This window comes from Streptomyces sp. HUAS CB01 (assembly GCF_030406905.1).
Taxonomy (GTDB): Bacteria; Actinomycetota; Actinomycetes; order Streptomycetales; family Streptomycetaceae; genus Streptomyces; species Streptomyces chengbuensis.
The window spans coordinates 5,797,501-5,912,843 of the sequence record NZ_CP129137.1; the positions used below are offsets into that span (position 1 = coordinate 5,797,501).

Genomic DNA, 115,343 nt, shown 5'->3' on the forward strand with positions numbered 1-115,343 from the left:
TGGCGGGACCACCCGCTAAGCCTAAATATTCCCTGGTGACCGATAGCGGATAGTACCGTGAGGGAATGGTGAAAAGTACCGCGGGAGCGGAGTGAAATAGTACCTGAAACCGTGTGCCTACAAGCCGTGGGAGCGTCGGACGTGCTTTGCGCGTCTCGTGACTGCGTGCCTTTTGAAGAATGAGCCTGCGAGTTAGCGGTGTGTAGCGAGGTTAACCCGTGTGGGGAAGCCGTAGCGAAAGCGAGTCCGAACAGGGCGTTTGAGTTGCACGCTCTAGACCCGAAGCGGAGTGATCTAGCCATGGGCAGGTTGAAGCGGAGGTAAGACTTCGTGGAGGACCGAACCCACCAGGGTTGAAAACCTGGGGGATGACCTGTGGTTAGGGGTGAAAGGCCAATCAAACTCCGTGATAGCTGGTTCTCCCCGAAATGCATTTAGGTGCAGCGTCGTGTGTTTCTTGCCGGAGGTAGAGCACTGGATAGGCGATGGGCCCTACCGGGTTACTGACCTTAGCCAAACTCCGAATGCCGGTAAGTGAGAGCGCGGCAGTGAGACTGTGGGGGATAAGCTCCATGGTCGAGAGGGAAACAGCCCAGAGCATCGACTAAGGCCCCTAAGCGTACGCTAAGTGGGAAAGGATGTGGAGTCGCAGAGACAACCAGGAGGTTGGCTTAGAAGCAGCCACCCTTGAAAGAGTGCGTAATAGCTCACTGGTCAAGTGATTCCGCGCCGACAATGTAGCGGGGCTCAAGCGTACCGCCGAAGTCGTGTCATTGCGATATGTACCCCCAACGGGGATCGTGATGGGTAGGGGAGCGTCGTGTGCCGGGTGAAGCAGCCGCGGAAGCGAGTTGTGGACGGTTCACGAGTGAGAATGCAGGCATGAGTAGCGATACACACGTGAGAAACGTGTGCGCCGATTGACTAAGGGTTCCTGGGTCAAGCTGATCTGCCCAGGGTAAGTCGGGACCTAAGGCGAGGCCGACAGGCGTAGTCGATGGACAACCGGTTGATATTCCGGTACCCGCTTTGAAACGCCCAATATCGAGCCCATTAATGCTAAGGCCGTGAAGCCGCCGGCTGAGTCTTCGGACGAGGTCGGAGTGGTGGAGCCGCTGACCCAAGGTGGTAGTAGGTAAGCGATGGGGTGACGCAGGAAGGTAGTCCAGCCCGGGCGGTGGTTGTCCCGGGGTAAGGGTGTAGCCCGAGAGATAGGCAAATCCGTCTCTCATGGAGGGTGAGACCTGATGCCGAGCCGATTGTGGTGAAGTGGATGATCCTATGCTGTCGAGAAAAGCCTCTAGCGAGTTTCATGGCGGCCCGTACCCTAAACCGACTCAGGTGGTCAGGTAGAGAATACCGAGGCGTTCGGGTGAACTATGGTTAAGGAACTCGGCAAAATGCCCCCGTAACTTCGGGAGAAGGGGGGCCACGTCTGGTGATGAGTCTTGCACTCTGAGCTGGGGGTGGCCGCAGAGACCAGCGAGAAGCGACTGTTTACTAAAAACACAGGTCCGTGCGAAGCCGTAAGGCGATGTATACGGACTGACGCCTGCCCGGTGCTGGAACGTTAAGGGGACCGGTTAGCTTGGATTCGTCCGGGCGAAGCTGAGAACTTAAGCGCCAGTAAACGGCGGTGGTAACTATAACCATCCTAAGGTAGCGAAATTCCTTGTCGGGTAAGTTCCGACCTGCACGAATGGCGTAACGACTTCTCGACTGTCTCAACCATAGGCCCGGTGAAATTGCACTACGAGTAAAGATGCTCGTTTCGCGCAGCAGGACGGAAAGACCCCGGGACCTTTACTACAGTTTGATATTGGTGTTCGGTTCGGCTTGTGTAGGATAGGTGGGAGACTGTGAAGCTTGGACGCCAGTTCAGGTGGAGTCGTCGTTGAAATACCACTCTGGTCGTGCTGGATGTCTAACCTGGGTCCGTGATCCGGATCAGGGACAGTGTCTGATGGGTAGTTTAACTGGGGCGGTTGCCTCCTAAAGGGTAACGGAGGCGCCCAAAGGTTCCCTCAGCCTGGTTGGCAATCAGGTGTTGAGTGTAAGTGCACAAGGGAGCTTGACTGTGAGACCGACGGGTCGAGCAGGGACGAAAGTCGGGACTAGTGATCCGGCGGTGGCTTGTGGAAGCGCCGTCGCTCAACGGATAAAAGGTACCCCGGGGATAACAGGCTGATCTTCCCCAAGAGTCCATATCGACGGGATGGTTTGGCACCTCGATGTCGGCTCGTCGCATCCTGGGGCTGGAGTCGGTCCCAAGGGTTGGGCTGTTCGCCCATTAAAGCGGTACGCGAGCTGGGTTTAGAACGTCGTGAGACAGTTCGGTCCCTATCCGCTGTGCGCGTAGGAGTCTTGAGAAGGGCTGTCCCTAGTACGAGAGGACCGGGACGGACGAACCTCTGGTGTGCCAGTTGTCCTGCCAAGGGCATGGCTGGTTGGCTACGTTCGGGAGGGATAACCGCTGAAAGCATCTAAGCGGGAAGCCTGCTTCGAGATGAGGACTCCCACCCACTTGATGGGGTAAGGCTCCCAGTAGACGACTGGGTTGATAGGCCGGATATGGAAGCCAGGTGACTGGTGGAGTTGACCGGTACTAATAGGCCGAGGGCTTGTCCTCAGTTGCTCGCGTCCACTGTGTTAGTTCTGAAGTAACGAACATGCCGAGACCACGTGGTGGTCGGCCGGTTCGACATCTTCATAGTGTTTCGGTGGTCATAGCGTTAGGGAAACGCCCGGTTACATTCCGAACCCGGAAGCTAAGCCTTTCAGCGCCGATGGTACTGCAGGGGGGACCCTGTGGGAGAGTAGGACACCGCCGAACAATTTTTAGCCTCAACCCCCGGGTTTCACCCGGGGGTTGAGGCTTTTTTGCGTTACCGGGACCGCTGCCCCGAACCGGCCCCGGCGCCTCACCCGGAGCCGGCCAGGGAGCGGGAATTCTCACCGCTGACGCAGACTCAGGAAGTCGTCCGAGGCCGCCGTCTGACGGATTAGGAGCACACGTCAGTTCGGGGTATGCTTCATTCCGTTGCCGGGCGGGAGACCGCACAGAGGCAACAGGCCTCTATAGCTCAGTCGGTAGAGCGTCTCCATGGTAAGGAGAAGGTCAACGGTTCGATTCCGTTTGGGGGCTCCGTACGGAAGAAGGCCCTCGCCTCACGGCGGGGGCCTTCTTCGTGTCCGCGTTTCCGTCAGTTGGCGTGCGGTTCCGGGACGCGCATCGCGAGGATCGCCATGTCGTCCGAGGCGGGCTCGGCCGCGAAACGCTCGACCGCGCGCAGAACACGTGCCGCGACCGCGCCGGCCGTCAGGCCCGTACACGTCGTCAGGACGTCGGTCAGACCGTCGTCCCCGAGCATGCGCGTGCCCTCACGGCGCTCCGTGACACCGTCGGTGACACAGAGCAGGACGTCACCCGGGTCGAGGGTGACCGTCTGCTCGTACAGCTCCAGGTCCTCCATCACGCCCAGCAGCGGCTGGGGTTCGGCCGCGGGCTCCACCGAGCCGTCCTGGCGCAGTCGCAGCGGCAGCGGGTGTCCGGCACAGACGACCTTCAGCAACGCCGAGCCGTCCTCCTGGGGCCACAGCTCGCCGTACAGCAGGGTGAGGAAGCGGCTGCGGGCACCCTCGTCGAGGATCGCCGCGTTGAGCCGCTCCAGCACCGCCGGGCCGCCGAAGCCCTCCCGCGCGAGCAGACGCAGGGCGTGCCGGGCCAGGCCGGTGACCGCGGCGGCCTCCGGGCCCGTTCCGCAGACGTCGCCGATGGCGAAGCCGTACGCCCCGTCGCGGATGGGGAAGAGGTCGTAGAAATCTCCGCCGACCTCGTTGCCCTCACCGGCCGCGCGGTAGATGACCTCCACCTCGACGCCCGGCACCTGGGGCAGGCCCGGCGGCAGCAGACTGCGCTGCAGCGACTGGCTGATGGCCGTGCGCTCGGAGTAGAGCCTGGCGTTGTCCAGGGCGAGGGCGGCCCGGCGGGACAGGTCCTCGGCGAGCTCCAGGATCTCCTGGCGGAAGTGGTCGTCGGACGGCTTGCCGAGGGTCAGCATGCCGATGACGCGGTTCCGGGCGACGAGAGGGAGGACCACGGTCTCGCCGCCGACCGCGGAAGCAGTGGCCAGGGTCGTGCCGATGCCGGACGAGACATGGGCGGCGCCGAGGCCGAGTTCACGCATCGACGTGCGCAGGGCGGCCTGGTGAGCGGCCTCGGCCGGGGCGGTCCACACACGCGCGCCGGGCGTCGGGACCGGGTCCGGCGGCTCGATCTTGGCGAGCAGGGCCTTGAGCCCGTCGATGCGCTCCTCGTCCTCGTGGAGGACGTACGAGAGGTACGGCTCGGAGGACTGGTCGGAGATCGTGTACACGGCGCACCAGGTGGCGAGCGTCGGCACCGTCATCTGGGCCATGAGCGCCAGCGTCTGGTCGCGGTCGAGCGTGCCCGCCAGCAGGTCCGAGGCCTCGACGAGGAAGCTGAGGGAACCCCGGCGCAGCCGCTCCAACTCGCCCAGGCGCGCGGACTCGACCGCGAGCGCGATGCGGTCGGCGGCGAACTGCAGGCGCAGCGCCTCCTCGTTGGAGTAGCGGCCCGAGGACTCGGCGGCGACGCCCAGGGAGCCGGTGAGCCGGCCCTCGACCTTGAGCGGGACGGTGACCACGGACCGCATCCCGGTGCCGCTGAGGAGGGGGACGGCTCCGGGGACCGCGGTGAGGTCCTCGTGGACGGCCGGCATCCGGGCCGAGCCGTAGCGTCCCGTGCCCGCCTCGACCGGGACCCGGGCGAAGCGCTGGCGGGCCGAGGGGAGTCCGGTGGTGGCCCGAACCTCGAGTTCGGTCTCGTCGTCGGTGGCCAGCAGCAGGAACGCCGCGTCGCCGTCGAGCATGTCGCGGGCGCGTTCGACCGTGCGCTGGAGCAGGCCGTCGAGGTCGTCGGGGGCCGGGGAGCCGATGAAGACCTCGAAGGGATCGGCGTTGCGGTTGTCGTGGCCGGCGCCGTCCGCCGCGGCAGCGCGCGTCGGCGTCTGGAGCACGGCGCGCTCGTAGTCGCGCACCAGCAGGCAGACGGTCGAGGCCTCGCCCCGGGTGCCGCGCACGCGGAGGTGCGAGGCGTAGACGGGGACGACGCGGCCGTCCGTGCCGCGGACGCCGTAGCTCCCCTCCCAGCGGGAGAGTTGGAGCGCCTCGGCGAGACCGGTGCCGATGCCGGGCGTGTGCGGCCAGGCGGCGAGGTCGCCGAGGGGCTTGCCGAGCACCTGGTCGGCCGCGTACCCGAAGAGGAGTTCGGCGTCGTCGTTCCAGGAGCCGATGGCGCCGTTGCGGTCGATCTGGACGACGGCGACGCGGACGCGCTCGTCGGCGACGGGGAGGAGGTCGACGGGGAGGACGGGGCCGGCGGAGCGGGTGCCCACGGCGCGCTGCGGCAGGTCGAGTTGGAACCAGACGTGCTTGTGCGTCGGCGTGTACTCGACGCCCCAGCGCGAGGCGAGCGCGGCGCAGAGCAGTAGTCCGCGTCCGTTCTCCCGGTCGGGGTGGACGGCTCTGCTGCCGCCCTGCATGGGGATCTCGCGCTCCGGATAGCGGTCGGCGACCTCGACCCGTACGCCTTCGCCCGTGCGCAGACAGAGCACCTCGGCGGCGGTGCCGGCGTGGATCACCGCATTGGTCACGAGCTCACTGGTGAGGACGACGGCGTCGTCGACGACGTCGGAGTGCCCCCAGCCCTGGAGGGTGTCGCGGACGAACGCGCGCGCCGTGGCCACCGACCGCCCGACCGGTTCGAAGCTGGCAGCCGCCCGTGCGGTGATCTCGGAATTCCTCGTACGCGTCTCGACGCCCGGCTCGGCCATGGTCGATGTCCGCCCCTCCCGGTGCCCGGTCTGGTAGTCCTTGCGCCATGCCGCCCCCCGCCGGGCGACCGGGGCGGTTGGACAGCCGGATGCCAGGTTACTTACCTTCGCTGTCCGAGCGGATGCCGGTCACCGCCGTTTCCGCCTTCTAGGGGTGGGGACGCTATGCGAAGCTGCCGAACTGTTATGGCCTGGTTCGGCCGTGGTGAAACACTGGGAAAGCTTCCTCAGACAGCCTGAGCAATATGGTCAACCCCCGCGGGAGGGACACTGTGGAGTCTGGTGCAACGGCGCGTGGCGCCGGCACGCGCGCACAAGGCGGACAGTCCCGGAGGAATCAGTCACGCGGGGGAGCGACCCCGGTGGACACCGCGGCTCTGAACCGGCTTCTCGCGGCCCTGTCGGCCATGCGGGACGGGAACTTCCGCAAGCGGCTGACGGTCTCGGGCGACGGTGTCATGGCCGAGATCGCGGCCGTCTTCAACGAGGTCGCGGACCGCAATCTGCACCTGACCGGAGAGCTCGCGCGCGTCCGGCGTGTCGTCGGCCGTGAGGGAAAACTCACGGAGCGGCTGGACCCCGGTGCCTGCGAGGGCTCCTGGGCCGCGGCGATCGAGGCGTCCAACGAGCTGGTGGACGACCTGGCGCGCCCGGTGTCCGAGGTGGGCCGCGTGCTGTCGGCGGTCGCGGAGGGCGATCTGGAGCAGCGCATGGAGCTGCGGTCGCACGCCGAGAACGGCTCGGACGGTGCGGTGCGGCCACTGCGCGGTGAGTTCCTGAAGGTCGCGCGCACGGTGAACAACCTCGTGGACCAGCTGTCCGCGTTCACCGACGAAGTGACGCGGGTCGCACTGGAGGTCGGTACCGAGGGCAAGCTCGGCGGACAGGCCCAAGTGCGTGGTATGTCCGGTTCGTGGAAAGACCTCACGGATTCCGTGAACACGATGGCGTACCGGCTGACGGCTCAGGTGCGTGACATCGCCCTCGTCACGACGGCGGTCGCCAAGGGCGATCTGTCGCGCAAGGTCACCGTGCATGTCGCCGGTGAGATGCTCCAGCTGAAGAACACCGTCAACACGATGGTGGACCAGCTGTCCTCGTTCTCCTCCGAGGTGACCCGGGTCGCCCGTGAGGTGGGTACGGAGGGCGAGCTCGGCGGCCAGGCGATGGTGCCGGGTGTCGCGGGTGTGTGGAAGGACCTCACCGACTCCGTCAACACGATGGCGGGCAATCTCACCTCGCAGGTGCGGGGTATCGCCGAGGTCACCACCGCCGTCGCCAACGGCGACCTGTCGCAGAAGGTCACGGTGAGTGCGCGGGGCGAGGTCGCCCAGCTGGCCGAGACCATCAATCAGATGACCGAGACCCTTCGGACGTTCGCGGACGAAGTGACCCGTGTGGCGAGCGAGGTCGGTGCCGAGGGCCTGCTCGGGGGTCAGGCGCAGGTGCCGGGTGCGGCGGGTACCTGGAAGGACCTGACCGACTCGGTCAACACCGTCTTCCGCAACCTCACGACCCAGGTGCGGGACATCGCGCAGGTGACGACGGCGGTCGCCAACGGTGATCTGTCGCAGAAGGTCACGGTCGACGTCGCGGGCGAGATGCTCGAGCTGAAGAACACCGTCAACACGATGGTCGACCAGCTCCAGTCGTTCGGTTCCGAGGTGACCCGTGTGGCGCGGGAGGTCGGTGTCGAGGGCCGGCTGGGCGGTCAGGCCGAGGTGCCGGGTGCGGCGGGCACCTGGAAGGACCTGACCGACTCGGTGAACACGGCGTTCCGCAACCTGACCGGCCAGGTGCGGGACATCGCGCAGGTGACGACGGCGGTCGCCAACGGTGATCTGTCGCAGAAGGTCACGGTCGACGTCGCGGGCGAGATGCTGGAGCTGAAGAACACCGTCAACACGATGGTGGCGCAGCTGTCCTCGTTCGCCGACCAGGTGACGCGCATGGCCCGGGACGTGGGTACGGAGGGCCGGCTCGGTGGCCAGGCACGGGTCGACGGAGTGTCCGGCACCTGGAAGGAACTCACCGACTCCGTCAACTTCATGGCCGGCAATCTGACCTCGCAGGTGCGTCAGATCGCCCAGGTGACGACCGCCGTGGCGCGCGGTGATCTGTCGCAGAAGATCGACGTGGACGCGCGCGGCGAGATCCTGGAGCTGAAGAACACCATCAACACGATGGTCGACCAGCTGTCGGCGTTCGCCGAGCAGGTGACCCGGGTCGCCCGCGAGGTGGGCACGGACGGGCGGCTCGGCGGCCAGGCGCAGGTACCCGGTGTGGCCGGTGTGTGGCGTGATCTGACGGATTCCGTGAACGGCATGGCCGGGAACCTCACGGCCCAGGTCCGAAACATCGCCCAGGTCGCCACGGCCGTGGCGCGCGGTGATCTGTCGCAGAAGATCGACGTGGACGCGCGCGGCGAGATCCTGGAGCTGAAGAACACCCTCAACACGATGGTGGACCAGCTCTCCAACTTCGCGGAGCAGGTGACCCGGGTGGCCCGCGAGGTGGGCACCGAGGGCATCCTGGGCGGCCAGGCCGAGGTGCAGGGAGTCTCCGGCACCTGGAAGGACCTCACCCAGTCCGTCAACTTCATGGCGAACAACCTGACCAGCCAGGTGCGCAACATCGCCGAGGTGACGACGGCGGTCGCCAAGGGCGATCTGTCGAAGAAGATCACCGTCGACGCCAAGGGCGAGATCCTCGAGCTGGTCACGACCGTCAACACGATGGTGGACCAGCTCTCCAACTTCGCCGACGAGGTCACGCGGGTCGCCCGTGAGGTGGGTACGGAGGGCATCCTGGGCGGCCAGGCCCGGGTGCGCGGTGTCACCGGCATCTGGAAGGACCTCAGCGACAACGTCAACCTGATGGCGAACAACCTGACCAGCCAGGTGCGGAACATCTCCCGGGTGTCCTCCGCGGTCGCCAACGGCGATCTGACGAAGAAGGTGACGGTCGAGGCGCGGGGCGAGGTCGCGGAGCTCGCCGACACCGTGAACACGATGGTGACGACCCTCTCGTCGTTCGCGGCGGAGGTCACGCGGGTGGCCCGTGAGGTGGGTACGGAGGGCATCCTCGGCGGCCAGGCCCGGGTGCCGGGCGTCGCGGGCACCTGGAAGGACCTCACCGAGTCCGTGAACTCGATGGCGTCCAACCTGACCGGTCAGGTGCGCCAGATCGCGACGGTCACCACGGCCATCGCCAAGGGCGATCTCACCAAGAAGATCGACATCGACGCCCGCGGCGAGATCCAGGACCTCAAGGACACCATCAACACGATGGTCGACCAGCTGTCGTCGTTCGCCGAGGAGGTCACGCGGGTGGCCCGTGAGGTGGGTACGGACGGCATGCTCGGCGGCCAGGCGCGTGTCCGGGACGTGGACGGCACCTGGCGGGACCTGACGGAGTCCGTGAACGAGATGGCCGGGAACCTGACCCGGCAGGTGCGCGCGATCGCCGCCGTCGCCACCGCGGTGACCCGCGGCGACCTCAACCTGAAGATCGACGTGGACGCGGCCGGCGAGATCCAGGTCCTGCAGGACAACATCAACACGATGATCGCCAACCTGCGCGACACCACCCTCGCCAACGAGGAGCAGGACTGGCTGAAGGGCAACCTGGCCCGTATCTCCGGTCTGATGCAGGGCCGGCGGGACCTGAACGACGTCGCCTCGCTGATCATGAGCGAGCTGACTCCGGTGGTCTCGGCGCAGCACGGCGCGTTCTTCCTGGCCATGCCCACGGGCGGCGGGGACGAGCTGGGCCCGGGCGGCGAGAGCTCGTACGAGCTGGTGATGCGCGCCAGCTACGGCTACTCGGCCGGGCTGATGCCCACGTCGTTCCGGCCGGGGGAGACCCTGATCGGCACGGCGGCCGAGGAGAAGCGGACGATCCAGGTCAACGTCCCGCCGGGGTACCTGAAGATCTCGTCGGGGCTCGGTGAGGCGTCGCCGGCGCATGTGATCGTGCTGCCGGTGCTGTTCGAGGGGAAGGTGCTCGGTGTGATCGAGCTGGCGTCGTTCCAGCCGTTCACCCAGATCCAGCGCGACTTCCTGAACCAGATCGCCGAGATGATCGCGACCAGTGTCAACACCATCAGCGTCAACACCAAGACCGAGGTGCTGCTCAAGCAGTCGCAGGAGCTGACCGAGCAGCTGCGGGAACGCTCGGAGGAGCTGGAGAACCGGCAGAAGGCGCTGCAGTCCTCCAACGCCGAGCTGGAGGAGAAGGCCGAGCTGCTGGCCCAGCAGAACCGCGACATCGAGGTGAAGAACACCGAGATCGAGGAGGCGCGGCAGGTGCTGGAGGAGCGTGCCGAGCAGCTGGCGGTCTCCATGCGCTACAAGTCCGAGTTCCTGGCGAACATGTCGCACGAGCTGCGGACACCGCTCAACTCCCTGCTGATCCTGGCCAAGTTGCTGGCGGACAACGCGGACACCAACCTCACCCCGAAGCAGGTCGAGTTCGCGGAGACGATCCACGGGGCGGGTTCGGATCTGCTGCAGCTCATCAACGACATCCTCGATCTGTCGAAGGTCGAGGCGGGCAAGATGGACGTCAGTCCGACCCGTATCGCCCTGGTGCAGCTGGTGGACTACGTGGAGGCGACGTTCAGGCCGCTCACGGCGGAGAAGGGGCTCGACTTCTCGGTCCGCGTCTCACCGGAGCTGCCCGCGACGCTCCACACGGACGAGCAGCGGCTGCTGCAGGTGCTGCGCAATCTGCTGTCGAACGCGGTGAAGTTCACCGACACGGGCGCGGTGGAACTGGTGATCCGGCCGGCGAACGCCGATGTGCCGCAGTCGATCCGCGAGCAGCTGCTGGAGGCGGGTTCGCTGCGCGACGCGGACGGTGATCTGATCGCCTTCTCGGTCACCGACACCGGAATCGGGATCGCCGCGAGCAAGATGCGGGTGATCTTCGAGGCGTTCAAGCAGGCCGACGGCACGACCAGCCGCAAGTACGGCGGCACGGGCCTGGGGCTGTCGATCAGCCGGGAGATCGCGCGCCTGCTCGGCGGGGAGATCCACGCGGCGAGCGAGCCGGGCCGCGGCTCGACGTTCACGCTGTACCTGCCGCTGCACCCCAGCGAGCTGCCGCCGCAGGGCTACCCGCAGCTCGTGCCCGGCTCCGAGACGCCGGCGCCCGCGATGGACGACGTGTCGGCGGACGAGCTGCCGCAGGAGTCGTCGGCGGGGGAGGCGAACAACGCGCCCGGGACGCTCTTCCGGCGCCGCCGCAAGGCGCTGGGGGCCACGGACCTGCGGCACGCGCTGCCGGGGCAGCCCACGGCCGCGTCGGGCTCCCCGCAGGAGTCCTGGACGGGGCAGTCCCCGCAGGAGCCGGGTCCGGAGCCGCGCCGCACCTACGAGTTCCACAGCGAGAAGGTGCTGATCGTCGACGACGACATCCGCAACGTGTTCGCGCTCACGAGTGTGCTGGAGCAGCACGGACTGTCCGTGCTGTACGCGGAGAACGGGCGGGAGGGGATCGAAGTCCTGGAGCAGCACGACGATGTGACGGTCGTACTGATGGACATCATGATGCCCGAGATGGACGGCTACGCCACGACGACGGCGATCCGGAGGATGCCGCAGTTCGCCGGACTGCCGATCATCGCGCTCACGGCGAAGGCGATGAAGGGCGACCGGGAGAAGGCGATCGAATCGGGCGCCTCCGACTACGTCACCAAGCCGGTCGACCCCGATCACCTTCTGTCGGTCATGGAGCAGTGGATGCGCGGAAAGTGACGATGGTTGCCCGCCCGCACATCACAGTCTGATTGCGGACCGTACGGATTTTCATGAATTGCTGACTGGCTGTGCCCGAAGGCGTGTGAGGAGGCGGGATCCGGGGAACCTTCCCGTCTCCCGGCGCGTTTCTGCTATGTGCACAGTGACATCGCGGTGACAGGGTGTGGCGACGGGCGGGGTGCGGCTACCATGACCGGCACAAGGACGGGCGGCGCAAGGGAGTCGTCCCTCGGGGCGGCGCCCGGTGTTTCCCCCGGCTCATCGAGCTGGGGAGACCCCAAGCCGGGGCGAGGAGGGCGAGGCATGGTGCAGAAGGCCAAGATCCTCCTGGTCGATGACCGGCCGGAGAATCTGCTGGCGCTGGAGGCCATCCTCTCTGCGCTCGATCAGACGCTGGTACGGGCATCGTCAGGGGAGGAAGCGCTCAAAGCGCTGCTGACGGACGATTTCGCGGTCATTCTGCTGGACGTCCAGATGCCGGGAATGGACGGATTCGAGACCGCTGCGCACATCAAGCGCCGCGAACGCACCAGAGACATCCCGATCATCTTCCTGACCGCGATCAACCACGGCCCGCACCACACCTTCCGCGGGTACGCCGCAGGCGCGGTGGACTACATCTCCAAGCCGTTCGACCCCTGGGTGCTCCGGGCGAAGGTCTCCGTCTTCGTCGAGCTCTACATGAAGAACTGCCAGCTGCGCGAGCAGGCGGCCCTGCTCCGGCTGCAGCTGGAGGGCGGCGGTCACGGTGCGGGCGAGTCCAAGGAGCCGGCCGGCCTCCTCGCCGAACTGTCCGCGCGGCTCGCGGCAGTTGAGGAGCAGGCCGAGGCGCTCTCCAAGCAGCTCGACGACGAGTCCGCGGACGCCGCGGCCGTCGCCACCGCGGCCCACCTCGAGCGCAAACTCACCGGACTGCGCAGGGCGCTGGACGCTCTGGAGCCCGGCGCGAGTGCCGGTTCGCCCACGCTTCCCTCCCAGAGCTGACGTCCGCGCGGGCGACGTGCTCGCTGAGCGGGCGTCAGTTTCCGGGTGTGGCAAGGGCGACACGAACGGGTGAACCGGTGGGCACGCGTGTGCCCCGCCTGTCGCACCGGTAACCTCACCACCATGGCCTCACGTACGTCCGGCAAGGGTTCCCAGGGCACGGCGGGCACCGCGAAGCCGCGCGCCGGCCGTACGACCGGCGCCGCGAAGAAGGCGGCGCCCGCCAAGAGGACCGCGGCGAAGCCCGCGGCCGGGAAGCGCGTACCCGCGAAGAAGGCTCCCGCCCGCAAGGCGGCCGCGAAGAAGGCCGCGCCCAGGCCCGCGCCGAATCCCACCGGCGGCGTGCTGTGGCTCCTCCGTGCCGTGTGGCTCGGCATCGCCCACGCCCTCGGCGCGATGCTCCGCGGCATAGGACGCGGTGCCAAGGGGCTCGATCCTGTGCACCGCAAGGACGGACTCGCGCTCCTGCTGCTCGCCCTCTCGCTGATCGTCGCCGCGGGCACCTGGTCGAACCTGCGCGGTCCGGTCGGCGACCTCGTCGAGATGCTCGTCACCGGCGCGTTCGGCAGGCTCGACCTGCTCGTGCCGATACTGCTCGTCGCCGTCGCCGTACGGCTGATCCTCTATCCCGAGCGGCCCGAGGCCAACGGCCGGATCGTCATCGGGCTCACGGCACTCGTCATCGGCGTGCTCGGCCAGGTCCACATCGCCTGCGGCTCCCCGGGGCGCGAGGACGGCGCCGAGGCGATGCAGGACGCGGGCGGTCTGATCGGCTGGGCCGCCTCCAAACCGCTGATCTTCATGATGACCGAGGTCCTCGCCGTACCGCTCCTGGTGCTGCTCACGGTCTTCGGGCTCCTTGTCGTCACCGCCACGCCCGTCAACGCCATCCCGCAGCGGCTGCGCAGGCTCGGGGTCCGCCTCGGGATCGTGGAAGCGCCGTACGAGCCCGGGCAGGGCGACGCGGGAGAGCCGGGGGAGTACGACGACGAGTGGCGCGAGGCGCGGCCCGCGCGCCGCCGCGCCCCCGCGCGCCGCGACGCCGAGGTGTACGACGCCGACAAGGCGGAGGAGGAGGCGCTGTCCCGGCGCCGGCGCCGCGGGGCCTCCGCACAGCCCGACCCCGGCCGGCCCATGGACGCGGTCGACGTGGCCGCCGCCGCCGCGGCGGCCCTGGACGGTGCCGTCCTCAACGGCATGCCGCCGTCACCCGTCGTCGCCGGTCTGACCCGCGACCTCACCGCCGAGCGGGAGCGCGCCGCCGGTCCGCTGCCCGGCGCGCGGACCGAGCGGCCCGCGGCCACCGCGCCCGCCGCCGAGGAGAAGCCGGCGCCGTCGGGCTCCGTACCGGACCTCACCAAGCCCGCCCCCGACGCGTCGCAGCCCCTGCCTCCGCGGGCCGAGCAACTGCAGCTCTCCGGGGACATCACCTACGGACTGCCGTCCCTGGACCTGCTGGTACGCGGCGGACCGGGCAAGAGCCGCAGCGCCGCCAACGACGCGATCGTCGCCTCCCTCACGAACGTCTTCACCGAGTTCAAGGTCGACGCCGCCGTCACCGGCTTCACCCGCGGTCCTACCGTCACCCGGTACGAGGTCGAGCTCGGCCCCGCCGTGAAGGTCGAGCGGATCACCGCGCTGACCAAGAACATCGCCTACGCCGTGGCCAGCCCCGATGTGCGGATCATCTCGCCGATCCCCGGCAAGTCCGCCGTCGGCATCGAGATCCCGAACACCGACCGGGAGATGGTCAACCTCGGCGACGTGCTGCGACTGGCGGACGCGGCCGAGGACGACCACCCCATGCTGGTCGCGCTCGGCAAGGACGTCGAGGGCGGCTACGTCATGGCCAACCTGGCGAAGATGCCGCACATCCTGGTCGCCGGCGCCACCGGCTCCGGCAAGTCCTCCTGCATCAACTGCCTGATCACCTCCGTGATGGTGCGGGCCACCCCGGAGGACGTCCGGATGGTCCTCGTCGACCCCAAGCGGGTCGAGCTCACGGCCTACGAGGGCATCCCTCACCTGATCACGCCGATCATCACCAACCCCAAGCGGGCCGCCGAGGCCCTGCAGTGGGTAGTGCGCGAGATGGACCTGCGCTACGACGACCTCGCCGCGTTCGGCTTCCGGCACATCGACGACTTCAACCGGGCCGTGCGCGAGGGCCGCGTCAAGGCGCCCGAGGGCAGTGAGCGCGAGCTGCAGCCCTACCCGTACCTGCTGGTGATCGTCGACGAGCTCGCGGACCTGATGATGGTCGCCCCGCGCGACGTCGAGGACGCCATCGTCCGGATCACCCAGCTGGCCCGCGCCGCCGGCATCCATCTGGTCCTGGCCACCCAGCGGCCCTCGGTCGACGTGGTCACCGGTCTGATCAAGGCGAACGTGCCCTCGCGGCTCGCCTTCGCCACCTCCTCCCTCGCCGACAGCCGGGTCATCCTGGACCAGCCGGGCGCGGAGAAGCTCATCGGCAAGGGCGACGGCCTGTTCCTGCCCATGGGGGCCGGCAAGCCCACCCGTATGCAGGGCGCCTTCGTGACCGAGGAGGAGGTCGCGGCCGTCGTCCGGCACTGCAAGGAGCAGATGGCCCCCGTCTTCCGGGACGACGTGGTCGTCGGGACGAAGCAGAAGAAGGAGATCGACGAGGACATCGGTGACGACCTCGACCTGCTCTGCCAGGCCGCGGAGCTGGTGGTCTCCACCCAGTTCGGGTCGACGTCCATGCTCCAGCGCAAGCTCCGGGTCGGCTTCGCCAAGGCCGGCCGCCTCATGGACCTCATGGAGTCCAGGAACATCGTGGGCCCCAGCGAGGGCTCCAAGGCGCGTGACGTTCTCGTGAAACCCGATGAGCTGGATGGAGTGCTCGCGGTGATCCGTGGGGAGTCTGATTCGTAAGGGAGGGCGGGGCAACCGTTTCCCTTGGTCGTACGTCAAGTTGGATGGAGGGCAGGACGTGCTCCGTCCTCCCGCCGTCCGACCATTCTGATGGCGTACAAACTGCATCCGCCCGGTTGCCCCACCCTTTCGTACCACCCATAGACTGAACCTCCAGCAGGTGGCTACACGCTCGAAAGGCGCCCCCGTGTCCATCGGCAACTCCCCCGAAGACGACCGTCCTTCTCTCGAAGACGACGGGCCTTCGATCGGTCACGCGCTCCAGCAGGCGCGCACCGACGCAGGTCTCACCGTCGACGAGGTCAGCACTTCCACCCGTGTGCGCGTTCCCATCGTGCAGGCGATCGAGCAGGACGACTTCTCGCGCTGCGGTGGCGATGTCTACGCGCGCGGGCACATCAGGACACTCGCGCGTGTCGTGGGGCTGGATCCGGAACCTCTCGTCGCGCGGTACGACGCCGAGCACGGCGGACGTCCCTCGCCGACCCCGGCGGCCCCGCTCTTCGAGGCGGAACGCATCCGCCCCGAGCGCAGGCGCCCCAACTGGACCGCCGCGATGGTCGCGGCGATCGTCGCCGTCATCGGTTTCGTCGGCTTCACCCTCTTCAACGGTTCCGACGGCGCCAACGGCACCAAGCAGGTCGCCGAGGGCTCGACGCCCGAGAAGACCAGCCCCAAGCCGCCCCCGGCCAAGCCGGTGGCGCCCAAGCCCGACGCCTCCGAGAGCGCCATCGCCGCCGTCCCGCAGGACAAGGTGACGGTGAAGCTGACGGCGGTCGACGACAAGAGCTGGATCTCCGCCAAGTCCGCCAACGGCAAGCTGCTCTTCGACGGACTGCTCCTCGCGGGCGAGTCCAAGACCTTCCAGGACGACGAACGGCTGGACCTCATCCTCGGCAACGCCGGCGCGATCGAGCTGTTCGTGAACGGCAAGAAGATCGAGGACAAGTTCGAGAACGGTCAGGTGGAACGGCTGTCCTACGCCAAGGGCGACCCCGAGGCCGGCTGACCCCGCCGGGCCGGCGACCGGCCGGAAATCGATCATCCTCGCCCGTTCCGCGGGCGGGAACCCTCGCGGACCGGGCGTGGGCCAGGACAAAGTAGTCTTGAGCCCATGCCCGAACGCCGTACCGTCGCCCTTGTCACTCTTGGCTGCGCCCGTAACGAGGTGGACTCGGAGGAGCTCGCAGGCCGCCTGGCAGCGGACGGCTGGGAGCTCGTCGAGGAAGCCGCCGACGCGGATGTCGCGGTCGTCAACACCTGCGGATTCGTCGAGGCCGCCAAAAAGGACTCCGTCGACGCCCTGCTCGAGGCCAACGACCTCAAGGACCACGGGAGGACCCAGGCCGTCGTCGCGGTCGGCTGCATGGCCGAGCGGTACGGCAAGGACCTCGCCGAGGCCCTGCCCGAGGCCGACGGCGTGCTGGGCTTCGACGACTACGCCGACATCTCCGACCGCCTCCAGACCATCCTGAGCGGCGGCATCCACGCCTCCCACACCCCCCGCGACCGCCGGAAGCTGCTGCCGATCAGCCCGGCGGACCGGCAGGGCGCCGACGTGGCCCTCCCCGGGCACGCCCAGGCGCCCGCCCCCGAGGACGTGCCGGCCGACCTCCCCGAGGGTCTGGCGCCCGCCTCCGGGCCGCGTGCCCCCCTCCGCCGACGGCTCGACACCAGCCCGGTCGCCTCGGTGAAGCTCGCCTCCGGCTGCGACCGGCGCTGCTCGTTCTGCGCCATCCCGTCCTTCCGCGGCTCCTTCGTCTCCCGGCGGCCGAGCGACGTGCTGGGAGAGACCCGCTGGCTCGCCGAGCAGGGCGTGAAGGAGATCATGCTGGTCTCCGAGAACAACACCTCGTACGGCAAGGACCTGGGCGACATCCGGCTGCTGGAGACGCTGCTGCCCGAGCTCGCGGCCGTCGACGGCATCGAGCGGGTCAGGGTGAGCTATCTGCAGCCCGCCGAGATGCGCCCCGGACTGATCGACGTCCTGACGTCCACCGAGAAGGTCGCGCCCTACTTCGACCTCTCGTTCCAGCACAGCGCCCCCGGTGTGCTGCGCGCCATGCGGCGCTTCGGCGACACCGAGCGGTTCCTGGACCTGCTGGAGACCATCCGCGGCAAGGCCCCGGAAGCCGGTGTGCGGTCCAATTTCATCGTCGGCTTCCCGGGTGAGGAGGAGACGGACTTCGCCGAGCTGGAGCGCTTCCTCACGGAGGCGCGCCTGGACGCCGTCGGCGTCTTCGGCTACTCAGACGAGGAGGGCACCGAGGCCGCCGGGTACGAGCGCAAGCTCGACCAGGACGTCGTCGACGCCCGCCTCGCGCATCTGTCCCGGCTCGCCGAGGAGCTGACCGCCCAGCGGGCCGAGGAGCGCATCGGGGAGACCCTGCACGTCCTCGTGGAGTCCGTGGACGACGAGGACGGTGCCGTGGGCCGTGCCGCGCACCAGGCGCCCGAGACCGACGGACAGGTGGTCTTCACGAGTGCCGTCGGCCTGGCACCCGGACGTATGGTCGAAGCGAAGGTCGTCGGTACGGAGGGCGTCGATCTCATGGCCGACGTGGTTTCGGAGCGTCGTGAGGAGGCGGGCAGATGACCGGAGCGCCGGCATCCGCAGCGGGTGGGACCGGAAGGCCGGCGCCCGGCGGGAAGCTGGGCGCTGCGGCCGTCAACCAGGCCAGCCTGTGGAACATCGCCAACATCCTCACCATGGTGCGGCTCCTGCTCGTGCCCGGGTTCGTGGTGCTGATGCTCATGGACGGCGGACACGATCCGGTCTGGCGCGCCTGGGCCTGGGCGGCCTTCGCCGTCGCCATGATCACGGACGTCTTCGACGGGCATCTGGCGCGTACGTACAACCTGGTCACGGACTTCGGGAAGATCGCGGACCCGATCGCCGACAAGGCGATCATGGCCGCCGGTCTGATCTGTCTGTCGGGGCTCGGGGACCTGCCCTGGTGGGTGACCGGAGTGATCCTCTTCCGCGAGCTGGGGATCACGCTGATGCGCTTCTGGGTGATCCGGCACGGAGTGATCCCCGCGAGCCGCGGCGGCAAGCTGAAGACCCTCGCGCAGGGCACCGCCGTCGGCATGTACGTGCTCGTGCTCACCGGTCCGCTGGCCACCCTGCGCTGGTGGGTGATGGCCGTGGCGGTCGCCCTGACCGTGGTCACCGGGCTGGACTACGTGCGCCAGGCGGTGATGCTGCGGCGCAAGGGTCTCGCGGCCGAACGGTCCGCGGCACGGGACCGCGCGGAGTCCTCACGATGAGCAGTGCCGCCGCGGTGCTCCGCCTCCTCGCGGAGCGCGGCGAGAGCCTGGCCGTGGCGGAGTCCCTCACGGGCGGTCTCGTGGCCGCGGAGCTGACCTCCGTTCCGGGAGCCTCGAAGAGCTTCCTCGGATCCGTGACGGCTTACGCGACCGCCCTCAAGCGGGATCTCCTGGGGGTCGACGGGACCCTGCTGGCCGAGCACGGAGCGGTGCACGCGGGGGTCGCGGCACAGATGGCCGCCGGAGTACGGGCCCGCATGGGGGCCGGCTGGGGCATCGCGACCACCGGTGTCGCGGGGCCGGACCCCCAGGACGGACAGCCCGTGGGCACGGTCTTCGTCGCGGTCGCGGGCCCCGGCGGCAGCCGGAAAGTGGCCCGGCTGAGATTGAACGGCGACCGCTCGGAAATCCGTAGAGAGAGTGTCCGGAGCGTGCTGGAACTGCTCGCCGGCGAACTCTCGGGTAAGGGGCGGGCACAGGATACGGAACAGAACGGGGGGAATGGATGTTTGCAGCCCTGAGTGAACACGACATCGCTCCCCGCACGGCCGCAGCGCGAGGCGGTACGGTGGGGCGTGAAGGATGCGGCTACGCGGTCCGAGGAGGGAGCCACCGATGATTCTGCTCCGTCGCCTGCTGGGTGACGTGCTGCGTCGGCAGCGCCAGCGCCAGGGCCGTACTCTGCGCGAAGTCTCCTCGTCCGCCCGAGTCTCTCTCGGCTATCTCTCCGAGGTGGAGCGGGGGCAGAAGGAGGCTTCCTCCGAGCTGCTCTCCGCGATCTGCGACGCGCTTGACGTACGGATGTCCGAGCTCATGCGGGAAGTGAGCGACGAGCTTTCGCTTGCCGAGCTGGCCGAGTCGGCAGCGGCGAGCGAGCCGGTGTCGGCGCCGGTGCGACCGCTCAATTCCGTGTCCGTGACCTCGGTCGCGGGCGTGCCGACGGAACGGGTGACGATCAAGGCACCGGCGGAAGCGGTGGACGTCGTCGCCGCTTGATCTCCACGTGTGAGCCCCGGTCGGGTGGGTACCCGACCGGGGCTTGTCTATTTCCCCGAATAACCGTTTTGTTCCATTTGTGCCATGGTGGAGAACGGTGTCACTGAACGGAGGTCACTATGTCTGCGGTGAAGAGCTCGCTGCCCGAGGACGCGCGCAAGATCACCGGTGAGGCCCTCCAGGGCGCGCTGGTGGACCTGATCGATCTGGGGCTCGTGGCCAAGCAGGTCCACTGGAACGTGGTCGGGCCCCGCTTCCGCTCCGTGCACCTCCAGCTGGACGACGTCGTGGCCACGGCGCGGCAGCACTCCGACGTCGTGGCGGAGCGCGCTTCCGCCATCGGTGTCGCACCCGACGGCCGCGCCTCGACCGTCGCCTCCGCGAGCGCCATCGGGAAGGTGCCGGACGGCTGGATCCAGGACACCGACGTGGTCAGCACCATGGTGAAGTCGCTGATCGCGGTGATCGAACGCATGCGTGAGCGCATCCAGGCCACGGACGAGCCCGACCCGGTGAGCCAGGACATCCTCATCGCGCTCACGGCCGACCTCGAGAAGCACGCGTGGATGTTCCAGGCGGAGAGCGTCTAGCCGTGGGCATATCCGGAGCCTCCTCCGGGGCGGCCGCGTACGCGGCCGGACGGGACGTCCCGACGGGACGGGTGCGCGGGCGCACAGCCCGGGGCACGAACCCCTGGGGCGCCTGGCACATACGCTGCGGGCGCGCCGGGTGTGCAACCGGTGCGCCCTCCCGCCGCGTGATCGGTCCGGTCTAGCGTCGACCGGAGGAGGCGGCCATGGTGAGGCGATGGGTCCTGCTGCCGGCGCTCGCACTGGGCGCTCTGTGGTGGTGGGCCGTGTTGCGGCTGGCGCTGGTGCCGGAGCATGCGGGGCTCGTCGAGGGGGCAGTGGCGGCAGGCGGGTGGGGGCTCAGCCTGTTGCCGGTGCACGTTGCGTCGCGGGCCGGGGACGCCGGTAGGGCCGGGGGAACGACCACGGCTACCACGGCATCGCGACGCCCCCGTTCGGCCGGAGGATCTGGCCCGTCGTGAACGACGACGCGTCGGAGGCCAGGTGCAGTACCGCGTGGGCGATGTCCGCGGGCTCACCGACCCGGCCGAGCGGTGAGATCCTGGCCATGGCCGCCTCCACTCGCCGCTGCGACTCCGCGTCGTGGCGGTCCGTCATGGGTGTCCGCACCCAGCCCGGCGCCACTGCGTTGACCCGGATCGCATGCCTTCCGAGTTCCACGGCAAGGGTCTTGGTGAGCTGGACGACGGCCGCCTTGGCGGCGCTGTAGCAGAGCAGACCAGGATTCGCGGCGTCGACCGCCCCGGACGCCATGGTGACGATCGACCCCGGCACCCCGGCGTCGATCATCGAGCGGGCGGCGGCCCGGCAGGCGTACAGAACGCCCTTGAAGTTGACCGCGAGGACCCGGTCGAGGTCCTCGTCCGTGGTCTCCAGGGCCGGGCTGGAGTGCATGATGCCGGCGACGGCGGCCAGAACGTGCGGTGGGCCGGAGGTGGACACGGCCGCCGCCATCGCCGCGTCGAGTGCCATGCGCTCGCTCACGTCGACGAGATGGGTGTACGCCGTGCCGCCCGCGTTCTCGACTATCGCGCGGGTCTCGGCGAGTTCCTTCTCGGCCACGTCGGCGCAGTGCACGGTGGCGCCCGCCTCGGCGAGCAGGACGGCGGTGGCGCGGCCTATGCCGCTCGCCGCACCGGTGACGAACGCGGTGCGGCCGGTGAGGTCGTACGCGGAGACGGCCATGACCGGACCGTACGACCGTTTCTGACGGATCGTCAACTACGATGGGCCGTCGACCGTGGGGCTGTGCGCGTACGGAGGCCGGGCGGGTCGGAGTGGGCCCGGACGGGGTGGCGGGGCGTCACGTCGTGGGCCCGGACTGGCAACCCGGGCACCAGTAGGAGACCCGGTCGTCCTGGCCCGCCCGGCGGATCGCGGTGCCGCAGCGCAGACAAGGGTGGCCCCGGCGCCCGTACACGAAGAGGCGCTGCTCGCCCGGACGCAGCGGACTCCGGCGCTCGTCGCCGCCACGGCTCCCGGCGCTCCCGCTGGGGGTGGTGCGCCGTTCGAAGGTCTCCTTGTTGAGCTCCAGCAACCGCTGGGCCGTGGCGACGAGGCGCTCGGGAACACCCGGGGGCAACTCACCGATCGGGAGCCAGGGAGTGACCCGGGCGAGGAAGGCCAGCTCCGACTTGTAGACATTGCCGATGCCCGCGAGATTGCGCTGGTCGAGCAGGGCCTCGCCGACGGGGCGGCTGGGGTCGGCGAGCAGGTTGCGCACGGCGGCGTCCGGGTCCCAGTCCGGCCCCAGCAGATCCGGGCCGAGATGCCCCACGGCCTTGTCCTCGTCGCGTGTCCGCAGCAGCTCCAGAACGGGAAGGCGGTAGCCCACGGCAGTGCGTTCGGCGTTGCCGAGGACGGCCCGGATCTGGTGGTTCGGCCCACCGCGCCAGCGCTCGCCGGTGGCGAAGACCCGCCAGGAGCCGTCCATTCGGAGGTGGGAGTGGAGCGTGAGCCCGCCCTCGATGCGCGTGAGCAGATGCTTGCCGCGCGCGGTGACGTCCAGCACCTCCCGGCCGGTGAGATCGGCGGTGGCGAACCGGGGCACCCTGAGGTCGGAGTGCGTCAGTGTCCGTCCTGCCAGGGCGGTGTGCAGCTTCCGGGCGGTCAGCCAGACGGTGTCTCCTTCGGGCATGCCTCCATGATGCGCGACCGCCGTCCCGGCGGGTGGACAAGCGAGTGCGGAAGGGCCGTGAGCGCGGGCCGGTCCTCGGTCCCGCGGCTGTGCCCGGACGCGACGGGCCGCGCGCGGGCCGCGGCGGTGCAGGGTCGGCGCCCTCGTCGAGGGTCCGGCCGGTGAGTGGAGGCGAGGGGCCCGGTCGTGCGCCCGTGCGCCCGCGTTCTGCCCTCCGGGGCGGGCAGGTGCCTGTGGTGGGAGGCCCCGCTCCGGTGCCTGCGGTGGGACAGGGGCCGCTCCGGTGGTGTGACCGGGGTCAGGCCCGTATGCGCAGGCCTCGGGGAGTGGCGTGGAAGCCGGTCTCCTCCAGCGGGCGGGCGAGCGGTGACGTCAGTGCCGCCGAACCGTTGATCCGCTCGACCGTGATCGTGCCGAGCATTCCCGCGCTGCCCGCCCCGGCGAGCGCCTCCGCCGCCGCACGGAGCGCCGGGTCGTCCGGCTCCGCGGGCCAGGACAGCAGGCTCTTCCCGCCGCGCTCCATGTAGAGCGTGAGCTCCCCGTCGACCAGCACGACCAGCGAGCCCGCCTTCCGGCCCGGCTTGTGGCTCGCGCCGTCGGGCGGTTCGGGCCAGGACAGCGCCGCCCCGTACGCGTTCGCCGGGTCGGCGGCCGCCAGGACCACCGCACGCGGGGCGCTGTACCCCTCGGCACGCTCGCGGGCGCCGGCCGCGGCCCTGAGCCGGTCCACCGCACCGTCCATCGCGAACTGGGCGGCTCCGAGGCCCTCGACGACGTAGCCGCGCCGGGCCTGCCCGCTGTCCTCGAAGGCGGACAGGATCCGGTACGTCGCCGAGAAGCCGCCCTCGACGCCCTCGGCGGCGACCGCGCCCCGCGTGACGACGCCATGGCGGTCCAGCAGCGTGCGGGCCAGGGCGTGGGCGCGGTGCGTGGGGTCGGCCTCCGCCGCGGGAAGCAGGGACCAGCGTCCGGAGACGGTGGGCGGACCGTTGCGGGACGCGGTCCGCGCGGCCGCCGTCAACGAGCCGTACCGCCCGCGCGGCACCGTGCGCCGGGCGCGGTGCGCCGTGGAACCCGCCGTGCGGCCCGATCCGAGCAGCGAGCGCAGAGGCGCCAGGGTGTCGTTGGTGAGCCGGCCGGACCAGGCCAGGTCCCACACGGCGTCGGCCAGTTGGGGGTCGGTGGCCTCGGGGTGGGTCGTCGCCCGCACCTGGTCCGCGATCTGGCGGAAGAACAGGCCGTAGCCCCCGGAGAGGGAGGAGAGCACCGACTCGTGGAGTGCCGTCAGCTCCAGCGGGTGGGGCTGCGGCAGCAGCAGCGGGGCGGCGTCCGCGAGATAGAGGGAAACCCAGCCGTCCTTGCCGGGCAGCGCGCCCGCCCCGGCCCACACCACCTCACCCGTCGTCGTCAGCTCGTCGAGCATGCCCGGCGCGTACCCGGCCACCCGGGACGGGAGGATCAGCTTCTCCAGCGCGGAGGCCGGCACGGGCGCGCCCTGGAGCTGCTCGATGGCACGGGCGAGCCCGTCGATGCCGCGCAGACTGTTGTTCCCCAGGTGCTGCCACTGGGGCAGGAAGGTGGCCAGCGCGGCGGGCGGTACCGGTTCCAGCTCCTCGCGGAGCGCGGCGAGGGAGCGACGCCGCAGCCGGCGCAGCACGGCGGCGTCACACCACTCCTGGCCGATGCCCGAGGGATGGAACTCGCCCTGGACGACCCGTCCCGCGGCGGCGAGCCGCTGCAGTGCCCCGTCCGTGACGGCCGCGCCCAGCCCGAACCGCGCGGCGGCCTGCGACGAGGTGAACGGTCCGTGTGTGCGGGCGAAACGGGCCAGCAGATCGCCGAGCGGGTCCTTCACGGGCTCGGTGAACGCCTCAGGGACGCCCACCGGGAGCGCCGTGCCCAGCGCGTCCCTGAGGCGTCCCGCGTCCTCGACCGCCGCCCAGTGGTCGGCGCCGGCGATCCGGACCCGGATGGCCCGGCGGCTCCGGGCGAGTTCCTCGGGCCAGCCGGGGTCGGCGCCGCGCTGGGTCAGCTCCTCGGTCGTGAGCGGCCCGAGGACCCGCAGCAGATCGGCGACGCCCTCGACGTCCTTGATCCTCCGGTCGTCCGTGAGCCACTGGAGCTCCTGCTCCAGCTCGGTCAGGACGTCCGCGTCGAGCAGCTCGCGCAACTCCGCCTGACCCAGCAGCTCGGCGAGCAGCCGGGAGTCCAGGGAGAGCGCGGCGGCGCGGCGCTCGGCGAGCGGTGAGTCGCCCTCGTAGAGGAACTGGGCCACATAGCCGAAGAGGAGCGAGCGGGCGAAGGGGGACGGCTCGGGGGTGGTGACCTCGACCAGCCGCACCTTGCGGGACTCGATGTCACCCATCAGCTCCTCGAGCCCGGGGACGTCGAACACGTCCTGGAGGCATTCCCGCACGGCCTCGAGGACGATCGGGAACGAGCCGAACTCGCTGGCGACCTGGAGGAGCTGGGCCGCGCGCTGGCGCTGCTGCCACAGCGGTGTGCGCTTGCCGGGGTTGCGGCGCGGCAGCAGCAGGGCGCGTGCCGCGCACTCCCGGAACCGGGACGCGAACAGCGCCGATCCGCCCACCTGGTCGGTGACGATCTGACTGACCTCGCCCCTGTCGAAGAGCGTGTCGGCGGCGCCGACCGGGGCCTGGTCGCCGTCGTAGGAGGTGTCGAGGTGCACCGGGTCCTGGTCCAGCAGGTCCAGACCCATCAGGTCGGCGTCGGGGAGCCGCAGCACGATCCCGTCGTCCGCGTGCATGACCTGGGCGTCCATGCCGTACCGCTCGGAGAGCCGCGCGCCCAGAGCCAGGGCCCAGGGCGCGTGGACCTGGGCGCCGAACGGCGAGTGCACCACGACCCGCCAGTCGCCCAGCTCGTCACGGAACCGCTCGACGACGATCGTGCGGTCGTCGGGCACATGGCCGCAGGCCCGGCGTTGTTCGTCGAGGTAGGACAGGATGTTCCCGGCGGCCCAGTCGTCGAGACCTGCGGTCATCAGCCGAAGCCGGGCGTCCTCCTCGGGCAGTGACCCGACCTCGCGGAGGAAGGCGCCCACCGCGCGGCCCAGTTCGAGCGGGCGGCCCAGCTGGTCGCCCTTCCAGAACGGCAGCCGGCCGGGAACCCCGGGCGCGGGGGAGACCAGCACCCGGTCGCGGGTGATGTCCTCGATCCGCCAGGAGGTCGTGCCCAGGGTGAAGACGTCGCCGACGCGGGACTCGTACACCATCTCCTCGTCGAGCTCGCCGACGCGGCCGCCGCCCTTCTTCGGGTCCGCACCGGCGAGGAAGACGCCGAACAGCCCGCGGTCCGGGATCGTGCCGCCGGAGGTGACCGCGAGCCGCTGGGCGCCGGGACGCCCCGTGACCGTCCCGGCGACCCGGTCCCACACCACGCGCGGGCGCAGCTCAGCGAAGGCGTCGGACGGATACCGCCCGGCGAGCATGTCCAGCACCGCCGTGAACGCCGACTCGGGGAGCGAGGCGAAGGGTGCGGCGCGCCGCACGACGGCGAGCAGGTCGTCGAACGGCCAGCTGTCGAGGGCGACCATGGCGACCAGCTGCTGGGCCAGCACGTCCAGTGGATTGGCGGGGATGCGGAGCGACTCGATGGAACCCGTGCGCATCCGCTCGGTGACGACGGCGGCCTGGACCAGGTCGCCCCGGTACTTGGGGAAGACGACGCCCGTCGAGACCGCGCCCACCTGGTGGCCTGCGCGGCCGACGCGCTGGAGGCCGGAGGCGACGGACGGCGGGGACTCGACCTGGACGACGAGATCCACCGCGCCCATGTCGATGCCCAGCTCCAGGCTGGACGTCGCGACGACGGCGGGCAGCCTGCCCGCCTTGAGGTCCTCCTCGACGAGAGCGCGCTGCTCCTTGGAGACCGAGCCGTGGTGCGCGCGGGCGAGCAGCGGGGGCGCGCCCTGCGCCGCCCCGGACTGCGCCATGATCTCGGCCGGCGGGGCGCCCTCGGGAAGCGGCTCTCCCACCGTCCGTTCGTAGGCGATCTCGTTGAGCCGGTTGCACAGCCGCTCCGCGAGGCGGCGGGAGTTCGCGAAGACGATCGTCGAGCGGTGGGCCTGCACCAGGTCGGCGATCCGCTCCTCCACCTGCGGCCAGATGGACGGCTTCTCGCCCGGGCTGTCCGGCTCGGAGGCGGGGGAGCCGCCGAGCTCGCCCATGTCCTCGACCGGGACGACGACGGAGAGGTCGAACTCCTTGCCGGACGGCGGCTGCACGATCTCCGCCTTGCGCCGCGGAGACAGATAGCGCGCCACCTCGTCCACCGGCCGGACGGTCGCCGAGAGGCCGATCCGGCGGGCGGGACGCGGCAGCAGCTCGTCCAGCCGCTCCAGGGACAGCGCCAGGTGCGCGCCCCGTTTGGTGCCGGCGACCGCGTGCACCTCGTCCACGATCACCGTCTCGATGCCGCTCAGCGCCTCACGGGTGGACGAGGTGAGCATCAGGAACAGCGACTCGGGGGTGGTGATCAGGATGTCCGGCGGACGCGTCGCGAGCGCCCGCCGCTCGGCCGCGGGGGTGTCACCGGACCGGATGCCGACGCGCACCTCGGGCTCGGGAAGACCGAGCCGCACGGCCTCCTGCCGGATCCCGGTCAGCGGGCTGCGGAGATTGCGCTCGACGTCGACCGCGAGGGCCTTCAGCGGCGACACGTACAGCACGCGGCAGCGCTTCTTGACGTCCGCCGGCGGCGGGGTGGAGGTCAGAGCGTCGAGGGCGGCCAGGAACGCGGCGAGGGTCTTCCCGGAACCGGTCGGGGCGACGACCAGCACGTCCGCGTCGCGGCCGATCGCCCGCCACGCGCCCTCCTGGGCCGCGGTGGGCGCACTGAAGGCCCCCGTGAACCAGCCGCGGGTCGCGGGGGCGAAGCTGTCGAGCGCACTGCCGGTCATGACACCCATCGTGCACCGCCCCACTGACAAGCACCCGGACCTGCGAGAATGTCGACATGGCCGAGGGTGAGTGGGCGCGGTACTGGCAGCACGAACGGCTGCCGGGGATCGATCTGCTCCGGGCCCGGTACGTGCGGCACACCTTTCCCCGCCACAGCCACGAGGGCTACGTCTTCGGGACCATCACGCGCGGGGTCGAGGACGTCGGGCTCCCGGGCGGTGTGGTGCACGCCGGGCCGGGCATGGTCGTGATGATCAATCCGGAGGTTCCGCACACCGCCCGGGCCGGGGTGGCGGAGGGCTGGGTGTACTCGACGCTCTACCCGTCGTCCCAGGTGGTGGCAGAGATAGCGGCGGAGACCACGACGATCAGGGGTACCGCCGGCTTCGCGGCGACCGATGTGGTCGACCAGCAGGCGGCCCGGCTGATCCGCGAGGTCCACCGCGCGGCCGAGGAGGGCAACGCGCTCGCCGCCGACAGCGTGCTGCGGATCATGGTGGCGCGGCTGCTGCGCAACCACGGGAGCAGCCTCCCGGCGCGCGAACCGCTCACGGCGGGCGCGCGCCACGCGGCACGCGCCCGGGCGGTGCTGGAGGAGCGGATGGAGGACCCGCCCACGCTCCAGGCCCTCGCCGCCGAGCTGGGCACCAGCCCGTTCGCCCTGCTGCGGGCCTTCCGCGACCGCTACGGGATGCCACCGCACACCTGGCTCACCGACGCGCGCGTCCGGCGGGCCCGGGGGCTGCTGGACGCGGGCGAGGCTCCGGCCCTGGCGGCCGCCGCGGTCGGCTTCGCCGACCAGCCGCACCTCAACCGCCACTTCACACGGATCGTCGGGGTGCCCCCGGGTGCCTATCAGCGGGGGCGAGGGGTCGGCCGGCCGGGGTGAGGCCCGTACCCCTGGGGTGAGCGGTCGCACACCGCGATGCGGCCTGGGCCGATGTGCCGGTCGAGCGGGAGCGGAGGGAGGGCGCGGGGCCGGGAGGGGAGGGGGTGGCGTGCGCAAGAACGTACAAGACCGCTCGCCGTCCGGTCCCGTACCGTCCCTGACGTGCCAGAACAGACAGCATCAGCAGAAATACCCATCGACGGCGAAGGGCGCGCCGCGGCCGGTGGGTCCGGGCCGCGGACGACCGCCGACGCACCGGTGAAGGCCGACTCCGCCGTCGTGCGGGACGCCCTCGGCGTGGGCGTCGCCGTCGGCCTGTCCGGCTTCGCCTTCGGCGTGACCGCCGCGGGCGCCGGACTCGACGTCCTGCAGATCTGCGCCCTGAGCCTGCTCGTTTTCACCGGCGCCTCGCAGTTCGCCCTGGTCGGCGCGCTCGCCGCGGGCGGCAACCCGTTCACGGCCGCCGCCGGGGCCTTCTTCCTCGGTACCCGCAACGCCTTCTACGGCCTGCGGCTCTCCCAGCTCCTCGCCGTGCGCCGCGCCGTACGTCCCTTCGCCGCCCACTGGGTCATCGACGAGACCACCGCGGTGGCCCTGGCCCAGCCCACCCGCCGGGCCGCGCGGATCGGCTTCACCGTCACCGGGCTCACCCTCTACGTGCTGTGGAACCTCACCACACTGCTCGGTGCGCTCGGCGCCGAGGCCATCGGCGACACGAACGCCTGGGGACTGGACGCGGCCGGGCCCGCGGTCTTCCTGGCCCTGCTGGCCCCCATGCTGCGCACGACGACCGAGCGGGTGGTCGCGGGCATCGCCGTCGCCCTCGGGCTCGGACTGCTGCCGGTGCTCCCCGCCGGAGTGCCGGTGCTCGTCGCGGCGCTCGCCGCGCCCGCCGTCCTCTGGTGGCAGGGCCGGACGACCACCACCCAGCGGAAGGGAACGGAGCGTTGAACGTCTGGATCGCGATCGGAGTGACCGCCGCCGCCTGCTACCTCGTCAAACTCGCGGGCCTGCTGGTGCCGGCCGGTGTGCTGGAGCGCCCGCTCGTCCAGCGGCTCGCCGCCCTGCTCCCGGTCGCCCTGCTGGCGGCGCTCACCGCCCAGCAGACCTTCGGTGCGGGCGACGCGGTGGTGCTGGACGCGCGTGCGGCCGGACTGGCCGCTGCGGCCGTCGCGCTGGTCCTCAGGGCGCCGTTCCTCGTCGTGGTCGCCGCCGCCGTGGCGGTGACCGCGGGGGTGCGTGCCCTCGGGGGCTGAATCCGGGCGCCCCTCGCGCGGCCCCGGTGAGCGGGGCCGACGCGGGGAGCGTGTGATGCGTCCGGCGGGACGGGCGTCGGCAAGGGGCGCGTGAAAGGGGCGGGTAACCGGCTCAGCGCAGCACGCGTCCGTGCGCGCGCAGTGTGCGCAGTGCCTCGACCGTCACGACCGGACGCCACTCCAGGGCGGTGCTCGGCGCCCACTGGCGCCACCGAACGGGCCAGCCGCCGTCCTCCTGCTGCTCACGGGCGAGGTGGTCCAGCGACCGGTCCATCTCCTCGTCCGTGAACCAGCGCCGTGCCAGTGAACCCGGCACGCGTGCGTAGTCGTGGGGGTAGTGGTACTCGCCCGGCGCATAGCCCGCGGCGACGGGGTACTCGTCGGACCGGTCCGGGTCGAGCACCACCAGCCGCTGTTCGCGGACGAGCCTGCCGAGCCGGTCCGCGGCCTCCTCGGCCCGCGACCGGTCCGGGACACCGTCCAGGAACGCGACAGCCGCCTGGATCTCGTACGGGTGCGACTTCTGCAGCCCCTCCACCGCCGCCCAGCAGAAGTCGGTCGCCCGGAACAGCCACGCGTGCCACACCTGGTTCCGGTGCAGCAGGCCCACCACGGGCCCCGTGGCCAGCAGCTCACTGGGCGGATCGGACACGATGGGGATGAACGGCGCCGTCGGGTAGCCGCGCTGCGAGGGATGGATCACGGGCAGGGCGCCGTCCCGGGTGGCCACGTTCGTCAGGTAGCGGCAGATGCGCTCCGCGCGCAGTCCGCCGCAGCGCCCGATGGAGTCCAGCACGCGCAGGGCGTGCGCCGTGTGCAGCGGCTGGCTCGCGGGGCCGCGGAGATCGGGTTCCAGGGCGTGGCCGTAGCCGCCGTCCTCATTGAGGTACGCGGTCAGCGCCGCCTCGACCGGCTCCGCCGCCGCACCCAGGAAGTGGTACGCGAACCGCCGCTGTTCGAGAACGCGGGCCGTGAGCCAGATGAACCGCTCAGCCCGTGCCAGAGGTGTTCCAGCCATGCTCCGACGGTAGGGGCGAACGGGCTTCGCACAAGGCCGACGGACCGGTCTGCACTCTCAGGGGGCGGATACTGGTGTCATGCGGTTGACGATTTTCTGGGAGCGGATGGAAGAGCACTTCGGTGCGGTGTACGCCGACTCCTTCGCACGCGACCATGTGATGACCGAGCTCGGGGGCCGTACGGTGCACGAGGCACTGGCCGCCGGCTGGGAGACGAAGGACGTCTGGCGCGGGGTCTGCGCCGCGGTCGGCATCCCCGCGGACAAGCGCTGAGCCCCGGATCCGGCTGTCGTCCCGCCACCGGCGCGCTCGGCCGGGCCCGCGCCGGTGGGACGGGCACCGGGCCGGCGGGCCCGTGGTCCGGGCGTTGTCCACAGGGCCGTGCCGGTTGTTCCCGCGGTAGGCGAGACTTGCTCCGTGGCAGCGAATGACGAGACCGCCCAGGACGAGAACCGCCCGACCACGCAGTACGCGGAGGCCGGGCGGCCCGACGACGACATCGGGGGCGGCACGGCAGGGGCCGGCGCCCCGGTGAAGGTCCCCTCGCCCGCCACCGCGCCCGACGGTGGCGCCGGTACCGGCGGGACCGCCGTCACGGCGGCCGCACCGGGACGGATGCCCCGCTGGCTGCCCCGGGCCATGGTGCTGGCGCTGGCGCTCTACGGCTGTTTCCAGCTCGGCAGCTGGGCCTTCCACCAGCTGATCGGCCTGCTGATCAACGTGCTGATCGCGTTCTTCCTGGCGCTCGCGATCGAGCCGGCCGTGGGCCGGATGGCGGCCCGCGGGGTGCGTCGCGGCATCGCCACGTTCCTCGTCTTCATCGTGGTGCTGGCCGCGAGCGTGGGCTTCGTCGTGGCGCTCGGCTCGATGCTGGCCGGTCAGATCGTCGAGATGGTCGAGGACTTCCCCCAGTACCTGGACCAGGTGATCAACTGGATCAACAAGACCTTCCACAGCGAACTGTCGAGAGTCGCGATCCAGGACAGCCTGCTGCGTTCCGACTGGCTGCAGAAGTACGTGCAGAACAGCGCGACCGGCGTGCTCGACGTCTCGGCGACGGTGCTCGGCGGGCTGTTCAAGCTGCTGACGATCTTCCTCTTCTCCTTCTACTTCGCGGCGGACGGGCCGAGGCTGCGGCGCGCGCTGTGCTCGGTGCTGCCGCCGTCGAAGCAGGCCGAGGTGCTGCGGGCCTGGGAGATCGCCGTCGACAAGACCGGCGGCTATCTGTACTCGCGCGGGCTGATGGCGCTGATCTCGGGCGTCGCCCACTACGTGCTGCTGGCGATGCTGGATGTGCCGTACGCCCCTGCGCTGGCCATGTGGGTGGGGCTGGTGTCGCAGTTCATCCCCACCATCGGCACGTATCTCGCGGGCGCGCTGCCGATGCTGATCGCCTTCACGATCAACCCCTGGTACGCGCTGTGGGTGCTGGGCTTCGTGCTGATCTACCAGCAGTTCGAGAACTACGTGCTGCAGCCGAAGCTGACCGCCAAGACGGTGGACATCCATCCGGCGGTGGCGTTCGGATCAGTCATCGCCGGTACCGCGCTGCTGGGAGCCGTCGGCGCGCTGATCGCGATCCCGGCCGTCGCCACGCTGCAGGCGTTCCTCGGCGCGTATGTGAAGCGCTACACCGTGACGGAGGACCCGCGGGTCCACGGGCACCGGAGACACGGTGAGGCGGTGCTCGCCCGGGTCCAGCGGGCGCTGCGCAGCAAGAAGGACGGGACGGCGGCCGAGGGGGAGAGCGGCGCCTGAGGGGACGGGCGGAGCGGCGCTGAAGGAACCCTCCGCGACCCTGGCGCCCTCCGCGACGGCTGTCCGTGCCGCCCCGGCGGCCTGTCCGTGCCCTCCCGGCTGCCCCGCGGGGCCGGGGCGCGCGGTGCGTGTGGCGCGCTTGACACCAAAATCGAACATCCATTCTTATGTGAGTCCGGCCTTGGAATCCCGGGGATTTCACCGGGTTGTCCACAGGTTGGAGGGACGTCGGGGCGCATTGTCAGTGGCAGGGGTTAGCGTCTTTGACGTGAAGCGATCGACTCAAGCAAACCGGGTGGAACCCATGGCAGGAACCGACCGCGAGAAGGCGCTCGACGCCGCGCTCGCGCAGATTGAACGACAGTTCGGCAAGGGCGCCGTGATGCGCATGGGCGAGCGGTCGAGGGAGCCCATCGAGGTCATCCCGACCGGCTCGACGGCGCTCGACGTCGCGCTCGGCGTCGGTGGCCTGCCGCGCGGCCGTGTGGTGGAGATCTACGGCCCGGAGTCCTCCGGCAAGACGACTCTGACCCTGCACGCCGTCGCCAACGCGCAGAAGGCGGGCGGCCAGGTCGCCTTCGTCGACGCGGAGCACGCCCTCGACCCCGAGTACGCGAAGAAGCTCGGCGTCGACATCGACAACCTCATCCTGTCCCAGCCGGACAACGGTGAGCAGGCGCTCGAGATCGTCGACATGCTGGTCCGCTCCGGTGCGCTCGACCTCATCGTCATCGACTCCGTCGCCGCGCTCGTGCCGCGTGCGGAGATCGAGGGCGAGATGGGCGACTCCCATGTCGGTCTCCAGGCCCGGCTGATGAGCCAGGCCCTGCGGAAGATCACCAGCGCGCTCAACCAGTCCAAGACCACGGCGATCTTCATCAACCAGCTGCGCGAGAAGATCGGCGTGATGTTCGGCTCGCCCGAGACCACGACCGGTGGCCGCGCGCTGAAGTTCTACGCCTCGGTGCGCATCGACATCCGCCGCATCGAGACCCTGAAGGACGGCACCGAGGCCGTCGGCAACCGCACCCGCTGCAAGGTCGTGAAGAACAAGGTCGCGCCGCCGTTCAAGCAGGCCGAGTTCGACATCCTCTACGGCCAGGGCATCAGCCGTGAGGGCGGGCTGATCGACATGGGCGTGGAGCACGGCTTCGTCCGCAAGGCCGGCGCCTGGTACACGTACGAGGGCGACCAGCTCGGCCAGGGCAAGGAGAACGCGCGGAACTTCCTGAAGGACAACCCCGACCTCGCCGACGAGATCGAGAAGAAGATCAAGGAGAAGCTGGGCGTCGGAGTGAGCAGCACCGAGGCCCCGGCTGCCGAGCCCGGCGCGGACGCGACGAGCGCAGGCGCTCCGGCCGATGCTCCCGCCAAGTCGGTGCCCGCGCCCGCCACCAAGGCGGCGAAGGCCACCAAGACGGCTGCGGCGGCCAAGGGCTGACCGGCATCGTGCCCGATCCGAGCACGCGGCGTACCGCGGATTGGCCGGGCGGCAGCTCCGCATCGTCGAGGGCCGATGAGGAGCTGCCGCCCCAGGACCCGGCGGAGAGGGCGCGGGCGATCTGTCTGCGCCTGCTCACCGGCACCCCGCGGACCCGGAAACAACTCGCCGAGGCGCTCCGCAAGCGCGAGATCCCGGACGAGGTCGCCGATGAGGTGCTGTCCCGCTTCGAGGACGTCGGTCTCATCGACGACGCGGCGTTCGCGGGGGCCTGGGTGGAGTCACGCCACCACGGCCGCGGACTGGCCCGCCGGGCCCTCGCCCGTGAGCTGCGTACGAAGGGCATCGACCCGGCGCTGATCGACGAGGCGCTCGGCCGGCTCGACTCCGACCAGGAGGAGGAGACGGCACGTGAACTGGTCGCCAGGAAACTCCGCTCCACCCGGGGTCTCGACCGGGACCGCCGACTCCGCCGCCTCGCGGGCATGCTCGCGCGCAAGGGATACCCGGAGGGCATGGCCCTGCGGGTGGTCCGCAGGGCCCTGGAGGAGGAGGGCGAGGACACCGAGGGTCTGGACGGTCTGTCCTAGCCGGCCGCCGGTGAGTGCACGTCAGGTCAGATCAGTGCGGGGCTGAACTGCCCGGCCCTACGGGCCGACGACAGAGGTGGGCTTCACCCGGTGCACCGATCGCCGGGACCTCCGAGCCCGATTCGTTCATGAGTTTCACCCCGTCACGGCACAGAGCCCTCCCCTTGCCACCCGGAACCGCCCGGGTGTTCGGCAGGGCGACCGCCGTGCTTTCGCCGCCGGCCACGAGGGGCCGGCGGCCACCACGGCCACAGGAGCGGACCGGTGTCCCCGGAGGGGAAGGGGCGAGGGAGACCACGTCCCGGGATGCCGGTCCGCTTCAGTGCCGTCTGCGCCAGGGGGGCAGTGTCGACCGACGCGCACGGGCAATGTCGTTCGCGGCGGCATGTCGTGTCCCACGGGCCGTCAGGCGTACGCCCGCGCGCACATCGGCAGGGCCGGCCTGGGACGTGTGGCGAAAGTCCCTCCCGGCCCGCGACGCCTGGCCCGCACGCTCGCTGCGTTGCCGGAGTCATCCACGTGCGTCCAGTACGAGGACGATCCTCCGTCCTGCGATCGCACGCACCGGACGCCGCAGGCCCCGCCCTGCGGCGGACGGAGCTACTTTCGCAACCCGCCCCGGGCCGCCACCCCCGGCTCGCTCACCGGCAGGCCCTCCGCACGCCACGCCTGGAAACCGCCGATCAGATCGGTCGCGCGGTGCAGCCCGAGCTGCCGGAGCGAGACCGCCGCGAGGGACGAGGCGTACCCCTCGTTGCAGACGACCACGACACGCAGGTCATGGCTGGTGGCCTGCGGCGCGCGATGGCTGCCCAGTGGGTCCAGCCGCCACTCGAGCTCATTGCGTTCGACGACGAGCGCGCCGGGGATCAGGCCGTCCCGGTCGCGCAGTGCCGCGTAGCGGATGTCGACAAGCAGGGCACCGTCAGCGGCCGCGTCGAACGCCTCACGCGGTTCGACCCGGTCCAGCCCCTCTCGTACCCGTTCGAGCAACTCGTCGATACCCACCGGCCGTTCACTCACTGCCAGTCCTCCGGACGCTCGACCTGCTCGAGACGGAGCATCGCGCCGGTCCTGCTGAACCGCCGGAGCAGCGGCAGCGGCGGATGGTACGCGTGGACCGAGATCGCATGCTCCGTCGTGGACTCGTTGAGCACCTCGTGGACATGGTGCCTGCCGAACGCCCGCCCCACGCCGGGGCCGAGGCGCCGTTCCCGGTCGACGTCCTCCGCCAGCTCCAGGGTCTTCCATCCGCTCGCGGGGAGCCGGACCGCGAGGGAGTTCTCCTTCAGCTCGCCCGACGCGGTGGCGAAGGCGCCGACCGACTCCGCGTGGTCGTGCCAACCGGTGCCGGTGCCAGGAGGCCAGGCGATCAGCCACGCCTCACTGCCGCCGGGCCCTTCCAGTCGCACCCAGGTGCGGCCCTCGGGGTCCAGTGGCAGCGAGGCGATCAGTTCGGTGTCGGCAGCGGCGCGCCGCACGAAGTCGAGGAGGGCGGCCGCGGTCGGCGCGGCCGCTTGCGTGGGTACGGGGACAGACTGGGTCACGGGAACCGCCCTGGGACTCGCTGAGACGCCCACGGCCGAGGCGTTTCGCCCACGGGGGGACCCGTGCGCGAACGCGGCCGTGGAAGCGGGGGAAGAAAGAAGAAGGCGAAGTCAGCAGGACGGTCGACACACGCAGCCCGCGTAGCGGAGCAGGTCCATGTGGACCCTCCGCCACAGGCGCACATCGGTGTCGGTCACGTTCCGGAGTACACCATGGGCGCCCGCACCGGTCAATTGATGTCCGCAGTGCGGGCGGATGGTCAGTCCGAACGGGCGGCGGCGTGCTCGGAGCGTGCCTCCGAGGCTCCGGGCGCACCCCCGCGCACCGCGTCGGCCGCCGCGTGCAGCTCGGCCGGACGCACGCCGCCGAAGGCCGCCACGAGGTGTCCGTCCGGCCTGACCAGCAGCACCGTGTGCGCCGAAGCCCCCGGATAGGACTCGGCGACGAGCAGCTCCGCCCGAGCGGGCAGCTCCGACACCGTCGAGGCGAGCCGGGGCATGACGCCCGCCGTCACCCAGTGGCGCCGGTCCCACACCCCCGTGCCGGGAGCGATCAGCACGACCAGCAGCCGGGCCCTGCCCAGCCGGTCCCGCAGCCGGGAGGTCGTGCCGTCGGGGGTCGTCACGGCGACGTCCGAGACCGGTGCGCCGACCGGCGTACCGACCGCGGTGTGCGCCTCGGTGTACGGGGCCGCGAGGGGGGAGTACGGATATGCGGGGGGCGCGCCGAGCGCGCCGAGCCCCAGATGCCCGTCCGTCAGCAGGGTGTCGTGCCCACGGGCGGCGCCCGGCAGATAGGTGCGCAGGCCGCCGGTGCCGCGCAGTATCGGCAGGGACTGGTCGGCGGCCCGCAGCCGTGCCGCCACCGCGGTGCGCCGTTCCGCCTGGTAGCTGTCGAGCAGGGTGTCGGAGGCGCCGTGGTGCCAGGCCTGGGCCAGCTTCCACGCCAGGTTGTCGGCGTCGCGCACCCCCTCGTCGACGCCCTGGGTGCCGACCGCGCCGAGGAGATGGGCCGCGTCCCCGGCGAGAAAGGCCCGGTCCACCCGCCACCGCCGGGCCAGCCGGTGGTGCAGGGTGTGGACCCCGGTGTCGAGCAGGTCGTACTGCGGCGGCCCGTCGCACCAGCCCGCCAGGGTGTCCCGGACCCGTGACACCAGCGCGTCGGGCGTGACCAGTTCGCCGCGTGCGGGCAGCAGCCAGTCCAGCCGCCAGACGCCGTCGGGCAGCGGCCGTGCGGTCACCTCGTCGCCGACCGCGCGCCACGGCGGCAGTCGGTGCAGCACGCCTTCGCCGGGCCAGGGGAGTTCGGTGCGCAGGGCCGCGACGGCGTGGCGTTCCACGGCGGTCCGGCCGGGGAAGCGGATCCCGAGCAGCTTCCTGACCGTCGACCTGGCCCCGTCGCAGCCGACCAGGAAACTCCCGCGCCACCAGGTCGCCTCGGGCCCGCGAGTGTGTGCGGTGACGCCGCTTCCGTCCTGCTCCAGGGCGTCGAGCCGGCTGTGCGTGGCGACCTGCACCAGGCCGTTGGTGTCCACGGCGTCCCGCAGCCCCCGCATCAGCGCGTGCTGCGGGAGGTGCACGGGCGCGGGCAGATCCTCCCCCTGGAACTCCACCCGGCGCAGCTCCTGCTTGCGGCGCAGTGAACGCCAGCCGACCCAGCGGGCCCCTTCGTCACGGATCGTCGCGCAGCCCAGCCGTTCGGCGAGGGCCGCGGTGTCGGCGCGCAGGACGACGGTGCGCGCGGGGCGCGGCCCGTCCTTGCCCTCACCCTCGTCGATGACCACGGAGGGCACGCCCTGAGCGGCGAGGGCGAGGGAGAGCACGAGCCCGACCGGACCCGCGCCGACGACGATCACCGGGTCCACGGCGCTGCTCCTGAGACCTGCCGGGACGGAGGGAACAGGGGGAATGGGCCGGCTGGCGCCCGGTGTGCGATCACAGAACGTATGCAACCCACTGCCGGTGTCCCCGTCAAGCGACGAAGGGCGGCGGCGCTCTCGCGCCGCCGCCCTTCGGTCCGGTCCTGGCCGTCGTGGGGTCAGCCCCCGCCTCAGGCGTCAGACTTGAAATCACCCTGTGTGGAGATACCGTCGGCGGGTCCCACGGTCTCCAGTCCGCCGCCGGGGCCGGCGTGGACGACGGCGCCCGTGGTCTTCTTGCCGCGCCGCAGTCTGCGCTCCAGCCACCCCGCGGCGGAGGTGAGGGCGAAGTTCAGGGCGACGAAGATGACGGCGACGACGGTGAAGCTGGCGATCGTGTTGGCGCCGTAGTTGGCGCTCATCGGCCGCACCGAGGCCAGGAGCTCGGAGAAGGAGAGCATCGCGCCGCCCAGAGCGGTGTCCTTCACGATGACGACCATCTGGCTGACGATCGCCGGAAGCATGGCCGTCACCGACTGCGGCAGCAGCACGTGCCGCATCGTCTGGCCCTTGCGCATGCCGATCGCCTTGGCGGCGTCCGTCTGGCCGCGCGGCAGGGACTGGATACCGGCCCGGACGATCTCGGCGAGGACCGAGGCGTTGTACAGCACCAGACCAGTGACCACCGCGTACAGCGGGCGCACATCGCTGCTGATGTCGGTGAAGTCGGAGTAGGCCGCGTTGGCGAACAGCATCAGGATCAGCACGGGGATGGCGCGGAAGAACTCCACGACCGTCCCCGCGACGCCGCGGACCGAACGGTGGTCGGAGAGCCGGGCGATGCCGAAGACCGCACCGAGCGGCAGTGCGATGGCCAGCGCGAAGGTCGCGGCGATCAGCGTGTTCTGCAGTCCCGGCCAGAGGTAGGTCGTGTATGGCTGGGAGCTCGTGAAGAACGGCTCCCACTTGACCCAGTCGAGCTGGCCCTTGGAGCTCAGACCGTCGTAGACCCACCACACGACCAGGGCGAGCACGGCCAGGAACAGGGCGGTGTAGCCGATGTTGCGCCGCTTGGCACGCGTGCCCGGCGCGTCGTAGAGAACGGAAGTCATCGCTTCACCGCCACCTTCTTGCTCACCCAGCCGAGGACCAGTCCGGTCGGCAGCGTCAGGCAGATGAAGCCGAACGCGAAGACCGCGACGATCGGGATCAGGGCGGCGTACGTCTCGATCCACTCCTTCATCAGGAGCGAGGCCTCGGCGACACCGATCACCGAGGCGACGGTGGTGTTCTTGGTCAGGGCGATCAGCACGTTCGCCAGCGGGTTGACGACCGACCGGAAGGCCTGGGGGAGGACGATGAGCGTGAGTACCTGCGAGAAGCTCAGTCCCAGGGCGCGGGCCGCCTCCGCCTGGCCGACGGGCACGGTGTTGATGCCGGACCGCAGCGCCTCGCACACGAAGGCCGCGGTGTACGCGATCAGGCCGAGCACCGCCAGCCGGAAGTTGATCACCGTGAAGTCGTCCCCGCCCAGGGTGACGCCCAGCGTCTGGAAGAGCCCCAGCGATGTGAAGAGGATGACGACGGTGAGCGGGATGTTACGCACGACGTTCACGTACGCGGTGCCGACGGCCCGCATCAGCGGCACCGGGCTGACCCGCATGCCGGCCAGCAGCGTTCCCCATATGAGGGAGCCGATGGCCGAGTAGACGGTGAGCTTCACCGTCACCCAGAAGGCGCCCAGCAGGGCGTCCATATCAAGAAAGTCGAACACGATCTCCCGCGCTTCCGCGTCTGCGAGTGGGAAGGACTCGGCGCGCCGCCGCCGTCAGCGGCGGCGCGCCCGGTCGGCCAGGGGTTACTTGACGATGTTGCCGATCTTCGGGGCGGGCTCGTTCTTGTAGCCGGCCGGGCCGAAGTGGGCCTCCACGGCCTTGTCCCAGGACTTGTCCTGGACCATCTTCTCCAGCGCCTTGTTGATCTTGTCCTTGAGCTCGGTGTCGCCCTTCTTCAGGCCGATGCCGTAGTTCTCGTTGCTCATCTTGAAGCCGGCGAGCTTGAACTTGCCCTTGAAGGACTCCTGCGCGGCGTAGCCGGCGAGGATGGAGTCGTCGGTGGTGAGCGCGTCGACGACCTTGTTCTCCAGGCCGGTCAGGCACTCGGAGTAGCCGCCGAACTCCTGGAGCTGCGCCTTCGGGGCGAGCTTGTCCTTGACGTTCTGCGCCGAGGTCGAACCGGTGACCGAGCAGAGCTTCTTGTTGTTCAGGTCGGCCGGGGACTTGATGGAGTCGTCGTCGGCGCGGACGAGGATGTCCTGGTGGGCCAGCAGGTACGGGCCGGCGAAGTCCACCTTGGCCAGGCGCTTGTCGTTGATCGAGTACGAGGCGACGATGAACTTGACGTCGCCGCGCTCGATCGCGGTCTCGCGGTCGGCGCTCTTGGTCTCCTTGAAGACGATGTCGCCCTCTTCGTAACCGAGCTCCTTGGCCACGTACTTGGCCACGTCCACGTCGAAGCCCTGGTACTTGCCGTCCGGGGTCTTCAGGCCGATGCCCGGCTGGTCGATCTTGATACCGATCGTGATCTTGTCGCCGCCGCCGGCGGAACCGCCGCCGGCCGCGTCGTCCTTCTTGCCGGAGCCACAGGCGGTGACGGTCAGAGCGAGCGCGACTGCGGCGGCCGCGGCGGCGGAGGCCTTACGGAGCTTCATGTGAACTTCCCTTGGTTAGACGTGATGTGTGCGATCAGCAGAACCCTGCCCGGGGCCAACGATGCCCAGGAACGGCTGGGTTCAGTGGTGCAGGATCTTCGAAAGGAAGTCCTTGGCCCGGTCGCTGCGCGGGTTGCTGAAGAACTCCTCCGGCGTGGCCTCTTCGACGATCTTGCCGTCGGCCATGAAGACGACGCGGTTGGCGGCGCTGCGCGCGAAGCCCATCTCGTGGGTGACGACGACCATCGTCATGCCGTCCCGCGCCAGCTGCTGCATGACCTCGAGGACCTCGTTGATCATCTCGGGGTCGAGCGCGGACGTGGGCTCGTCGAACAGCATGACCTTGGGGTTCATCGCCAGGGCCCGGGCGATCGCGACGCGCTGCTGCTGGCCGCCGGAGAGCTGCGCCGGGTACTTGTCGGCCTGCGAGCCGACGCCCACCCGGTCGAGCAGGCTGCGCGCCTTCTCCTCGGCGGCCTTCTTGTCCGTCCTGCGGACCTTCAGCTGGCCCAGCATGACGTTCTCCAGCACCGTCTTGTGTGCGAAGAGGTTGAACGACTGGAAGACCATGCCGACGTCGGCGCGCAGCCGGGCCAGCTCCCTGCCCTCGTCGGGCAGCGGCTTTCCGTCGATCGTGATCGAGCCGGAGTCGATCGTCTCCAGCCGGTTGATGGTGCGGCACAGCGTGGACTTGCCGGACCCGGAGGGCCCGATGACGACAACGACCTCGCCGCGCGCGATCGTCAGGTCGATGTCCTGGAGTACATGCAGCGCGCCGAAGTGCTTGTTGACGTTGCTCAGTACGACCAGGTCCGTCGTGGCCGGCACGGCGTCCTCGGCGCCCTTGGTCACTGATACTCCGCTCATCGGCTTCTTGCTCCGTCCTCCTCGGTTGGGAGGACCTTAATGACGTGCTCCGACCACCGTCATTACATCTGAGCGGAAATTGAGCATAACGATCCGGCTGCAACCGGACACACTGGGTGAACAGGGCGGTGCCCCCAGTACCGGGTGGATAACGAAAAACCCCAGGTCGCCGGTAACCCCCTTGACGCATGGTGCGCCTATCGGTCTTTATGCCCTGGTAACAACGCGAGAGCTACGCCCGGGAGGGGGGCCACTGTGAGACTTCTGCTTGTCGAGGACGACGACCACGTCGCCGCGGCCCTGTCCGCGGTGCTCGCACGGCACGGTTTCCAGGTCACCCACGCCCGCAACGGCGAAGAGGCGCTGCAGGCCGTGCTCCCGGCCGCCGCGGAGGGCAAGGCTCCCTTCGGCGTCGTCCTGCTCGACCTCGGACTGCCCGACCAGGACGGCTACCAGGTGTGCGGGAAGATCCGGAAGCTCACCACCACGCCGGTGATCATGGTCACCGCGCGGGGCGACGTGCGCTCCCGCATCCACGGGCTGAACCTCGGGGCCGACGACTACGTCGTGAAGCCGTACGACACGGGGGAGTTGCTCGCCCGCATCCACGCCGTCAGCCGGCGCACCGCGCCCGGCGAGGAGCCCGCGTCGGCCTCCGACAGCGCGCTCAGGCTCGGCACGGTCACCATAGAGCTGCCCACGCGCCGCGTCAGTGTCGACGGGACGGACGTCCAGCTCACCCGCAAGGAGTTCGACCTGCTGGCACTGCTCGCGCAGCGGCCCGGGGTCGTCTTCCGCCGGGAGCAGATCATCAGCGAGGTGTGGCGCACCAGCTGGGAGGGGACCGGCCGGACACTCGAGGTGCACGTGGCGTCGCTGCGTTCCAAGCTCGCCATGCCCGCCCTCATCGAGACCGTGCGCGGCGTCGGCTACCGCCTCGTCACCCCCGTCGCGTAAAGGCCCGCGCTCCCCTTGCGTACACGCCTCCTTCCGCTCCTCATCGTCCTCATGGCCGGCGTCCTGCTGGCCCTGGGCTTCCCGCTCGCCGTGAGCCTGGCGGCGGCCGAGCAGCAGCAGGTGGTGGTCGACCGGCTGGACGACACGGCGCGCTTCGCCGCCCAGGCCCAGTTCGTCACCGAGGGCGTCACGGGGCAGGACGAGCGCCGTACGACCCTCGAAGAGGAACTGACCCGCTACAACGACGTGTACGGCATCCACGCCGGCGTCTTCCATCGCAGCGACGCCGCCATGGCCCGGGCCCCCTGGCACTGGGAGGTGCCGGAGACCGGGGTGGGGCGCCAGGCGTTCGCCGAGGCCCTGCTCGGCCGCCGCAGCCACGATCCGCCGCAGGTCTGGCCCTGGCAGCAGGACGGCCGGATCGTCGTGGCCTCGCCGGTGGTGCGGGACGGCGACGTCGTCGCGGTCGTCGTCACCGACTCTCCCACGGGGCAGTTGCGCTCCCGCATCCTGCGCGGATGGCTGCTGATCGCGGCCGGCGAGTCCGCGGCGATGCTCGTCGCCGTGGGTGCGGCGTTCCGGCTCACCGGCTGGGTGCTCAGGCCGGTGCGCGTCCTCGACGCCGCCACCCACGACATCGCGACCGGCCGGATGAACTCCCGCGTCGCGGCTGCGGGTGGCCCGCCGGAACTCCGCCGGCTGGCCCGGTCGTTCAACGAGATGGCCGACAACGTCGAGTTGGTGCTGGAGCAGCAGCGCGCCTTCGTCGCCGATGCCTCCCACCAGCTCCGCAACCCCCTCGCCGCCCTGCTGCTGAGGATCGAGCTCCTCGCCCTCGAACTGCCCGAGGGCAACGAGGAGATCGCCTCCGTGCGCACGGAGGGCAAGCGGCTCGCCCGCGTCCTGGACGATCTGCTGGATCTGGCCCTGGCCGAGCACGCCTCCGCCGACATCCGGCTCACCGACATCGGCGAGCTGACGGCCGAGCGGGTCGCCGCCTGGCGGCCGCTCGCGGAGGAGAAGGGCGTCCGGCTCCACGGGCACGGACCGGCCGTCACCGCGTGGGCCGACCCGATCGCGCTCTCCAGCGCCCTGGACGCCGTGATCGACAACGCGCTGAAGTTCACGCCCGAGGGGGAGGAGGTCACGGTCACGGTGTCCGCCGACGGCACGACCTCCACGGTCGTGGTCGCCGACGGCGGACCGGGGCTCACCGAGGAGGAGCTCACCCGGATCGGCGACCGCTTCTGGCGCAGCGGCCGCCACCAGAACGTGAAGGGCTCCGGCCTCGGCCTCTCCATCACCCGCGCACTGCTCTCCGCGGGCGGCGGCTCGATCGCGTACGCGCACAACGAACCCCGCGGACTGCGGGTGACGGTCACGCTGCCGCGCCATCCGCCGGCGTCCTGAGCGCGGGGCCGCCCGACGGCCACGGGGGTACGGGGGACCGGCCGCCGGGACGTGGACGGCCGCTTCCGGCTTGTGGACCGGCCGCCTGACCGGGGAACGAGCGCTTCCGGGCGGAGAGCGACCGACGGCGCACACGCATCGCGGCCTCTCCGCGCGGGTACGGGCTTCGCGAACGCATGACCTGAACGGGGACCGACCGCGCGAAATCACGCTCGGCCCTCCCCGGCGGCACCGGCCCGCGTTCGATCCGGCCGGTCGCGCGGCCCCCTCCGTCCGAAGCCGCGGTCCGGGCCCGATGACTCGACCCGTCCGGCCTTCCGGTGACACCGCTCGGGACACCGTTCCGCCCCCGCTTCAGCCGCCCCCGGAGCGACCCGCCCCGGGCGGGCTCGCGCTACGGCTTCTCCGAGCTGTAGTAGCGCCGGGCGCCCTCGTGCAGCGGCAGCGGGTCCGTGTAGATCGCCGTCCGCAGATCGACGAGCTGGGCCGGGTGGACCTCACGGCCGATCCGGTCCCGGCTCCTGATCACGGTCCGGGTGAACCGCTCGGTCAGCTCCGGGTCCGCCCTGTCCGTCGTGACGAGCAGATTGGCCACGGCGACGGTCTGCACCGGGGACCTCGCGCCCATCCTGGGGTAGGCGTCGGAGGGGATCACCGCCGAGTGGTAGTAGCGCGTCGCGTCGCCCGTCGCGTGGACGCGGCTGATGAGCTTGTCGCCGACCGGGACGAGCCGCACGGGGAAACGTTCCGACAGGTTCTGGACAGCGGCGGTCGGCAGTCCCCCGGACCAGAAGAAGGCGTCCAGCTCGCCACGCTCCAGCCGTCCCGGCATGGTGTCGATGCCGGCGGACACCGGGTCGATGTCCTGGCGGGCGTCCAGGCCGGCGGCGGTGAGCACCCGGTCCGCTATGAGCCGGACACCGGAGCCCTCCTGCCCGACCCCCACGCGCTTGCCGCGCAGATCGGCCGGGGTCTCCACGGACGAGCCCTGGGGCACGACCAGCTGCACGTAGTCGTCGTACAGCCGGGCGCAGCCGCGCAGACGGTCGGCACCGGGCCTGCCGTCCCGCCGGTACTTCGCCACCGCGTCGGCGGTCGCGACCGTGAAGTCGGCCTCGCCGCTCGCCACCCGGGCGAGGTTCTGCTGGGAACCCTCGCTCGTTCGGAGATCTATCGAGACCTTCGGCAGATCATGGGCCAGGGCGTCCTTGAGGAGGTCGCCGTACCGCTGGTACACACCGCTCTTCACACCCGTGCTGAACGTGAGCCGGCCGCTCGGGCTGCTGTCGCCCATCGGCAGGAGCCACCACAGCAGCAGCCCGCACACGACGGCCAGCGCCACGGAGCCCTGGAGGGCACGGCGCCGGCTGATTCGGGACAGAGCGGGGAGCATGGCGCGATCCTGCCAGTTCACTCGCGGTGCTGGCCAGGCCCTCCCGCTCCGCCGGCGCCGGCCCTCGCCCTCGGCCGTGGCCGGGTTCCGCCTCCCGCCCGGGGAACACGGGGGCGGCGGGCGGCCGCCACCCCGTACCCTGGTGTGCGAGATGAGCGCGAAGACTTACGAGGTGCGCACCTACGGGTGCCAGATGAACGTCCACGACTCCGAGCGGCTGTCCGGCCTGCTGGAGGACGCGGGCTATGTCCGGGCGCCCGAGGGCACGGGTGAGGGCGAGGCGGATGTCGTCGTCTTCAACACCTGCGCGGTCCGGGAGAACGCCGACAACAGGCTGTACGGCAATCTCGGGCGGCTCGCCCCGATGAAGGCCAGGCGGCCGGGGATGCAGATCGCCGTCGGCGGCTGCCTCGCCCAGAAGGACCGCGACACCATCGTCAAGAAGGCGCCCTGGGTCGACGTCGTCTTCGGCACGCACAACATCGGCAAGCTGCCCGTGCTGCTGGAGCGCGCCCGCGTCCAGGAAGAGGCGCAGGTCGAGATCGCGGAGTCGCTGGAGGCCTTCCCCTCCACGCTGCCGACGCGCCGCGAGAGCGCGTACGCGGCCTGGGTGTCCATCTCCGTCGGGTGCAACAACACCTGCACCTTCTGCATCGTGCCCGCGCTGCGCGGCAAGGAGAAGGACCGCCGCCCCGGCGACATCCTCGCCGAGGTCGAGGCGCTGGTCGGCGAGGGCGTCTCGGAGATCACGCTGCTCGGCCAGAACGTCAACGCGTACGGCTCCGACATCGGTGACCGCGAGGCCTTCTCCAAGCTCCTCCGAGCCTGCGGGAACGTCGAGGGCCTGGAGCGGGTCCGCTTCACGTCCCCGCACCCGCGCGACTTCACGGACGACGTGATCGCCGCGATGGCCGAGACCCCGAACGTGATGCCGCAGCTCCACATGCCGCTGCAGTCCGGCTCGGACACGGTGCTCAAGGCGATGCGCCGCTCCTACCGGCAGGAGCGCTACCTCGGCATCATCGAGAAGGTCCGCGCCGCGATCCCGCACGCCGCCATCTCCACGGACATCATCGTGGGCTTCCCCGGCGAGACCGAGGAGGACTTCGAGCAGACGCTGCACGTCGTGCGCGAGGCCCGCTTCGCCCAGGCCTTCACCTTCCAGTACTCGAAGCGGCCCGGTACCCCGGCCGCGGAGATGGACGGGCAGATCCCGAAGGAGGTCGTCCAGGCGCGCTACGAGCGGCTGGTGGCCCTTCAGGAGGAGATCTCCTGGGAGGAGAACAAGAAGCAGGTCGGCCGCGTCCTCGAGGTCATGGTCGCCGAGGGCGAGGGCCGCAAGGACGGCGCCACGCACCGGCTCTCCGGCCGCGCCCCGGACAACCGCCTGGTCCACTTCACCAAGCCCGCCGACGAGGTACGCCCGGGCGACGTGGTGACCGTCGCGATCACGTACGCGGCCCCGCACCACCTCCTGGCCGAGGGCGAGACGATCTCCGTACGCCGTACGCGCGCCGGCGACGCCTGGGAGAAGCGGAACGCCGCACCCCAGCAGCCCGCCGGCGTGATGCTCGGCCTGCCGACCATCGGCGTCCCGGCCCCGCTGCCCGCCCCGACGGGCGGCTGCTCGGCTGTGGGCTGATCCGGTACGGCGAGGCCGCCGTGTCAGGGCATGGCGAAGGCAACCGCCCGAGCCCGGCGGGGGCGTGGTCGAGGCGGGGTGTTCGGCGAGGTCCGGCACCGCTGTGAGGTTCCGTGAGGCCCGGTGTGCGTCACCGCCGGGCGTCGCGGCCCGCCCAGGGGCCACGCACTAGGCTGCGATCATGCTTGTCGCCGCCGCCGTCTGCCCCAGCCCTCCGCTCCTCGTGCCCGATGTGGCCGCCGGCGCCGCGCCCGAACTCGACGCGGCCCGGACCGCGTGTGCCGACGCGCTGGGCGTGCTGGCCGCGTCCCGTCCCGAGGTGCTGTTCGTGGTGGGCCCCGCCGGCCCCGGCGAGGAGCCCGGCGTTCATGGCCAGGGAACCCGGGGTTCCTTCGAGGGCTTCGGCGTGGCCACCCGCGTGACGCTGGGCACCTCCGGCGGATCCGCGCCGGAGGGAAGGCTGCCCGTGGCGCTCGCGGTCGGCGCCTGGCTGCTGGACCGTGCACGCTGGTCCTTCGCCCCGGTGGAGGGGCTCGCCGTCGACACCGGTCTGGCCGCCGCACGCTGCGCGGAGGCCGGACGCGAGCTCGCCGGGCGGGCCCGGCGGGTCGCGCTGCTCGTCATGGGCGACGGCAGCGCCTGCCGCAGCCCGAAGGCACCGGGATATCTGGACGAACGGGCGGCGCCCTTCGACGCGGAGGCCGCCCGGGCGCTCGGCGCGGCGGACACCGCGGGGCTCGCCGCGCTCGACGAGGCACTGGCCCATGAGCTGCAGGCGGCCGGCCGCGCGCCGTGGCAGATCCTCGCGGGCGCTGCCGAAGGCGCCGGCCTGACCGGACAACTCCTCTACGAGGACGCCCCGTACGGCGTCGGGTACGTCGTCGCCGCCTGGTCCTGACACCGCGCCCCGTGTGCGGGGCCCCGATCGCGGCGGGCGGCGGTCACGTGCGGCGGCCGCAACCGCGTTCGCGCGCGAACACCGCGCGGCGGCGACCGGCCGGCGGTGCCCGTGCACGGCGAACGGTCGCGGAGCCCTAGCCCCACGGCCGTCCGCCGTCGCACTGTCAGGAGGCCGGCGGCGGGGTGCCCTCGCCGCCCTTCTGCGTGCCGTCGTCCTTGTGGGCGAGGCGGTCCAGGGCCTCCTTGGCCTTGCCGGTACCCGACTCGATCTTGTCCCTGTACTTGCCCTTGGTCCGATGGTCGACCGACCGTGCGGCCTTGTCCAAGCCGTGCTCGATCTTGTGCCCGTGCTGGTGGGCGAGGTCGGAGACCTTCTCCCTGGCGGGGGCGAGCTTGGCTTTCAGCGTGTCCATGATGCCCATGGGTCACCTTCGCTCATCCGGAACTACTGACGGGCGCCTTCGCCGGCTTCGTTGTCCGCGGCCTCCTCGACGGACTGCTGCTTCGGGATCTCGAGCTGCTCCGCCCCGGAGGAGCCCGCAGGGCCCGACGGTCCGGACGCATCAGCCGCGGCGGAAGCCGGGGGAGCCTTCTCGGAGCCGGAGCCGGAGCCGGAGCCGGAGCCGGAGCCGGAGCCGGAGCCGGCCTCGTCGCCGTCCGCGCTGTCCTTGCTCTCGTCGGAGTCCACGGAGCCGGTGGCCTCGTCCCCGGACGCCTCCACTGGCTCCTTCACCTTCACAGCGTCCTTCGCAGGTTCCCCGGACGCGCCGTCCTCGGTGCCGACCGTCACACAGCCCGCCGTGCATTCCTCGGTCGACGCCTCCACAGTCCCCTTGGCTTTCCGGCGAAACCTTGCAAAAACGCCCATATCTACTCCATAGCCTAACTCGTGTGGGCGAAATTCCGCGCCGCCCGGAACGTCCCATCGCGCCGCCCCGGAGGCGCCGGTTCAGTGACCGGTCGCCGGAACCTCGCAACAGGCAACGACCCCCATGGGGGCGCCGTCACGTAGCTCGTTCGGGGACGGCCCGGGTCGTTTGCGAGACTGGGTCGGTGAGAAGCGCAGCCCCCGCACCGCGGGTCATCGCCGTCGTCGGCCCCACCGCGGCCGGCAAGTCCGATCTGGGCGTCCATCTGGCCCGGCAGCTCGGCGGCGAGGTCGTCAACGCCGACTCGATGCAGCTGTACCGCGGGATGGACATCGGCACCGCCAAGCTGACGGAGGAGGAGCGCGGCGGCGTCCCCCACCATCTCCTCGACATCTGGGACGTCACGGAGGCGGCCAGCGTCGCCGAGTACCAGAAGCTGGCCCGTGCGGAGATCGACCGGCTGCTCGCCGAGGGCCGCACGCCCGTCCTCGTCGGCGGGTCCGGGCTGTACGTGCGCGGTGCGATCGACGCACTGGAGTTCCCCGGTACCGATCCCGAGATCCGCGCCCGGCTCGAGACCGAGCTGGAGGAGCGCGGCTCCGGGGTTCTGCACGAGCGCCTGGCCGTCGCCGACCCGGATGCCGCCCGCGTGATCCTGCCGAGCAACGGCCGCCGCATCGTCCGGGCCCTGGAGGTGATCGAGATCACCGGCAGGCCCTTCACCGCCAATCTCCCCGGCCACGACGCCGTGTACGACACCGTCCAGATCGGCGTCGACGTCGCCCGCCCCGAACTGGACGAGCGCATCGCGCTCCGCGTGGACCGGATGTGGGACGCGGGTCTCGTGGACGAGGTGCGGGCCCTGGAGGCGCAGGGACTGCGGGCCGGGCGCACCGCCTCGCGCGCGCTCGGCTACCAGCAGGTCCTCTCGGCGCTCGCGGGGGAGTGCACCGAGGAGGAGGCGCGCGCCGAGACCGTGCGCGCCACCAAGCGGTTCGCACGCCGTCAGGACTCCTGGTTCCGCCGCGATCCGCGCGTGCACTGGCTGAGCGGTGCCGTCGCGGACCGCGAGGAACTTCCGGGTCGTGCTCTGGCGTTGGTCGAACGACCGGTTACAGCCTGATCACGTGATGGCATCGGGACGCCACGGCCGTCATTCCCGCGCCCCGGGCCGTGCCATCATCGAGCATCGATCGACTAGTGGTCCGAGTTGGGAGGGCGCGTGGCGATGGAGGCCGGCCCTCGCGACAGAGAACAGCAGGCACAGGACGACCTGCCCCGTCTGAGCCCCGACGGCCCGGACGAGACCGTGGACCTGCTCGCGGACGGAGCGGGCGCCGAAGGCGCCGTCGAGGTCGAGGTGGAGCTGCGTCCGCCGCGGCGGCTCAGGATCTGGCAGCTGGCGCCCATCGTGGGTCTCGCCGCCGTCGGCTCGCTGATGTTCGCGTTCCCGCTCGCCTTCGGGTCCGGGGACGGCGGAGCGGTGGTCGCCATGCTCGGCCTCCTGATCAGCTGCTGTGCGGCGGGCTGGGGCATGATGGCCGCCCGCCGTGTCGGCCACACCTGGCCGGGCCTGCCCGAGCGGAGCTCCGGCGAGCGCCCCGACTGGCGTGTGATCGCCCTGTACGTCGCGGTCGCCGCGGCCCTCGTCGCCCTCGCGGTATGGCGCGTGGCCCGGCTCCGCTGAGTGTCCGGACCGACCCGTACGATGGTCGGGTGACCAGCGCCGCCACCCCGTCCCCCCCGCCGCTCTCGCCGATCGCCTTCCTCAAGGGCCACGGGACCGAGAACGACTTCGTGATCGTCCCGGACCCGGGCAACGAGATCGACCTGCCCGCCTCCGTGGTCGCCACGCTCTGCGACCGGCGCGCCGGCGTCGGCGGCGACGGGCTGCTGCACGTCGTGCGCTCCGCCGCGCACCCCGAGGCGCGTGCCCTGGCCGACGAGGCCGAGTGGTTCATGGACTACCGCAACGCGGACGGCTCGATCGCCGAGATGTGCGGCAACGGGGTGCGGGTGTTCGCGCACTACCTGCAGCGCGCCGGGCTCGTCGACGCGGGTGATCTCGCGGTCGCCACGCGTGGCGGCGTCAAGCGGGTGCACATCGACAAGGACGGCGACATCACCGTCGCCATGGGCCGCGCACTGCTGCCCGAGGAGGGTGTCACCGTCACCGTCGACGGCCGCAGCTGGCCCACCCGGAACGTGAACATGGGCAATCCGCACGCGGTCGCCTTCGTCGAGGACCTCGACCACGCGGGCGATCTGTTCACCTCCCCGCCGTTCACCCCGGCCGCGGTGTATCCGGACGGCGTGAACATCGAGTTCGTCGTCGACCGCGGCCCCCACCACGTGGCCATGCGGGTGCACGAGCGGGGCTCCGGCGAGACCCGTTCGTGCGGCACCGGCGCCTGCGCCGTCGCCGTCGCGGCGGCGCGGCGCGACGGTGCCGACCCGGCCGTGACCGGCGCCCCCGTGACGTACACGGTGGATCTCCCGGGCGGCCGGCTGGTGATCACCGAGCACCCGGACGGCGAGATCGAGATGACCGGCCCCGCCGTGATCGTCGCCGAGGGCCACATCGACCCCGCGCTGCTCGCGGTCCCGGCCTGACCCGGTGCCCCGCTCGCGTCCCGTGACGTGGGCGCACGCAGTGCCGTCCCGACCGCCTGCGGCACACGTCGCGCAGCCGAGGGGAACGGACAACGCCTGAACCATCGCTCGAATGGGTGATCCGATTCACGCTGAGCGAGAGGTGAACTCGGCTACGTGGTGGGCTCGGTAGCATCAAGCACCGGCAGGGAGGGCATGCCTGCTCCCCCCACCGCCGGTCGACGCTGCCGGAGGTGCCCCATGAGTGCAGAGGCCACCAACCCTGGTGCTCCCAGCCGCCGACGCGCCCGCCCCAGGCTCGACCTCCGTCGGCTGGGCAGAGCCGCGCTGCTCGGCCCCACCGCGCGGGACCGGGTCCCGGACGCCATCGGCCATGTCGCCGAGGCTCATCGCGCCCACCACCCCGACGCCGATCTGGCGATCCTGCGCAGGGCGTACGTCCTCGCCGAGTCCTCGCACCGCGGGCAGTTCCGCAAGAGCGGCGAGCCGTACATCACGCACCCGCTCGCCGTGACCCTCATCCTCGCCGAACTCGGCGCGGAGACCACGACCTTGACCGCCTCCCTGCTCCACGACACCGTCGAGGACACGGATGTGACACTCGACCAGGTGCGGGCCGAGTTCGGCGAGGAGGTCTGCTATCTCGTCGACGGCGTGACCAAACTGGAGAAGGTCGACTACGGTGCCGCCGCCGAGCCCGAGACCTTCCGCAAGATGCTCGTCGCCACGGGCAACGACGTCCGTGTCATGTCCATCAAACTCGCCGACCGGCTGCACAACATGCGCACCCTCGGCGTGATGCGCCCGGAGAAGCAGGCGCGCATCGCCAAGGTCACCCGCGACGTGCTGATCCCGCTCGCCGAGCGGCTCGGTGTCCAGGCGCTCAAGACCGAGCTGGAGGACCTGGTCTTCGCGATCCTCCACCCCGAGGAGTACGAACGCACCCGCGCGCTCATCGCCGAGAACGCCGACGCCGGCGACGCCCTGGCCGCCGTCGCCGAGAGCGTCAGAGCCGTCCTGCGGGAAGCGGGCATCCAGGCCGAAGTCCTGGTCCGGCCCCGGCACTTCGTCTCCGTGCACCGGGTGCGTCTCAAGCGCGGCGACCTGTCCGGCACGGACTTCGGGCGCCTCCTCGTCCTCGTCGCCGAGGACGCCGACTGCTACGCCGTCCTCGGCGAACTGCACACCTGCTTCACGCCGTTGATCTCCGAGTTCAAGGACTTCATCGCCGCCCCCAAGTTCAACCTGTACCAGTCACTGCACACGGCGGTCGCGGGCTCCGACGGCGCCGTGGCCGAAGTCCTCATCCGCACGCACCAGATGCACCACGTCGCCGAGGCCGGCGTCGTCGCCCTGGGGAACCCGTACACGGCCGTGGACACCGCGGACGGGACGGGTTCCGCGGGCGCGGCCCATGCCGCCGGCGGGGCGGACGGCGAACGGGCCGACCCGACCCGGCCGGGCTGGCTCTCCCGGCTGCTGGAGTGGCAGGAGTCGGCCCCCGACCCCGACACCTTCTGGACCTCGCTGCAGGCGGACCTCGCCGAGGACCGTGAGATCACCGTCTTCCGCGCGGACGGCGGCACCCTCGGCCTCCCCGCCGGGGCGAGCTGCGTCGACGCCGCCTACGCACAGTACGGAGAAGCGGCGCACGCCTGCGTCGGGGCCCGCGTCAACGGCCGGCTCGCCGCGCTCGCCACCCGGCTGGGCGACGGCGACACGGTCCAGCCGCTGCTCGCCCAGGACGCCGCCTCCGGGCCCTCACCGGACTGGCTCGACCACGCCCGCACGCCCGCGGCCCGGATCGCGATCACCAGCTGGCTCGCCGAGCACCCAGAGGCCGCCAAGCCGCAGGCCGCCGCGCCCCGCGCGCCCGCGTCGCCCCTCGGGGGCCGGCGTGCCGCCGCCAACGCCGTGGCCGAGGCGCCCGGCCTGCCCGATGCCACGGTCCGGCTCGCCGGATGCTGCACCCCGGTGCCGCCCGACGTGGTCACCGGATTCGCGGTCCGGGGCGGCGCCGTCACCGTGCATCGCGGCGAGTGTCCGGGCGTGTCCCGCATGCGCGCCATGGGACGCGAACCCGTCGAGGTGCGCTGGGGCCGGGCGGCGGAGTGCCGGGTCACCCTGGTCGCCGAGGCGTTCGGCAGGCCCCGCCTCCTCGCCGACCTCACCGAGGCCATCGCGACGGCGGGAGCGGCGGTCGTCTCCGCCACCGTCGAACCGCCGAGCGAGCAGCGCGTACGCCACACGTACACGCTCCAGCTCCAGGACGCCGCCGGACTTCCCGCGCTGATGCGGGCGATGCGCGACGTGGGAGGGGTGTACGACGTGAGCCGCGCCCAGCACCCGGCCTCCGCCTGAGCGCCGCCCGCCGTCGGCCCGGGCGCTCTGCGCCGGTCGCCTGACGCCGTTCGGGTGTGCGCGGAGCGAGCCGTCGCGGTCCGTGTTCCTCGCGCTGGTAGCGGTGAAGGCATGCTGCTCACCTCACGACGCCTGCGGGCGGCGTTGCTCGTCGCCGCCTCGGCCACGCTGGTCGCCGCCGTACTGCCCGCTCCCGAACCGCTGGGTATCGGGGATCCGCTGTTCCCGCACCTGGGCAACCCCGGGTACGACGTCCTCACCTACGACATCGCCTTCACCTACCGGGGCACCAACAGCAAGCCGCTGGACGCCGTGACGAAGATCGACGCACGGGCCACGGCGCACCTGGAGCGGATCAACCTCGACTTCACCAGCGGCACCGTACGGGCGGTCGAGGTGAACGGCAGCAGTGCCGAGTTCACGACCGCCGGCGAGGACCTGGTGATCACCCCGCGGCGGTCCGTGGACGCCGGCACCCCGCTCGCCATCACCGTCACCCACACCAGCGTCCCGAAGAGCGGTGGGGCCGGCGGCTGGGTCCGCACGACCGACGGCCTGGCGATGGCCAACCAGGCCGACGCCGCCCACCGCGTCTTCCCCTGCAACGACCACCCCGCCGACAAGGCGCACTTCGTCTTCCGCATCACGGCTCCGACGGGGCTGACCGCCGTGGCCAACGGCCTCCCGGTCACCGCAGCCCGCGGCGGCGCCAAGCCCGCGACCAGGACCTGGGTCTACCGCACCCGGCACCCCATGGCGACCGAGCTGGCCCAGGTCAGCATCGGCAGGTCCGCCGTGGTCCGCCGCGAGGGCCCGCACGGCCTGCCCCTCCGCGATGTCGTCCCCGCCGCCCAGCGCGCACGGCTCGAGCCCTGGCTGAAGAAGACCCCCGCGCACATCACCTGGATGGAGAACAAGGTCGGGCGCTACCCCTTCGAGACGTACGGCGTCCTCCTGGCACAGGCCGAGACCGGGTTCGCCCTGGAGACTCAGACGCTGTCGCTCTTCGAGATGTCGATGTTCACCGACGACCGGTACCCGAAGTGGTACGTCGAGTCGGTCATGGTGCACGAACTCGCCCACCAGTGGTTCGGGAACAGCGTCTCGCCACGGACCTGGTCGGACCTCTGGCTCAACGAGGGCCACGCCACCTGGTACGGCTCGCTGTACGCGGAGGAGCACGCCAAGCAGCCGCTCGAGCAGCAGATGCGCGAGGCGTACGCGCAGTCCGACGGCTGGCGCGCCGCCGGAGGACCCCCGGCCGCCCCGAAGCCCGCGGAACCCGGCCGGCAGCTCGGGCTGTTCCGGCCGATCATGTACGACGGCAGCGCGCTGGTCCTGTACGCACTGCGACAGGAGATCGGCAAGGACGCGTTCGAGACGCTGGAGCGGGCCTGGGTCGCCGAGCACCGGGACGGCACGGCGACGACGGCGGACTTCACCGCCCTCGCCGAGCGGGTCGCCGGCCGCGACCTGACGGGATTCTTCCAGGGCTGGCTCCACGGAGCGAAGACCCCGAGGATGCCCGGGCACCCGGACTGGCGCAGCGAGGCCCCCTCGGCCCGGCGGAACGCCGCACCGGCCGCGAAACACTGAGCCGCTCCGGCCGCGCGAGCCCCGCCCGGGCGGGAAAACCGGGGTGACGGCCGCGGCGGCGCCGTGGGACCATCGACAGGTCGGCGGCGCCGCCGGGCGCGGTCCCTCCGGGAGGAGGACGGTCCCGCACCGGCCCGTCCACCACGGCACGGCACACCGGGAATGTTCCGGGGCTGTGACGCGTTGTGACCATCGCGGGTGTGTACCGCGTGTGCACGGTCCGCATCAGCTTTCCATCGACGTAAGGATCCAATGACCTCCTCTTCATCCACTTCCCAGGACGCGCAGAGCTTCGCGGAGACCACCCGCACCGAGAGCCTTCGGGCCGATGCCCTGATGGAAGAGGACGTCGCCTGGAGCCACGAGATCGACGGAGAGCGGGACGGCGAGCAGTTCGACCGTTCCGACCGTGCCGCGCTGCGGCGTGTGGCGGGCCTCTCCACCGAGCTCGAGGACGTCACGGAGGTCGAGTACCGGCAGCTGCGCCTGGAGCGCGTCGTGCTCGTCGGCGTGTGGACCTCCGGGACCGTCCAGGACGCGGAGAACTCCCTCGCGGAGCTGGCCGCACTGGCCGAGACCGCGGGTGCCGTCGTGCTCGACGGCGTGATCCAGCGCCGCGACAAGCCGGACCCGGCCACCTACATCGGTTCCGGCAAGGCGAACGAACTGCGCGACATCGTGCTCGAGAGCGGGGCCGACACCGTCATCTGCGACGGTGAGCTCAGCCCGGGCCAGCTCATCCACCTCGAGGACGTCGTCAAGGTCAAGGTGGTCGACCGGACCGCCCTGATCCTCGACATCTTCGCCCAGCACGCCAAGTCCCGCGAGGGCAAGGCGCAGGTGGCGCTGGCACAGATGCAGTACATGCTTCCCCGGCTGCGCGGCTGGGGTCAGTCGCTGTCGCGCCAGATGGGCGGCGGCAGCGGCGGCATGGCCACCCGAGGTCCCGGTGAGACCAAGATCGAGACCGACCGGCGCCGGATCCGCGAGAAGATGGCGAAGATGCGCCGTGAGATCGCGGAGATGAAGACCGGCCGCGAGATCAAGCGGCAGGAGCGCAAGCGCCACAAGGTCCCCTCCGTGGCGATCGCCGGCTACACCAACGCGGGCAAGTCCTCGCTGCTCAACCGCCTCACCGGCGCGGGCGTCCTGGTGGAGAACGCGCTGTTCGCCACCCTGGACCCGACCGTGCGCCGGGCCGAGACCCCGAGCGGCAGGCTCTACACGCTCGCCGACACCGTCGGGTTCGTCCGGCACCTTCCGCACCACCTCGTCGAGGCGTTTCGCTCCACCATGGAGGAGGTCGGCGAGTCCGATCTCATCCTGCACGTGGTGGACGGGTCCCATCCCGCACCGGAGGAGCAGCTGGCCGCCGTGCGTGAGGTGATCCGGGATGTCGGCGCGGTGGACGTGCCCGAGATCGTCGTGATCAACAAGGCGGACGCTGCCGACCCGCTGGTGCTGCAGCGACTGCTGCGTATCGAGCGGCGCGCGATCGCCGTCTCGGCCCGTACGGGCGTGGGGATCGACGAACTCCTCGGGATCATCGACGCCGAACTGCCGCGCCCGAAGGTCGAGATCGAGGCCCTGCTTCCGTACACCCAGGGTGCGCTCGTCTCGCGCGTCCACGCCGACGGCGAGGTGCTGTCCGAGGAGCACACCTCCGAGGGCACGCTGCTGAAGGCACGGGTGCACGAGGAACTCGCGGCCGCGCTGGGGCCGTACGTCCCGGCGACGCACTGAGTCAGGCGCGCACCGCGCGACCTCGACGCGAAGGCCCGCCCCCTCCTTGGTGAGGGGGCGGGCCTTCGTGGCTCGGGGCCGAGGGCTTCAGGGTCCGGGTGCGGACCCACGGGCCCCGCGGGTCACCTCCCCGCGAACTTCCCGCTCATCGTCGTGTAGATCTCCCTCGCCCCTTCGCCGAGGCGCGGTCCGGCGAGCCAGCCCGCCGTCACCGGCCCGATCGAGGTGTTGGAGACCAGCGCGGGCCTGCCGTTCGGCCGGGTGACGACCCAGCCGCCGCCGGACGAACCGCCGGTCATGGTGCAACCGATGCGCCACATGGTCGGCGTTCCCGGCCCGATGGACAGCCGGCCCGGCCGGTCGATGCACTTGTGCATGACCAGGCCGTCGTAGGGAGGTGCCGCGGGGTAGCCCCAGGCGCCCATCGCGGCGATGTCCTTGGCCTCGGGTGCGTCGAACTCGACGTCGAGGGCCGCCCCGACCGTCTCCTCGAGGGACTTGGTGCCCCGCTCCGGCTTCACGTGCATGACCGCGTAGTCGTACGGGGCTCCGCCGCCGCCCGTCGGACCGCCCTCGGAGATCCACTCGCCCGAGGTCGAGACCCAGTCCGCCCAGTAGACGCCGTACGGGGCGATCTCCTGCGGCTGGGCGTTCCGCAGCTCGGCGGGGGACTTGCCCAGGTCGTTGTACGCCGGGACGAACGTGATGTTGCGGTACCAGCCGCCCTCCTGGCCGGCGTGCACACAGTGCCCCGCGGTCCACACGAGGTTGGACCTGCCCGGGTTCGCCGGGTCCCTGACGACCGTGGCGGAGCACTCCATGGAGCCCTGGGGCGCGTCGAAGAACACCTTGCCGACCGGTGCGGCGTTGCGGTGGTACGGCTTCGACTCCGGCTTGGCCTGCACCGGCCGCGGCTCCGGGTCGGTGACGCCCTGGTCGCCCGAGATCTCACCGGCGGCCATCGTCCTCTGCGGGGACTCGGCCTCCTTCATCCGCTCCGGCTTCCAGAGCCCCTTGATCATCGGGTTGACGAAGTCCTTGGCCTCGCGGAGCCAGGTGTCCTTGTCCCAGTTCTTCCACTCACCGTTCTTCCACGCGTCCAGGTCGACCCCGTGCTCCTTGAGCCGGTCGGCCAGGTCGGCCGGAATCGCGGCGCCGCCGTCGGCCGTCGCGGTCGCGGATGCGGCGGGCTTGTCCGCGGCGACGTCCTCGCCCGGGCCGCACGCCGCGGCCGTGAGCGAGAGCGCCGCGACCAGGCCGATGGCGGCCGGCAGCGGGCGTATGGATCGCATGAGAACGCTTCCCCCTGAACAGGATTTGCCATGAACGTGTCACGCGTATGGGTATGCGAAAGGGCGGTCATCCGAGGGACCGCCCGTGGTGCGACCTACTCTATGCGGTCCGTGCGCCCGGGCCGTGTCCGTCGCCTGGACGGAGTCTCCACGCGCGGGGCGCCCGGGGTCTCCGCGCCCCGGTCTCCGCATGAGAGCGGCGCCGGGGCGCCGGAAGGGCCCCGGAGGGGTCCGGGGCCCGCGGCGGGACGCGCCTACCGGGCCGCGAACTTCCTGCTGACCGCGTCGTAAATGCCCTTGGCCTCATCGCCGAGGCGCGGTCCGGCGAGCCAGCCCGCCGTCACCGGGCCGATCGAGGTGTTCGAGACCAGCGCGGGCTTGCCGTCCTTGCCGGCCGCAACCCAGCCGCCACCGGACGAACCGCCGGTCATGGTGCAGCCGATGCGGTACATCGTCGGCTCCTCGGCCTTCAGCGACAGACGGCCCGGCTTGTCCTCGCACTGGAACATCCGCTCGCCGTCGAACGGCGGCGCCGCCGGGAAGCCGGTCGCCTTCATGCTGCCGATCTTCGGCACGGCCGGTGCGTTGAAGTCGACGGGAAGCGCCGAACCGACCGTCTCCTCCAGCGACTTGCCGTTGCCGCCCTTCTCGGGCGTCACATGGATCACGGCGAAGTCGTACGCCGCGCCCTGGCCGCCCGTCGCCGCGCCCTGCGAGATCCACTGCTCGGAGGTCTGCGCCCAGTCGCCCCACCACACGCCGTAGGGCGCCACCTGCTCCTTCGAGTCCCCCTTGGTGGAGGTCTTCGCGCTGTTGTTGTACGACGGGACGAAGGCGATGTTGCGGTACCAGCCGCCCTCCTTGCCCGCGTGGACACAGTGGCCCGCGGTCCACACCATGTTGGACTTGCCGGGGTTGGCAGGGTCCTTCACGACGGTCGCGGAGCAGACCATCGAGCCCTTGGGGCCGTCGAAGAAGACCTTCCCGGCCTCGGGGGCGTTGCCGTGGTAGGGCGCGGCCACCGCCGCCGCCTCGACCGGCTGCGGCGTGGGGTCGGTGACACCCTCGTCACCGGAGATGTCCTCCTCCTCGACCGGCTTGGCGGGCTCCTCGGCCTCGCGCATCCGGTCCGGGTTCCAGAGGTCCTCGATGATCGGGTTGACGAAGTCCTTGGCCTCGCGGAGCCAGGTGTCCTTGTCCCAGTTCTTCCACTCGCCGTTGCGCCACTTGTCCAGATCGATCCCGTGCTCCCTGAGCCGGTCCTTGAGATCGTCCGGGATCGTTATCTTCCCGTCGTTGGCACCGTCGGCCGCCGCCGTGGCGCTCGGCTTGGCCGCCGCCTCGTCCCCACCGGGGCCGCAGGCCGTTGCCGTCAGCGCGAGCGCGGCCGCGAGCGCGCCCGCCGCGAACACGGGCCTGCGAGCGGCGTTCCCCCCACGGCGTGCGGCGAAGATCGGGCGATTGGGTCGCATGTGGTGATCCCCCTGGGACTTCATCAGTTACGTGCGTACGGAACGAGATTGCCTGCGCACATCCCGGCGACGCTGCCGGTGCCGCAATACGGCCCCCCACTATGCCGGTGCCGTTGGGGACGGTGAGCGGCAGGGCCGTGGTTCCCGGCCCCAAGGATCTTCCGGAATGACCGTGATCCCCCGCTCGCGGCGTCGTTGGTACGGACGGGGGACGCAGGCTTCAGCGTTCACCGTCGTGCCGCGGCGGTCGACCGCCGTACCGAGGCGCGACACAACCGTGACAGTCGGAGGACGAACCACCGTGGCCGTGACCGAACCCGCTCCGCCGGCACAGCCCGTCGCGCACGAAGGCATCCTGCGCCGCCAGTCGCTCCGCGAGTCGGCGGCACGGACCTACGCCCGCTCGCTGCCCATCGTCCCGGTGCGGGCCCGAGGGCTGACGATCGAGGGGGCGGACGGGCGGCGGTACCTGGACTGCCTCTCCGGCGCCGGGACCCTCGCCCTCGGCCACAACCATCCCGTGGTCCTGGAGGCGATCAAGAAGGTGCTCGCCTCCGGAGCGCCGCTCCACGTCCTCGATCTCGCCACTCCGGTCAAGGACGCCTTCACCACCGAACTGTTCGCCACGCTGCCGCGGCCGCTCGCCGACGACGCCCGCATCCAGTTCTGCGGGCCCGCCGGCACGGATGCCGTCGAGGCAGCCCTCAAACTGGTCCGCACGGCGACGGGGCGCACGGGGCTCCTCGCGTTCACGGGTGCCTACCACGGCATGACGGCCGGGGCGCTGGACGCCTCCGGGGGTGCGGCCGACGTCCGCGTGACGCGGCTGCCCTTTCCGCAGAACTACCGCTGTCCGTTCGGGGTCGGCGGTGACCGCGGGGCCGAACTCGCCGCCCGCTGGACCGAGAACCTGCTGGACGACCCCAAGGGCGGTGTCCCCGCCCCCGCCGGCATGATCCTCGAACCGGTCCAGGGGGAGGGCGGCGTCATCCCCGCCCCCGACGGCTGGCTGCGCCGGATGCGCGAGCTCACCGCGTCCCGTTCCATCCCGCTGATCGCCGACGAGGTGCAGACCGGGGTGGGGCGCACCGGAGCCTTCTGGGCGGTCGAGCACAGCGGGATCGTCCCCGACGTGATGGTGCTGTCCAAGGCCATCGGCGGTTCCCTCCCTCTCGCCGTGATCGTCTACCGTGCCGATCTGGACGTCTGGCAGCCCGGCGCCCACGCCGGGACGTTCCGGGGCAACCAGCTCGCCATGGCGGCGGGCGCGGCCACCCTGGCCTTCGTGCGGGAGAACCGGCTCGCTGAACGGGCCGCCACCCTCGGCACGCGCATGCTGGGGCAGCTCCAGGGGCTCGCCGCCACCCACCGCTGCATCGGCGACGTACGCGGCCGCGGTCTGATGATCGGCGTCGAACTGGTGGATCCCGGCACCGACGACCCGCAGGCCGACGTACCCCCGGCCGACCCCGTGCTCGCCGCAGCCGTGCAGCGGGAATGCCTGCGCCGCGGGCTCATCGTCGAACTCGGCGGACGCCACTCCGGGGTGGTCCGGCTGCTGCCTCCTCTCACGCTCACCGACGAACAGGCCCAGGCGGTCCTCGACCGCTTCGCCGACTCCCTGGAAGCGGCCGTGCGCGCACCGCACCGCCGCAACGACACCGGACCGTCTCTGTGATCCCGGACGACACCACAAGGAAGTCCCCGTGAACCCCACCCCCGCTGCCGACACCCCAGAACCCGACGTCCGCTCCACCGCGGACCACCACTCGGGGCAGAACGGGACGACGGCCGTCCCCCTCACGGTCGAGCCGGCGACGGTGCCGCGGCAGGCGTCGGGATCCTCCGAGGAGCAGGGTGCCGCCGCGCCACCGGTGACGGCCACTGACGCGGCGGAAGGCCCCGCGGGGACTCCGCCGGGCAGGTCCGCCGACCCGCTCGACCACCCCGACCCACTGGTGGCCGCCGACGCGGGCGCCGTCGAGAACCTCCTGCGCTGCTGGGTCCGGGAGAACAACCTCCCCGCACCCGGCGGGAACACCCTGCGCATTCCGCTCGGCGCCAGCGGCACCGCCCTGATCGTGCCCGTCCTCCACTGGTCACTCGCCGGCTGGCACCGGTTCGGACCACCCGTTCTGGAGGGCGCGCCGGCGGACGCGCCTCCCGCCGACGCCGTCACCGTCGCGGCCCTCCTCACCCGTGAACCGGGCGGCGACGGCAGCGCGACCGGCCCCGAGGCCCCCCTGCGGCGCGAGGGTGAAAGGCACCGGTCCGACGCGGTCGACCTGGCCGGACGCGTGGCGGACTCCGTCCGCCGTACGGCCGACTTCATCGAAGACCGGCGGCGGCGCCCCGCCCCTCGGCACGGTGCCGACCTCTTCCTGACCGCCGAGCAGTCACTGATCCTGGGTCATCCGCTGCACCCCACTCCCAAGAGCCGCGAAGGGCTCTCCGACGCCGAGGCCCGGCTCTACTCGCCGGAGCTGTACGGCTCCTTCCCGCTCCACTGGCTGGCCGTCGACCGGTCCGTGCTGGCAGGCGAGTCGGCCTGGACGGAAGAAGGCCGTACGGTACCCGCGGAGCAGCTCACCTCCCGGCTGGCGGGAGACCTCCCCCTCCCTCCCGGTACCGTCGCCCTGCCGCTGCACCCCTGGCAGGCCCGCGAGGTGGCCCACCGCCCCGAAGCCGCCGCGCTGTTCGACGCGGGCCTGCTCCACGACCTGGGCCCCGCGGGTGAACCCTGGCACCCGACCTCCTCCGTCCGCACCGTGCACCGGCCCGGCGCACCGGCCATGCTCAAGCTCTCGCTCGGCGTTCGCATCACCAACTCCCGTCGTGAGAACCTCCGCAAGGAACTCCACCGCGGCGTGGAGGTCCACCGTCTTCTCCGCAGCGGCCTCGGCACCCAATGGCGGTCCGCGCACCCCCGCTTCGACATCGTCCGCGATCCCGCGTGGCTCGCCGTGGACACCCCGGACGGAGCGCCGCTGCCCGGAGTCGACGTCATGATCCGGCACAACCCGTTCGGTCCCGGCGACGACGCCGTCTGCCTCGCGGGGCTCACCGCCCCACGGCCCTGGCCGGGCCGTGCGGGCACGCACTCGCGTCTCGCCGAGGTCGTCGGCGGGCTCGCCGCCCGCACGGGCCGTCCCACCGGCGCCGTCGCCGCCGAGTGGTTCCTGCGCTACCTCGACCAGGTCGTGCGCCCGGTGCTGTGGCTGGACGCCACGGCCGGTGTCGCCCTGGAGGCGCACCAGCAGAACACGCTGGTGATCCTCGATCCGCAGGGGTGGCCCGCCGGCGGCCGCTACCGCGACAACCAGGGCTACTACTTCCGCGCGTCGCGCCGTGCCGAGCTCGAGCGCCGTCTTCCCGGCATCGGCACCGTCAGCGACACCTTCGTCGACGACGCCGTCACGGACGAACGCTTCGCGTACTACCTCGGCATCAACAACGTCCTCGGTCTCATCGGCGCCTTCGGATCCCAGAGGCTCGCCGACGAGCGCGTCCTCGTCGCCGGCTTCCGCCGCTTCCTCGGCTCCGTCCGTGACCTCGGCTCACCGCTCCCGGCGCAGCTCCTGGAGAACCCGACCCTGCGCTGCAAGGCGAACCTCCTCACCCGGCTCCACGGCCTCGACGAACTCGTCGGCCCGGTCGACACCCAGTCCGTCTACGTCACCATCACCAACCCCCTCCGACCCTGAAGGAAATCCGCTCCGAAGGACCTCGGCGTCCCGAGGAACCGCCCGACCGGGACCGGCACCCCGAAGACCGACCTGTCCGAACTGCTGAGAGGAGAGCGCCACCCATGCCTCCCGCCGACGCGAGCGCCGACACGGACGGCGCCTCCACCCCCTCCACCGGAGGCGGCGTGGAGGACACCCTCGAACTGCGGCTGCCCGACGAACTGGCGGCGCTCTTCGGACAGGACCAGCAATCCGGTCTCCCGACGCCGGCGGACCAGGAAACCCCGAGTGCGACGCCACGCGCAGGCGCCGACGGCACGGACCTCGACCGTATGCCGCTCCCCGGCGAGGACCTGCTCGACGCCCTCGCCGACTGGGGCGCCGTGGCCACCCCGATCGGCTCCTTCCAGCTCGTGCCCGTCCGGATCGAGCGCGATCTGCCGTTGATCAGCCGCTGGATGAACGACCCCGCCGTCGCGGCCTTCTGGGAGCTGGCCGGACCGGAATCCGTCACCGAGGCCCACCTCGGCAGCCAGCTGACGGGGGACGGCCGCAGCGTCCCCTGCCTCGGCGTGCTCGACGGCGCGCCCATGGGCTACTTCGAGATCTACCGCGCCGACCTCGACCCCCTGGCCCGCCACTACCCGGCCCGGCCCCATGACACCGGCATCCACCTCCTCGTCGGGGGTGTCGCCGACCGCGGCCGCGGTGTCGGCACCACCCTGCTCAGAGCCACGGCCGATCACGTGCTCGACCACCGCCCCCGCTGCGGACGCGTCATCGCCGAGCCCGACCTGCGCAACACCCCCTCCGTCTCCGCGTTCCTCAGTGCCGGCTTCCGCTTCTCCGCGGAAGTCGACCTCCCCGACAAGCGAGCCGCCCTCATGGTCCGTGACAGAGCGCTGAGCAAAGTGCTGTGAACGACCCGCTGCCTTACATACACCGCTCGAACCGCATCGGTTCCCTACGAGGAGTCCCCGTGCCGAAGTCCCCTGCCACCCCAGACTCCGCCAAGCCGTCCGCCCTGCTCGCACCGGCCGAACTCAACCCGGAGGCCTGGCACCGGGCGGCAGACCGTCTGCTGGCCAAGATGCTCGGCGAATTCGCCTACGAAGAGATCATCGAGCCGCTGCCCCGGGGCCACGACGACGGCTACACGCTCCGCCTCGACGACGGGCAGGACCTCACCTTCCGGGCCCGGCGGGGCGCGTACGGCAGCTGGAGGATCGTCCCCGGTTCCGTCCGGTGCGACGGAGACCCGTTCACCGATCCCCTCCGGTTCCTGGCCACCGCCCGCCACCTCCTCGCGCTCGACGGCGCCACGCTCGGCCACCTGGTACGCGAGCTGAGCACGACCCTGGCCGCCGACTGCAGGCTCGACCACACCGCGCTCCCCGCCGCCCGGCTCGCCGACCTCGACTACGCCTCCCTGGAGGGCCACCAGACAGGTCATCCCTGGCTCGTCCTCAACAAGGGCCGACTCGGCTTCTCCGCCCGAGACACCGCACGGTGGGCCCCGGAAGCCCGCACTCCGTCCCGGCTGCCCTGGATCGCCGTCAGCACCCGCCTCGCCGCCTACCGGGGCGTGCCGGGACTCGACACGCCCGAGCGCCTCTACGCCGCGGAGCTCGACACCCCGGTACGCGACGCCTTCACCGCCACCCTGCGGGCCCGCGGCCTCGACCCCGACGAGCACCTGCTGCTGCCCGTGCACCCCTGGCAGTGGGACCAGGTGCTCCTGCCCCTCTACGCCCCCTCGATCGCCCGCGGCGAGATCGTCCCGCTCGGCGAGGACGGCGACCTCCGGCTGCCCCAGCAGTCCGTCCGCACCTTCCTCAACACCAGCCGCCCCGACCGGCACACCGTCAAGCTCCCGCTCTCCGTGCTCAACACCCTCGTCTGGCGCGGGCTGCCCACCGAGCGCACGCTCGCCGCACCCGCCGTCACCCGGTGGGTCCACGGACTCAGGGACGCCGATCCCTTCCTCCGCGACGAGTGCGGGGTGATCCTGCTGGGCGAGGTCGCCTCGGTCACCGTCGAGCACCCGCACTACGACCGGCTGCCGGAGGTGCCCTACCAGTACAAGGAACTGCTCGGCGCCATCTGGCGGGAGCCCTTGCGGCTGCCCGCCGGGGAACGGGCCCGCACCCTCGCCTCGCTCCTGCACACCGATCCCGCGGGGCGCGCCTTCACCGCCGAACTGGTCGAACGCTCCGGGCTGGCCCCCGGCACCTGGCTGCGCCACCTGTTCGCGGCCCTCCTCCCACCGCTGCTGCACTTCCTCTACCGCTACGGCACCGTCTTCTCCCCCCACGGGGAGAACGCGATCGTCGTCTTCGACGACCACGACGTGCCCGTACGCCTCGCGATCAAGGACTTCGTCGACGACGTGAACGTCAGCGCCCGACCGCTGCCGGAGCTCGGCACCATGCCCGACGACGTCCGCGCGGTCCTGCTCACCGAGGAGCCCGCGTTCCTGACCCAGTTCATCCACTCGGGTCTCTTCGTCGGGGTGTTCCGGTACCTCGCCCCGCTGTGCGAGGAGCAACTGGACGTGCCGGAGGGTGAGTTCTGGTCCCTCGTCAGGGATGAGATCCTGCGGCACCAGGCCCGGTTCCCCGAGCTCAAGGACCGCTACGAGCTGTTCGACCTGCTCACCCCGCGTATCGAGCGCCTCTGCCTGAACCGCAACCGGCTGCACCTCGACGGCTACCGCGACCGCTCCCAGCGCCCGCACGCCGCGGTGCACGGCACGGTCCGCAATCCCCTGAGCACGTTATGACGCCGCGCACCGGCCGGGACCGGATCGCGCTGTCAGCGGTGCCCCGTAGGGTGGGCGGTCTATGACGAAGCCATCCCTCCCCGAGCTCCTCCACGCCGCGGTCGCCTCCGTCGGCGGGGTCGAGCGGCCTGGCCAGGTCACCATGGCCGAGTCCGTCTCCGAGGCCATCGACGACGGGTCCCATCTGCTCATCCAGGCAGGCACCGGCACGGGCAAGTCGCTCGGGTACCTCGTGCCCGCCCTGGCCCACGGGGACCGCGTGGTGGTCGCCACGGCGACGCTCGCGCTGCAGCGCCAGCTCGTGGAGAGGGACCTTCCGCGGACGGTGGAGGCCCTGCACCCACTGCTTCGCCGCAGGCCGGAATTCGCCATGCTCAAGGGCCGGTCGAACTACCTGTGTCTGCACCGGCTCCACGAGGGCGTCCCCCAGGAAGAGGAGGACGGGCTCTTCGACCCGTTCGAGGCCGCCGCCCCCACCAGCAAGCTGGGCCAGGACCTGATGCGTTTGCGCGACTGGTCGGACGAGACGGAGACCGGGGACCGGGACGACCTCACCCCCGGCGTGTCCGACCGGGCGTGGTCGCAGGTCTCCGTGTCCTCCCGGGAGTGCCTCGGCGCGAGCAAGTGCGCCTACGGGGCGGAGTGCTTCGCGGAGATGGCCCGGGAGCGCGCCAAGCTCGCCGAGGTCGTCGTGACGAACCACGCGCTGCTCGCCATCGACGCGATCGAGGGCGCTCCGGTGCTGCCGCAGCACGAGGTGCTGATCGTCGACGAGGCCCATGAGCTGGTCTCGCGGGTCACCGGCGTCGCGACGGGCGAACTCACCCCGGGGCAGGTCAATCGTGCGGTGCGCCGCGCGGCCAGGCTGGTCAACGAGAAGGCGGCCGATCAGCTCCAGACAGCGGCCGAGGGCTTCGAGAGGCTGATGGAGCTCGCCCTGCCCGGCCGCCTGGAGGAGATCCCCGAGGACCTCGAGTACGCGCTGCTGGCGCTGCGCGACGCCGCCCGCACGGTGATCTCGGCGCTCGGTGCCACCCGCGACAAGTCCGTGCAGGACGAGGACGTCGTCCGCAAGCAGGCGCTCGCGTCGGTCGAGTCCGTCCACGAGGTGGCCGAGCGGATCAGCCACGGCTCCGAGTACGACGTGGTCTGGTACGAGCGCCACGACCGCTTCGGGGCGTCCCTGCGCGTGGCCCCGCTCTCGGTCTCGGGCCTGCTGCGGGAGAAGCTGTTCGCCGACCGCTCGGTGGTGCTCACATCCGCGACGCTCAAGCTGGGCGGCGACTTCAACGGCGTGGGCGCGTCCCTCGGGCTGGCCCCCGAGGGCACCCAGGGCGAGGATCTGCCCGTCTGGAAGGGCGTCGACGTCGGCTCGCCGTTCGACTACCCGAAGCAGGGCATCCTCTATGTGGCGAAGCATCTGTCCCGCCCGGTGCGGGACGGTGGCCGTGAGGACATGCTGGACGAGCTCACCGAGCTGATCAAGGCTGCCGGAGGCCGCACGCTCGGCCTGTTCTCCTCCATGCGGGCGGCCCAGCTCGCCGCCGAGGAGCTGCGATCCCGGATTCCCGAGGTCCCGATCCTGCTGCAGGGTGAGGAGACGCTCGGGGAACTGATCAAGAACTTCGCGGCCGACCCCGAGACCTGTCTGTTCGGCACGCTCTCCCTCTGGCAGGGGGTCGATGTCCCCGGGCCGAGCTGCCAGCTGGTGGTGATGGACAAGATCCCGTTCCCGCGCCCGGACGATCCCCTGATGAGCGCGCGCCAGAAGGCGGTGGAAGACGCGGGTGGGAACGGCTTCATGGCGGTGGCGGCGACCCATGCGGCGCTGCTGATGGCTCAGGGCGCCGGCCGGCTGGTACGGGCGACGGGAGATCGCGGCGTGGTCGCCGTGCTCGACCAGCGGCTCGCCACGGCGCGGTACGGCAGCTATCTGAAGGCGTCACTGCCCGATTTCTGGTACACCACGGACCGTCATCAGGTGCGCCGTTCCCTTGCCGCGATCGACGCTGCGGCGAAGGCCGAGGGGAAGTAGGCCTCCCCGAGCGCCGGGGCCGTCCTCGGGGTGGTTCCGCCGTGCCCTGCGAGAGGCGGGGCATCGGAGGGTGCGAACCATGGGGCCGCAGGACGGTGCGAGCCACCGCGGACACATCAGGGCCCCGGGACCGGCGCAGTGGGTCCCGGGGCCCGGTCAGAGCCGACGGAGTGTGCTCACACCCGCCGAAGCACCGCCACCACCTTGCCGAGGATCGTCGCCTCGTCGCCGGGGATCGGCTGATAGGCGGCGTTGTGCGGGAGGAGCCATACATGGCCGTCCTCGCGCTTGAAGCGCTTGACGGTGGCCTCGCCGTCCAGCATCGCCGCGACGATGTCGCCGTTCTCGGCGACCGGCTGACGGCGGACGGTGACCCAGTCGCCGTCACAGATCGCGGCCTCGATCATCGAGTCACCGACGACCTTCAGGACGAACAGCTCTCCGTCGCCGACCAGCTGCCGGGGGAGGGGGAAGACGTCCTCGACCGACTCCTCGGCGAGGATGGGGCCACCGGCGGCGATCCGGCCGACGAGCGGCACGTACGAGGCCGCGGGCTTGCCCGTCGTGTCCGTGGGCTGTGTGGTCGGCTGGTCGGAGCCGCGCACCTCGTACGCCCGGGGGCGGTGCGGGTCGCGGCGGAGGAAGCCCTTCCGCTCCAGGGCCATGAGCTGGTGGGCGACCGACGACGTGCTGGAGAGGCCCACCGCCTGGCCGATCTCGCGCATCGACGGCGGGTACCCACGGCGCTGCACCGAGTCGCGGATGACCTCGATGACCCTGCGCTGGCGGTCCGTGAGACCGGAGCTGTCCGCGCGGATCCCCGGAGGTCGACCGGGCAGCGAACGAGCGGGGCGCGCGGGCTCTGCGCCCTCCGGGGTCGTGGCTGCGTCATTCATGGCATGCACCGGCTCGAATCGGTTCTGGGAGCGGTCCTGGGCAGTGATGGTGGCACTGTCAGCGGTGGTGGTCACGTCGGCCCCTCTCGAGATGGTCTCCCTAGCTGGACAACGGTAGTTGCTTTCGAAAGGTTGCGCCAAACACACGTTCGAGTGAAAAAACGCAGATCACCTTACGCTCGCAGATGAGTGGGTGTATAGGGGGCTGCGATCACGCTGCCGGTTCAGGTCGTCACAGTAACCCTCGCGGCCGGGCGCACGGCCCCGGGGGTGTCCGTCCCCAGTCTGTCATCCGGGGCGCCGGAAAGGGGTGACCGCGGGCCCCGGAATCGGATGCGCCGGGCGTCTCCCGTACCCTCGTGGCCGGCGCCGGGGGCGTCGGCGGAACCCCGGGCGCGCACCCGCGCCGTGCGACACGCGCCGGGGCGGGATTGGCGCCGAAACCCCAGATCTAGTGGTTGGATTGTCCCGGCCACCCAGAAGTTGTGGTCCCGGGTCCATCAAGACCGCGGCGATCGCCTATGCTTGTGGCTGCTTCGAGGGGGCTGATGCGCCCCTGCGGGGCTGTTCAGTCGTGCTGCGAAGGAGGGTTGGGAACCATGCACTGCCCCTTCTGCAGGCACCCTGACAGTCGTGTCGTCGACAGTCGGACCACCGACGACGGCACGTCGATCCGACGCCGCCGCCAGTGCCCCGACTGCTCCCGTCGTTTCACGACGGTCGAGACGGCGTCGCTGATGGTGATCAAGCGCAGCGGGGTGACCGAGCCCTTCAGCCGCAACAAGGTCATCTCCGGCGTGCGCAAGGCGTGCCAGGGGCGGCCCGTCACCGAGGACGCCCTCGCCCAGCTCGGCCAGCGGGTCGAGGAGGCGGTGCGCGCCACCGGCAGCGCCGAGCTGACCACCCACGACGTGGGTCTGGCCATACTCGGCCCCTTGCAGGAGCTCGACCTCGTCGCGTACCTGCGCTTCGCATCCGTGTACCGAGCGTTCGACTCGCTCGAGGACTTCGAGGCCGCCATCGCGGAGCTCCGTGAGCAGCGGCCACCCGCAGAGGAGAGCGGGCCCGGGGGGACCCACGAGGTCCCCGAGCCCGCCAGAGCCGCCGACTGATCGACCGGCCCGCAGGTGCGGGCGGAGATCGGCCGCAGAGCGGCTGAGGAGACCCGTCACGGGCACGGCGCACGGCGCTGCGCCCGTGGCATCAGACAGAGACTGTGCCAAGGGAAGATCTGGGCACTTCAGGGCGTTTTCGCCCGTATATGGGAGGCGGCATGACAGAGACGACGAGCGGCCCGGCACGAGGCTCCCGAGCCAAGGGATCCAAGGCTGCCGCGGCCCGGCAGGGCCTGCGTGTCGAGCGCGTCCACACCACCCCCGGCGTGCACCCGTACGACGAGGTGGCCTGGGAGCGCCGTGACGTCGTCATGACCAACTGGCGCGACGGCTCGGTCAACTTCGAGCAGCGTGGCGTCGAGTTCCCCGACTTCTGGTCGGTGAACGCGGTCAACATCGTCACCAGCAAGTACTTCCGCGGGGCGGTCGGCACCCCGCAGCGCGAGGTGAGCCTGAAGCAGCTCATCGACCGCATCGTGAAGACGTACCGCAAGGCCGGCGAGGACCACGCGTACTTCGCCTCGCCCGCCGATGCGGAGATCTTCGAGCACGAGCTGGCGTACGCCCTCCTGCACCAGATCTTCAGCTTCAACTCGCCGGTGTGGTTCAACGTCGGCACGCCCCAGCCGCAGCAGGTCTCCGCCTGCTTCATCCTGTCCGTCGACGACTCCATGGAGTCGATCCTCGACTGGTACAAGGAAGAGGGCATGATCTTCAAGGGCGGTTCCGGCGCCGGCCTGAACCTCTCCCGGATCCGCTCCTCCAAGGAACTGCTGTCCTCGGGCGGCAACGCCTCCGGACCGGTCTCCTTCATGCGCGGTGCCGACGCCTCCGCCGGAACGATCAAGTCCGGTGGCGCCACCCGGCGGGCCGCCAAGATGGTCATCCTCGACGTCGACCACCCCGACGTCGAGGACTTCATCGAGACCAAGGTCAAGGAGGAGGAGAAGATCCGCGCGCTGCGCGACGCGGGCTTCGACATGGACCTGGGCGGCGACGACATCACGTCCGTCCAGTACCAGAACGCCAACAACTCCGTCCGCGTGAACGACGAGTTCATGAAGGCCGTCGAGGCCGGCGGGAAGTTCGGCCTGCGCGCCCGCATGACCGGCGAGGTCATCGAGGAGGTCGACGCGAAGTCGCTCTTCCGCAAGATGGCCCAGGCCGCGTGGGCCTGCGCCGACCCGGGCATCCAGTACGACGACACCATCAACCACTGGCACACCTGCCCCGAGTCCGGCCGGATCAACGGCTCGAACCCGTGCAGCGAGTACATGCACCTGGACAACACGTCCTGCAACCTGGCCTCGCTGAACCTGATGAAGTTCCTGAAGGACGACGGCAAGGGCCACCAGTCCTTCGACGTCGACCGCTTCCAGAAGGTCGTCGAGCTCGTCATCACGGCGATGGACATCTCCATCTGCTTCGCCGACTTCCCGACCCAGAAGATCGGCGAGAACACCCGGGCCTTCCGCCAGCTCGGCATCGGCTACGCCAACCTGGGCGCCCTGCTGATGGCGACCGGCCACGCGTACGACTCCGACGGCGGCCGCGCCCTGGCCGGTGCCATCACGTCGCTGATGACGGGCACCTCCTACCGGCGCTCCGCCGAGCTCGCCGCGGTCGTCGGCCCGTACGAGGGCTACGCCCGCAACGCCGAGCCGCACCAGCGGGTGATGAAGCAGCACGCCGACGCCAACGGCGCGGCCGTCCGCATGGACGACCTGGACACCCCCGTCTGGGCCGCGGCCACCGAGGCCTGGCAGGACGTGATCCGCCTCGGCGCGAAGAACGGTTTCCGCAACGCGCAGGCCTCCGTCATCGCCCCGACCGGCACCATCGGTCTCGCGATGTCCTGCGACACCACCGGCCTGGAGCCCGACCTCGCGCTGGTCAAGTTCAAGAAGCTGGTCGGCGGCGGCTCGATGCAGATCGTCAACGGCACCGTGCCGCAGGCCCTGCGCCGGCTCGGCTACCAGGAAGAGCAGATCGAGGCGATCGTCGCCCACATCTCCGAGCACGGCAACGTGATCGACGCCCCGGGCCTGAAGACCGAGCACTACGAGGTCTTCGACTGCGCGATGGGTGAGCGTGCCATCTCCCCGATGGGCCACGTCCGCATGATGGCCGCGATCCAGCCGTGGATCTCCGGCGCCCTGTCCAAGACGGTCAACATGCCGGAGTCGGCGACCGTCGAGGAGGTCGAGGAGATCTACTTCGAGGCCTGGAAGATGGGCGTCAAGGCCCTCGCGATCTACCGCGACAACTGCAAGGTCGGTCAGCCGCTCTCCGCCAAGAAGAAGGAGGAGAAGAAGGCCGAGATCACCGAGAAGGCCGAGGAGACCATCCGCAGCGCGGTCGAGAAGGTGGTCGAGTACCGTCCGGTCCGCAAGCGCCTCCCGAAGGGCCGGCCCGGCATCACGACCTCCTTCACGGTCGGCGGCGCCGAGGGCTACATGACCGCCAACTCCTACCCGGACGACGGTCTCGGCGAGGTCTTCCTGAAGATGTCGAAGCAGGGCTCCACCCTCGCGGGCATGATGGACGCCTTCTCGATCGCCGTCTCGGTCGGTCTGCAGTACGGCGTGCCGCTGGAGACCTACGTCTCCAAGTTCACGAACATGCGTTTCGAGCCGGCCGGTATGACGGACGACCCGGACGTGCGGATGGCGCAGTCGATCGTCGACTACATCTTCCGCCGCCTGGCACTGGACTTCCTGCCCTTCGAGACCCGCTCGGCGCTCGGCATCCACTCCGCCGAGGAGCGTCAGCGGCACCTGGAGACGGGTTCGTACGAGCCCGCCGACGACGAGGTGGACGTCGAGGGCCTGGCCCAGTCCGCCCCGCGTCAGCAGGAGAGCCTGAAGCCGGTCTCCGAGCCGAAGGCCGAGACCCCGGCGCCGAAGCAGGCGCACACCTCCGCGGAGCTCGTGGAGATGCAGCTCGGCATCAGCGCGGACGCGCCGCTGTGCTTCTCCTGCGGCACGAAGATGCAGCGCGCGGGCTCCTGCTACATCTGCGAGGGCTGCGGCTCGACGAGCGGCTGCAGCTGATACCGGGCGGCCGCGCCGGGTGTCACACCCGGCGCGGCCGCATCCGAGGCGTGGACTCCGGGGGAGGGGCGTCGGCGCGGAGCCGGTGTCCCTCCCCCGCGCACGGCCGTCGTGCGGAACGGAGAGTTCCGTCGGCTCGGCCGGCCGGGCCCGCCCGGGAGGAGCGAACCCGGCGGTCGCCCGGACGCGATCCCCGCGGCACGGGCCCGCACCGGGTGGCTCCGGTCAGGCCGGCGGCGTACCCATCAGAGTGGCGAACTCGGCCGGGTCCGCGCTGAAACCACGCAGGAACGGGCGCAGTTGCCACGCCCCGTCGTCGTCGCGGGTGAACTCCGCGATCGTCGCGGCCGAGGCGTCCGGGACGCCCGAGAAGTCGTCGCTCGCGAGCTCCACCGGGCCGTCGAGTATCCGGACTCCGGTGTTCGGGATGTCGGAGAAGGACTTCTCCGCGTTCCGCTGCTGGATGACGACGCCGACCACGACCCTCGCGTAGGCCGTCGCGAGCCGCTCGAGTTCGAGGGTCATGACCTCGTCCGCGCCGAAGCCCTGGCCGGTGCGGCTGTCCCTGTCGAGGGTGATCGTGCCGTCGGGTGAGCGGCTGGCGAAGTGCACGAGATAGGCGGGCGTGCCGTGCGGGGCGTCCGCCGTGTACGTGGCGGCCACGATGTCGAGGTCGTGGGCGGCGGCTCCGATGGGGCTGGGGTCCCACTTGAGCGTCACCTGGACCTTCCGGAGCCCTTTGCTGAGACTGCTCACCCGAATTCCCTTCCTCCTGGACGGCGGAGGCCCGCGCCGGACGGCGCCCTCGGCCGTCAACTCCCGGCACGACGTGCGAACTGTCATCGTGTCATGTGACCGGCGTGGTCCGGGGACGACCGCGAAGGGGCGGCTCGAACCGGCCGGGCGGTCGACCGGAGGTGCACCTTCACCCAGGAGAGTGACCAAGGCCACGTCCCTTGGCCGTACGATGGCGCGGTGCTGGTCAAGTGGATTCGCTGCACCGTCGTGGACCGACGGGGGTTCGAGCGCGGGCAGCGGAAGTGGGCGGGGCTGCTGGGGGAGCCGGGCTTCCGGGGGCAGGGCGGCGGCTGGAGCAGAGGCCGGCCGGATGTCGCCCACGTGTTCTCGTTCTGGGAGACCCGCGCGTTCTACGACTCCTTCATGGCGCGGTCGCACGACCGCCTCGCGTCCGCGCAGTCGGGCACGTACAGGAACCTCCAGGCGAAGCTGTTCGACCACCGGTTCGACGTGAAGACCGGGTTCGAGCCGCGCTTCGCGGACGCGGACGTGGTGCGTGTGGCGCACTGCAAGGTGCACGAGCACCGTGTGGAGCACTTCTCCCTGATGCAGGAGAAGGTGTGGAACCCGGCGATGGCGGGGTCCCCGGGCATGGTGCGGGGGCTCTTCGGCGAGGCCCCGGGGAACGAGTTCCTGGTGCTTTCCATGTGGCAGTCGGCCGCGGAGCACGGCAAGTACCGGGTCGAGCGGGTGGAGCGGCTGTCCCTCCGGGCACAGACCGAGGCGGACATCGCGGCGCTGGCCGGGGACGTCGTGGCCCTGGAGCCGTCCTGGACCGTGTGACCACGCCGGCTGCCGGTCGCCTCGGGACCTGACGGCCGCCGCGGTCGGACGGGTCGGACGGGTCGGACGAGTCCCGTTCCCGGGGCGGGGCCCGGCCCAGGCCGTGTGCGCGTCCTGTGAGGACACGCCGCACCCACCCCCGCGGCACTCCTCGTGCGGGCCGCTCCGATCTAGGGTTTGTCCTATGGCACGACCACGGCGCATCGTCCTCGTCCGGCACGGCGAGTCGGAGGGCAACGCCGACGACTCGGTGTACGAGCGCAAGCCCGATCACGCGCTGAGCCTCACCGAGCGGGGATGGCGCCAGGCCGAGGCGACCGGTGACCGGCTGCGCGGGCTGTTCGGGCATGAGCGTGTCAGCGTCTACGTGTCGCCATATCGACGTACCCACCAGACGCTCCACGCCTTCCGGCTCGACTCCCGGCTCGTCCGGGTCAGGGAGGAGCCCCGGCTGCGCGAGCAGGACTGGGGGAACTGGCAGGAACGCGACGCCGTGCGGTTGCAGAAGGCCTACCGCGACGCCTACGGCCACTTCTTCTACCGCTTTCCGCAGGGAGAGTCGGGAGCCGATGTGTACGACAGGGTGGGGGCGTTCCTGGAGAGCCTCTACCGGAGCTTCGAGTCGCCCGAGAGCCCGCCCAACGTCCTGCTCGTCACCCACGGCCTCACCATGCGCCTCTTCTGCATGCGCTGGTTCCACTGGACGGTGCCCGAATTCGAGTCGCTGTCGAATCCCGACAACGGCGAGACGAGGACGCTGCTGCTCGGCGAGGACGGCCGGTACACACTGGACAGGCCCTTCGAGCGCTGGTGCACACCCGAGTGGTACGGGATCACCGGATAGAGTGGCGGTGCGATGACCGCTGACTCCTCTCTCGACCGGCGCCTCGACCGCGCCCTGGCCAGCCTGCGCGGGCTGTCCGTGGGAGACGCCCTGGGCTCCCAGTTCTTCGTACCCTCCAACTATCCGCTGCTGAAACGGCGCGCCCTGCCGTCCGGCCCCTGGCAGTGGACCGACGACACCGAGATGGCCTGCTCGGTGGTGGCCGTGCTGGTCTCCCACAGCCGGATCGACCAGGACGCACTCGCCCTGTCCTTCGCCGACCACCACGACTTCGACCGGGGCTACGGGCCCGCGGTGAACCGGATGCTGCGGCTGATCCGCGAGGGCGGCGACTGGCGCGAGCTGGCCGCCGAGCTCTTCAACGGCCAGGGCTCGTGGGGCAACGGAGCGGCGATGCGCATCGCCCCGCTGGGCGCCTGGTACGCGGACGACCCCGAGCAGGCCACCCATCAGGCGGAGATCTCCGCGTACACGACGCACCAGCACCGCGAGGCCGTCGTCGGGAGCATGGCGGTCGCCGCCGCCGCGGCGCTCGCGGGCTCCCCCGACGGCCCTCCGTCGCCCGCCGACCTGCTCGACGGAGTGATCGCGCTCGTGCCGCGGAGCGCGGTGGGGCAGGGTCTGCGCCGGGCGCGCGACATGCTCGACTACGGCGATGTCGGCACGGTCGCGGCGGTGCTCGGACGGGGCCGGCGCACGAGCGCGCACGACACCGTTCCGTTCGCGCTCTGGTCCGCGGCACGGGCGCTGGGGGACTTCGAGAAGACCTTCTGGACCACCGCTCAGGTGGGCGGCGACGTCGACACGACCTGTGCGATCGCCGGGGGAGTGGTCGCGGCCGCCGCTGCCGGCGCTCCGCCCGCGGCCTGGCTGGAGCAGACCGAGGCCCTGCCCGACTGGCTTCTCGCCCGGGTGGCCTGACCTCCGGACGCCCGGATGCGGCGGGTGTGTCCCGGGCCGCCCCGCCGCACTGTCACGGTCCTGCCACAACCCCGCCCCGGCGGGGTGTCCCCCGGTGTCCGGGGCTAGCCTGTCGGCCACGCCGCAGCGTTGATCATGACGGGCGCGCGCCGATGAGACGCCGGGACGACGGGACGGCCATGCCGGCCCCACCGCAGGGCCCGGCCGGGAGGGGGTCCCGTGCCAGACAGACCGTCCACACCGCCAGCCCCGGACGCCGGGTCCGAACCGGGGGAGGGCTCCGGAGAGAAATCGTTCGTCCAGGACCGGTCCCCGGGACGGGACGCCGCTCCCGGCGAGGGCGCCGTTGCCGGGCAGCCGTCCGGACCGGTCCCGGCCGGGGAGCCGGCGGGGGCACGGGAAGGCGAACCGGACGCCGACGACGGCGTCGGACAGAGCACCGGCAGGGGCGGCGAGCCCCGGCCGCGCGAAGCCGCGGGAGCCTCGCCTGAGCCGAGCGGGCCCGCCGCCACCGTCGGGTCCGCGGGGGGCGGCCCGGCCGGCGGTGCCCGGCCGCACGGAGCCGTCGGCGGCGCCCCTGCCGGGTCCGACGGATCACCGGGCATATCCGGGGCCGTACCGGGCCAGGGCCCTTGGGCAGGCCCCGGCACCGCCCGCGCCCGAACGCAGACGCCTCCCGGACAGCCGTGGCCTCCCCCCGTCAAGCAGCCCGAGCCCTGGTTCGCCGCCATCCGCCCCACCCGGCGCGAGCCGGCCCGGGCGGTGACGCTCTGGTGCGCACTCGCCACCGCACTGCTCAGCGCGCTGCTGCTCGGTGACGGACTCGGGGTGAACCTGCTGATCGTCGCGGTGCCGGCCGCGCTCGCCGCGTTCTTCGCCGCCCGGGCCGCGGGCCGGCGGCTGCGACCCGTGACGGCCGCCTGGGCGGTCGGCGGTCTCGCCCTGCTCGTCGTCCCTGCGCTGCGCGACGCGGGCTGGCCGACGTTCCTGGCCGTCGTCTCCGCGCTGGCCGTCGGTTCGATCGCACTCCACGGGGGCCGCACGTGGCCGGGCGTCCTCCTGGGCTCGGTCGGCGTGCTGGACTCGCTGGTGACCGGCCCGGTCTGGGGGTGGCGCGGACTGCGCGAACGTGCCGACGGTTCCCGGGGCCGCTGGGGTCCCGTGCTGCGCGCTTCCGCGGTGGCAACCGTCCTGGTGCTCGTGTTCGGCGCGCTGTTCGCCGGCGCGGACGCGGCGTTCGCCGATCTGCTCGGCGAGCTGACACCGGACGTCTCGGGAATCGACGCCCCCTGGCGCTTCCTGCTGTTCCTCGTCGGACTGGCCGGCGCGCTCGCGGCGGCGCACACCGCCGCGGCCCCTCTCCGCTGGGACCGCCTCACCCTGCGACAGGGAAGAGCGAGGGGCAGGGCCGAGTGGGCCCTCCCCCTGATCGTCCTGGACCTGCTCTTCGCGGCCTTCATCGCCGTCCAGCTCGCCGTCCTCTTCGGCGGGTACGACAAGGTGCTGCGCGAGACGGGGCTCACCTACGCCGAGTACGCCCGGCAGGGCTTCTGGCAGCTGCTGTGGGCCACCCTGCTCACCCTCGTCGTCATCGGGCTGGCGCTGCGCTGGGCGCCCCGCGAAGGATCCCGCGACCGCGCCCTCGTGCGGGCGGTGCTGGGGACGCTGTGCGTGCTCACCCTGGTCGTCGTGGCCTCCGCGCTGCGCAGGATGGATCTCTACGTCGACGCGTACGGGCTCACGCGGCTGCGGATCTCGGTCGCGGCGATGGAGCTGTGGCTCGGGCTCGTCCTCGTGCTGATCATCGCCGCGGGGCTCCTCGGGAGCCGCTGGCTGCCGCGCGCCGTCGTCGGCAGTGCCGCCGCCGCGGTACTCGCCTTCGGCCTCGTCTCGCCCGACGCGCTGGTCGCAGAGCGCAACGTCGAGCGGTTCGAGAGCACGGGGAAGATCGACGTCGGGTATCTCCGCGATCTGTCGGCGGACGCCGTCCCGGCACTCGACGCACTTCCCGAACCGGTGCGCTCCTGCGCGCTGAGGCAGATCGAACGCGACCTGCGGGAGGCGGACCAGGCCTGGTACGACACGAGCTGGGGGCAGACGCGGGCGAGGGAGCTCCTGGGGAAGCGTCCGGCATCGGCGGGCGGATCGGCCTGCGCGGCGTACGGAGAGGACGAGTACGGCGAGTACGGCGGCACCCGTGACGGGTACGACGGGGATGCCGACCTCGACGGCATCGACGACCTCGAGGACTTCGACCCGGGTACCGGCATGGACTGACGCCCCGTCCGCACGGCCGCCCACTGGCAGGGCCCGTGCGTCCGCCGCCGTCCGCGCGGTCCGGCACACCGTGAGGTGCGGTCCGCTCCCCCGAGGACGGACCGCACCTCACCGAAGGCCCGCCGCCTCAGGCGACCGGGCCGCCCGCCCCGGCGTTCCCGCTGAGCGCGTCCAGGTCGCTCCTGCGCACGCGCACCACCAGGACCGCCGTGGCCAGTGCCAGGAGCACCATGCCCACTGCGGCGAGGAACGAGGTCGAGATCCCCTCGGTGAGGACCTCGTGGCCCCAGGGGGCCGGCAGTTCCCGCGTCCTGGCGAACTCCGCCTGCTGTTGGGGGGAGGCCTGGGCCATGAACGCCGGGACCTGCCGCTCCGCCTCGTCCCGGCTCGCCGTCCCGAACACCGTGACCAGGATGGACAGCCCCAGCGAACCACCCACCTGCTGCGTCGCGTTGAGCAGTCCCGAGGCCGCGCCCGCCTCGTGCGGTGCGACGCCGGAGACGGCGGTCAGCGTGAGCGTCACGAAGTTCAGTCCCATACCGAAGCCGAAGAGCACCATCGGCCCGAGGACGCCACCGAGGTAGGAGCTGTCCGGGCTGATCAGCGTCTGCCAGAACAGGCCCAGGCCGGTGACGGCGGACCCGGTGACCATGAACGGCTTCGGGCCGAGCACGGGCAGCAGCCGCTGCGAGAGCCCCGCGCCGGTGATGATCGCCACGGTCACCGGAAGGAAGGCCAGACCGGCCTCGATCGGGCTGTAGCCGAGCACGTTCTGCACGAACAGAACGATGAAGAAGAACATCCCGAACATCGCCGCGGCCAGGCTCAGCATGATCACGTACGTGCCCGAGCGGTTCCGGTCGGCGAACATCCTCAGCGGCGTGATCGGCTCCCTGGCCCGGGACTCCACGAGGGCGAACGCGCCGAGCAGCAGCACCGCCGCGCCGAACGACCCCAGGGTGAGCGCGTCCCGCCAGCCCTCCTCCGAGGCCCGGATGAACCCGTAGACCAGCGAGGCCATGCCCGCGGTGGAGGTCAGCGCGCCCGCCACGTCGAACCTGCCCGGGTGCCGCTCCGACTCGGCTATGTACAGCGGTGTCAGGAAGGCGATCAGCAGGCCGATGGGTACGTTGACGAACAGGACCCAGCGCCAGTCGAGCCACTGCGTGAGCATTCCACCGGCGAGGAGTCCGATGGCTCCACCGCCGGCGGAGACGGCCGCGAAGACGCCGAACGCCCGGTTGCGCTCGGGGCCTTCGGGGAACGTGGTGGTGATCAGCGCCAGTGACGTCGGTGAGGCGATCGCGCCCCCGACGCCCTGGAGCGCACGCGCGGCGAGCAACTGCCAGGGTTCCTGGGCGAATCCGCCCAGGAGCGAGGCGAGGGTGAAGACGAGGATGCCGGTCATGAACACCCTGCGCCGCCCGAGGATGTCCCCGGCCCGGCCGCCGAGGAGCAGCAGTCCGCCGAAGGTCAGTGTGTAGGCGCTGAGCACCCAGGAGAGGTCCGTGGTCGAGAAGGCGAGCGCGTCCTGGATGTGCGGGAGCGCGATGTTCACAATCGTCGCGTCGAGTACCACCATGAGTTGGCACGCCGCGATTACGGTGAGGGCTATGCCGGGACGGCCTTCCCGGCGGGCTGCGCCCTGCTTGCCCGGTTGTTCCAGCTGAGAGGTGGTCACCATGGTCCCCCCGTGCATGACTTAGTGAACGGAACCGTTCACTGCGCCGTCCACGGTAGTGACTCCCCAACAGGGAACGCAAGCGTTCACTGCACTACCGCACTGCTTCAACGGAGAGTTCTTGATGGGTACTTCGGGAACCGGGGCCGCCGCTCGGCCGCGGTCCGTGACGCTGCGCCGCCGCGGCCCGGTGCTGGAGCGGGCGATCCTCGACGCCGCGCTCGAGCAGCTGAGCACGGTCGGCTGGGGCGGGCTCACGATGGAAGGGGTCGCCGCCGGGGCAAGGACCGGCAAGGCCGCGGTCTACCGCCGCTGGCCCTCGAAGGAGGATCTGGTCGCCGACGCCCTGGAGGCCGGGCTGCCCTCGCTGGGAGACGCACCGGATCACGGAAGTGTCCGTGAGGACCTCTACCACCTCGCCCGCCGGATGCGGGCGGCGATGTACTCGAAGCCCGGATGCGCCCTGCGTGCGGTCCTTCACGAATGCGACCCGTCGACGGCCGAACGTTTCCACGGGCTGATCGTCAGGGGTGTCATCAAGCCGTCGGTGCACCTCTTCCGGCAAGTGCTGAACCGGGGTGTGGCCCGCGGAGAGGTGCGTTCGGACGCCATGGACGACATGGTCTTCGACGTGATCCCCGCGATGATGATGTACCGGTCCAAGGTGTGCGGAAGCGAATGGAAGGACAAGGACATCGCCGACATGATCGATCGGGTCATGGTGCCGCTGCTGTGCCCGCGCCGGGGCTGATTCGAGGGCTCGTACGGGAGAGGGGGAGCCGGGGTGTTGCGGCCGCGCCGCGCGGCGTAATCTGTCTGGCGCCATGCCGTACGAACCACCCACGCACACCGTTGAGCGCTCACTCCGCGCCACCACCGGCGCCAAGATCATCGCCGGTGTCGACGAGGTCGGGCGGGGGGCCTGGGCCGGTCCTGTCACGGTGTGCGCCGCCATCACGGGTCTGCGCCGGCCGCCCGAGGGGCTGACCGACTCCAAGCTGATCACTCCCAAGCGCCGTGCCGCCCTGGCGGTGGAGCTGGAGAGATGGGTCACCTGCCACGCGCTCGGGCACGCCTCCCCCGAGGAGATCGACGAGCTGGGCATGACCGCGGCTCTGCGCCTGGCGGCCGTGCGGGCCCTGGACGGGCTTCCGGTCCGGCCCGACGCCGTGATCCTGGACGGCAAGCACGACTACCTCGGCGCGCCCTGGCGCGTCCGGACGGTCGTCAAGGGCGACCAGTCGTGCATCGCCGTCGCGGCCGCCTCGGTGCTGGCCAAGGTGCGGCGGGATGCGCTGATGGCCGAGCTCGGGCTGGAATCGGCGTCGTTCGAGCCGTACGCGTTCGGCGAGAACGCCGGCTACCCGTCGCCCGTGCACAAGGCGGCGCTGCAGGAGCTCGGCCCCACACCCTTCCACCGGCTTTCCTGGGCCTATCTCGACGCGATGCCGCGCTGGCGGCATCTGAAGAAGGTCCGGATCTCCGTGGAGGCGGCCGCTCTGGAGAGCGGGGGCCAACTCGGCTTCGACTTCTGAACCGGCCGTACCAGGAGTACTGTGCCGACCGGCCTGACGACCGGTCGCACTTATGTGCCACCCGCCGATGCTCGTCGCACCGGCGTTTGATAAATATCCACCCATGCCTCTCATCCCCGAGGAGCCTCAGATTCACGAGAGCGCCCAGGGTCCCCGCGCTGCATCGGCCGCAGGCCGCACCGCGCCGACCCCCCGTCCCGTACCCGGTCCGCGCGGCGTGTCCGCTCCCCGTCCCGGGCGCCCCGGCCCCGGGCCGGCCAGGCCCGCTCCGCCCGCGCAGCGTGTCCACGGCTCCGCCGCTGTGGCGTCGCCGCGGCAGGAGAATCGTTCCGCGCCGCAGATCCAGCTCATCCCCGCTCCCGCCGAGGGCGCGCTCGACGCCGCCGGCGAGGCCGTCGACCTGCTGCTCGACTCGGGCCGTGCCCCGGGCGAGATCCTCGTGCTGACCACTGGCGAGCAGCACCCCTGGGCGGCCCACGAGCTGTCCTTCGGTGAGACCGCCTACTGGGCCCAGCACGACGCCGCCGACGACGTCTTCTACGCGGATGCCGCCTCGGCGGACCGAGCGGCGTCCCGGCCCGTGGTCGTCGTCGCCGTGAACGGCGGCAACGAGGGCGAAGCGGCGCGTGCGCTGCCCGTCGCCCTGGGGCGTGCCCGGGCGCTGCTGATCGTGTGCGGGGAGCCGCAGCAGATCAACGCGGCGCTCGGCGCGGGCGTCTGAGCCGACCGGCGCGGACCTCGAGACCGGGCGCGGCGCAGGGCTCGTCCGGTGCCACGCCCTGCCCTGACCACGTCGCCCTGCGCGGTGCGTGTGCGCCGTGCGGTGCGGCGGTCGTGGCCGGGTGGGGGACACGGTGCGGTGCCACCGAAGGGTGCGCGCGTACGTGTCCTCGTCCGCAGGGTTGCCGCCCCGTACGCCGATGAGCCGTGCCCTTCGGCGGCGCGGCCCAGAGGGCCGGGGGACGGCCACGCGGTCCGGAGCGGAGTCGCGAGCCGGGGCCCGGAGGCCCCGGAGCCCCGCACTCCGGGCCTTTCAGCGGGCCGCCGTCCGGCGCATCGCTTCGGCGGCGCCGCTCGCCGTGCGCAAGGGGGCCGCTCCCGGACCGGGCACCAGATCCGCGAAACCGTTCGACCGCGAGTCCGAACCGGGGCGGCGGCCGCCGCGGCCTTCGCCGACCACCTGCCACCCGCCGCGCGTCAGCGTGATGTACGCCCCGCAGCGCAGTCCGTGCAAGGTGCAGGCGTCCCGCAGCCCCCACATCCAGGCGCCGTCCTCCTCAGTCCAACGCTCGTCGCCCTCACGGCAGTAGAGCAGCACGGCGGTGCGCACCGGTGAGCGACGGCGCAGGTCGTGCGGGATGACCCGGCGCAGCTGGGCCAGCAGCGCGTTGCGGAACTCCCAGCCGTCGGCCGGTACCGCACGCCGGGCGAACGAGGCGCTGGCGATGAGCCGTTCCTCGGGATCGAGCACGGCGACGACGGCCGTCGAGGGGGCGGGCTCATGGCGGACGTGCAGGCCGGTCACGACCTCGCGGGGGTTGCGAAGGAGGGGTATCCCCGCTTCCGCCCACTCCGCGGGTTCCAGCAGCCTGGCGAGGCGACTGGCGGAGCCGGCCGATCCATTGAACGTAGTGGCTGCGGACGAGGCGAATCCGAAGGTCACGGTCCTCCCTTCGCATACGCGCCCACAGTGCGGGCAGGGTCGGGTGAGGGCGCACCGCGGCAAAGCCCTTGCGGACCGCGACCGGACCGGGCGGGGGGCGGTGGTTCCAATTCTTGCGGGCTCAAGGGCAGGCGGCAACGAGCAATTGAGGCCGCTGACTGGAATGGGTAGAAATGGTGCTCATATCCCTGCCCGTCACTGCGCCCTGTCACGCTCCCCTTACGCCTGAACTGCGAGGACCAGCGGAAACACTTCCTCAGCTTCCGCTCGGCGCAGGAGTCGTGACGCGACGGCGAGGGGCCGGTCGCTGTCCGAAAGATCGTCCACGAGCAGCACCTGGTCGCCGGCTCCTGCCACCGCCCGCGCCAGAGCCGGTGGGACGCGCGGCCTTCATGCAGTCCGCGCACCCGCTGGGCGCTGTTCGTGCGCGAGATGCGCCGGGGCGGGGACCGTCGATCCGGGTGCGGCGGTCGTGGTTCATGGCGCGGTCCGGCTCCGGCGGAGGATCGCGTTCACGATCTCCCGCATCGCGTGGGTACGGGGTGGCCGCTGACCGAGCGATTCGGGTCCTTCCGGGCCGTGATGACCGGCCTGCTCAATGACGACTGCTCAGCGGACAGTTCCCGGATTCGACGCGTGCGTTCCCTCGCCCTGGCACCCGGCCGGCGACCGGCTGCGGACCACCGAGTCCGCTCGCACCCCACCATCAGGCTGCGACGGAACACCCTCGATGAATCAGGAAGCGCCCTCCGAGAAGTCCTCCGTGGTTCCCACCTGATCCTCGTGAATCCTCATTTGCCGCCGGGATGCCGCCGAGTTGTCCCGGTGGGAATTGAAGTGGAGCTCTGCACGTGACCGTTTCCGGCGCCCTGCGGTGTCGGACATACGGTGCGACGCGAAGTGGTGATCACCGGCAGCGGGGGTTCGGCGCACCGTGGGCTTTGACGAGGAGTGGGTCGAGTTGCGGGCCCAGGCGGCCGAACGGCACTCCACAGCCCAGCGGTTGAACCGGCTCCCGACCGGGGACGGACCGGGCCCGCGCTTCCCGGCACGCCGAAGCTCACGTCGACGTCGGCAGAGAAGTACGCCGCCGGCACCGTCCGGCCGACTACATCAAGGCCTGCGTCAAGGCGGTCGACGACCCCGACAAGGAATTCCAGAAGGACCTACCCCGAAGCCGTCGTCAAGGACAGCGGCGGCGGCAGGAGCGACGAAACCGCGGGCGGCTTCAACGGCAATGCCGACAAGGTCGCGAAGGCGGACGTCCAGCGGAAGCGGCAGCGGCCTCGGAAGCGACCGGAGAGTGACGTGCAGGCGGCAGGCCGCGCCCTGCCCGGAGCGGATCACCTCGACGAGCCCTTTCAGGCTCGTGCGGGTGCACGCCGGGACGATCTGGACGCGGATCACCGGCCTCCTGTCCGACGAGGGCGAGATCCTGCACGCCGGCCGCGCAAAGGCGCACCTCACGCTTTCATGAACGGACTGTCCACGGCGGGCTGCGGGATCCCGCCTGTTCGGCACTCTTGCCGTGGCCGGGCCGACCTCCCTTCACGCGATGAGTGCTCCATCCAGCCGCAGAACCCGCTGAACGACGGACTCAGCGCGTGCCGAGGAAATCAGTCCTTCGGGGCCGCAGAACTGGGCGGGCTTCGCATGTCCGATGGCATCGAGGCCCTTGACTGCGTAGACGCGGAGATCGGGATCGGGAGTGGTTCTGGCCGAGCGCAGTGCCCGGCCGTCTCGATCAGCGCGCGGCAGGCGCACCTTTCGTGAGCCCTGTGTCACGTTGGGTGGATTCGCTGATTGTCAGTGCCATCGGGTTGCATGGGGGCATGGACACCCTGGAGCTCCGTGCCGAAGCCGATGCCATCCTCGCTGAGCTGGTCGGTGACCCGGGCGGCTCGGCGCGGCTTCGGGAGGATCAGTGGCAGGCGGTGGCGGCCCTGGTGGAGCAGCGCAGGCGGGCACTGGTGGTGCAGCGCACCGGCTGGGGCAAGTCGGCGGTGTACTTCGTGGCCACCGCTCTGCTGCGTCGTCGGGGCTTCGGACCCACTGTGATCATCTCGCCGCTGCTGGCGCTGATGCGCAACCAGGTCGAGTCGGCGTCGCGGGCGGGCATCCGGGCGCGCACGATCAACTCGGCCAATCCGGAGGACTGGGACACGATCCACGGCGAGGTCGAGCGCGGTGAGACCGACGTTCTCCTCGTGAGTCCGGAACGCCTCAATTCCGTTGATTTCCGAGAGCAGGTACTTCCCAAGCTCGCGACCACGACGGGCCTGCTCGTGGTCGACGAGGCGCACTGCATCTCCGACTGGGGCCATGACTTCCGCCCCGACTACCGCAGGCTGCGGGCCATGCTCGCCGAGCTTGCCCCCGGAGTGCCGGTGCTGGCCACCACCGCAACCGCCAACGCGCGGGTGACGGCAGATGTGGCTGAGCAGCTGGGCACCGGTGCAGGCGAGGCCCTGGTGCTGCGTGGCCCGCTGGAGAGGGAGAGCCTCCGGCTCGGCGTGGTTCGGTTGCCGGACGCGGCGCACCGCTTGGCCTGGCTCGCCGAGCACCTGGACGAGCTGCCGGGCTCGGGGATCATCTATGCGCTGACGGTCGCTGCGGCTGAGGAGGCCACCGCTTTCCTGCGGCAGCGCGGGTTCAAGGTGGACTCGTACACGGGCCGGACGGAGAACGCCGACCGGCTCCAGGCCGAGGCGGACCTTCAGCAGAACCGGGTGAAGGCGCTGGTGGCGACGTCCGCGCTGGGCATGGGGTTCGACAAGCCGGACCTGGGCTTCGTGGTCCACCTCGGAGCGCCGTCTTCTCCGATCGCGTACTACCAGCAGGTGGGGCGCGCCGGTCGTGGGGTGGAGCACGCCGATGTGCTGATGCTGCCGGGTAAGGAGGACGAGGCGATCTGGCGCTACTTCGCCGATGCCGCTTTCCCTCCGGAGGCCCAGGTTCGCCAGACCCTGGCGGCTCTCGCCGATGCGGGACGACCGCTGTCTGTGCCGGCTCTGGAGGCGGTGGTGGATCTCCGGCGGACCCGGCTGGAGACCATGCTCAAGGTGCTGGACGTGGACGGCGCGGTGCGCCGCGTGAAGGGCGGCTGGACCAGCACGGGACAGCCCTGGGTGTACGACACGGAGCGATACGCGTGGGTGGCTCGGCAGCGGGCGGCCGAGCAGCAGGCCATGCGCGAGTACGTGAGCACCTCCCGGTGTCGGATGGAGTTCCTGCGCCGGCAGTTGGACGACGAGGGAGCGGTCCCGTGCGGCCGGTGCGACAACTGCACCGGAGCCTGGATCGACTCCGCCGTCTCGACCGAGGCGCTGACGGGGGCCGCGAAGGAACTGGACCGCCCCGGTGTGGAAGTTGAGCCGCGCCGCATGTGGCCGACGGGGATGCCCGCACTGGGTGTCGACCTCAAGGGGCGCATCCCGGCCGGCGAGCAGTGCTCCACCGGCCGTGCCCTCGGACGGCTCTCCGACATCGGCTGGGGCAACCGACTGCGCCCGCTGCTGGCTGAGAACGCCCCCGACGGACCGGTCCCCGAGGACGTGCTGAAGGCCGCGGTGGCCGTCCTCGCCGACTGGGCGCGCTCGCCGGGGGGCTGGGCGCCGAATGTCCCGGACGCCTCCGCCCGGCCGGTGGGGATCGTCGCTGTGCCGTCCCTGTCCCGCCCGCAACTCGTCGACTCCCTCGCTCAGGGAATCGCGTCCATCGGTCGCCTCCCCTACCTCGGCACCCTGACACACGCCCGGCCGGACAGCGCTCACCCGGCCCGCCGCAGCAACTCGGCCCAGCGCCTCAAGGCGCTGTCCGGAACCTTCGCCGTCTCCGAGGACCTGGCCGTCTCCCTGGCCGGCTCCTCCGGCCCCGTCCTGCTCGTCGACGACTACACGGATTCCGGCTGGACCCTCGCGGTCGCCGCCCGCCTCCTCCGCCAGGCAGGCAGCGGACAGGTCCTTCCGATGGTCCTCGCTGCGGCGGGCTGAACTTCCCCACTCTGCGCGTGCGACGCCGGCACCGGCATGGTCGAGTGCTGCGGCGGCCGTCGTCTTGCGCTCGAACCACCTCCGCGACCACGCGGGCGTCCGCCGGCCGGTCCTCCGGTCGGCCTGTGGACAACGTTATCCACAGGGGTCGCGGTCAGGTGGTGGTCCGCGGGACCGTCGTGCCATGAACAAGCACCACGAACCCACCGGGCCGGCCGACGGCGAGCAGCAGCAGATCACTCTGCGTGGGGCGGCCGAACTCGCCGACGCCCTGCCGTACATGCTGGGCTTCCACCCGACCGACTCCATCGTGCTCGTCGCGCTCCACGGAACGCGGGGCCGTTTCGGCGGGCGGCTCCGTCTCGGCATCCCCGCGTCGCCGCACGAGTGGCTGCCCGTCGCCCAGCACCTCGCCGAGTGCCTGATCGAGGGCAGCGAGCGCCGGGGCTCCCGGCCCGACGGCATCGTCGTCTTCCTGTGCCAGGACCCCGCGGAAGGGGAGACCGGCCGGGCGGTGATGGAGCGGCTGCGCCCGCTGGCACAGTGGCTCCGCACCTCCTGCGGCGCACTCGACGTGCCGGTCCCCGAGGCGCTGTGCATCTCCGGCGGCCGGTTCTGGAGCTACTGCTGCCCGGACTCCCGCTGCTGTCCGGCGGAGGGGACCGCCATGGCGATTCCCGGCACCTCGGTCATGGCCGCCGCCGCGGCCTACGCAGGCATCCGGGTCCGGGGCTCGCTGCGGGAGATGGAGTCGCGTCTCGAACCGCTGAGGACGCCGTCCATGGCCGACCAGGAGCAGGCCCTGGACTCCGCGGGAGCCGCCCTGCTGCCACGGATCCTGCACGGAGGCAGCAGGGAGCAGGTCGGGGCCGAGACCCTGCGGCTCGCCCGCCGGCTGATGAAGCGCCTGGGGGAGCGGGCGACGCTGGACATGGGACGGCCCTCGGCGGACGCGCGCGACGACCGGCTGATCTCCCATGCCGAAGCGGCGGCGCTGATCCTCGGGCTCCAGGACCGCGACACCAGGGACCGGGCCGCCGCGTGGATGGAGGGCCCGGAGGCCCACCGAGCGCTCCGGCTGTGGCGGGCGCTGGCCCGTCGCTGCGTCGGACCCTACGCGGAGCATGCGGCCGCTCCGCTCTCGCTGGCCGGCTGGGTGTCCTGGTCCACGGGTGACGAGCCGAGCGCGCGAGTCGCCCTGAGCCTCGCCCTCCGGGTGGATCCGGAGTACGTCTTCGCGCGCCTTCTCCACCAGGCGTGCAACGACGGGCTGGACCCCGAGGACCTGCGCCGCTGCCTGCGTACAGATGGGACGTCCCCGCGGTCACAACCGGCAGGGGCATCCGGACCCGCCGCGGTCGCCGCCGGTTCGGTGGCCCGCTCGGTGGGTTTCGAACCGGCCGTTGCCGAGCTCACCGCCGGCTCCGCGGGGCACGGGCCTGCTGTTCCGGAGCTCACGACCGGCTCCGCCGGGGACGAGCAGACCGGTCCGGGGCCCGTCGCGGGCTCGGCTGCACCCCAGGAGGTCGCTTCGGGTTCCTCGTCACCGGCGCCGGTGACGACATCGGCGGTGCGGGGAGCTGCGGCACTCGCATCCTCCGAGCCGGACCCTGACCCGCCGGCCGAGGCGGCCCCGGGCGCGGCGGCGGAGACCGCACAAGAAGCGGCTGCGGAGAACGCAGAGGGGACCGTGTCGCGGACGCCCGGCCCGAAGGCGTCCTCGTGTCACGGGGCCGAGGGGGCACGTCGGCCCCGGACGCGCCCCGGCCACGAGCGCCCGGTGTCCTTGGTGCGCCCGGCGGTACGGAAGAAGGGCAAGAGGCCTGGCCCCACCGTTCCAGGGGAGGCCCCGGCAAGCAGGCGCCGTGCCGCGAACGCCAACGGTGATGCCGCGACGGGGAGCCGGGCCCGCCCTGCCGGGCGGCTCGGCGACCGCGCAGCAGGAACGGGAACGGGCGCAGGCGCCGGAACAGGTGGCGGAGCATGACCGGTCGATAGGGGACGGGGAGGGACCGTGCAGCCCGATCGGCCCGCCGCAGCAGCGGGCGTCTCCGCCAGGCTGAGCAGCGGTCTCTGTCGTAGGGCGCGGGGCCGGACGCGACGGTCGGCGAAACGGCAACGGGCTCGTCACCCGGCACCGTTTCCCCAGGCCCAGCCCCAGGCCCAGCCTCAGGCCCAGGCCCCGCCCCGGTCCCCGTCCTGGCCTCCTGCGAGGTTGAGCCAGAGCCTCGTCCCCGTCCGGGGCTCGGCCGGTCCGGCCCGTACGGCCCGCCCAGTCCTGCCGCGGGCCGAGCCTGGTCCCGGGCCGAACAGTCCGGGGGCCGCGGCCGGATCCGTCCCCGATCCCGTCCCGTCCCCCGTCCCTGCCGGGTCGGGGACCGTGCCGGGCGCCGCCCGACGTAGGGGTCTGCGGACCTGGCCCCGAGAGGAGGAGAGAGCAGCGGAGGGGGCGTAGTTGGGCGTGCGAGGACGGCGGGCCGGCGCGTGGCGAGGGCGTCGATCCGGATCACCAAGAAGTCGTCGTTCCTGATCAGGAAGGGAGTGTTTATCGTCAGGAAGACGACTATGATCGCGGCATGCCCTACGACCCGTCGGCCTTTCCGCCCTTCGCTGTCACCGTCGACCTGGTCGTGCTCACCGTGCGGCGCGATGCGCTGTGCGCTCTGGTCGTACGTCGCGGCGAGCAGCCGTACCAGGGTCGGTGGGCGCTGCCCGGAGGATTCGTCAGGGCGGACGAGGACCTCACGGCCGCGGCGGCGCGCGAACTCGTCGAGGAGACGGGGCTCTGCGTGCACGACCCCCACTCGCCCGCGCCCGACAACGGCGCTCACCTCGAACAGCTCGCGACCTACGGTGACCCGAAACGGGACCCGCGTATGCGCGTGGTGAGCGTGGCGCACCTGGCACTGGCCCCGGATCTCCCGGCGCCGCGTGCCGGTGGTGATGCGAACAGTGCGCGCTGGGCGCCCGTCGAGACGCTGCTGAGCCATGAGGGCGGAGCACGCGACGAGGACCAGTCCGGTCAGCTCGCCTTCGACCACACGCAGATCCTGACGGACGGCGTGGAACGGGCCCGCTCCAAGATCGAATACTCGTCGCTGGCCACGGCGTTCTGCCCGCCGGAGTTCACGGTCGGCGAGCTTCGGCGGGTGTACGAGGCGGTCTGGGGCGTCGCCCTGGACCCGCGCAACTTCCATCGCAAGGTGACCGGGACCCCCGGCTTCCTGGTGCCCGCGGGCGGCACCACGACCCGCCAGGGCGGCCGTCCGGCACAGCTCTTCCGGGCCGGCGGTGCGACCCTGCTCAATCCGCCGATGCTGCGTCCCGAGGTCTGACGTCAGTGCGGTGTGCGCGAGAGTGCGGCGTGCGCGAGGAAGCCGCGCCGCCGCACTGACACCCGGCCCACGAGGCTGCCGAGAAAGTCCGAAATGTCGCGTTATCGTGCTGCGGTATCCGCACCTGCCGTATACCCGCCCAGCCGCCGAGCGGTCTTACCTCCGCAAGGGAAGCGATGCTCCAGGCCATCGGACTCACCAGCACCTCCCGCCGGTATCTCGCGCCCGCCGTGGACGATCTGACCTTCGAGGCGAGACCTGGCGACGTCACCGCCCTTCTCGGAGCCAAGGGTTCAGGGAAGAGCACGGCCCTTCGGCTCATGCTCGAACTCGAGGACGGCCGGGGCGTCACGTACTTCCGCGGACGCCCCCTGCACTCCCTCGCCAACCCGGCCCGGGAGGTGGGGGTGCTGCTGGGCGACGTCCCGGGGCATCCCGCCCGTACCGCGCGCGGTCAGCTCCGGATGCTCTGTGCCGCGGCCGGAGTGCCGGTGTCGCGTGCGGACGACATGCTCGACCTCGTGGGCATCGGAGCGCTGCGGGACGCACGACTCGGTTCCCTCTCGCTCGGTATGGACCGCAGACTGGGTCTGGCCTCCGCGCTGTTGGGGGATCCGCACACGCTGCTGCTCGACTCTCCCTCCCGGGGGCTTTCGCCGCGTGAGCACAGCTGGCTCTTCGGTCTGCTGCGTGCTCATGCCGCGCACGGCGGGACCGTCCTCTACACGACCGCCGATCCCAAGGAGGCGGCCAGGACCGCGGATCGCGTGGTCACCATCGACAGGGGGCGGCTCGTCGCAGACCAGGACACGGCCGATTTCGCCCGCACCCGTCTCCGTCCCCGCGTCGCGGTCCGGACCCCGCATGCCGTCCGGCTCGCCGCGGCGCTGAACCGTGAGTCACGGGCCGCGCGTCGATCCGTCGAGGTCGTCGCCGAAGGCGGCAACCGGCTCTCCGTGTACGGGAGCAGCTGTGCCGAGATCGGTGACGCCGCCTTCCGCCACGGCGTGCTCGTCCATCAACTCGCCGACGAGATCGGGGACGCGGGCCCCCGCCCGGCATCCCTCCGCGAGCAGGACGCCCATCGCTTGACCGCCACCGCCCTCCGCGGGTCCGAATTCGGTGCCGCAACCGCACCGGGAGGCCCTGCCCACAGGGCGCTCACCTCGCAGAACGCCGCCGAGGTGCTCCGGTACGGCGGTCCCGCGCACGAGGCGGCGGACGATCCACGCCCGTCCCCCGCTGCGGCGAACACTTCCGATGGCTCCTGCCCCGGGGCCGGTGGCCCCCCTCCCGAGGCCTCCGGCAGCCGCGCCTCCGACGGCCACGCCCCTGGCGGCGCGGCGTGCGCCGATCCCCTCCGGAACGGCCGGGGCGGCACCGAGGCCGCGCAGCACCTTCCCACCCGCCGCGGGACGCCCCGAACCCGAGGGGGTTCTCCGCAGCCGCTGCAGCCGCTGCGGTACGAACTGCGCCGCTTCCTCGGGGTCCGGACGCCGTATCTGATCGTCGCGGCCGTTCTCGTCTCCTCCGCCGCGCTCTCCGCCCTGCTCGCGTACGGTGGGCGCACGCCACTGCCGGGCCTCCTCGCGGCCTGGCCCGATGCGCTGCCGCTGCCGCCCGCCGCGTTCGGGGCCGGTGTCCTCGGTGCCCTCTCCTTCGGGGAGGAGTTCCGCTACCCCGCGCTGGCGGCCGCGCGGGGAACCGTCCCCCGCCGGCTCGGGCTGCTCCTCGCCAAGCTCACGGTGACGGGGGCGGCGGCCCTCGTGATCGGCTGTGCCGTCGTCGCGCTCGACGCCCAGGTGCTGTGGCTGCTGTACGGGGCAGACCCCGTGCCCGTGGTCCCGAACGGGCCGGTGCTCTTCCTGAATTGGGCCGGGCTGCTGGTCGGCTGCGCATGGTCGGGCCTGCTCGCAGCGGGCACCTTCCGCCTCACGGCCGCGGGTGTGGCCGCCGTACTGGCCGTGCCGATGGCGATCGTCCCTCTCGTGCAGAACGTGTTCGGGAGTCCGTCGGGACGTGCGATCGCCGGATTCCCCGGTCGTCTGAGGGAGCTGGCCTGGCTGCAGTGGCCCTCTGAGGTGGACCGCTGGTTGCTCGCGGCGCTGCGGGCGCTCGTCCAACCCGTCGGGACGGCAATGACGTTGTCGTTCTCCGTTCTGCTCTGCTCGTACCTGCTCATCGGCCTTCGCGACAAAGCTCGTTGGTGAGCGATTCTGATCACAGTGCGATGAGCTGCCCGTAACTCCCCGAAGAATGACCGTTTCTTCCCGATAAGGCGTCAATTGCAGGGCGGGCGCCGATCACCCTTTCGTGTGCTTTTCACCAAAGACCTCAAGGGTGGCTGAGGGCACGCCGACAAAGGATGCGTGAGTACCCTTGCGCACACCATGATGACCGCCGCCCGCCCCGTCGAGTCCGGCCTCGCCGGCCCGGGCGATCTCGACCGATACCCCTACCCGGAGGTGCCCGGCGTCGACCGGGTCGGCCCTCCGGCCTGGGACACCACGGAAAGCGAGTTGGGCCGGGCCGGCCGCCGTGCCGCAGGCAGTCGGGGCCGCGGGCTCCACGGTCAACTCGTCCAGCAGCTGGGGCAGATGATCGTCTCCGGAGACCTCGGGGCCGACCGTCCGCTCGTGCCGGAGGAGATCGGCCAGCGCTTCGAGGTGTCCCGCACCGTGGTCCGCGAGTCGCTGCGCGTCCTCGAGGCCAAGGGCCTCGTCAGCGCCCGCCCGAACGTCGGCACCAGGGTCCGTCCGGTCAGCGACTGGAACCTGCTGGACCCCGACATCATCGAGTGGCGCGCCTTCGGTCCCCAGCGCGACGACCAGCGGCGTGAGCTGACCGAGCTCCGCTGGACGATCGAGCCGCTCGCCGCCCGGCTGGCGGCGGGGCACGGCCGGGAGGACGTCCAGCAGCGCCTCGCCGACATGGTCGAGATCATGAGCCACTCGTTCACGCAGGGTGACGGGATCACCTTCACCCGCGCCGACGCCGAGTTCCACTCGCTCCTGATCCAGGTCGCCGGCAACCGCATGCTGGAGCACCTGTCGGGCATCGTCGGCGCCGCCCTCCAGGTCTCCGGGGGACCGACCGCCGGCTGCGACCGCCCTTCCGAGGCCTCCCTCGCGCACCACGCGCGGATCGTCGACGCCCTCGCCGCGGGCGACGCCAACGGCGCCGAGACGGCCATGCGGCAACTTCTCACCGTCCACCCCGAGGTGGAGCGCGTGGTCCCGGCTCCGCGCGAGCACTGACTCGCCGGCTGCGGCCGGGGCGTTCGAGGCGTACCCATCCTGTGTCGCCGGACCGGGGGGTCCGGCGACACGATTGTGGGGTCGAATGCTGAATGGACCCCCATTTGGTCGTTTCGTCGCAAATGAGGTGTGACTCGGGCCACGCGGATTGGGCGTAACACTCCTCGAGACAGTGCGATGACCTAAGAGGTGACAGCCGAGGAGGGAATACGGGCGCCGATCACGGCGCTGTTCACTCTCCGAGGTTCAGCCCGCGCCGTCGGTACATCCCCAGCCGGCGGTCGTCGGCTCCGGCCCGATCATGGGCGGGGCCGGAAGCCGTTTCCATCGTTCCGAGAGGTTGTTCGTGTCGGCCAGCACATCCCGTACGCTCCCGCCGGAGATCGCCGAGTCCGAGTCTGTGATGGCGCTCATCGAGCGGGGAAAGGCTGATGGGCAGATCGCCGGCGATGACGTGCGTCGGGCCTTCGAGGCTGACCAGATTCCGCCAACCCAGTGGAAGAATGTTCTGCGCAGCCTCAACCAGATCCTCGAGGAAGAGGGTGTGACGCTGATGGTCAGTGCCGCGGAGTCGCCCAAGCGCACCCGCAAGAGCGTCGCAGCTAAGAGCCCGGCAAAGCGCACCGCCACCAAGACCGTCGCGGCCAAGACGGCCACGGCCAAGACCGTCGCCGCCTCCGCCGCCGCGTCGTCGGCCGCGGCCGACGACGACGAGATCACCACGGCCGCCGCCGGCGAGACCGCCGCGCCCGCGAAGAAGGCGGCGGCGAAGAAGACCGCGGCCAGGAAGACGACGGCCGCGAAGAAGACCGCCGCGAAGAAGACCGCGGCCAAGAAGACGACGGCGGCCAAGAAGGACGCCGAGGAGCTGCTCGAGGGCGAGGAGGTGCTCGAGGAGCCGCAGGCCGGCAAGGCGGGCGGCGACGAGCCCGAGGGCGCCGAGAGCGCCGGCTTCGTGCTGTCCGACGAGGACGAGGACGACGCCCCCGCGCAGCAGGTCGCCGCGGCCGGCGCCACCGCCGACCCGGTGAAGGACTACCTGAAGCAGATCGGCAAGGTCCCCCTGCTCAACGCGGAGCAGGAGGTCGAACTGGCCAAGCGCATCGAGGCGGGCCTGTTCGCCGAGGACAAGCTGGCGAACTCCGACAAGCTCGCCCCCAAGCTCAAGCGCGAGCTGGAGATCATCGCCGAGGACGGCCGCCGCGCCAAGAACCACCTGCTGGAGGCCAACCTCCGACTGGTCGTCTCGCTGGCCAAGCGCTACACCGGCCGCGGCATGCTCTTCCTGGACCTGATCCAGGAGGGCAACCTCGGTCTGATCCGCGCCGTCGAGAAGTTCGACTACACCAAGGGCTACAAGTTCTCCACGTACGCCACCTGGTGGATCCGTCAGGCGATCACCCGCGCCATGGCCGACCAGGCCCGCACCATCCGTATCCCGGTGCACATGGTCGAGGTCATCAACAAGCTCGCGCGCGTGCAGCGCCAGATGCTCCAGGACCTGGGCCGTGAGCCCACCCCGGAGGAGCTGGCCAAGGAGCTCGACATGACCCCGGAGAAGGTCATCGAGGTCCAGAAGTACGGCCGTGAGCCGATCTCGCTCCACACCCCCCTGGGTGAGGACGGCGACAGCGAGTTCGGCGACCTGATCGAGGACTCCGAGGCCGTCGTCCCGGCCGACGCCGTCAGCTTCACGCTCCTCCAGGAGCAGCTGCACTCGGTGCTCGACACGCTCTCGGAGCGTGAGGCGGGCGTCGTCTCCATGCGCTTCGGTCTCACGGACGGTCAGCCGAAGACGCTCGACGAGATCGGCAAGGTCTACGGCGTGACGCGTGAGCGGATCCGCCAGATCGAGTCCAAGACGATGTCCAAGCTGCGCCACCCGTCCCGGTCCCAGGTCCTGCGGGACTACCTGGACTAGGACGAGGCGGCAGCCGCACGACGGAGGGCCCGGCATCCCGAGGGAGCCGGGCCCTTTCCGTGTCCCGCCCGCTCGGCCGTCGTCCGCGGCCGGCCTCGGTGGTCCGCCCGCCGCCCGGCGGCGCTCGCTCACCGCTCTCGCGCGGGTGCGGACCGTGCCCGGCTGGCCGACGCTGAGTGGACGGAGAGCACCGGAGAGTCAGGAGAGCGCATGCGACGTCCCATCACCCGATCCCTGACGACGGCCCTGGCCATGGCCTCCGCGGCCGCTCTGTCACCCCTCCTCGTCCAGGCTCCGGCGGCCGCCGACAGCGTGATCATCGGAGGGGCCGCGGTGCGGTCCTCGGAGATTCCCTGGGTGGTCGCCCTGTCCAGCCGTGACCGGTTCGGAGGTACCCGGGCCGGTCAGTTCTGCGGTGGCGTCCTGGTGGCGCCGACGAAGGTGCTCACCGCGGCCCACTGCCTCAGCCGCGAGGTGCTGGGGACACCGGTGAGCGAGGTGCGGGACCTGCGGGTGATCGCGGGCCGCGAGGACCTGCGCGGCCCCGGCGGCCGGGAGATCCCCGTGAAGAAGGTGCAGCTCGCCCCGGGGTACGACCCGGTGACCAGCTCGGCGGATCTCGCCGTGCTCACCCTCGGCGACGCGCTGCCCGCTCAGCACGCGATCGCCACGGCCCGTCGCGGTGACGAGGCGTACCGGCCGGGGACGGCAGCGACGGTCTACGGCTGGGGCGACACGACGGGGGCGGGCACGTACGCCCGCACACTGCACGCCGCGCCGGTGCGGGTGCAGCCGGACTCCGTGTGCGGGCAGGCCTACCCCGGGAGCGTGATGGGGGGCCGCTACATGCCGGCGACGATGATGTGCGCCGGTGACGCGAGCGGGGGACACGACGCCTGCCAGGGCGACAGCGGCGGCCCTCTGGTGGCCCAGGGCCGGCTGATCGGGATCGTCTCCTGGGGCAGCGGATGCGGCCGGGCCGACGCCCCGGGGGTCTACACCCGGGTCGGTGAGGTGCTGCCGACGGTGGCCGACCACCGGTGAGGCCTGCGCCAGTTGGTGAGAGGACGAGCACTTTCGGCCATGGACGGGTAGGAATTCCCGCCCTGTTGACCGCCCCCGGTGCGAGGTCTGTCACGGAATGCGGTCACATCGGCGCGGTGCGTCACGAAATGGGGCGCGGGCATACGAGAACGGGCGGCCACCCCCTGGAGAGGGTGGCCGCCCGTCGGCCGGCCCTGGACCGGCCCCTGGCTCGTCGTGGATGCGACGTCAGTGCTCGTCTTCTCCGGCACCGGCCGGTACGGCCGTAAGACGGTCCGTCTCATCCTGTATCTCAGCGGCGATCTTCTTGAGTTCCGGCTCGAACTTGCGCCCGTGGTGGGCACAGAAGAGCAGCTCACCGCCGCTTGTCAGGACGACGCGCAGGTACGCCTGGGCGCCGCAGCGGTCGCAGCGGTCAGCGGCCGTCAGCGGGCTCGCGGGGGTCAGAACAGTAGTCACGTCGCCTCTTCTCTAGCTCGACGAGCTGTCGTACCAGGGTCAACATCCAACCAGGCCGAAAACGTTCCCGCTCGTGCCTTTTCCCTGAAACTTCTTCGTCAAGGTGGCTGTCTGCTGCCGGTTGGCGGCGAATGTGCCGTATTGCTTAGCTTTACGGTTTCGCTTGCTTCTCGGGTCTTGAGTCCTCCCGGCTGGGTTGCCGGTTGTTCATGAGGACGTGCCCGGAGCCTAAATGGTTCATGCCTGGAAGGGAACGTGATGTGCACGTCACCCCATCGAGGGATCGAACGTGTATGCGACTCTGCACTAGCATGTTGAATCATGAGGGTGGCGTTACATCGGCTCTACCAGGCCTCGGTACCCTCTGACCGGCGACCGACGCCGGGCCACTTCCCCCACACGGCCACATTCAAATTCAGCGAGGAGCGAACCGCGTGACCGCCGAAACGTCCGTGCCGTCGAGTGCGCTGCTGACCGCAGACCGTGACGGTTCCAACTACACCGCGCGGCACCTGCTCGTCCTCGAAGGGCTCGAAGCCGTTCGCAAGCGGCCGGGTATGTACATCGGCTCGACCGACAGCCGCGGCCTGATGCACTGCCTGTGGGAAATCATCGACAACTCGGTGGACGAGGCCCTCGGTGGTTACTGCGACCACATCGAGGTCATCCTCCACGACGACGGCTCGGTGGAGGTCCGCGACAACGGCCGCGGCATTCCGGTCGACGTCGAGCCCAAGACCGGGCTGTCCGGCGTCGAGGTCGTCATGACGAAGCTGCACGCCGGCGGAAAGTTCGGCGGCGGCTCCTACGCGGCCTCCGGCGGTCTGCACGGCGTCGGCGCCTCCGTCGTCAACGCGCTCTCCGCCCGCCTGGACGTCGAGGTCGACCGGGGCGGCGCGACCCACTCGATCAGCTTCCGGCGGGGTGTCCCCGGCATCTTCACCGAGTCCGGCCCGGACGCGCCCTTCGACCCGGCGAACGGGCTGATCAAGGGCAAGCGGGTCCCCAAGAACCGCACCGGTACCCGTGTCCGCTACTGGGCGGACCGGCAGATCTTCCTCAAGGACGCGAAGCTCGCGCTGGAGACGCTCCACCAGCGCGCCCGCCAGACGGCGTTCCTCGTGCCCGGCCTCACCCTCGTGGTCCGCGACGAGCGCGACCTGGAGGGCGAGGGCAAGTCGCAGGAGATCTTCCGCTTCGACGGCGGCATCAGCGAGTTCTGCGAGTACCTCGCCCAGGACAAGGCCGTCTGCGACGTTCTGCGACTGACCGGTCACGGCACGTTCAAGGAGACCGTCCCGGTCCTCGACGACCGCGGCCACATGACGCCGACCGAGGTCACCCGTGAACTCGGCGTCGACATCGCGCTGCGCTGGGGCACCGGTTACGACACGTCGGTCAAGTCGTTCGTGAACATCATCGCCACCCCCAAGGGCGGCACCCACGTCACCGGCTTCGAGCGCTCCGTCACCAAGACCATGAACGAGGTGCTCCGCTCCGCCAAGCTCCTTCGCGTCGCCGAGGACGACATCGTCAAGGACGACGCCCTCGAAGGGCTGACCGCCGTCGTGACCGTGCGGCTCGCCGAGCCCCAGTTCGAGGGCCAGACCAAGGAGGTCCTCGGCACGTCCGCCGCCAACCGCATCGTGGCCAATGTGGTCGCCAAGGAACTCAAGGCGTTTCTGACCTCGACCAAGCGCGACGCCAAGGCGCAGGCGCGGGCCGTCCTGGAGAAGGCCGTCGCCGCCGCGCGCACCCGGATCGCCGCCCGCCAGCACAAGGAGGCGCAGCGCCGGAAGACGGCCCTTGAGTCGTCCTCGCTGCCCGCGAAGCTCGCGGACTGCCGCAGCGACGACGTCGAGCGCAGCGAACTCTTCATCGTCGAGGGAGACTCCGCGCTCGGCACGGCCAAGCTCGCCCGGAATTCGGAGTTCCAGGCGCTGCTGCCGATCCGCGGCAAGATCCTCAACGTGCAGAAGTCGTCGGTCTCCGACATGCTCAAGAACGCCGAGTGCGGCTCGATCATCCAGGTCATAGGGGCGGGGTCCGGCCGGACCTTCGACATCGACGCCGCCCGCTACGGCAAGATCGTCCTGCTCGTGGACGCCGACGTCGACGGCGCGCACATCCGCTGTCTGCTGCTCACGCTCTTCCAGCGCTACATGCGGCCGATGGTCGAGGCCGGCCGGGTCTTCGCCGCCGTGCCGCCGCTGCACCGGATCGAGCTGGTCCAGCCCAAGAAGGGCCAGGACAAGTACGTGTACACGTACTCGGACAACGAACTCCGCTCCACGCTGCTGGAGTTCCAGCGCAAGGGGATCCGCTTCAAGGACTCGATCCAGCGCTACAAGGGCCTGGGCGAGATGGACGCCGACCAGCTCGCGGAGACCACCATGGACCCGAGGCACCGCACGCTGCGCCGGATCAACATCGGCGACCTGGAGGCGGCGGAGCAGGTCTTCGACCTGCTGATGGGCAACGAGGTCGCGCCGCGCAAGGAGTTCATCACCAGTTCCGCGGCGACCCTGGACCGCTCGCGCATCGACGCCTGACCCCTGCCCCGGGCGGAGCGCCGGCCTCCGTCACCTAATGGGGTGAAGAGCAGAAGAGAAGAGTCCGGGATCCCCCCGTTCTGTCCATCCTTGGGCACGCGGCCGTAACGGTGCGCTGACAAGGAGAACTGAGCGTGGAGAAGCAGCAAGGCCGGGACGGCGATGCGGTCCGCATCGACGACCCGTGGTACGACGCGCTGGCCTCCGGCTGGGGCGAACCGGGCGGTGCGGACGAGTCCGTACTCCCGGCGCCCCCGGCCGCGGGAGCCGGCGGACACCGCCACCGGGCGAGCGACATCTATCTGGAAGTGCACCGCAGCGCGGCCTTCCAGGAGGTCCGCAGCCGCTACCGGCGGTTCGTCGTGCCGGCGACCACTGCGTTCTTCATCTGGTACGTGGCGTACGTGATCACGGCCACCGCGGCACCCGCGCTGATGGCGCGGCCGGTGGCCGGCGCGGTCAACGTGGCGATGGTGGCCGGGCTCGGCCAGTTCCTCAGCACCTTCCTGCTGACCTGGGCGTACGCGCGTCATGCCCGGTTGCGCAGGGACCGTGCCGCGCTCGATCTCCGCTGGGCGGTCTTCGACCGGACGCGGGACACCGAAGCGGCGGGCGGCGACCCCGCCGACGGCATCCGGCTGCCCCGGCAGACCGACGCGGCGCGGGAGAACGAGCGTTGACGGGCGATCACCAGACCCTGGCCCTCGTGCTGTTCAGCGCGTTCATCGCGGTGACCCTGGCCATCACCACCTGGGTCAGTCGCAACCGGCGGGGCTCGGCGGAGGAGTTCTACGCCGGCGGACGGCTCTTCTCACCGATGGAGAACGGCTTCGCGATCGCGGGCGACTACATGTCGGCGGCCTCCTTCCTCGGCATCTCGGGTCTCATCGCGCTCTACGGCTACGACGGAATGCTGTACTCGGTGGGGTTCCTCGTCGCCTGGCTCGTGGTGCTGTTCCTGGTGGCCGAACTGGTCCGCAACTGCGGACGGTTCACGCTCGCCGACGTCGTCGCCAGCCGGATGAGCGAGCGTCCCGTCCGTATCGCCGCGGGAACCTCCTCGGTCGCCGTGTCCGTGCTCTACCTGGTGGCACAGATGGTGGGAGCGGGCAGTCTGGTCGCCCTGCTCCTCGGCGGGACGAGCGAGGCCGCCCGTTCGTGGACGGTCATCGGCGTGGGCGCGCTGATGGTCGTCTACGTGTCGATGGGAGGGATGCGGGCCACCACCTGGATCCAGATCGTCAAGGCCGTACTGCTGATGGCCGGCGCCACCGCGCTCACCGTGCTGGTCCTGACCCGCTTCCACGGGGACGTCAACGAACTGCTCGACTCCGCCGCCGCGCAGAGCGGGCACGGCAAGGACTTCCTCTCGCCCGGACTGCGGTACGGCACGGACTGGACCGCGCGCCTGGACTTCATCAGTCTCGGGCTCGCCCTGGTGCTCGGGACCGCCGGTCTGCCGCACATCCTGTCCCGCTTCTACACCGTGCCCACGGCGCGGGCGGCCCGTCGCTCGGTCGTCTGGTCCATCGGACTCATCGGCAGCTTCTACCTGATGACGATCGTTCTCGGGTTCGGCGCGGCGGCCGTCCTCGGCACCGACGAGGTGCGCTCGTCGAACGCCGCGGGGAACACGGCGGTCCCCCTGCTCGCCCTCGACCTCGGCGGTGGGGCGGGCTCCACCGGAGGCACGGTGCTGTTCGCCGTCGTCGCCGCGGTGGCCTTCGCGACGATCCTGGCCGTCGTCGCCGGTATCACCCTCGCCTCGTCGGCGTCGGTCGCCCACGACCTGTACGCGTCGCTGAGGAGGCGGCACGGCAAGGGACACAGCGAGGTGGCGGTGGCACGGGTCGCCGCCGCGGCGATCGGCGCCGCCGCGATCGCGCTCGGTCTGCTCGCACGTGACCTCAACGTGGCGTTCCTGGTGGGGCTCGCCTTCGCCGTCGCCGCCTCGGCGAACCTGCCGGTGCTGCTCTACTCGCTGTTCTGGCGGAACTTCACCACCCGCGGCGCGGTCTGGTCGGTGTACGGCGGCCTGTTCCCCGCGGTCCTGCTCGTGCTGCTCTCACCGGTGGTGTCGGGCAGCCCCGAGGCGCTCTTCCCCGAACTGGACTTCCAGTTCTTCCCGCTGCAGAACCCGGGCCTCGTCTCCGTCCCGCTCGGCTTCCTCGCCGGCTGGCTCGGCACGGTGACGTCCTCCGAGGTGCCGGACGAGGCGAAGCACGCCGAGACGGAGGTCCGGGCGCTGACGGGCGCGGGCGCGGTCTGAGGGGGGCCGCCGACGGCGTCGCCGGCCGGGGGTTCCGATCAGGCGCGGCCGTCCCCGCTCGCCGTCCACGTGTAGCGGTGCTCGGGGCGCCCCGTTTCCCCGTAGCGGAGGCTGAGCCGGACGCGGGCCGAGCGTTCCAGGAGCTTCAGATAGCGCTGTGCGGTCTGGCGGCTCACGCCCGCGCGTTCGGCGATCTCCTGTGCGGAGAGCGGGGTGTCGGCGGCCATCAGGACCCTGCGCACCAGCCCGGCGGTGGTGGGGGAGTGGCCCTTGGGAAGGGCAGGGGACGGAGTGGCGGAGAGGGCGCCGAAGATGCGGTCGACCTCGGCCTGTTCGGCCTCACCGCCGCCGTCCAGGGTGCGGCGCAGGCCCGCGTAGGCCTCCAGCCTGGCGCGCAGCCCCGCGAAGTTGAAGGGCTTGACCAGGTACTGGAGCGCGCCGTGCCGCATCGCTGCCTGGACGGTGGCGACGTCGCGCGCCGCCGTCACCATGATCACATCGGTGTGGTGGCCGAGCCGGCGCAGCTCCCGGACGACGGCCAGTCCGTTCTCGTCCGGGAGGTAGTGGTCCAGCAGGATCAGGTCGACCGGCCTCTCGGCGATGAGGTCGAGCGCCTCGGCGGCGGAGTGCGCCAGGGCCGCGACCCGGAAGCCGGGCACCTTGGCCACGTACGCGGCGTTGATCTCGGCGACGCGGATGTCGTCGTCCACGACCAGGACCTCGATCAGTGCGTCCGCCCCGGCCGTCATCGCGTGCCCTCCGTCGTCGTGAGTCCCGGGTCGAGGCCGGGGTCGGCCAGCGCCTCGGGCAGGACGACGGTGAACTCCGCGCCCCCACCCGTCGCCGGCCCGGCCTCCGCCACCCGTACGCTGCCACCCTGCCGTTCCGCGAAGCGCCGGACCAGGGCCAGCCCCAGCCCGCGCTTGCCGTGTGCCGGCAGTTCCTTCGTGGACCAGCCCTCGGTGAAGATCAGTTCGCGCTGCCCGGCGGGAACCCCCGGTCCGCTGTCCGAGACCCGCAGGAGGACGGTGCGGTCCTCGACGAGCACCTCGATCTCCACGCGCGGGTCCTCGGACGCGCCTGCCGCGTCCAGCGCGTTGTCGACGAGGTTGCCGGCGACGGTGACCAGGCCGCGTGGGTCGACGAGCCGGTCGGGCAGCAGCGTGCCGGACGCGATCCGCAGCGAGACGCCCCGCTCGGCCGCCACCGTCGCCTTGCCGACCAGAAGCGACGCCAGCAGGGGGTCGTGGATCTTCTCGGTGACCTGCTCCGCCGTGGCCCGGTGCACGCCCACGGCCTCGGTCACGAACTCGACCGCTTCCTCGTGCATCTCCAGCTCCAGCAGCCCCAGCAGCGTGTGCATCCGGTTCGCGTGCTCGTGGTCCTGGGCGCGCAGTGCGTCGATCAGTCCCCGGGTGGAGTCCAGCTCCCTGCCCAGCTGCTCCAGTTCGGTCCGGTCGCGCAGCGTGGCGACGGCGCCGCCGTCGTCCGTCGGCATCCGGTTGGCGATCAGGACGCGATGGCCCCGTACCGTCACCAGGTCCTCGCCCGTGACCCGCCCGGCGAGCACGTCCGCGGTGCGGCCCGGCCCGAGCGCGTCCTCGAGCAGGCTGCCGCCGGCCTCGGGGCCGAGCCCGAGCAACCGCTGGGCCTCGTCGTTCATGAGCCGGATCCGGCCGGCCCCGTCGAGGGCGACCACCCCTTCACGGATGCCGTGGAGCATCGCCTCGCGCTCGGCGAGGAGCGCGGAGATGTCGGAGAAGGCGAGGTCGTGGGTCTTGCGCTGGAGCCGGCGGGAGATCATGTAGGCGGCCAGGGCGCCGACGGCGAGGGCCCCGCCCGCGTAGGCGAGGAGGCCGGGGATCGCGCCGAGCAGCCGGTCCCGGACGCTGTCGTACTCGATACCGACGGAGACCGCGCCGATGATCCGGCCGTCGGCGTCGTGCAGCGGGACCTTGCCCCGGGCGGAGCGGCCGAGCGTCCCGCTCTCGATTCCCATCACGTGCCGGCCGGCCAGCGGCAGACTCGGGTCGGTGGAGACGACCTCGCCGATCTCGCTGGGGTCGGTGTGGGACCAGCGCACTCCGCGCCGGTCCATGACCACGACGTACTCGGCCCCGGTGCTCCGCCGGATCCGTTCCGCCTCGGTCTGGACGGGGCCGTTCCCGGAGGGTTCCGAGGTGAGAAGGCCCTCGGCGACCCGCGGTGACGCGGTCGTCTCGGCTATGGCCAGCGCGCGGCGCATCGCCTGGTCGTCCAGCTGGGCGCTGAGCGGTGCCAGGAAGAGGCCGGTGGCCAGCACGGTGACACCGGTGGCGATGGCCAGCTGCATCAGCAGGACCTGTGCGAAGACCCGCCGCGGCCAGCCGAACCGCCGCCGTCTCGGGGGCACGCCTGCGGGGCCGGTCGATGCGGGGCTCATACACATGCACGGTAGGCGTCCGGGACGGCCTTCGGGAAATCCCGTGCTGCGGTGGCCCGCGGGACGCGACGGCCGAAAATTCTCAGGCGTGGCGCGGCACACTGCCGTTCACGGGACCGGCGCTGGTCCTCGGCTTCGCCGTGCCCTTCGTCGTCGCGCTCGTGACCAATGAGTTCCGGCACGCCCAGGCGTATCTGCGGCTGCTGATGTACCTGCCCGTGTTGGTGCCGCCGGTCGCCTCCGTGCTGCTCTTCAAGTACCTCTACGACCCCGGCGACGGTCTGTTCGACGGCGCCCTCGGCGCTCTCGGGCTGCCCGGGCAGCCGTGGCTCCAGGACCCCGACACCGCCGTGCTCTCCGCGGTCGTCGCCGCCACCCGGATGAACACACCCGGATGAACAGGGGGGGCCAGGAGGTCGTGCAGTCGCCGCCGACGCCCGTCCCCTCGTTGTTCCACCGGGAGACGTACGCCAGGGCCTGGGAGGTGGTGGAGCTGGCCCGGCTGCTGTTCGACACCGTGTACTACGCCGACCAGGGTCGTGGCGGCGCCGGGGATACCGTCCGGCCGCGCGCGCGGCCGCGGAGCCGGTCCCCGTGCGCGGAGCGGACCGGGCCGCGTACGACGTCCGGCCCATGGCCGGTCAGGGCATGGGCCGGGGCGGCCGGGGACCGTGGTACTGGCCGCTCGGCCGCATGCGCAGCGGGCGTTCCTCGTACTCCTCCAGGGCATGGGCGATCCAGCCCGCCGTGCGGGCCACCGCGAAGACCGTCTCGCCGGCCTCGGCCGGCATCCCCGCCGAGACCGACAGCGCCGCGAGCGCCAGGTCGACGTTGGCGTGCAGATCCGTCTGGCGGGCCGCGGTCGCCTCGACCTCGCGGGCGGCCTCCATTGCGGGCCGGGCGTCCGGGATCTCCGCCAGGACACCGAACAGCGCCTCCGCGCGCGGATCCTGCGCCGGATAGAGGCGGTGGCCGAGCCCCGGCACCCGCCGTCCCGCCCGCAGGTGGTCGGCGACGACCGGCGCCGCGCTGCCGCGCTCCAGCACCTCGGCCAGCATCCGGTGGGCGAGACCGCTGGCCGCGCCGTGCAGGGGTCCGTCCAGCGCGCCGAGTCCGGCCGAGACGACGGCGTAGGGATGCGCCCGGGCGGAGGCCGCGACCCGCACCGCCAGGGTCGAGGCCGCGAGATCGTGGTCGATCAGCAGGGAGAGCGCCCTGTCCAGGGCACCCAGGAACGCGTCGTCCGGCTGTCGCGCGGTCAGCCGTGACCACAGACGCCGCGCGAGCGGGTCGTCGCCGCGGGGGGCGGTGCCGAGGACCGGCAGTGCGTCGACCAGTGTCGGGACGAGCATGCGCCCGACGCCGGTCACGGCGGCGGGGGAGAGGTCGAACCGGAGCGGGTCGGCCGCCGCCGCGGCGACGGCGGCCACTCGCAGCCGGTCCGTCGAACCGCTGTGCGCGGGCAGGGCCTCGACAGCCCGGCGCGCGGCGGCGAGGGGCTCGGCCGGGGCGGTGAACCGGACGCCCCGCTCCAGGGTGCCGGTCCAGAGCCAGTCGGCGATCTCCTCGTAGCGGTACCGGCGGGCGAGCTCGGTCGCGTCGACCCCGCGGAAGTAGTAGCGGTCCCTGTCGATCAGCGTGATGCCGGTGCGGACCACGGGTGTGCCGTCGCCCCCGGCCGCGGCCTGCCGGCGGCCGCGGCGGACCAGCGCCTCGACCTCCTGCGCGTCGAAGGTGCTCCCGCGCCCGCCCGGGTCGCGGCGGCTGCCGAGCTGACCGCGGCTGACGTACGCGTACACCGTTTCGGGCTTCACGCCGAGCCGTTCGGCCGCCTCGCGCGTGGTGAGCCGGTCGCCGTCCGCGCCCTGGTCCTGATCCGTCATGAGGACACCGTACACAGTCAGCCATATATTGATTCAATCAATATTGACAATGATCGAGTCAAGGAAGGACAGTCGAGTCAATCGAGGGAGGACCCACATGCTCAGCACCAACGGCGCGACCGCGCCCCTTGACGTACCGCGCGGCCTCGCGGGCGTCGTCGTCACCGACACCGAACTCGGCGACGTCCGGGGCCGGGAGGGCTTCTACCACTACCGCCAGTACTCGGCCGTGGAGCTCGCCGAGAGCCGCGGGTTCGAGGACGTCTGGCATCTGATGTTCCACGGCCGGCTGCCGGACGCCGCCGAGCGCGAGGCGTTCCTCGCGCGGACGGCCGCACTGCGCCGGCTGCCCGACGAGGTGCGGGACGCCCTGCCGGTCGTCGCCCGGACCTGCGCCCCCTCCGGGCCGCTGGCAGGGCTGCGCACCGCGCTGTCCCTGCTGGGGGCGTCGGCAGGCTTCCGGCCGGTGTACGACCTCGGCCCCGAGAGGCGCCGCGACGACGCGCTCGCGGCCTGCTCCGCCGTGCCCACCCTGCTGACCGCCCTGCACCGGCTGGGCCGGGGCCTGGAGCCGGTGGAGCCGCGCGAGGACCTGCCGTACGCCGCCAACTACCTTTACATGCTGACCGGTTCGGAGCCCGACCCGGCCCGGGCGCGGGCAGTGGAACGCTATCTCGTCTCCACCGTCGACCACGGATTCAACGCCTCCACCTTCACCGCGCGGGTGATCACCTCGACCGGGGCCGACGTCGCCGCCTCCCTGGTCGGGGCGATCGGCGCCCTGTCCGGCCCGCTGCACGGCGGCGCCCCGAGCCGCGCCCTGGACACGCTCGACGCGATCGGAACCCCCGACCGCGTCGACTCCTGGATCAGGCAGCGCGTCCTCGCCGGGGAGCGGATCATGGGCTTCGGGCACCCCGTCTACCGGACCGAGGACCCCCGCTCGCGCATGCTGCGCTCCGTCGCGGAGAGCTTCGGCGGGCCGCTGGTGGAGCTCGCGGTCGAGGTCGAGGCGCGGGTCGAGGCGATCCTGGCGGAGCTGAAGCCGGGCCGCGAGCTGCACACCAACGTCGAGTTCTACGCGGGCGTGGTCATGGAGCTGTGCGGACTGCCCCGGGAGATGTTCACCCCCACCTTCTGCGCGGCACGGGTGGTCGGGTGGAGCGCCAACATCCTGGAGCAGGCCCGGGACTCGAAGATCATCCGACCTGCCGCGCGCTATGTGGGACCGCAGCCGCCCCAGCCGCTGCCGAAGGCCTCCTGAACCGCCCATATGCTGGGACCGCCGCACGAAAGCCCCCAGGAGGTCCCGTCGTGAGCAGTCCGCAGATCCCCGTCGTCGTCCTCGCGGGGTTCCTGGGATCGGGCAAGACGACCCTGCTCAACCATCTGCTCCGGGCGAGCCGCGGCACCCGGATCGGCGCGATCGTCAACGACTTCGGGGCGATCGAGATCGACGCCATGACCGTGGCCGGCCAACTCGGCGACTCCACCGTGTCCCTCGGCAACGGCTGTCTGTGCTGTGCCGTCGACGCGAGCGAGCTGGACGTCTTCCTGGACAAGCTCACCCGGCCCGCCGCCCGCCTCGATGTGATCGTCATCGAGGCGAGCGGACTCGCCGAGCCCCAGGAGCTGGTCAGGATGCTCCTCGCCAGCGAGAACGAGCGGATCGTGTACGGCGGCCTCGTCGAGGTCGTCGACGCCGCCGAGTTCGAGTCGACCCGGGAGCGGCACCCGGAGATCGAACGGCATCTCGGCATCGCCGATCTCGTCGTGGTCAACAAGACGGACCGGGTCGCTCCCGCGGCGCGTCAGCGCCTGGTGGAGCGGATCACCGGGCTGGCGGGCGGGGCCGCCGTCATCGAGGCGAGGTACGGGCGGATCGACCCCGAGCTGCTCTTCGAATGCCGCCCGCCCGGTGAGCGGGTGGGCCAGCTGTCCTTCGACGACCTCCACGAGGACGGCGAGGGCGAGGGCCACCACGACCATCTGCACGCGGCCTACGAGACCGTGTCCTTCGAGGCGGACGAACCCCTCCACCCGCGCAGGCTGCTGGACTTCCTGGACTCACGGCCCGAAGGGCTGTACCGGATCAAGGGGTTCGTGGACTTCGGCGAGGCCGATCCCCTCAACCGCTACGCGGTCCACGCGGTCGGCCGCTTCCTGCGTTTCCATCCGGAGCGCCGGCCCGCCGACGGCACCGGGAAGGGCACCCGGCTCGTGCTCATCGGCTCGGGCACCGACACCGGCGCGATGCTCGGCCGGCTCGACGCCGCGAGAGTCACCGGCCCCGACGACCGCCCGGAGGAGCACAGCATGTGGGGCGTGCTGCGCTATGTGCCCGAACAGCGGGACGCCTCGGAGGACATGCCCCTGGACTGAACCGGCCCCGGCCGGCCGGGGGAGAGCACGACGGAGCGGGCCCGCCTCGTCCGCGACTACGGGTCATCCATCGGCGACGCGCTCCGCCCCCTTCCGCGCTCGGGTGGAAGGGGGCGGACCGTCACCGGGGGCGACCGGGGACCGGGCCCCGGAAGTCCCGCCTACGACACCGGACTCGCCACCGCCGCGACCGGCCTGGCCAGCGGCGTACCCGAACCGTCCCGGCGCGGGTCGATCTCCGGAAGCTCCGCCGGGGAGCCGTTCTTCTGCGCGGCGCGCGCCACTCCCGCACCCGCCCAGGCGAAGACCAGCCTGTCCTCGCCCTTGAGGAAGCGCTGGCAGCGCACACCACCGGTCGCCCGTCCCTTGCGCGGGTACTGGTCGAACGGCGTCAGCTTCGCGGTCGTCACCGAGTCGTCCAGCGTCCCGGCGGATGCCGCGGCCGTGAACACCACCGCGTCCGCGGCCGGGTCCACCGCGGTGAACGAGATCACCTCGGCTCCCTCCGCGAGCTTGATGCCCGCCATGCCGCCCGCCGCCCTGCCCTGCGGCCGGACCTGCGAGGCCTGGAAGCGCAGCAGCTGGGCGTCGGAGGTGATGAAGACCAGGTCCTCCTCGCCCGTGCGCAGCTCGACGCCGCCGACGATCCGGTCGCCCTCCCTCAGCGCGATGACCTCGAGCTCGTCCTTGTTGGCCGGGTAGTCCGGCACCACCCGCTTGACCACGCCCTGGAGCGTGCCCAGCGCCAGGCCCGGCGACGACTCGTCCAGACCGGTCAGACAGACGACCGTCTCGTCCGCCTCCAGCGACAGGAACTCGGAGATCTGGGCGCCGCCCGACAGGTTCGGCGCCTGGGCCGTGTCCGGGAGCTGGGGGAGGTCGATCACCGACAGCCGGAGCAGCCGGCCCGCCGAGGTCACCGCCCCCACCTCGCCGCGCGCGGTCGCCCCCACGGAGGAGACGATCACGTCGTGCTTGGCGCGCCTGCCCTCGTGCGGCAGCGACTCGCCGGTGACCGTGCGCGCCAGCAGGCCCGTCGAGGACAGCAGCACCCGGCACGGGTCGTCCGCGACCTGCAGCGAGGCGGCCGGGGCCGGGGTGCCCGCGGACTCCAGCAGGACCGTGCGCCGGGGGGTGCCGAACTTCTTGGCGACCGCGGCCAGTTCGGACGAGACGAGCTTGCGCAGCTCGGCGTCCGACTCCAGGATCGTCGTCAGCTCCGCGATCTCGGCCTTCAGCCTGTCGCGCTCGGCCTCCAGCTCGATCCGGTCGAACTTGGTGAGCCGGCGCAGCGGGGTGTCCAGGATGTACTGCGTCTGCACGTCACTGAGGGAGAAGCGCTCCATCAGCCGCTGCTTGGCCTGCGCCGCGTTCTCGCTGGAGCGGATCAGGCGGATGACCTCGTCGATGTCGACCAGCGCGACGAGCAGGCCCTCGACGAGGTGGAGACGGTCCCTCCTCTTGCCCCGGCGGAACTCGCTGCGGCGGCGCACCACGTCGAAGCGGTGGTCGAGGTAGACCTCCAGCAGCTCCTTGAGGCCCAGCGTCAGCGGCTGGCCGTCGACCAGCGCGACGTTGTTGATGCCGAAGGACTCCTCCATCGGCGTCAGCTTGTACAGCTGCTCCAGCACGGCCTCGGGGATGAAGCCGTTCTTGATCTCGATGACCAGGCGCAGCCCGTGCTCGCGGTCCGTGAGGTCCTTGACGTCGGCGATGCCCTGCAGCTTCTTCTGGCCGACCAGGTCCTTGATCTTGGAGATCACCTTCTCGGGGCCCACGGTGAAAGGCAGTTCGGTCACCACGAGGCCCTTGCGGCGCGCCGTCACGTCCTCCACCGTCACCGTGGCGCGGATCTTGAACGTGCCGCGGCCGGACTCGTAGGCGTCCTTGATCCCGGACAGGCCGACGATCCGGCCGCCGGTCGGCAGGTCCGGACCCGGCACATGGCGCATCAGCGTCTCCAGGTCCGCGCCCGGGTGCCTGATCAGGTGCCGCGCTGCCGCGATGACCTCGCCGAGGTTGTGGGGCGGCATGTTCGTCGCCATGCCGACCGCGATCCCGGACGCGCCGTTCACGAGCAGGTTCGGGTACGCCGCGGGCAGCGCCAGGGGCTCCTGCTCCTGCCCGTCGTAGTTCGGCGCGAAGTCGACCGTGTCCTCGTCGATGGACTCGGTCATCAGGCTCGTCGCGTCGGCCATCCGGCACTCGGTGTAACGCATCGCGGCCGGAGGGTCGTCGTTGCCCAGGGAGCCGAAGTTCCCGTGGCCGTCGACCAGCGGCAGCCGCATCGAGAAGGGCTGGGCCATGCGCACCAGGGCGTCGTAGATCGACGCGTCGCCGTGCGGGTGGAGCTTTCCCATCACCTCGCCGACGACACGGGCGCACTTCACATAGCCCCGGTCGGGGCGCAGCCCCATCTCGTTCATCTGGTAGACGATCCGGCGGTGCACCGGCTTCATGCCGTCCCGGGCGTCGGGCAGGGCACGGGAGTAGATCACCGAGTACGCGTACTCGAGGAAGGAGCCCTGCATCTCGTCGACGACGTCGATGTCGAGGATCCTCTCCTCGAAGTCGTCGGGCGGCGGCGTCTTCGTGCTGCGGCGGGCCATCGCTGCTGCGGCTCCTTCACCAACATGAACCATGAACGGGATCTGACGCCGACCATTGTGGACCGTCGCACCGACAACGCGGACCGCGACCCGGAACAGGAGGCGGAAGCCGCGGGAACTTCGCCGGTTACCTGCACGGTTTGCATACAGTGGCAGGACATCCTGCAACGCGATCGAAGGGACCACATGCCCATGGGTCACACGGCCACAGCCCAGGCCGGCTCCGGAGGCCTGACAGCGACCGAGCACCGGCTGGCCAACGGCCTGCGCGTGGTGCTCTCCGAGGACCACCTGACCCCGGTCGCCGCGGTGTGCCTCTGGTACGACGTCGGCTCCCGCCACGAGGTCGAGGGCCGCACCGGCCTGGCCCACCTGTTCGAGCACCTGATGTTCCAGGGCTCCGCCCAGGTGCCGGGCAACGGCCACTTCGAACTGGTGCAGGGGGCCGGCGGCTCGCTCAACGGCACCACGAGCTTCGAGCGCACCAACTACTTCGAGACCATGCCCGCCCACCAGCTGGAGCTCGCGCTCTGGCTGGAGGCCGACCGCATGGGCTCCCTGCTGACCGCCCTCGACGACGAGTCCATGGAGAACCAGCGGGACGTCGTGAAGAACGAGCGCCGTCAGCGCTACGACAACGTCCCGTACGGCACCGCCTTCGAGCGGCTGACCGCGCTGGCCTACCCAGAGGGCCACCCGTACCACCACACCCCGATCGGCTCGATGGCCGACCTGGACGCGGCGACGCTGGAGGACGCGCGGAACTTCTTCCGCACCTACTACGCGCCGAACAACGCGGTGCTGTCGGTCGTCGGCGACATCGACCCGGAGCGGACGCTCGCCTGGATCGAGAAGTACTTCGGTTCCATCCCCCTGCACGACGGCAAGCAGCCGCCGCGCGACGGCTCCCTCCCGGAGATCATCGGCGAGCAGCTGCGCGAGGTCGTGGAGGAGGAGGTTCCGGCGCGGGCCCTGATGGCCGCGTACCGCCTCCCGCACGACGGCACCCGCGAGGCCGACGCCGCCGACCTGGCCCTGACCGTCCTCGGCGGCGGCGAGTCCTCCCGGCTGCACAACCGGCTGGTCCGCCGTGACCGCACGGCCGTCGCGGCCGGATTCGGCCTGCTGCGTCTCGCCGGCGCCCCCTCGCTCGGCTGGCTGGACGTGAAGACGTCCGCGGGCGTCGAGGTGCCCGACATCGAGGCCGCGGTCGACGAGGAACTCGCCCGGTTCGCCGCCGATGGCCCGACGGCCGAGGAGATGGAGCGCGCCCAGGCCCAGCTCGAGCGCGAGTGGCTGGACCGTCTCGGCACCGTCGCCGGCCGCGCCGACGAGCTGTGCCGGTACGCCGTGCTGTTCGGCGACCCGCAGTTGGCGCTCACCGCCGTCCAGCGGGTGCTCGACGTCACCGCGGAGGAGGTGCAGGCCGTCGCCAAGGCCCGGCTGCGCCCGGACAACAGGGCGGTGCTCGTGTACGAGCCCGTCGCGGCCGACGCCGGGGACGCCGAGGACAACGACGACGCAGAGGGGACGGACCAGTGACCGACGCTGCCGTGACCATGGACCTCCACCCGCAGCCGCAGCCCGGCGAGGCCAGGCCCTGGGCCTTCCCCGCCCCCGGGCGCGGCACGCTCGGCAACGGGCTGACCGTGCTGCGCTGCCACCGTCCCGGCCAGCAGGTCGTGGCCGTGGAGATCTTCCTCGACGCCCCGCTGGACGCCGAGCCCGAGGGCCTCGACGGCGTCGCCACGATCATGGCCAGGGCGCTGTCCGAGGGCACCGACAAGCACTCGGCGGAGGAGTTCGCGGCCGAGCTGGAGCGCTGCGGCGCCACGCTCGACTCGCACGCCGACCACCCGGGGGTCCGGATCTCCCTGGAGGTACCGGTCTCCCGGCTGCCGAAGGCCCTCGGCCTGCTCGCCGAGGCGCTGCGCGCCCCGCTGTTCGCCGACAGCGAGGTCGAGCGGCTCGTCCGCAACCGGCTGGACGAGATCCCGCACGAGACGGCGAACCCCGCCCGCCGGGCCGCCAAGGAGCTCTCCCGGCAGCTCTTCCCGGCCTCCTCCCGGATGTCCCGTCCGCGTCAGGGCACGGAGGAGACCGTCGAGCGCATCGACTCCGCCGCTGTCCGGGCCTTCTACGAGGCGCACGTCCGCCCGGCCACGGCCACTGCCGTGGTCGTCGGCGATCTCGAGGGCGTGGACCTGGACGCCGTGCTGGCCGACACGCTCGGCGCCTGGACGGGCGACTCGGCCCGGAGCCGCCCGATGCCGCCGATCACCGCCGACGACACGGGCCGTGTCGTCATCGTCGACCGTCCCGGTGCCGTGCAGACCCAGCTGCTGATCGGGCGGATCGGCCCCGACCGTCACGACCGGGTCTGGCCCGCACAGGTCCTCGGCACCTACTGCCTGGGCGGCACGCTCACCTCCCGCCTGGACCGCGTCCTGCGCGAGGAGAAGGGCTACACCTACGGCGTGCGGGCCTTCGGCCAGGTGCTGCGTTCGGACACCCCGGCGGCCCCGGGCGGACCCGGCGGAGCCTCGATGCTCGCCATCAGCGGCTCGGTCGACACCCCGAACACCGGGCCCGCGCTCGACGACCTCTTCACGGTGCTGCGCACCCTCGCCGCGGAGGGTCTCACCGACGCGGAGCGCGACGTCGCCGTGCAGAACCTGGTGGGCGTCGCCCCGCTGAAGTACGAGACGGCCGCCTCCGTCGCCGGCACGCTGGCCGACCAGGTGGAGCAGGGTCTCCCGGACGACTACCAGGCCCAGTTGTACGCGCGGCTGGCCGAAACCGGCACGGTCGAGGCGACCGCCGCGGTCGTCAACGCCTTCCCCGTGGACCGGCTCGTCACGGTCCTCGTGGGGGACGCTTCCGAGATCGAGGAGCCCGTACGGGCGCTCGGCATCGGTGAAGTGACCGTGGTCACCGGCTGATTGGCCCTCGCCCTCGGGCGCACGGGACAAAGGCTCCGTCGGCTTCGCGCCAACGGGGCCTTTTCTCGTGCCCGGAACGGCCTTCCCGTATGTCCGGTTTGATGGGGAGGGGAAGTGTCTGCCCTGTGGCGTGCACTACAAATATCCGTGTCTGTTTGGTGATTGGACGAAGATCGGCCTAGCGTCTTCTGCGCTGTCCGCCACTTGCACGCGCCGCACCCGCGGCATCGGGCAGCCATCGCCGAGTCCCCGTCCGGCGCGAGCCTGGGGAGCCGGGGACCCACATGTCCCTGGGGTGAATCGGGTGCCTTCGCCACCGCGCGGAGGGGCCCGTAGGAGACCTTCCTGCTCCGAACCCGTCAGCTAACCCGGTAGGCGAGAAGGAAGGAAAGGATCAGCCACTACATGGCGTTCACCCGTGCCACCGGGAAGCACCGTGGTCCGAGCCGCCTGTCGCGCAAGAGCGCGGGCGTCGCCTCCGCCGCGGCCATCGCCACCACCGGCGTCATCGGTACCCTCGCCTCCCCGGCCTTCGCCGCCGAGCCCGAGGTGTCCGCTCCCGTCGAGGACACCGGACTGACCCAGGCCGTCGCCCTCGACTCGCTCGCC

General features: G+C 71.3%; 82 protein-coding genes, 1 tRNA gene, 2 rRNA genes, 3 pseudogenes and 1 riboswitch (2 of these 89 only partly in view). Of the genes and pseudogenes, 60 read left to right on the forward strand and 28 right to left on the reverse strand.

The features are described 5' to 3' along the window. The 3 genes from QRN89_RS25670 to QRN89_RS25680 all read left to right on the forward strand — a co-directional run. Positions 1-2,629, forward strand: a 23S ribosomal RNA gene (locus tag QRN89_RS25670); it begins 492 nt to the left of the window's first position. Between the two features lie 87 nt (positions 2,630-2,716). After that, positions 2,717-2,833 (forward strand): 5S ribosomal RNA (rrf, locus tag QRN89_RS25675). A gap of 239 nt (positions 2,834-3,072) precedes the next feature. Next, positions 3,073-3,145: transfer RNA gene (locus QRN89_RS25680), tRNA-Thr, on the forward strand. A 58-nt stretch (positions 3,146-3,203) separates the two neighbouring features. On the opposite strand, the gene QRN89_RS25685 is transcribed toward QRN89_RS25680, so the two are convergent. Next, positions 3,204-5,855, reverse strand: a complete 2,652-nt coding sequence (locus QRN89_RS25685) for a SpoIIE family protein phosphatase (RefSeq protein ID WP_290351726.1) — start codon at positions 5,853-5,855, stop codon at positions 3,204-3,206. Positions 5,856-6,127: 272 nt separating this feature from the next. Here QRN89_RS25685 and QRN89_RS25690 point away from each other — a divergent pair, with 272 nt between their 5' ends. The 10 genes from QRN89_RS25690 to QRN89_RS25735 all read left to right on the forward strand — a co-directional run bounded on the left by QRN89_RS25690 (position 6,128) and on the right by QRN89_RS25735 (position 20,816). Continuing rightward, on the forward strand, positions 6,128-11,614 hold the full coding sequence (locus QRN89_RS25690) for a HAMP domain-containing protein (RefSeq protein ID WP_290351727.1): 5,487 nt from the start codon (positions 6,128-6,130) through the stop codon (positions 11,612-11,614). A 306-nt stretch (positions 11,615-11,920) separates the two neighbouring features. Next, positions 11,921-12,601: a response regulator gene (locus QRN89_RS25695; protein ID WP_290351728.1), complete on the forward strand. Its 681-nt coding sequence runs from the start codon at positions 11,921-11,923 to the stop codon at positions 12,599-12,601. A 123-nt stretch (positions 12,602-12,724) separates the two neighbouring features. Continuing rightward, entirely contained in the window at positions 12,725-15,499 is a 2,775-nt protein-coding gene (locus QRN89_RS25700; RefSeq protein ID WP_290351729.1) for a DNA translocase FtsK, read from the forward strand. A gap of 187 nt (positions 15,500-15,686) precedes the next feature. After that, positions 15,687-16,508, forward strand: coding sequence for a helix-turn-helix domain-containing protein (locus QRN89_RS25705; RefSeq protein ID WP_290351730.1), 822 nt, complete (start codon positions 15,687-15,689; stop codon positions 16,506-16,508). 105 nt (positions 16,509-16,613) lie between these two features. After that, positions 16,614-18,095 carry a 30S ribosomal protein S12 methylthiotransferase RimO gene (gene rimO, locus QRN89_RS25710; protein ID WP_290351731.1) on the forward strand — a complete coding sequence of 494 codons (1,482 nt, stop codon included), beginning with the start codon at positions 16,614-16,616 and terminating at the stop codon, positions 18,093-18,095. Beyond that, positions 18,092-18,769 (forward strand): CDP-diacylglycerol--glycerol-3-phosphate 3-phosphatidyltransferase, encoded by a 678-nt coding sequence (gene pgsA / locus QRN89_RS25715; RefSeq protein WP_290351732.1) that lies wholly within the window; start codon positions 18,092-18,094, stop codon positions 18,767-18,769. Before rimO ends, pgsA begins: the two co-directional genes overlap by 4 nt. Beyond that, positions 18,766-19,290, forward strand: coding sequence for a CinA family protein (locus tag QRN89_RS25720; protein ID WP_290351733.1), 525 nt, complete (start codon positions 18,766-18,768; stop codon positions 19,288-19,290). Before pgsA ends, QRN89_RS25720 begins: the two co-directional genes overlap by 4 nt. Positions 19,291-19,384: 94 nt before the next feature. Then, positions 19,385-19,765: a helix-turn-helix domain-containing protein gene (locus QRN89_RS25725; RefSeq protein WP_017949992.1), complete on the forward strand. Its 381-nt coding sequence runs from the start codon at positions 19,385-19,387 to the stop codon at positions 19,763-19,765. Between the two features lie 119 nt (positions 19,766-19,884). Beyond that, on the forward strand, positions 19,885-20,355 hold the full coding sequence (locus QRN89_RS25730) for a Dps family protein (protein ID WP_290351734.1): 471 nt from the start codon (positions 19,885-19,887) through the stop codon (positions 20,353-20,355). A 206-nt stretch (positions 20,356-20,561) separates the two neighbouring features. Then, positions 20,562-20,816 carry a hypothetical protein gene (locus QRN89_RS25735; RefSeq protein WP_290351735.1) on the forward strand — a complete coding sequence of 85 codons (255 nt, stop codon included), beginning with the start codon at positions 20,562-20,564 and terminating at the stop codon, positions 20,814-20,816. On the opposite strand, the gene QRN89_RS25740 is transcribed toward QRN89_RS25735, so the two are convergent. From QRN89_RS25740 to QRN89_RS25750, 3 genes are all read right to left on the reverse strand, one after another. Beyond that, positions 20,764-21,540: an SDR family NAD(P)-dependent oxidoreductase gene (locus QRN89_RS25740; protein ID WP_290351736.1), complete on the reverse strand. Its 777-nt coding sequence runs from the start codon at positions 21,538-21,540 to the stop codon at positions 20,764-20,766. The genes QRN89_RS25735 and QRN89_RS25740 overlap by 53 nt on opposite strands. A 118-nt stretch (positions 21,541-21,658) precedes the next feature. Next, the gene (locus QRN89_RS25745; protein ID WP_290351737.1) at positions 21,659-22,492 is read right to left on the reverse strand and encodes an Fpg/Nei family DNA glycosylase; all 834 of its coding nucleotides are present in this window, start codon (positions 22,490-22,492) and stop codon (positions 21,659-21,661) included. Between the two features lie 298 nt (positions 22,493-22,790). Next, a complete protein-coding gene (locus QRN89_RS25750; protein WP_290351738.1) occupies positions 22,791-27,413 on the reverse strand; it encodes an ATP-dependent helicase in 4,623 nt (1,540 codons plus the stop codon). A gap of 56 nt (positions 27,414-27,469) precedes the next feature. Here QRN89_RS25750 and QRN89_RS25755 point away from each other — a divergent pair, with 56 nt between their 5' ends. From QRN89_RS25755 to QRN89_RS25765, 3 genes are all read left to right on the forward strand, one after another. Beyond that, positions 27,470-28,303: an AraC family transcriptional regulator gene (locus QRN89_RS25755; RefSeq protein ID WP_290351739.1), complete on the forward strand. Its 834-nt coding sequence runs from the start codon at positions 27,470-27,472 to the stop codon at positions 28,301-28,303. A 162-nt stretch (positions 28,304-28,465) separates the two neighbouring features. After that, positions 28,466-29,254 carry an AzlC family ABC transporter permease gene (locus QRN89_RS25760; RefSeq protein WP_390702553.1) on the forward strand — a complete coding sequence of 263 codons (789 nt, stop codon included), beginning with the start codon at positions 28,466-28,468 and terminating at the stop codon, positions 29,252-29,254. Continuing rightward, positions 29,251-29,559 (forward strand): AzlD domain-containing protein, encoded by a 309-nt coding sequence (locus tag QRN89_RS25765; RefSeq protein ID WP_290351740.1) that lies wholly within the window; start codon positions 29,251-29,253, stop codon positions 29,557-29,559. Before QRN89_RS25760 ends, QRN89_RS25765 begins: the two co-directional genes overlap by 4 nt. Before the next feature lie 112 nt (positions 29,560-29,671). Here QRN89_RS25765 and QRN89_RS25770 read toward each other — a convergent pair whose 3' ends face one another. Further along, positions 29,672-30,577, reverse strand: coding sequence for a hypothetical protein (locus QRN89_RS25770; RefSeq protein ID WP_290351741.1), 906 nt, complete (start codon positions 30,575-30,577; stop codon positions 29,672-29,674). A 79-nt stretch (positions 30,578-30,656) separates the two neighbouring features. On the opposite strand from QRN89_RS25770, the gene QRN89_RS25775 reads away from it, so the two are divergent. The 4 genes and pseudogenes from QRN89_RS25775 to recX form a co-directional block, all read left to right on the forward strand. Beyond that, complete coding sequence (locus QRN89_RS25775) at positions 30,657-30,851, forward strand: DUF3046 domain-containing protein (RefSeq protein WP_290351742.1); 195 nt, start codon at positions 30,657-30,659, stop codon at positions 30,849-30,851. 342 nt (positions 30,852-31,193) lie between these two features. After that, a complete protein-coding gene (locus QRN89_RS25780; RefSeq protein WP_290353857.1) occupies positions 31,194-32,336 on the forward strand; it encodes an AI-2E family transporter in 1,143 nt (380 codons plus the stop codon). 304 nt (positions 32,337-32,640) lie between these two features. Beyond that, positions 32,641-33,777: a recombinase RecA gene (recA, locus tag QRN89_RS25785; RefSeq protein ID WP_290351743.1), complete on the forward strand. Its 1,137-nt coding sequence runs from the start codon at positions 32,641-32,643 to the stop codon at positions 33,775-33,777. Continuing rightward, positions 33,699-34,367 (forward strand): annotated as a pseudogene (gene recX / locus QRN89_RS25790) (recombination regulator RecX); the annotation flags it as partial. The gene recA and the pseudogene recX, both read left to right, overlap by 79 nt. A gap of 600 nt (positions 34,368-34,967) precedes the next feature. Here the strand turns inward: recX and QRN89_RS25795 are convergent. From QRN89_RS25795 to QRN89_RS25825, 8 genes are all read right to left on the reverse strand, one after another. Beyond that, the gene (locus QRN89_RS25795; RefSeq protein WP_390702560.1) at positions 34,968-35,396 is read right to left on the reverse strand and encodes a rhodanese-like domain-containing protein; all 429 of its coding nucleotides are present in this window, start codon (positions 35,394-35,396) and stop codon (positions 34,968-34,970) included. Further along, a complete protein-coding gene (locus QRN89_RS25800; RefSeq protein WP_290351745.1) occupies positions 35,387-35,914 on the reverse strand; it encodes a cupin domain-containing protein in 528 nt (175 codons plus the stop codon). The genes QRN89_RS25795 and QRN89_RS25800 overlap by 10 nt, the downstream gene beginning before the upstream one ends. 111 nt (positions 35,915-36,025) lie before the next feature. After that, positions 36,026-36,112: a putative leader peptide gene (locus tag QRN89_RS35620; protein ID WP_311307652.1), complete on the reverse strand. Its 87-nt coding sequence runs from the start codon at positions 36,110-36,112 to the stop codon at positions 36,026-36,028. Between the two features lie 62 nt (positions 36,113-36,174). After that, on the reverse strand, positions 36,175-37,779 hold the full coding sequence (locus QRN89_RS25805; RefSeq protein ID WP_290351746.1) for an FAD-dependent monooxygenase: 1,605 nt from the start codon (positions 37,777-37,779) through the stop codon (positions 36,175-36,177). A 185-nt stretch (positions 37,780-37,964) separates the two neighbouring features. Next, the gene (locus QRN89_RS25810; RefSeq protein WP_290351747.1) at positions 37,965-38,885 is read right to left on the reverse strand and encodes an amino acid ABC transporter permease; all 921 of its coding nucleotides are present in this window, start codon (positions 38,883-38,885) and stop codon (positions 37,965-37,967) included. After that, positions 38,882-39,547 carry an amino acid ABC transporter permease gene (locus QRN89_RS25815; RefSeq protein ID WP_290351748.1) on the reverse strand — a complete coding sequence of 222 codons (666 nt, stop codon included), beginning with the start codon at positions 39,545-39,547 and terminating at the stop codon, positions 38,882-38,884. Before QRN89_RS25815 ends, QRN89_RS25810 begins: the two co-directional genes overlap by 4 nt. An 84-nt stretch (positions 39,548-39,631) precedes the next feature. Then, positions 39,632-40,483, reverse strand: a complete 852-nt coding sequence (locus tag QRN89_RS25820) for a glutamate ABC transporter substrate-binding protein (RefSeq protein WP_290351749.1) — start codon at positions 40,481-40,483, stop codon at positions 39,632-39,634. An 81-nt stretch (positions 40,484-40,564) separates the two neighbouring features. Beyond that, positions 40,565-41,350 carry an amino acid ABC transporter ATP-binding protein gene (locus QRN89_RS25825; RefSeq protein ID WP_290351750.1) on the reverse strand — a complete coding sequence of 262 codons (786 nt, stop codon included), beginning with the start codon at positions 41,348-41,350 and terminating at the stop codon, positions 40,565-40,567. Positions 41,351-41,605: 255 nt separating this feature from the next. On the opposite strand from QRN89_RS25825, the gene QRN89_RS25830 reads away from it, so the two are divergent. Together QRN89_RS25830 and QRN89_RS25835 are read left to right on the forward strand one after the other, a co-directional pair. Continuing rightward, entirely contained in the window at positions 41,606-42,307 is a 702-nt protein-coding gene (locus QRN89_RS25830) for a response regulator transcription factor (protein ID WP_290351751.1), read from the forward strand. Between the two features lie 15 nt (positions 42,308-42,322). Continuing rightward, the gene (locus tag QRN89_RS25835; protein WP_290351752.1) at positions 42,323-43,717 is read left to right on the forward strand and encodes a sensor histidine kinase; all 1,395 of its coding nucleotides are present in this window, start codon (positions 42,323-42,325) and stop codon (positions 43,715-43,717) included. Between the two features lie 394 nt (positions 43,718-44,111). On the opposite strand, the gene QRN89_RS25840 is transcribed toward QRN89_RS25835, so the two are convergent. After that, positions 44,112-45,110 (reverse strand): TAXI family TRAP transporter solute-binding subunit, encoded by a 999-nt coding sequence (locus QRN89_RS25840; RefSeq protein ID WP_290351753.1) that lies wholly within the window; start codon positions 45,108-45,110, stop codon positions 44,112-44,114. A 151-nt stretch (positions 45,111-45,261) separates the two neighbouring features. Between QRN89_RS25840 and miaB the strand changes: the two genes are divergently transcribed. Continuing rightward, complete coding sequence (gene miaB / locus QRN89_RS25845; protein WP_290351754.1) at positions 45,262-46,752, forward strand: tRNA (N6-isopentenyl adenosine(37)-C2)-methylthiotransferase MiaB; 1,491 nt, start codon at positions 45,262-45,264, stop codon at positions 46,750-46,752. A gap of 181 nt (positions 46,753-46,933) precedes the next feature. Further along, positions 46,934-47,650, forward strand: a complete 717-nt coding sequence (locus tag QRN89_RS25850; RefSeq protein WP_290351755.1) for a class III extradiol dioxygenase subunit B-like domain-containing protein — start codon at positions 46,934-46,936, stop codon at positions 47,648-47,650. A gap of 166 nt (positions 47,651-47,816) precedes the next feature. Here QRN89_RS25850 and QRN89_RS25855 read toward each other — a convergent pair whose 3' ends face one another. Continuing rightward, positions 47,817-48,074, reverse strand: coding sequence for an antitoxin (locus QRN89_RS25855; protein WP_290351756.1), 258 nt, complete (start codon positions 48,072-48,074; stop codon positions 47,817-47,819). A gap of 23 nt (positions 48,075-48,097) precedes the next feature. Further along, positions 48,098-48,385: a hypothetical protein gene (locus tag QRN89_RS25860; protein WP_290351757.1), complete on the reverse strand. Its 288-nt coding sequence runs from the start codon at positions 48,383-48,385 to the stop codon at positions 48,098-48,100. A 320-nt stretch (positions 48,386-48,705) separates the two neighbouring features. Here QRN89_RS25860 and miaA point away from each other — a divergent pair, with 320 nt between their 5' ends. From miaA to hflX, 6 genes are all read left to right on the forward strand, one after another. Beyond that, a complete protein-coding gene (gene miaA, locus QRN89_RS25865) occupies positions 48,706-49,644 on the forward strand; it encodes a tRNA (adenosine(37)-N6)-dimethylallyltransferase MiaA (protein ID WP_290351758.1) in 939 nt (312 codons plus the stop codon). A 105-nt stretch (positions 49,645-49,749) separates the two neighbouring features. Continuing rightward, positions 49,750-50,208: a hypothetical protein gene (locus QRN89_RS25870; protein ID WP_290353858.1), complete on the forward strand. Its 459-nt coding sequence runs from the start codon at positions 49,750-49,752 to the stop codon at positions 50,206-50,208. A gap of 29 nt (positions 50,209-50,237) precedes the next feature. Next, positions 50,238-51,134: a diaminopimelate epimerase gene (gene dapF, locus QRN89_RS25875; RefSeq protein ID WP_290351759.1), complete on the forward strand. Its 897-nt coding sequence runs from the start codon at positions 50,238-50,240 to the stop codon at positions 51,132-51,134. A 240-nt stretch (positions 51,135-51,374) separates the two neighbouring features. After that, the gene (locus tag QRN89_RS25880; protein WP_290351760.1) at positions 51,375-53,495 is read left to right on the forward strand and encodes a RelA/SpoT family protein; all 2,121 of its coding nucleotides are present in this window, start codon (positions 51,375-51,377) and stop codon (positions 53,493-53,495) included. A gap of 111 nt (positions 53,496-53,606) precedes the next feature. After that, positions 53,607-55,091, forward strand: coding sequence for a M1 family metallopeptidase (locus tag QRN89_RS25885; RefSeq protein ID WP_290351762.1), 1,485 nt, complete (start codon positions 53,607-53,609; stop codon positions 55,089-55,091). 252 nt (positions 55,092-55,343) lie between these two features. Continuing rightward, positions 55,344-56,834, forward strand: coding sequence for a GTPase HflX (gene hflX / locus QRN89_RS25890; RefSeq protein ID WP_290351763.1), 1,491 nt, complete (start codon positions 55,344-55,346; stop codon positions 56,832-56,834). 122 nt (positions 56,835-56,956) lie between these two features. Here hflX and QRN89_RS25895 read toward each other — a convergent pair whose 3' ends face one another. Next, a complete protein-coding gene (locus QRN89_RS25895) occupies positions 56,957-58,126 on the reverse strand; it encodes a trypsin-like serine peptidase (RefSeq protein ID WP_290351764.1) in 1,170 nt (389 codons plus the stop codon). 254 nt (positions 58,127-58,380) lie between these two features. After that, positions 58,381-59,598 (reverse strand): trypsin-like serine peptidase, encoded by a 1,218-nt coding sequence (locus tag QRN89_RS25900; protein WP_290351765.1) that lies wholly within the window; start codon positions 59,596-59,598, stop codon positions 58,381-58,383. Between the two features lie 301 nt (positions 59,599-59,899). Between QRN89_RS25900 and QRN89_RS25905 the strand changes: the two genes are divergently transcribed. The 5 genes from QRN89_RS25905 to QRN89_RS25925 all read left to right on the forward strand — a co-directional run bounded on the left by QRN89_RS25905 (position 59,900) and on the right by QRN89_RS25925 (position 68,101). After that, on the forward strand, positions 59,900-61,276 hold the full coding sequence (locus QRN89_RS25905; RefSeq protein ID WP_290351766.1) for a diaminobutyrate--2-oxoglutarate transaminase family protein: 1,377 nt from the start codon (positions 59,900-59,902) through the stop codon (positions 61,274-61,276). 28 nt (positions 61,277-61,304) lie between these two features. Further along, positions 61,305-63,302, forward strand: coding sequence for an IucA/IucC family protein (locus tag QRN89_RS25910; protein ID WP_290351767.1), 1,998 nt, complete (start codon positions 61,305-61,307; stop codon positions 63,300-63,302). 104 nt (positions 63,303-63,406) lie between these two features. Beyond that, positions 63,407-64,204 (forward strand): GNAT family N-acetyltransferase, encoded by a 798-nt coding sequence (locus QRN89_RS25915; protein ID WP_290351768.1) that lies wholly within the window; start codon positions 63,407-63,409, stop codon positions 64,202-64,204. A 59-nt stretch (positions 64,205-64,263) separates the two neighbouring features. Beyond that, entirely contained in the window at positions 64,264-66,066 is a 1,803-nt protein-coding gene (locus tag QRN89_RS25920) for an IucA/IucC family protein (protein WP_290351769.1), read from the forward strand. Positions 66,067-66,127: 61 nt separating this feature from the next. Beyond that, the gene (locus QRN89_RS25925; protein ID WP_290351770.1) at positions 66,128-68,101 is read left to right on the forward strand and encodes an ATP-dependent DNA helicase; all 1,974 of its coding nucleotides are present in this window, start codon (positions 66,128-66,130) and stop codon (positions 68,099-68,101) included. Between the two features lie 176 nt (positions 68,102-68,277). Here QRN89_RS25925 and lexA read toward each other — a convergent pair whose 3' ends face one another. Beyond that, positions 68,278-69,072 (reverse strand): transcriptional repressor LexA, encoded by a 795-nt coding sequence (gene lexA, locus QRN89_RS25930; RefSeq protein ID WP_290351771.1) that lies wholly within the window; start codon positions 69,070-69,072, stop codon positions 68,278-68,280. A gap of 524 nt (positions 69,073-69,596) precedes the next feature. Here lexA and nrdR point away from each other — a divergent pair. Continuing rightward, entirely contained in the window at positions 69,597-70,109 is a 513-nt protein-coding gene (gene nrdR, locus QRN89_RS25935; RefSeq protein WP_290351772.1) for a transcriptional regulator NrdR, read from the forward strand. 161 nt (positions 70,110-70,270) lie between these two features. Further along, positions 70,271-73,165 carry a vitamin B12-dependent ribonucleotide reductase gene (locus tag QRN89_RS25940; RefSeq protein ID WP_290351773.1) on the forward strand — a complete coding sequence of 965 codons (2,895 nt, stop codon included), beginning with the start codon at positions 70,271-70,273 and terminating at the stop codon, positions 73,163-73,165. A 225-nt stretch (positions 73,166-73,390) separates the two neighbouring features. Here QRN89_RS25940 and QRN89_RS25945 read toward each other — a convergent pair whose 3' ends face one another. After that, positions 73,391-73,921, reverse strand: a complete 531-nt coding sequence (locus QRN89_RS25945) for a TerD family protein (protein WP_290351774.1) — start codon at positions 73,919-73,921, stop codon at positions 73,391-73,393. A 219-nt stretch (positions 73,922-74,140) separates the two neighbouring features. Between QRN89_RS25945 and QRN89_RS25950 the strand changes: the two genes are divergently transcribed. The 4 genes from QRN89_RS25950 to QRN89_RS25965 all read left to right on the forward strand — a co-directional run bounded on the left by QRN89_RS25950 (position 74,141) and on the right by QRN89_RS25965 (position 78,788). Then, positions 74,141-74,746 (forward strand): YdbC family protein, encoded by a 606-nt coding sequence (locus QRN89_RS25950; RefSeq protein WP_290351775.1) that lies wholly within the window; start codon positions 74,141-74,143, stop codon positions 74,744-74,746. Positions 74,747-74,930: 184 nt separating this feature from the next. Beyond that, entirely contained in the window at positions 74,931-75,590 is a 660-nt protein-coding gene (locus QRN89_RS25955; RefSeq protein WP_290351776.1) for a histidine phosphatase family protein, read from the forward strand. Positions 75,591-75,602: 12 nt separating this feature from the next. Further along, positions 75,603-76,511 (forward strand): ADP-ribosylglycohydrolase family protein, encoded by a 909-nt coding sequence (locus QRN89_RS25960; protein WP_290351777.1) that lies wholly within the window; start codon positions 75,603-75,605, stop codon positions 76,509-76,511. 762 nt (positions 76,512-77,273) lie between these two features. Beyond that, on the forward strand, positions 77,274-78,788 hold the full coding sequence (locus QRN89_RS25965; protein ID WP_356948655.1) for a DUF4153 domain-containing protein: 1,515 nt from the start codon (positions 77,274-77,276) through the stop codon (positions 78,786-78,788). Between the two features lie 127 nt (positions 78,789-78,915). Here QRN89_RS25965 and QRN89_RS25970 read toward each other — a convergent pair whose 3' ends face one another. Further along, entirely contained in the window at positions 78,916-80,469 is a 1,554-nt protein-coding gene (locus tag QRN89_RS25970) for an MFS transporter (RefSeq protein ID WP_290353860.1), read from the reverse strand. 124 nt (positions 80,470-80,593) lie between these two features. On the opposite strand from QRN89_RS25970, the gene QRN89_RS25975 reads away from it, so the two are divergent. From QRN89_RS25975 to QRN89_RS25985, 3 genes are all read left to right on the forward strand, one after another. Beyond that, a complete protein-coding gene (locus QRN89_RS25975; RefSeq protein ID WP_290351778.1) occupies positions 80,594-81,220 on the forward strand; it encodes a TetR/AcrR family transcriptional regulator in 627 nt (208 codons plus the stop codon). 73 nt (positions 81,221-81,293) lie between these two features. Then, on the forward strand, positions 81,294-82,004 hold the full coding sequence (gene rnhB, locus QRN89_RS25980; RefSeq protein WP_290351779.1) for a ribonuclease HII: 711 nt from the start codon (positions 81,294-81,296) through the stop codon (positions 82,002-82,004). A gap of 103 nt (positions 82,005-82,107) precedes the next feature. Continuing rightward, positions 82,108-82,725, forward strand: a complete 618-nt coding sequence (locus QRN89_RS25985; RefSeq protein WP_290351780.1) for a hypothetical protein — start codon at positions 82,108-82,110, stop codon at positions 82,723-82,725. A 312-nt stretch (positions 82,726-83,037) separates the two neighbouring features. Here the strand turns inward: QRN89_RS25985 and QRN89_RS25990 are convergent, their stop codons facing one another. Both QRN89_RS25990 and QRN89_RS25995 read right to left on the reverse strand, forming a co-directional pair. Further along, positions 83,038-83,667 carry a hypothetical protein gene (locus QRN89_RS25990; RefSeq protein ID WP_290351781.1) on the reverse strand — a complete coding sequence of 210 codons (630 nt, stop codon included), beginning with the start codon at positions 83,665-83,667 and terminating at the stop codon, positions 83,038-83,040. Positions 83,668-83,886: 219 nt separating this feature from the next. Next, positions 83,887-84,104: pseudogene (locus tag QRN89_RS25995) on the reverse strand (hypothetical protein); the annotation flags it as partial. A gap of 1,395 nt (positions 84,105-85,499) precedes the next feature. Between QRN89_RS25995 and QRN89_RS26000 the strand changes: the two are divergent. The 7 genes from QRN89_RS26000 to QRN89_RS26030 all read left to right on the forward strand — a co-directional run bounded on the left by QRN89_RS26000 (position 85,500) and on the right by QRN89_RS26030 (position 97,216). Next, on the forward strand, positions 85,500-87,659 hold the full coding sequence (locus QRN89_RS26000; RefSeq protein WP_290351782.1) for a RecQ family ATP-dependent DNA helicase: 2,160 nt from the start codon (positions 85,500-85,502) through the stop codon (positions 87,657-87,659). 184 nt (positions 87,660-87,843) lie between these two features. Further along, entirely contained in the window at positions 87,844-89,646 is a 1,803-nt protein-coding gene (locus tag QRN89_RS26005; RefSeq protein ID WP_290351783.1) for a DUF4192 family protein, read from the forward strand. Positions 89,647-90,235: 589 nt separating this feature from the next. Then, positions 90,236-90,994 (forward strand): NUDIX hydrolase, encoded by a 759-nt coding sequence (locus QRN89_RS26010; protein ID WP_290351784.1) that lies wholly within the window; start codon positions 90,236-90,238, stop codon positions 90,992-90,994. A gap of 176 nt (positions 90,995-91,170) precedes the next feature. Continuing rightward, positions 91,171-93,204 (forward strand): ATP-binding cassette domain-containing protein, encoded by a 2,034-nt coding sequence (locus QRN89_RS26015; protein WP_290351785.1) that lies wholly within the window; start codon positions 91,171-91,173, stop codon positions 93,202-93,204. Positions 93,205-93,363: 159 nt separating this feature from the next. Beyond that, entirely contained in the window at positions 93,364-94,251 is an 888-nt protein-coding gene (locus tag QRN89_RS26020; protein WP_290351786.1) for a FadR/GntR family transcriptional regulator, read from the forward strand. 346 nt (positions 94,252-94,597) lie between these two features. Continuing rightward, the gene (locus tag QRN89_RS26025; RefSeq protein WP_290351787.1) at positions 94,598-96,172 is read left to right on the forward strand and encodes an RNA polymerase sigma factor; all 1,575 of its coding nucleotides are present in this window, start codon (positions 94,598-94,600) and stop codon (positions 96,170-96,172) included. A 210-nt stretch (positions 96,173-96,382) separates the two neighbouring features. Next, positions 96,383-97,216, forward strand: coding sequence for a S1 family serine peptidase (locus QRN89_RS26030; RefSeq protein ID WP_290351788.1), 834 nt, complete (start codon positions 96,383-96,385; stop codon positions 97,214-97,216). 228 nt (positions 97,217-97,444) lie between these two features. Here QRN89_RS26030 and QRN89_RS26035 read toward each other — a convergent pair whose 3' ends face one another. After that, positions 97,445-97,675, reverse strand: coding sequence for a DUF7455 domain-containing protein (locus QRN89_RS26035; RefSeq protein WP_290351789.1), 231 nt, complete (start codon positions 97,673-97,675; stop codon positions 97,445-97,447). Positions 97,676-98,109: 434 nt separating this feature from the next. Between QRN89_RS26035 and QRN89_RS26040 the strand changes: the two genes are divergently transcribed. The 3 genes from QRN89_RS26040 to QRN89_RS26050 all read left to right on the forward strand — a co-directional run bounded on the left by QRN89_RS26040 (position 98,110) and on the right by QRN89_RS26050 (position 102,496). Then, a complete protein-coding gene (locus QRN89_RS26040; RefSeq protein ID WP_290351790.1) occupies positions 98,110-100,227 on the forward strand; it encodes a DNA gyrase/topoisomerase IV subunit B in 2,118 nt (705 codons plus the stop codon). Between the two features lie 134 nt (positions 100,228-100,361). Then, positions 100,362-100,907: a DUF485 domain-containing protein gene (locus QRN89_RS26045; RefSeq protein WP_290351791.1), complete on the forward strand. Its 546-nt coding sequence runs from the start codon at positions 100,362-100,364 to the stop codon at positions 100,905-100,907. Continuing rightward, positions 100,904-102,496, forward strand: coding sequence for a monocarboxylic acid transporter (locus tag QRN89_RS26050; RefSeq protein WP_290351792.1), 1,593 nt, complete (start codon positions 100,904-100,906; stop codon positions 102,494-102,496). Before QRN89_RS26045 ends, QRN89_RS26050 begins: the two co-directional genes overlap by 4 nt. 38 nt (positions 102,497-102,534) lie before the next feature. Here the strand turns inward: QRN89_RS26050 and QRN89_RS26055 are convergent, their stop codons facing one another. Then, positions 102,535-103,224 (reverse strand): response regulator, encoded by a 690-nt coding sequence (locus tag QRN89_RS26055; protein WP_290353861.1) that lies wholly within the window; start codon positions 103,222-103,224, stop codon positions 102,535-102,537. A 17-nt stretch (positions 103,225-103,241) separates the two neighbouring features. Beyond that, positions 103,242-104,918 carry an ATP-binding protein gene (locus QRN89_RS26060; RefSeq protein WP_290351793.1) on the reverse strand — a complete coding sequence of 559 codons (1,677 nt, stop codon included), beginning with the start codon at positions 104,916-104,918 and terminating at the stop codon, positions 103,242-103,244. 83 nt (positions 104,919-105,001) lie between these two features. Between QRN89_RS26060 and QRN89_RS26065 the strand changes: the two are divergent. Next, a pseudogene (locus tag QRN89_RS26065) lies at positions 105,002-105,313 on the forward strand (carbohydrate ABC transporter permease); the annotation flags it as partial. Positions 105,314-105,559: 246 nt separating this feature from the next. Here the strand turns inward: QRN89_RS26065 and QRN89_RS26070 are convergent. Continuing rightward, positions 105,560-106,801 carry a citrate synthase gene (locus tag QRN89_RS26070; RefSeq protein ID WP_290351794.1) on the reverse strand — a complete coding sequence of 414 codons (1,242 nt, stop codon included), beginning with the start codon at positions 106,799-106,801 and terminating at the stop codon, positions 105,560-105,562. 97 nt (positions 106,802-106,898) lie between these two features. Here QRN89_RS26070 and QRN89_RS26075 point away from each other — a divergent pair, with 97 nt between their 5' ends. Then, on the forward strand, positions 106,899-108,065 hold the full coding sequence (locus tag QRN89_RS26075) for a citrate synthase/methylcitrate synthase (RefSeq protein ID WP_290351795.1): 1,167 nt from the start codon (positions 106,899-106,901) through the stop codon (positions 108,063-108,065). Positions 108,066-108,115: 50 nt separating this feature from the next. Further along, a complete protein-coding gene (locus tag QRN89_RS26080) occupies positions 108,116-109,183 on the forward strand; it encodes a CobW family GTP-binding protein (RefSeq protein ID WP_290351796.1) in 1,068 nt (355 codons plus the stop codon). A gap of 161 nt (positions 109,184-109,344) precedes the next feature. Here the strand turns inward: QRN89_RS26080 and QRN89_RS26085 are convergent, their stop codons facing one another. After that, complete coding sequence (locus QRN89_RS26085) at positions 109,345-111,792, reverse strand: DNA gyrase/topoisomerase IV subunit A (RefSeq protein ID WP_290351797.1); 2,448 nt, start codon at positions 111,790-111,792, stop codon at positions 109,345-109,347. Positions 111,793-111,984: 192 nt separating this feature from the next. Between QRN89_RS26085 and QRN89_RS26090 the strand changes: the two genes are divergently transcribed. The 3 genes from QRN89_RS26090 to QRN89_RS26100 all read left to right on the forward strand — a co-directional run. Continuing rightward, a complete protein-coding gene (locus QRN89_RS26090) occupies positions 111,985-113,334 on the forward strand; it encodes a M16 family metallopeptidase (protein ID WP_290351798.1) in 1,350 nt (449 codons plus the stop codon). 17 nt (positions 113,335-113,351) lie between these two features. After that, positions 113,352-114,734, forward strand: a complete 1,383-nt coding sequence (locus tag QRN89_RS26095) for a M16 family metallopeptidase (RefSeq protein WP_390702558.1) — start codon at positions 113,352-113,354, stop codon at positions 114,732-114,734. A 229-nt stretch (positions 114,735-114,963) separates the two neighbouring features. Further along, positions 114,964-115,126, forward strand: a riboswitch (cyclic di-AMP (ydaO/yuaA leader). Positions 115,127-115,139: 13 nt separating this feature from the next. After that, a protein-coding gene (locus tag QRN89_RS26100; RefSeq protein WP_290351800.1) for a M23 family metallopeptidase crosses the window boundary here: on the forward strand, positions 115,140-115,343 show its 5' portion. It continues 570 nt past the right edge of the window; 204 of the gene's 774 nt are visible here — the first part of the coding sequence; it begins with the start codon at positions 115,140-115,142; its stop codon lies beyond the right edge, outside the window.

Excerpts from the sequence above, each read along its gene's own strand:
- QRN89_RS25755 (WP_290351739.1), top strand. The coding sequence starts at position 27,470 with ATGGCCGAGGGTGAGTGGGCGCGGTACTGGCAGCACGAACGGCTGCCG.
- QRN89_RS25735 (WP_290351735.1), top strand. The coding sequence starts at position 20,562 with ATGGTGAGGCGATGGGTCCTGCTGCCGGCGCTCGCACTGGGCGCTCTG.
- QRN89_RS25725 (WP_017949992.1), top strand. The coding sequence starts at position 19,385 with ATGATTCTGCTCCGTCGCCTGCTGGGTGACGTGCTGCGTCGGCAGCGC.
- QRN89_RS26090 (WP_290351798.1), top strand. The coding sequence starts at position 111,985 with ATGGGTCACACGGCCACAGCCCAGGCCGGCTCCGGAGGCCTGACAGCG.
- QRN89_RS25700 (WP_290351729.1), top strand. The coding sequence starts at position 12,725 with ATGGCCTCACGTACGTCCGGCAAGGGTTCCCAGGGCACGGCGGGCACC.
- QRN89_RS25940 (WP_290351773.1), top strand. The coding sequence starts at position 70,271 with ATGACAGAGACGACGAGCGGCCCGGCACGAGGCTCCCGAGCCAAGGGA.
- QRN89_RS26060 (WP_290351793.1), bottom strand. The coding sequence starts at position 104,918 with ATGAGCCCCGCATCGACCGGCCCCGCAGGCGTGCCCCCGAGACGGCGG.
- QRN89_RS25780 (WP_290353857.1), top strand. The coding sequence starts at position 31,194 with ATGCCCCGCTGGCTGCCCCGGGCCATGGTGCTGGCGCTGGCGCTCTAC.
- QRN89_RS25720 (WP_290351733.1), top strand. The coding sequence starts at position 18,766 with ATGAGCAGTGCCGCCGCGGTGCTCCGCCTCCTCGCGGAGCGCGGCGAG.
- QRN89_RS25925 (WP_290351770.1), top strand. The coding sequence starts at position 66,128 with ATGACGAAGCCATCCCTCCCCGAGCTCCTCCACGCCGCGGTCGCCTCC.
- QRN89_RS25985 (WP_290351780.1), top strand. The coding sequence starts at position 82,108 with ATGCCTCTCATCCCCGAGGAGCCTCAGATTCACGAGAGCGCCCAGGGT.
- QRN89_RS25810 (WP_290351747.1), bottom strand. The coding sequence starts at position 38,885 with ATGACTTCCGTTCTCTACGACGCGCCGGGCACGCGTGCCAAGCGGCGC.
- QRN89_RS25840 (WP_290351753.1), bottom strand. The coding sequence starts at position 45,110 with ATGCTCCCCGCTCTGTCCCGAATCAGCCGGCGCCGTGCCCTCCAGGGC.
- nrdR (WP_290351772.1), top strand. The coding sequence starts at position 69,597 with ATGCACTGCCCCTTCTGCAGGCACCCTGACAGTCGTGTCGTCGACAGT.
- QRN89_RS26070 (WP_290351794.1), bottom strand. The coding sequence starts at position 106,801 with ATGACGGATCAGGACCAGGGCGCGGACGGCGACCGGCTCACCACGCGC.
- QRN89_RS26015 (WP_290351785.1), top strand. The coding sequence starts at position 91,171 with ATGCTCCAGGCCATCGGACTCACCAGCACCTCCCGCCGGTATCTCGCG.
- QRN89_RS25740 (WP_290351736.1), bottom strand. The coding sequence starts at position 21,540 with ATGGCCGTCTCCGCGTACGACCTCACCGGCCGCACCGCGTTCGTCACC.
- rimO (WP_290351731.1), top strand. The coding sequence starts at position 16,614 with ATGCCCGAACGCCGTACCGTCGCCCTTGTCACTCTTGGCTGCGCCCGT.
- QRN89_RS25880 (WP_290351760.1), top strand. The coding sequence starts at position 51,375 with ATGAGTGCAGAGGCCACCAACCCTGGTGCTCCCAGCCGCCGACGCGCC.
- QRN89_RS25685 (WP_290351726.1), bottom strand. The coding sequence starts at position 5,855 with ATGGCCGAGCCGGGCGTCGAGACGCGTACGAGGAATTCCGAGATCACC.
- QRN89_RS26075 (WP_290351795.1), top strand. The coding sequence starts at position 106,899 with ATGCTCAGCACCAACGGCGCGACCGCGCCCCTTGACGTACCGCGCGGC.
- QRN89_RS25825 (WP_290351750.1), bottom strand. The coding sequence starts at position 41,350 with ATGAGCGGAGTATCAGTGACCAAGGGCGCCGAGGACGCCGTGCCGGCC.
- QRN89_RS26010 (WP_290351784.1), top strand. The coding sequence starts at position 90,236 with ATGCCCTACGACCCGTCGGCCTTTCCGCCCTTCGCTGTCACCGTCGAC.
- QRN89_RS25850 (WP_290351755.1), top strand. The coding sequence starts at position 46,934 with ATGCTTGTCGCCGCCGCCGTCTGCCCCAGCCCTCCGCTCCTCGTGCCC.
- QRN89_RS26000 (WP_290351782.1), top strand. The coding sequence starts at position 85,500 with ATGGACACCCTGGAGCTCCGTGCCGAAGCCGATGCCATCCTCGCTGAG.
- QRN89_RS26005 (WP_290351783.1), top strand. The coding sequence starts at position 87,844 with ATGAACAAGCACCACGAACCCACCGGGCCGGCCGACGGCGAGCAGCAG.
- QRN89_RS26095 (WP_390702558.1), top strand. The coding sequence starts at position 113,352 with ATGGACCTCCACCCGCAGCCGCAGCCCGGCGAGGCCAGGCCCTGGGCC.
- QRN89_RS26085 (WP_290351797.1), bottom strand. The coding sequence starts at position 111,792 with ATGGCCCGCCGCAGCACGAAGACGCCGCCGCCCGACGACTTCGAGGAG.
- QRN89_RS25730 (WP_290351734.1), top strand. The coding sequence starts at position 19,885 with ATGTCTGCGGTGAAGAGCTCGCTGCCCGAGGACGCGCGCAAGATCACC.
- QRN89_RS25885 (WP_290351762.1), top strand. The coding sequence starts at position 53,607 with ATGCTGCTCACCTCACGACGCCTGCGGGCGGCGTTGCTCGTCGCCGCC.
- QRN89_RS25975 (WP_290351778.1), top strand. The coding sequence starts at position 80,594 with ATGGGTACTTCGGGAACCGGGGCCGCCGCTCGGCCGCGGTCCGTGACG.
- QRN89_RS25775 (WP_290351742.1), top strand. The coding sequence starts at position 30,657 with ATGCGGTTGACGATTTTCTGGGAGCGGATGGAAGAGCACTTCGGTGCG.
- hflX (WP_290351763.1), top strand. The coding sequence starts at position 55,344 with ATGACCTCCTCTTCATCCACTTCCCAGGACGCGCAGAGCTTCGCGGAG.
- pgsA (WP_290351732.1), top strand. The coding sequence starts at position 18,092 with ATGACCGGAGCGCCGGCATCCGCAGCGGGTGGGACCGGAAGGCCGGCG.
- QRN89_RS25960 (WP_290351777.1), top strand. The coding sequence starts at position 75,603 with ATGACCGCTGACTCCTCTCTCGACCGGCGCCTCGACCGCGCCCTGGCC.
- QRN89_RS25745 (WP_290351737.1), bottom strand. The coding sequence starts at position 22,492 with ATGCCCGAAGGAGACACCGTCTGGCTGACCGCCCGGAAGCTGCACACC.
- QRN89_RS25820 (WP_290351749.1), bottom strand. The coding sequence starts at position 40,483 with ATGAAGCTCCGTAAGGCCTCCGCCGCCGCGGCCGCCGCAGTCGCGCTC.
- QRN89_RS25955 (WP_290351776.1), top strand. The coding sequence starts at position 74,931 with ATGGCACGACCACGGCGCATCGTCCTCGTCCGGCACGGCGAGTCGGAG.
- recA (WP_290351743.1), top strand. The coding sequence starts at position 32,641 with ATGGCAGGAACCGACCGCGAGAAGGCGCTCGACGCCGCGCTCGCGCAG.
- QRN89_RS25870 (WP_290353858.1), top strand. The coding sequence starts at position 49,750 with ATGGAGGCCGGCCCTCGCGACAGAGAACAGCAGGCACAGGACGACCTG.
- rnhB (WP_290351779.1), top strand. The coding sequence starts at position 81,294 with ATGCCGTACGAACCACCCACGCACACCGTTGAGCGCTCACTCCGCGCC.
- QRN89_RS25695 (WP_290351728.1), top strand. The coding sequence starts at position 11,921 with ATGGTGCAGAAGGCCAAGATCCTCCTGGTCGATGACCGGCCGGAGAAT.
- QRN89_RS25855 (WP_290351756.1), bottom strand. The coding sequence starts at position 48,074 with ATGGGCATCATGGACACGCTGAAAGCCAAGCTCGCCCCCGCCAGGGAG.
- QRN89_RS25915 (WP_290351768.1), top strand. The coding sequence starts at position 63,407 with ATGCCTCCCGCCGACGCGAGCGCCGACACGGACGGCGCCTCCACCCCC.
- miaB (WP_290351754.1), top strand. The coding sequence starts at position 45,262 with ATGAGCGCGAAGACTTACGAGGTGCGCACCTACGGGTGCCAGATGAAC.
- QRN89_RS25750 (WP_290351738.1), bottom strand. The coding sequence starts at position 27,413 with ATGACCGGCAGTGCGCTCGACAGCTTCGCCCCCGCGACCCGCGGCTGG.
- QRN89_RS25900 (WP_290351765.1), bottom strand. The coding sequence starts at position 59,598 with ATGCGACCCAATCGCCCGATCTTCGCCGCACGCCGTGGGGGGAACGCC.
- QRN89_RS26030 (WP_290351788.1), top strand. The coding sequence starts at position 96,383 with ATGCGACGTCCCATCACCCGATCCCTGACGACGGCCCTGGCCATGGCC.
- QRN89_RS25895 (WP_290351764.1), bottom strand. The coding sequence starts at position 58,126 with ATGCGATCCATACGCCCGCTGCCGGCCGCCATCGGCCTGGTCGCGGCG.
- QRN89_RS25770 (WP_290351741.1), bottom strand. The coding sequence starts at position 30,577 with ATGGCTGGAACACCTCTGGCACGGGCTGAGCGGTTCATCTGGCTCACG.